Genomic DNA, 112,363 nt, shown 5'->3' with positions numbered 1-112,363 from the left:
GGTCGGCGAGCACGCCGGTCCACCGCTTGTCCCGTGGGAACCGCTCGGTGGGCATCCCGTCGGCCACCGGTACCCAGCCCCAGGTCAGTGAATCACCAAAGCACAGAATCCTTTTCGAGGTCATACCGGTACGCTAATCCTCGATGATGGTGTCGGCTCCGTCGTCACCGGTCACCAGTTGCTTCTCGTCGTCGTCGACGACGGTGAAGAACGAGTCCCCGTCTTCAGGGGTGCCGTCGATCTGTCCGTTGGACTGGCGGGTCGGCCGCCCGGCAGCCGGTTCGTCGACGGGCACCACATCGGGCACCTCGGCCGACAGCTTCTCGTCGAGCGTCTGGTCTTCCTCGGGGTCGATCCACTGATCGGGCGGGTCGACGACGATGTCGCCGTCGTCGTTGCGCACCTCGTCGGAGTCCAGGGACTCACTCGGGCTCAGGGTGTCGTCGGGTCCCGGGTCGTCGTAGTCGCCATCCATACCGACGAGTGTGCCCCATCCCGACGGCGCTCAACCGAGCCGAGCCCGTGCAGCGTCGAGCACCGATTCGATGTCCCCCCAGGTGCGGCGCACGATGTCGGCGACCGGTGTCGGCTGATCTCAGCCGTAGAACATCACCCAGTAGTCGGCTGTCCATGCGCCGCTGTCACATTTGAGCGGCACACCGTCGGGGCTCTGCGCGACCCCGGAGGCGTCGCCGCACGCCGAGCGCAGGGTTCGCACCCCGACCAGCGGCGGGCTGGAGACCCACTGGCTCTGCGAGTTGCAGGCCAGGGTGTTGCCCGATGCGTCGAAGCCGAAGTTGTAGCGCGTGTTCTGGTTGCAGTGCGCGCCCAGCTGCGCCTCGGGATTCACATACGGGACGCAGCCGGCGCCGTCGCAATTGCTCGGGGTCGCGACGGCGGGTCCGGCGGTCGCCAGCGTCAACGGCGCGGCGAGGACACCACCGGTGACTGCCAGCGCTGCCATCAACTTCATGGGGTACACCCTAGGTCGCGGTGCCCTCGCCGCGGGCGGCCTTGCCCGCATTCGCCCCCGCCGGGTGCCGAGTGGCGTAGGGTCATCCCCTATGAAGTTGCTGGTAGGAGTGTTGTCGGCGGGTCTGCTCTCGTCCGCGGCGCTGGTTGCCGCGCCGACGGTTCCCGAAGCGAAGGCCGACGTCGTCGCGTATCTGGTCAATGTGCACGTCCGGCCCGGCTACAACTTTCCGAACGCCGAGGCCGCGATCGGGTACGGGCAGACCATCTGTGACCGCGTCGCGGCACAGATGGGCTACGCCGAACTCGTCGACCAGGTGAAAGCCGACTTCCACACCACCGACTACTACCAGGCGGGGTACCTGATCAATCAGGCCGTCAACGAGCTCTGTCCCGCGCAGATCTGGCAGTTGCGGCAGTCGGCCGCCGGCTACACCGGGGTCTGAGGCCTGCCGGCTACGGGCAGGTCACCTCGATTTCGAAGGGTTTGTTCACCGGCTGCATCGGGTTCGCCATGTCGACACCGGTGGCGGTGCCCGAGATTGTGTAGGTCTTGTCGTTCTTCTCGGCGCTGGCCTCACCCTGGCCCGCGCCGCTCTGGTAGCCGAGCGTGACGCCGTTGACGTTGCCCAGGCCCACCGACACCACGGCGGGTTCGTCGCCGGTACTGACCACCGCGCCGATGCCGGTGGTGGCGTCGCCGATCGCGATGTTGGTGTTGCCGCCCATGTCCGAGCACACCACGGTGCCCTGGATCTCCTGGTCGACCCCGTCGATGGTGACGGTGCTCTTCCCCTCGGCCGCCGCGGCCTGCGAAGTCTCCCCTGACGTCTCCGATCTGTCCGACCCGCAGCCGGACAGACCGGCGATGACGATCGCTGCGCCACCGAGGGCGACGAGGATTTCGCGGTTCATCACGGTTCTCCTTTGTGTTGTGTGATTCGCCGTGTCCGGCGCATCATCACGAGCAGTATGGCCACAGAACCGGGCTCGACAGGTCTCTTTTGGATTGCGAGCTCAGCACACCTGCGCAGGGTGCGCGTTCAGCAGGCGATCTTGATCCGAAAGTCGCCGGTGGTCCGGAAGCTCGGATTGTCGGTGTCGAAACCGTACGCGGTCCCGGCGATGTCGTAAGTGCGGCCGGTCATCGTCACCGTCGCCTCCCCGCCGAGGCCCTGGTTGTAGCTACCGGTGAAGCCGCCGAGATCGCGGATCCCGACCTCGCGCACGACGAGTTCGTCCGCGCTGGCGACCATCGCCGAGATGCCAGTGGCCAGCGGGTCGGACGAGTCGCCGGTGCGCATCATCATCAACGAGCCCGCCGAGTCGCACTGCACCGCATCGGTCGTCCCGACGTCCTGGCCGTTGACGGTCACCTGTGCGGTCCCGGCGATCAGCGCGCCGGGCGGCGGTTGGTATTCGGGTGGCGCGGACGAGCATCCGACCAGCGCGATGACGGCCGGCACGGCCCAGCCGACTGTGGCGCCGAGAGACCAGCGTGTGGACACAGTGCAGAATCTACGGCGTGGCCGGCCCGTTGTGCGTTGATCCCTTCTTTTCGGTGAACGCCGAACTCCCTGGCCGGCTCGGGCGCACCGGGACGATCCGCACACCGCACGGCGACATCCAGACCCCGGCTTTCATCGCCGTCGGCACCCAGGCGACCGTGAAGGCCGTCCTGCCCGAGACCATCAGCGATCTCGGTGCGCAGGCGGTGCTGGCCAACGCCTACCACCTCTATCTGCAGCCCGGTCCCGACATCGTGGAGGAGGCCGGTGGGCTGGGGGCATTCATGAACTGGCCCGGCCCCACCTTCACCGACAGCGGCGGATTCCAGGTGATGTCGCTGGGTGTCGGTTTCAAGAAGGTGCTGGCGATGGACACCGCGCGGGTCCAGGCCGACGACGTCATCGCCGAGGGCAAGGAACGGCTTGCGCACGTCGACGACGACGGGGTGACGTTCCGGTCGCATCTGAACGGATCCACCCACCGATTCACCCCGGAGGTGTCGATCGGGATCCAGCATCAGCTCGGCGCCGACATCATCTTCGCCTTCGACGAGCTGACCACGCTGGTCAACACCCGTGGCTACCAGGAACGCTCGGTGCAACGCACCCACGCGTGGGCGGTGCGGTGTCTGGCCGAGCACCGCCGACTGTCCGAGCTCCGCTCGCACACCCCGCCGCAGGCGCTGTTCGGCGTGGTGCAGGGTGCCCAGTACGAGGATCTGCGCAGGCAGGCGGCGCGCGGCCTGACCGAGATCGTGGACGCCGAGGGCCGGGGGTTCGACGGATACGGCATCGGGGGAGCATTGGAAAAGCAGAACCTGGCGACCATCGTCGGCTGGGTCAGCAGCGAGCTGCCCCCCGACAAACCGCGGCACCTGCTCGGCATCAGCGAACCCGACGATCTGTTCGCGGCCGTCGAGGCGGGCGCCGACACGTTCGACTGCGTCTCCCCGTCGCGGGTGGCCCGCAACGCCGCGGTGTACTCGGCCGACGGGCGGTTCAACATCACCGGGTCGAGATACCGGCGCGACTTCAACCCGATCGACGCCGCCTGTGACTGCTACACCTGTGCGCATTACACCCGTGCGTATCTGCACCACCTTTTCAAGGCCAAGGAGATGCTGTCGGCGACGCTGTGCACGATCCACAATGAGCGGTTCGTCATCCGTCTGGTCGATCAGATCCGTGCGGCCATTCCCGCAGGCCGGTTCGACGAACTGCGCGAGCACGTGCTGGGCCGGTACTACGCGACGACCTAGGGCCGTGCACAAGGGCGCGAACAAGGGGGGGTGACGTCGCGGATTCGTCGCGCGGACCTGCATCCTTTTCAACGTGTGCACAATAAGAGCATGACGACCGCCGCGGAACCGCAGTCGCTGCTCCTGCAGATGCTTGATCCGAGCCACCGGGCCGACCCGTATCCGCTGTACGCGCAGATCCGTGGGCGGGGACCTATCGCACTGCCCGCCAACAATCTTGTGGTGTTCTCCACCTTCGCCGCGTGCGATGAGGTGTTGCGGCACCCGGATTCGGCCAGCGACCGACTGAAATCGACCGTCGCGCAGCGCGCCATCGCCGAGGGTGCTGCGGAACGACCGTTCGGCCCGCCCGGATTCCTGTTCCTCGATCCGCCCGACCACACCCGGCTGCGTCGCCTGGTGAGCAAGGCCTTCGTCCCCAAGGTGGTCAAGGCGCTGGAGCCCGAGATCGTCGGTCTGGTCGATGATCTGCTACGCGATGCCGGCGGCACGTTCGAGGCCATCGAGGGTCTGGCCTATCCACTCCCGGTGGCCGTCATCTGCCGTCTGCTCGGTGTCCCGCTGGAGGACGAACCGCAGTTCAGTGCCGCCTCGGCGTTGCTCGCGCAGTCGCTGGACCCCTTCATCACGGTGACCGGCGAGGCCGGAAACGGCTTCGAGGAACGCATGCAGGCCGGGCGCTGGCTGCGCGACTACCTGCGTGAGCTGATTTCGCGTCGCCGCCGTGAACCCGGTGAGGATCTGATGTCGGGGCTGATCGAGGTCGAGGAGTCCGGCGATCAGCTCACCGAGGACGAGATCGTCGCGACGTGCAACCTGCTGTTGGTTGCCGGGCACGAGACGACGGTCAACCTGATCGCCAACGCGATCCTGGCGCTGCTGAGCACCGACGGCCAGTGGTCGGCACTGGCGGCCGATCCGGGTCGGGCCGGCGCCGTGATCGAGGAGACGCTGCGCTACGACCCTCCCGTGCAGTTGGTGGGCCGGGTCGCCGCGCAGGACATGACGGTCGGGGGGGTGACCGTCCCGAAGGGCGACAACATGCTGTTGCTGACCGCGGCCGCGCACCGCGATCCGGAGGCGCTCGAGCGGCCCGACGAGTTCGACCCGGACCGGCCGGTCATCCGGCACCTCGGCTTCGGCAAGGGTCCGCACTTCTGTATCGGCGCCCCGCTGGCCCGGCTGGAAGCGACCGTCGCGCTGACCGCGCTGACATCCCGCTTTCCGGACGCGTCGTTGGCCGACTCACCGGCCTACAAGCAGAACGTGACGTTGCGCGGCATGCAGACCCTCGACGTCAATCTCGGCTAGCCGGCCGGGTGCGAACGGCATCGCGAACAGTCGAGCGCAACCAGCGGTGCCGGCTGTCGTTGTCGTAGGCGGGATGCCAGACCATGCGATAGGGCAAGCGCCGAATCTCCTTCGGAGCGCCGAGGATACGTACCCGGTGGGCGCCGGGCCACTGTCGTGCGAGGCGTGCAGGGATCGTCGCCACCAGATCGGTGCCGGCCAGCACCAGTGGCACGGTCGAGTGGTACGGCACGGTGATCACTGCCGACCGTCGGATATCGCGGGCGTGCAGCGGCAGATCGACATCGGGCTGGATCCCGTCGGTCACGTCGACCACGAGATGTCGGAGGCGGCAGTACTCGGCGAGGGTCAGCGCCGGACCGGTCGACGGGTGTTCGATGTCGACCACGCAGACGAACTGCTCGGCCGGTAGCTCGGCTGTCGACAGGTCGCTCGGCGTGTACCCGCCGAACAGCCCGAGTTCGGCGGTGCCGTGGTGGATCTGCTGGGCCATCGAGTCATACCGCCAGCTGTGGAATCGCACACTGGAGGCCGGAGACTGGCGGAGCAGCCGGTCGCAGATCGCCGGACCGTACGCATGCACGGCGAAGTCGGTACCAGCGAGGTGGATCGCGGTCGTCTCCGCCGCCGGATCGAACTCGTCGGGGGCGAGCAGCGTTTCGAGAGCAGGCAGCACCCCTTCGAGCTGACCGCGCAGCACCTCGGCCCGGGCCGTGAGGCGGTAGCCGTCCCGTTCGCGGATGAGCAGCGGATCGCCGAGCAGCGACCGAAGACGCTGCAGTGCTCGGCTTGTCGCCGGTTGGCTGAGACCGAGGCGGCCGGCTGCGCGCGAGATGTGCCGCTCGTCGAGCAGCACGGCAAGCACGGGTACGAGGTTGAGGTCCGCCCGCAGGGCATGCTTCACGTGCATAGAACACATCATAGAAATGCATGAGACATATGAACGACATCGTGGAACCGTCGAGGTGTAGAGACGGAAAGCACCAGCACAGGAGGTTGGCCGACATGAAGATCAGCGGCAACACCATCTTTATCCCGGGCTCGACGAGCGGTATCGGTCTGGCCCTGGCCGCGGCGCTCGCCGACAAGGGCAACACCGTCATCATCGGGGGTCGGCGCGCAGAACTCCTCGATCGGATCGCCGCGCAACGACCGGAGTTCGGCACAGTTGTCGTGGACACCAGCGATCCGGCCGACGTGCGGCGCGCCGCCGGCGAGGTGATCGCCACGTATCCGGAGCTCGACGCCGTCATCGCGATGGCCGGAATCATGAAAATCGAGGACTGGCACCATCCCGACGGATTCCTGGCCTCTGCGGAGTCGGTGATCACCACCAACGTCCTCGGGCCGATCCGGCTCATCGCCGCGTTCATCGAGCATCTGCAGAGCAGACCGTCGGCCACGGTGATGACGGTGTCCTCGGGATTGGCGTTCGCGCCGTTGAAGGCCACGCCGAGCTATAACGCCTCCAAAGCGGCGATCCATATGTTGACCGAGTCCATCCGTATGCAACTCGCCGACACCGGCGTGCAGGTCGTCGAACTCCAACCCCCTTCCGTAGCGACAGACCTGGTTCCCGGCCAGCGCGAGAGCAGCTTCGCGATGCCGCTCGACGACTTCATCGCCGAAGTCATGCAGATCCTGGAGTCACAACCGGATGCCCAGGAAATTCAAGTCGAGCGGGTGAAGTTCCTGCGCTACGCCGAGAGGGGGGACTATGACGACGTGGTGGCAGCACTCAATGCTGCTGATCCGCACGGTAACTGAGGCATCCAGGCAATTGAGGAATCCGGGCGGCTACGTGGCCGTCGGCTGGCCGGCCAGTGCGGCGATGACCTCGTTGGCAGCGCGTTCGCCGGCGTCGACCGCACCTTCCATGTAGGCGCTCCACTCGACGGCGGTGTCGGTGGACGCCCAGTGAATCGGACCGATCGGCTCGGCCAGCGCGGGCCCGTAGGTGGTCCACACCAGCGGACCGCAGTTGGCGTTGTAACAGCCGCGGGTCCACTGCCTGCTGCCCCACTCGCCATCGACGTAAAGCTGTGGGCGGGCGGCCTTGTCGCCGAAATGCCGGACCAGCTCGGCGGTCAGCGCCGCTCGGCGTTTCTCCTCGGACCAGTGTCCGTGCGTGCGGGCCTGCTCACCCTCGAGGAACAACAGGATCACCCCGCGGTCGTCACCCTGGATGCAGGTGTCGTTGGACATCCGGGCCGGCCCGACGTCGGAGATCAGCTGCCCGTTGAGACCGTCCGCACGCCAGAACGGCTCGTCGTAGACGAAGAACGCCTTCATCGCGGCGGAATTCGGCATCCGCTGGGTCAGCTGGTCCCGGTAGCCCGACAGCGGTGGGTCGTACATGATCCGGCCGGCCAGCATCGGGGAGACCGCGACGATGATCCGCCGGCCCCTTGCTGTGCGGCCACCCCGACAGTGCACGGTGACGCTGTCGGAGCCGTGCTCGATCAGCTGCACCGGGGCGTCGAGCACCAGATACTCGGTGAGTAACGCCGCCAACCGATTCGGTATCTCGGCGGTGCCGCCGACGAAACGGCTGGTCTGGGCGCCACCCTCGGATTCGGCGAACAACTCCGAGGTCACCCCGCAGGTCTGGATCGTGAAGAGCAGATGCAGGAACGACACCTCCACGGTCGGCACCGCCAGGATCCCGACGGTGCAGATCTCCAGCAGAGTGCGCGCCACCGGCGACAATCCCTGTGCGTCGTACCAGGCGCCGGCGGTGATCGCATCCCATTCGGGCGCATGAGCGCACGCCCACGGGGCCGCCGGGGACACCTCGGCGGCCAGCTCGTCGAGCCTGCGCAGCACCGCCTCCAGCTCGGCCAGCTCGGCGCCGAAGCGGGCATGGAATTCGTTGCCCCGCAATACCCCCGTGCCGGCGAGCTCATAGGTGGTCTCACCGTCGTCGAACTGCGGATAGGTCTGCACACCGAGTTCGGCGGCGAGCGCGAACATCCGATGGTGGGTGTCACCGATCCACTGCGCCCCGAGCTCCACCGGCAGGCCACCGAGGTCCTCGGTCAGGATGCGTCCACCGACGCGGGTATCCGCCTCCAGGATCAGCGGCGTCAGTCCGGCCGCGAGGACGGTGCGAGCGGCGATCAGCCCCGAGAGGCCTGCGCCGACGATGATCACGTCGGCCTCATGGCGTGTCATGACCGACACTGTCTCACGGCAGGCCCTACAACGGGTTGAGGATGCGCTGCAAGAACTGCCGCGTGCGCTCCTGCTCCGGATCGCCGATCACCTGCGCGGGTGGCCCCTGTTCGAGGATCGTTCCCTGATCGAGAAACAGCACTTGCTCGGAAACCTGCCGCGCGAACTGGATCTCGTGGGTGACCACCACCAGCGTCCACCCCGTCACCGCCAGGTCGCGGATGACGCCGAGCACCTCGCCGACGAGCTCGGGGTCCAGTGCCGAGGTCGGCTCGTCGAAGAGCACCACTTTCGGCTTGAGTGCCAGCGCGCGGGCGATGCCCACCCGCTGCTGCTGGCCGCCGGAGAGCTGGAACGGATACTGGTCGCGTTTGTCCTTGAGCCCGACCTGGTCCAGCAGCTCGGCGGCCTCCGCCAGCACCTCGTCGCGGGGGCGCTTCTGCGCGATGAGCGGACCTTCGGTCACGTTCTGCTCGACGGTCTTGTGCGGAAAAAGGTTATGGGACTGGAACACGAATCCGCTCTGCGCCCGGTAGCGCCGCAACTGGTCCTTGCGCACCTGGGTGCTGAAATCGACTTCGACGTCCCCGACCCGGATCACGCCGAAGTCCGGGATGTCGAGCGCGTTGAGCGCGCGCAACAATGTCGTCTTACCAGACCCGGACGGTCCGATCACAGCGGTCACCGACCCGCGGGGGACGGTGAACGAAATCCCTTTGAGCACATCGAGTTCGCCGAAGGACTTGGCGACGTCCCGCGCGACGATCCGGTTCTCGGTCTCGGTTTCGGTCATCTGGCCACGTACCTTTCCAGTCTGCGCTCGACCCTGGCCTGGCCGAAGGACAGCGCCAGGCAGATCACCCAGTAGTAGACGGCTGCCGTTCCGTAGAGGGCGAAGAACTCGAACGTCGGGGCGGCGATGATCTGTGCCTGTCGCAGCAGTTCGGTCACCAGGATCGTCGAGGCCAGGGAAGTGTCTTTGACCAGCGAGATCAGCGTGTTCGACAACGGCGGCACCGCCACCCGGCTGGCCTGCGGGAGGATGACGCGCCGCAGGGTGCCCGCGTAGTCCAGGCCGATCGTCTGGGCGGCTTCCCACTGCCCCTTCGGGATGCTCAGGATCGCCGAGCGGATGATCTCCGCCGCATAGCCGCCGACGTTGAGGCTGAACGCGATCACCGCCGCCGGGAACGGGTCGATCCGGACCCCGAACTCCGGCAGGGCGAAGAACACGATGAACAGCTGAACCAGCAGTGGTGTGCCGCGGATGACCGAGATGTAGAAGCGGGCGGCGTTGGACAACACCGCATTCCCCGACAGCCGGGCCAGCGCCACCCCCAGCGCGATGACCAGACCGATCGCGAAGCTGATGATCGTCAGCGGGATGGTCATGGTGAGCGCGGCCCGGGCCAGCGGCCACAGGTTGTCCAGCACGAGCTGCAGGGTCGAGCGGGGTTGCGCCTGGGGTGCGTCCGCGCCGCCGGAAGCGTCGGTCCTCAGGTATCTCTCGGAGATCGCGGCCAGCGTGCCGTCGGCGCGCAGTTCGTCGATCGCGGCGTCGAGGTCGGGCAGCAGACCGCTGCCCTTGCGCGCGGCGAAACCCTGCTCGCTGCGCTCTCCGGTGTTGCCCGCGATCTTGACCCCGGTGTCGTTGGTCTCGGCGAGGTAGGCGTAGATCGACAGACTGTCGTTGACCACCACGTCGACCCGGCCCTGGCTGAGCAGGGCCATCGCCTGGGTGAGTCCTTCCACCGCCTCGATCTGTGCGCCGGCGTCGCGTGCCACCTGAGCCCAGTTGCTGGTGGTGCTCTGGGCCGCGATCTTGCCCGGGAGGTCGGCCAGCGAGGTGATCGAGTCGTCGTCGACGCGGGTGACGATCACGCCCTCGCCGATCGAGTACGGTTCGGAGAGGTCGTAGCGTTGTTGACGTTCCGGGGTGATCGTCACCTGGTTGGCCACCACGTCGAATCGGTTGGCCTCCAGTGCGGCGAAGATGGAGTCCCACGGTGTCTCGACGAATTCCACGTCCACACCCAATTTCTCGGCGACGGCGCGTGCGACGTCGACGTCGTAACCGGTGAGTTGCCCGGTGGCCGGATCGTGGAAGCTGAACGGCGCGTACACCCCTTCGGTGCCCACCCGCAGCACACCGGCGGACTGGACGGGGTTCTCCTCACCGTTGTCGCCGACCTGGCCCGGTCCGCACGAAGTCAGCATGACGGCGAGCGCGGCAAGCACCGCCAGCAGGACCGAACGTCGGTAGCGCATCGGCGGACCGTAGCAAGCTGACGCGCTCTGCTGAAGGGTTCTGCTCACCCGGTCGGGTATACCCACGGCGTCCGGGGCAATCGCCGCGGATCGAATTCGGCCAGCATGCCTTCGACGGTGCGGGCCGCATACCCAAGTGAGGCGGCGATCTGGGCGAGGGCTTCCTCGACACCGATCTCGGCCAGCGTCACCGCTCCGTCGCGTTTGGCCAGCCGGGCCCCGTCGGCGTTGAGCACCAGCGGCACGTGTGCGTACACGGGTTCCGGGTGGCCGAGCAGTCGGGCCAGGTAGGCCTGCCGTGGGGACGAGGCCAGCAGATCGTCCCCGCGCACCACCTGGTCGATCCCCGATGCGGCGTCGTCGACCACCACGGCGAGGTTGTAGGCGGGCACGCCGTCGCCGCGGCGGACCACGAAGTCGTCGACCTGGCCGGTGTAGTCGCCGTGCAGCAGGTCGTGCACCGTGTACGACGTGGTGTCGGTGCGCAGCCGCAGCGCGGCGGGCCGTCCGGTCGCACGCCTGCGCTGCGCGCGTGCGGTGTTGTCGAGGTCGCGGCACGTGCCCGGGTAGGCGCCTTCGGGTGCGTGCGGGGCCCGGGGCGCCTGCGCGATGTCCTTCCTGCTGCAGAAGCACTCGAACAGCAGACCGCGCCTGCCCAGGGCCTCGACCACGGCGTCGAAGCGGTCCGGGTGCTGGGTCTGGCGGGTGGCGGGCCCGTCCCAGGTGACACCGATCGCGGCCAGATCGGCCAGCTGCCGGTCGGCGATCTCCGGGTCGGTGCGGTCGTCGAGGTCCTCGACGCGCATCAGGAACCGCCGGCCCGTCGAGCGGGCGAACAGCCACGCCAGCACGGCGGTGCGCAGATTGCCGATGTGCAGGTCCGCCGACGGGCTGGGCGCGAACCTGCCGGCGCCCGGAGAACTCGTCACGCGACTCACTCTGCCCGCGAGGGTGCGCTCACGGTAGCCGCCGCACGCGTGCCGCTACCCGGAATGCACGTTCGCGAGCGGACCGTGCAGCGCGACCGAGGCCGCCGCGACCGACGGCGTGACACCGACGCCTCTGCCCTGGGCGGTGACTGCGAGTCGGGTGCGGTCACCGCGGAACAGGTCGCGGGAGAACTCGCACGGAGCATCGTGCTGGTCATAGGTGACGCGGGTGATCAGCAGCAGCGCCGAGTTCGGTTTGATGCCGAGCAGATTGGCTTCCTCCGGTGTCGCGTTGACGGCCTCGATGCGTTCGTCGGCCCGGGCGGCGACCAGCCCGTACTCGCTCTCCAGGATCTCGTAGATGGAACCTCCCAGCTGCTGTTCGAGCAGACCGGGAAACGCCTCGGCGGGGAACTGCGCCAGCTCCAGCGAGATCGGTGAACCGTCCGCGAGACGCAACCGCTGGATCTCGATGACGAAATCCTCGGCCGTCAACCCCAGCGCCTGCCGGGTGGGGGGATCGGGGGGTGCGATCCTGGTCGACAACACCCTGGTACCGGCCACGTAACCCTGGCTGGCCAGGAACGCCGGCACACCGACCACATCGGTCAGGCTGCGCTGCACCTGGGCGTGGCTGATGAAGATGCCGCCGGAGCGCCCGATCACCCGGTCGACGAGCCCGGCCTCCTCCAGTGCGGCCAGCACCTGGCGCAGACTAGACCGGCTGGTCCGGTACCGTTCGGCGAGCTCGCGCTCGCTGCCGAGCTTGGTGCCGGGCACCCCCGCGTTGATGTCGGCGACGATCCGGCGCCGCAGATCCTCCGTCTGGGTGGCCACCGGACCTCCTCACCTCGGTAGATTTGGTATGACCAAATCTACGGCACGGGGCGTCAGAGCTCGGCGAGAGCCTCCGGTGATTCGGGCAGAATCTGCCCGCCGTCGACCACCAGGGACTGCCCGGTGATGTAGCCGGCCTCGTCGGTGGCGAAGAACAGTGCTGCATTGCCGATGTCGGCGACCTCGCCGAGCTTGCCCGCCGGAATCGACGCGGCCATCTGATCCATGTAGTCCTGGCCCATCTCGATCAGTCCCTCGGTGATGACGTTGCCCGGCAGCACCGCGTTGACGGTGATCTTCTTGGGTGCCAGTTCGATCGCAGCGGTGCGCAGGAAACCCATCTGCGCGGCCTTGCTGGCGCCGTAGTGCGACCAACCCGGATAACCGGTGATCGGGCCGGTGATCGACGAGGTGATGATCACGCGGCCGTGTCCGCTGGCGGTCAACGCGTCCAGCGCCGCCTGCACGATGTACACGGTGCCCTTGAAGTTGACGCCGATGACCTGCTCGATGTCCTCAGGAGTGAGGTCCTGCAACCGGCCGGACGGGAAGATCCCGGCGTTGGCGCACACGATGTCCAGACCGCCGTTGCGGTCGACAGCGGTCGCCACGACACGGCGGCACTCCTCGGGGCTGGTCACGTCGGCGGCGGCGCCGGTGACCGTCCCGGACAGACCGGTCAGATCGGCGACGGTGCGGTCGACGTCGGCCTGGCTGCGGCCGGTGATGACGACGTTGACGCCGGCGCGGGCGAACGTCTCGGCGATGCCACGCCCGATGCCCTTGCTTCCGCCGGTGACGATGGCCGATCGGCCCTGTAACGAGGTGAACATAGCGACAAGCCCTTTCGGAGCGGGGGTCAGAAGAGTCGGTGACCGTCGGAGGTCAGGTACTGTTCGGCGAGCTTGCAGCTGCCGGCGGCGTAGGTCACGGAGATGGCCTGGGATTCCTTGGAATGGCTGTGGGTTCCCATCCAGGCCAGCAGCAGCAGCCGGCGCAGCAGCACGAACGACGCCAGCATGTCCTCGTCGGCGGCGGCCATCGGGCGGCGGCTCCGGTACCCGGTGACCCAGGCGTCCTGCCATTCAGGAACCGAGGGGTGGTCTTCGAAGAACGACACGGCGGTGCCGAAATCATAAAAATACCAACCGAATCCGCAGTCGTCGAAGTCGATCACGGTGATGGTGTCACCGTCGACGAGCAGGTTGGCCAGCCGCAGATCCGCGTGGATGAGCCCGAAGGTTTCGGGCCCGGTGCCGTATTCGGTCAGGCGGCGCTCCAACAGCTCTTCGGCCCGGCCCAGCACCTCGGCTTCCTGATCGCCCACACCGACCGCATCGCGCCAGCGACCCCACCGGGGTGTGGCGCCCAGGCTGTGTTCCCAGTCCCAGGCGAACCTGCTGAACTCGGCGGGACGCTGCCAGCTGCGCGCATGGTCGTGCAGTGCGGCGGTGATGCACCCCAGGGTGTGAAAATCGGTGGAGGTCAGCGTGTTCTCGTCGGGTTCTGCACCGGGAACCATCTCGAAGTGCACCACGTGACGTTCGCAGCCGTCGTGTTCGACGGTGACCACCCGGCGGCCGTCGTGTGCCGGCATGACGGCGGGCACGGTGAGATCGGTGTCCTGGCGCAGCGCGTCCAGCCACAGCAGTTCCGACCCGATCTGATCCACACGGTGGTAGTCCTTGCGGTGTACGCGCAGGATCGACCGATGCCCGCACCCGGGCTCCTCCACCGCGTAGGTGGCGTTCTCGGACAGGTTGAGCAGTCGCAGCGTCGATCCGTGCGGCAGGTCGAATTCCGGTAGTGCCTTCTCGGCAACCGCCCTGTCGGCGTCGGCCTCGTCAGAGCTCAATGGTCCCGTCCTTCGATCGATGCCAGCACTGTGGTGATGCGGTCGCGCGCGGTGACGACATCGGAGGTGCTGCCACTGATGTAGAGCCGGCCCGCGGCGCCGATCATCTGCACGTCGACCAGCGTAAGTCCGGGCGCCGCCCGTTCGGCCTCGTTGGCGGCCACCGCCGCGAACAGCGCCGGGGTCATCTCATAGACCAGCAACGACTGACCGGGCAGCACCATCGACGCCTGCCGGTTGCGGTTGAGGATCACCGCGTGCTGATCGGTGATGTCCTCGATGACATCGTGATAGAGCACACGTGGGCGCAACTGGTCGGAGGCCGAGCTACGGGTACCGTCCAATATGGCCTCGCCGGCGCGCCGGACATCGTCGAGGCTGCCCGAATGAATCTCCAGCACGCCGAATTGGCGCTCCACATAGAGGATTCCGGGCTGGATACCAGGCACCTCCCGCAGCGCGAGGTCGATCACCCGCTCGATCGCCAGCGCCGGTGATACCTCCACGATCAGGGCATGTTCACCGGCATACGGCGGGTAGCCGCGCGCCCGGGTCGGGGTTCCGAGGTATGCGGCGAATTGCTGCTGCAGATCCTCGACGAGGAGATAGACGCGGATGTCGGTCCGCGCCGGAGCGTCCGTGACGGCCATCTTCGGAGACTACTGGGTGGCGACGGAGAAGTGCGCGCCGAGCTCGCTGTGCGGCCGCGGAATGACGTGCACGCTGACGAGTTCACCGACTTGGGAAGCGGATTCGGCGCCTGCCTCGGTGGCGGCTTTGACCGCACCGACCTCACCGGTGACGATGACGGCCACCAGACCGTCACCGACCTGCTGACGATCGGTGATGGTGACGTTGGCGGCCTTGACCATGGCGTCGGCGGCCGCGAGCGCGGCGACGTAGCCCTTGGTCTCGATCATGCCGATCGCGTTGCTGGCCATGGTGTTTCTCCTTTGTGTCGGTTACCTGAGGTATTCGGGCCGGTGCCGGAACGGCTATCCGGTGGGGTCGATGGAGCCGATGATCAGCGCGTCGACCGGGGGCGGGGTACCGGCGAACCAGCCGGCCGCCACCGAACCCTGGGCGACGAGCACATGTTCGCCGACACCGCTGCCGAGCACATCGAAGGCGATCAGCCGGGAGCCCGAGCCGTCGGCCTCGACTTCCAGGAAAGCTCCGGCCGGGATGCCCTCGATACGGCGGGTCGACCAGACCTGACCGATGACCGTGCCTCGGATCATGTTCGCTCCTTGTGGATCGTCACGCCCAGCGCGCGGGCGCGTTCGCGGGCCAGCGGGGTCAGCACGGCGCGGGGGCCGAGCACCAGGGAAGAACCGGACGACGCGATCTCGGCGATCTGCCGTTCGGTGACCGCGCCCCGCTCGATGCGCCGGGTGCTGCCCGGCCCTTGGCGTTCCGTGCTCACCAGCCGGAAAGACAGTCGGCCGTGCCGCAGGTCGGCGCGGGTCTTCGGATTCTCGAAGAGCCGCAGCAGGTTCCGCACGAAGGTGTCGAGGTCACGGTCGTCGGCGATGCGCACGGTGTCGGTGCGGGAGCGTTCGTCGGCGGCCAGTGGGCCGGTGGCCACCGGGCCGGTGGGCGCCGTGGGCGGCGGCAAGGCGGCCGGTGAGGGCGTCCGCGCCGGGGCGGGTTGCGCCGGCGCGGGTCGGGCGTCTGCGAGGTCTGAAACGGCCTCGCGGACGACCTCGCGGACGAGCTGCCGCAACATGTCGCGGTCGATGCTCACGGCACGCTCCGGGCTAGCGCTTCCTCGGCCGCGGCGGCGGCCTGGCGCACATCGGATTCACTGCCGGACAGGTACACCCGGCCGGTCGCACCGATCATCCGGAAGTCGACGACCTTCACGTCTGCGGCCTTCTCGGCCTCGTTGGTGGCCAGGATCGCATACGACGCAGGGGACACCTCGAGCACGTAGAGGGTCTCCCCGGCCAGCACCATCGAGCCGATCTTGTTGCGGTTGATCAGGAATGCGTGCTGCTGGTCGATGCTGGAGATGATGCGCGATGCCAGGATCTGCGGCGGGGTCGCCGATCCGGTGTCACGTCCCAGCTCGGCCAGCGCGGCATCCGCGGCAGCCTCGACGTTGTCAGTGTCACCGTGAAACTCCAGATAGCCGAACTGCCGCTCCACCACCAGCACTCCGGCCTGCACTTCGGCGTGCTTGAGCGCCACGTCGGTGACGCCCTCGATATCCAGGCCGGGGGCCACCTCGATGATCTGGGCAGCGACTCCGGCGCGCGGCAACGCCCCTTTGATCCAGGTGCCCAGGTACGACATCGTCTGCGGCTGAAGCCGGTCGATGAAGATGAACGAACGCAGTTCAGCCACGGGTCACCTCTTGATCAGTTGGGCGAGTTCTTCGGCCACCAGCGCGCGTAACTCGGCTCGCAGCGCCTCGATGCCCGGATCGGCGGCACGGCGCGCAACCGATCGGACGGCGGGCGACGCGGGCGCGGCGGTGACGCCGGCGGGATCGTTGGACGCATGCGGGTACGCGGGCACCGGACCTGCCGGTGTGCGCCATGGTGACAACCCGGCGAAGTTCGGCATCACCACACCCGCATCGGCGTTGTAGGCGATGCGTGCCCAGTTCAGCAGGTTCTCCGGCTGCAGGTTCTCCCCGATGGAGCTGCGTCCGACGAAGCCGGTGCCGATCGTCATCGACGGTGCCAAGTTGGTGTCCAAGCCCGAGCTGCCGGTGCTGTTACCGACGTTCACCGACACCCGCAGTACCGGTACCTGGGCGGCGAACTCGGTGATGACGGCGGCGTCCTCGCTGTGGATGGCGGCCGAATGGCCGGCGCCGGCAATGCGCACCACCGCGCGGGCGGCGCGGATGCCTCGTCGGGTGTCGGGGACCGTCGTCATGCCCAACACCGGGCAGAGCTTCTCGTGGGTGAGCACCTCCTCGTCCACGACATCGGTGAACGGGGCGATCAGCACGCGGGTCTTGGGTGTGACGCGCAGCCCGATCCGTTCGGCGATCCACGCGGCGTCGCGGCCCACCACCTCGGTGTTCAGCGAGCCGTCGGGAAACATGTATTCACGCAGCCGGACCACCGCGTCGGCGTCGAGAAGGTGGGCGCCGTGGCGGGTCATCGCGGTGCTCAGCCGGGCCGCGACCGCATCCTCGACGATCAGCACCGACTCATTGGTGCACAGCACCGAGTTGTCGAACGCCTTGCTGTCGACGATGCGCCGCGCTGCGGCGTCGACGTCAGCGCTGGCGTCGACGAACACCGGCACGTTGCCCGGGCCGACGCCGAGTGCCGGGTTGCCCGAGGAGTACGCCGCGCGCACGACGCCGGTGCCGCCGGTGGCGACGATGACGTCGGTGCGCTCGTCGGACATCAGAGCCTCCACCAGGGGAAGCGACGGCTCGTCGATGACCTGCACGATGCCGTCCGGCGCTCCGGCCGCGTGGGCGGCATCGGCGAGCATTCGCGCCGCCTCGGCTGAGCACTTCCTGGCCCGGGGATGCGGTGCGACGACGACGGCGTTGCGGGTCATCAGCGCGAGGATCACTTTGAAATACACCGTCGCCACCGGGTTGGTGGTCGGAGTCAGCGCCAGCACCACCCCTGCGGGACGGGGGATCTCGACGATCTTGCGGACGGTGTCGATCCGTGGTGTCACGTAGTCCTGGTCGCGGTAGAACTCGACGATCCCTCGCGAGCAGGCGCGGTTCTTGACCACCTTGTCCTCGACCACACCCATCTGGGTCTCTGCGACGGCGTCGGCGGCGAATCGCTCGGCGCCGCGATAACCGGCGTCGGCGACGGCGTCGATGATCCGCGTCACCGACAACTGGTCGTAGTCGGCGTAGGCGGCCGCGGCGAAGCGAGCCCGCTCGAGTAGTTGACCCGCCCGGGGTACCACGTTTTCACCGGTCACGGTTTCCTCCGTCCGGTTGCGGCCAGCTTTGCCCGCCCTACGGCGACCTCGACGCGGTCGAGTACGTCCTCGCAGAGGTCGCGGTTGAGCAGCAGGCCCGGTTTGAATTGCAGGACACGGGGATCCAGTGTGGAAAAGATCGCCCACACCCCGTTCGCGTAGAGCTCGCGCATCACGAACTTGGCACCCTCGGGGTGATCGAACTCCAGGCCGATCACCACGCCGTTCTGACGGATGCCGACAAACCAGCCCGGATTGTCGGCCTGGATACGCGACAGTCCTTCGGCGAAGAGGTCGGCGATGTAGTGCACCGAGGAACGGACCTCGGGTCGGCTGGTGATCTCCAGGGTCTTGATTGCGGCCACACAGCCCAGCTCGGCACCGCCGAACGTCGAGATGTGGCCGAAGCCGTCCTGTTCGAGCCATTGCGCGGCGCGATCGCTGAGCAGAGCGGCGGTGATGGGATACATGCCGCCCGACAGCCCCTTACCGGTGACCATGATGTCGGGATCGATGCCGTGCTTGGTGATACCCCACATCTCGCCGGTGCGCATCAGTCCGGTCTGCACCTCGTCGGCGATGTAGAGCGCGTCGTAGCGCACACACAGATCCTTGACCGCCTCCAGATAGCCCAGTGGCGGCAGCGGGAATCCGTACGTGGCGGGAATGGTCTCCATGATGACGGCGGCGACGTCCCGGCCGCGTAGGGCCTGCTCCATGGCGTCGGTGTCGCCGAAGGGGACCTGGACGAACTCGTCGGGTCGGTCGGCGAGGAACAGCTTGGCGAACCGGTCGTCGCCGGTGGCGACGGCCAGCCCGGTGTGGCCGTGATAGGCCTTCACGATCGAGACGATCTTGCGGCGTTGAGTGGCGTGGCGGGCACTCTTGAGGGCGATGTCGATGGCCTCGCCGCCGCCGGATCCGAATGCCACCTTGCTCAACGAGGCCGGCGCGGACTCGATGAGCTTCTGCGCCAGGGCGGTGCGCGCAACCGACGGGAAGTGGTGGTTGCCGACGTCGAAATGTGCCATTCCGTCGGTGATGGCTTGCATCACTTCGGGATTGCGATGCCCGAGGTTGTAGGTGCCGCCGTTGAGGTGCATGTCGATGAGGCGACGACCGCTCATGTCCCACAGGAAGTAGTCCTGCCTGCGGTCGATCACCAGGTCGACACCGGAGTCGGTCCAGAACTGTGTCTTGTCCGGGTTCCAGAACTCTTTGGCACGTTCGAGCACCTGGGCTTTGGAGTCGAACGAGAACGTGCCGTAGTCGTACACGGAACTCCCTGTCGTGTGGTCGGCCGGGGTGTGACCAAAAACCTAAAGGGTCGGACCATTTATGTCAATACCGCGTTCACAGGGGTTGCACAGCTGATTTGGTAGTGCCAATATGTCCGAGGTCCAGCACTGTGGCCCACGCCACATCGCCGTTCAGATCGTGAGCCGGACCGAGTCTCCCCCCTTCGCCCCCGGAAGGTCTCTGCAGATGACAGAAGACGTCGTTCCCCGCCAAACCTCGACCACGGACTCCGTGCAACGGCTGAAACGAAACGCCGTCGGCACGTTCGGCGTGATCTTCATGGCGGTGGCCACCGCCGCACCGATCACGGCAATGGTCGGAAACGTCCCGATCGCCGTCGGCTTCGGAAATGGTTCACACGCGCCGGCGGGTTATCTGGTCGCGACCGTGGTGCTGGGGCTGTTCGCCATCGGCTACGCGACGATGGCCAAGCACATCACCGCCACCGGCGCCTTCTACGGCTACATCTCGCACGGTCTCGGCCGCGTCATGGGGATGGCCAGCGGTCTGATCATCACGTTGGCCTACGTCGTGTTCGAGGCGTCGCTGATCGGCATCTTCGCGTTCTTCTTCCAGAACTTCCTGGCCTCCCAGTTCGGAATCACGATCCACTGGTTGATCCCGGCGCTGCTGATGTTGGCCCTCAACTGCATCCTGACCTACTTCGACGTGAACCTGACCGCCAAGGTGCTCGGGGTCTTCCTGATCACCGAGATCGTCATGCTGTCGCTCGGCGCGGTCGCGGTGGCCGTCAAGGGCGGCGGCCCCGACGGTTTCGCCGTGGGTGAGATCCTCAACCCCGTCGGCGCGTTCCAACCGGCCGCGATCGCCGGTGCCAGTGCCGGTCTCGGCCTGTTCTTTGCCTTCTGGTCGTGGGTCGGTTTCGAGTCGACGGCGATGTACGGCGAGGAATCCAAGGATCCCAAGCGGATCATCCCGCGCGCCACCATGATCGCCGTCCTCGGCGTCGGCATCTTCTACATCTTCGTCTCCTGGATGGCGATCGCGGGCACCGGACCGCAGCAGGCCATCGAGCTGGCGCAGAACGCCGACACCTCATCAGAGATCTTCTTCGCCCCGGTGCGCGACACCTACGGTCAATGGGCGATCACCCTGTTCAACATCCTGCTCGTGACCGGCTCGTTCGCGTGCGGCATGGCGTTCCACAACTGCGCCTCGCGTTACCTGTACGCGTTGGGCCGCGAAGGGTTGTCCGACGGTCTGCAGAAGACGCTGGGCGCCACCCACAAGACACACGGCTCGCCCTACATCGCGTCGTTCGTGCAGAGCGGCATCGCGCTGGTACTGGTGCTGGCGTTCTTCGTCGCCGGGATGGACCCCTACATCCACATGTACACCCTGCTGGCGATCCTCGGCACGATGGCGATCCTGATCGTGCAGTCGCTGTGTGCGTTCTCCGTGGTGGCCTACTTCCACTTCCACAAGAACCATCCGTCCAGCGCGCACTGGTTCAAGACCTTCGTGGCTCCGCTGACCGGCGGTATCGGCATGCTCTACGTGGTCTACCTGCTCTGGGAGCATAAAGAGTCCGCCGCGGGCGCGGCGTCGGGCACACTGCTGTTCAAGCTGACACCATGGATCGTGGTCGGCGTGTTCGCGTTCGGCGCGGCCATGGCGCTGTATTTCAAGTTCAACGACAAGCGGCGCTACGAGCTGATCGGCCGGATTGTGTACGACGACAGCGAAGTCCGCGACTAGGGAGGGTCCGTGGCAGACGAGTTGGGCCGGTTTCGGGTGCTGAACTCGAAGCCGGTCAATCTCGACGGGTTCAGCGTGCCCGAGGTCGGAATGGGGCTGGTCGCGATGAGCAGCCGACATGACCCGGCACCGTCGCTGGTCCTGGCGAGGTCCACCGGCGGCCGGCCCGAAGTGGTCGAACTCGACGGCAAAGCCCCTGACGCGTTCGACGTCATCGACGAGTTCATCGCCCGGTACGGCATCGACCTGGAGGTCGCCGAGGAGGCGATGGCTCTCGCCGACGAGACGTTGGCGCGGATGGCGGTCGACATCAACGTGCCCCGGGCGGAGGTGGTGCGGCTGATCGGCGGCACCACCCCCGCCAAGCTGGCCCGTGTCGTCGCACTGCTGTCCCCGGTGGAGATGCAGATGGCGATGGCGAAGATGCGGGCCCGGCGCACCCCGAGCAATCAGGCGCACGTCACCAACCAGCTCGACGACCCATTGCTTATCGCCGCCGACGCGGCCAGCGCGGTCGCCTACGGCTTCCGTGAGGTCGAGACGACCGTGCCGGTGCTCGGCGATGCACCGTCGAACGCTGTCGCGCTGCTGATCGGAAGCCAGGTAGGCACCCCGGGCGCGATGGCGCAGTGTTCCATCGAGGAGGCCCTCGAGCTGCGTCTGGGGCTTCGCGGGTTGACCAGCTACGCCGAGACCATCTCGATCTACGGCACCGAGCAGGTGTTCGTCGACGGTGACGACACCCCGTTCAGCAAGGCGATCCTGACCTCGGCCTACGCCTCGCGCGGGCTCAAGATGCGGGTCACCAGCGGTGGTGGAGCCGAGGTGTTGATGGGGGCCGCGGAGCAATGCTCGATTCTGTACCTGGAGTCGCGCTGCGTGTCGCTGGCCCGGGCGCTCGGCTCCCAGGGCGTGCAGAACGGCGGCATCGACGGTGTCGGGGTGGTGGCCTCGGTGCCGGAGGGGATGAAGGAGCTGCTCGCCGAGAACCTCATGGTGATGATGCGTGATCTGGAGTCGTGCGCCGGCAACGACAACCTGATCTCTGAGTCCGACATCCGCCGCAGCGCGCACACACTGCCGGTGCTGCTGGCGGGGGCGGACTTCATCTTCTCCGGATTCGGATCGATTCCGCGCTACGACAACGCGTTCGCGTTGTCGAACTTCAACGCCGACGACATGGACGACTTCCTGGTGCTGCAGCGGGACTGGGGCGCCGACGGCGGACTGCGCACGGTGACCCCCGAGCACCTCGCGTCGGTGCGCAGGCGCGCGGCGAAGGCCGTGCAGGCGGTGTACCGCGACCTCGGCCTGGCCGACTACGGCGATGCCCACATCGATAATGTGGTGGCGGCCAACGGTTCTCGTGACCTGCCGCCCGGGCACCCGACAATGGTGGCCGAAGCGGCTGCCTCCATCGAGGCTCGGCAGCTGACGGTGTTCGACGTCATCGCCTCCCTGTACCGCACCGGTTTCATCGAGGAGGCCGAGGCGATCGCGACGCTGACCCGGGAACGCCTGCGCGGCGACCAGTTGCAGACCTCGGCAATCTTCGACGAACGGTTCCAGGTGCTGTCCAAACTCACCGACCCCAACGATTACAGCGGCCCGGCAACGGGTTACACGCTCAGCGACCGACGCCGGGCCGAGATCGACGCGATCCGGCAGGCCCGCAGCAGCGTCGAGTTGACCGCCGACCAGGAACAGCACCGCGGCCACGTGGTGGTCACCGACGTCGAAGAGGCCCGGCAGGGCAGCGATCCGCGGGAGGTCTGTATCGGTCTGTCACCGGCGTGGGGCCGCAGCGTGTGGCTCACGCTGTGCGGCTTGCCCATCGGCGAGGTGCTGCGACAGATCTCGGCCGGTCTGGAGGAGGAGGGCTGCATCGCCAGGACGGTGCGGGTGCGCTCCACCATCGATGTCGGGCTGATCGGGCTGACCGCCGCGCGACTGTCCGGATCGGGAATCGGAATCGGGTTGCAGGGCAAGGGCACCGCTTTGATCCATCGCCGCGACCTGGCCCCGCTGGCCAACCTGGAGCTGTTCAGCGTGGCGCCGCTACTGACCGCGCGGATGTACCGGGAACTGGGCAAGAACGCCGCACGCCATGCCAAGGGAATGGCGCCGGTGCCGATCTTCACCGGTGGCACCGACGAGTCGATCTCGGCGCGCTATCACGCCCGGGCGGTGGCGCTCGTCGCGCTGGAGCGCGATGCCTGTGAACCGGGCCGGCCGCCCGTCACCGTGCAGGTACACACGTCATGAACGAGACGACAGACCATTCCGCCGAGCCCATCACGGTGCGAAACGCCGTCGACGGCAAACTCGGTCTGGGGGATCTGCGCATGGACCCGGCGGTACTGACGCACCAGGCGGCGGTGGCCCGCCGGGGCGGCAACCCTCAGCTGGCGGAGAACTTCCTGCGCGCAGCCGAATTGGCGACGATCGACGACGAACAGGTGATGGCGCTCTACGAGGCGCTGCGACCGCACCGGTCGACGGCCGCCGAACTCGACGAGTTGCGCGTCTCGCTGACCGCACGCGGCGCGCCGCGCTGCGCGGCGCTGGTGGAACAGGCTGCTGCCGTCTACGCCCGCCGGGGTCTGCTGCGTTGACGGCACCGGCAGGTCGGGCCGCTGGCACGGTGGTCGCCGGCGTCGACGTCGGCAACCACACCACCGAGATCTTGCTTGCGCACGTGCGCGACGGAAGCGCTGCCACTGTGGCGTACGGGCAGGCGCCCACCAGGGGGCGTAAAGGCAGCGCGGAGTCGCTGAGCGGCGCAGCGGCGTTGCTGCACAGGATCGAGGTCGACTCAGGTCACCGCGCGGACGAACTGTTGCTGGCAGCGCTGCGGCCGGTCGACACCGCGACCGCTCCGATACCGCCGGCGTATTCGCCGTCGGCCCCGGTGCGTAGCCTGCGCCGCCCGGACGCCTCCACCCCTGCCGGCTCCGGACACGCTGTGGGACAACATGTCCGGCTGGCCGATCTGCACTCCGTTCCGGTCGATGCTTCGGTGGTGGTCTCGGTGGACGACGCCACCGATTTCGAGGTGGCCGCCCGTGAGATCGCCGCCGCGCTGGAGCGCGGGTGGCAGGTGGTCGGCGTGGTGGCCGCCCAGGACGACGCGGTGTTGATCGGAAACCGAATCCCGGTGGATGTGCCTGTGGTCGACGAGACCGACGTCGCCGGTCTCGCGCCGGGCGCGCTGGTGGCCGTCGAGGTGGTCGGGGAAGGTAGTGCATACCGGGCGTTCGCCGACCCGATCGCATTGTCGGCCGCGCTGCGGCTGCCCGTCGACGGGCTGGTCGAGGTCGCCGAATTCTGTCGTGAGCTCGCCGATTCCGCAGCCATCGCGGTCACGGCACGGACCGAGGATCCGTCCCCGCCCGACGATGACGACGACTACGTCGAGTTCATCGTCGACGGTATGCCGGTGCGGTATACGCCGGGACAGGCCCACATGGTGCTGCGGCGTTCGGCGCCGGGCCAGGTCCGCGCGGTTCGGCTGCGTTCGGTGCCGACGGCGGCGCACAGCCTGGCTGTGCACGACGCGTTCTTCACCGATCTCGCGGCCATCGACAACGGTGCCTGGCTGCGGCGGGGCGTCGCCGACGCGCACGGCACGGTGGTGGCACTCTTGTCCGCCGACGAGGCCGGCGACGCGGCCGAGACATTGAGCGATCTGACCGGGCGTCCGGCACGCACACTGTGCTCCGAACCGGTGGCCGCGGCGTGGGGCGCCCGCACCACGCCCGGCCTGCCACCGGGTGCCGTGGTGTGTGACATCGGCGGTGGCACAGTCGATCTCGTCGGCACCAACCAGACTGTCGTGGCGGCCGGGGCAGGGGAGTCGATCACGGTCGCGGTTGCACGCGCCCTCGGCATCCCGCGTGCACTGGCCGAGACGGTCAAGCGCACACCGGCGGTGCGTGTCGAGGGCCCCCACGTCGCGCACGAAGAAGACGGGCGGCGCGTCTTCCTCGACGCTCCGGCGCATTCCGATGCGATCGGGCGGCTGTGCACCCGTGGCAGCGCCGGCCTGGTGCCGTTCTCCAATCGCCTGGCCGCCGAGGAGTGGCGCAGCCTGCGGTTGGCGATCAAGCAGGAGACGGTCGCGGCCAACATCGCCCGCTGCCTGACCGCCTTCGACCCACCGCCGACGGCGCTGGTGTTGGCCGGCGGTGGAGCCCTCGACGACGAGTTGATGCGCACCGTCGCCGAAGCGCTGCGCGGCGTCCCGGTCGTGGTGGGCCGGGCCGACATCGACGGCGTGCACGGGCCGCGGTTCGCGGTCGCCCGCGGGTTGGTCGCTAGGTACGCGCAGCGGTAGGAAGGCCCGCGATCGCGTGCGCGATGTGGCCACGCCAGGCGTCTGGGTCGATCCGGTGCACCGCCGAGTCGCCCTGAAACGCGCTGGAAATGACGAAGTCCGGCGAGACGTCGGCGAGTGTGCGCAGACTGGCCGCGATGGATTCGGCATCGCTCGGTGTGTGGAAACCGTCGATGTAGCCGGCCCACCAGGCGCCCTCGGAGCTGCGGAACAAGGTGTCCCCGGTGAACAGGTATCTGCCCTCGGCGCCGTGTACCAGATAGCAGACGCTGCCCGGGGAATGCCCCGGCGTCGGGATGATCTCGACGCCGTTGTAGTCGACGTAACGACCCTTGACCGGTACGTCGACGTGGGCGTGCTCGGTGATGTCGGGCAGGTCGTCCTCGGGTGCGTGCAGGGTAGAGCGGAACCTTTCGGTGATTCGGTGCAGCATCGGGCCGGCCTCGTCGCGGTGTGACAGGTACTGGTCCTTGACGCCGCCGAGGTCGGCGAGCTCATCGAACTCGACTTCGGTGGCAGGGGAGTAGAACAGCACATTGCCCGGCATCCAGAGGTAGGCGTGTGTCGTCAGCCCCGGAAACGGTGAGTCCGAACGGGTTTCCCATAGATCGCTGAGTATTTGTTTCATAGACTCCAGAGTGCAACCTCAACAATTGTTGAGGTCAAGCCCCGGGTCCCGGGTTGCTCAGCCCAGTTCGGCGAGCTGCTTCACCGTCGGAGCGATGCTGTCGATCCACTTCGCCGGCGACCCGGTCGGTGGGAAGACGATCACCTCGTCGACGCCCAACTTCGCGTACTCGGCCAGGGTGCGAATGAACTCGTCGCGGGTCTCGGGTGCGGGGCTCAGGTCGTTGATCATGATCGTCTTGCGGATGGCGTCGTAATCGCGGGCAGCGTCATCGCAATGCCCGCGCAGCACGCGCAACTTGTGGGCGACCTCGTCGGGTGAGGTGCCGAACAGGTTGCACGCATCGCCGTAGCGGGCGACCAGGCGCAGCGTCTTACGCTCGCCGCTACCGCCGATCAGCACCTTCGGCTTGTTGATCGGCTGCGGATTGCACAGCGTCTCCTGCAGTTGGTAGTGCTTGCCTTGATACGGGCCGTTGTTGGCCGGGTCCCACATCTGGTTGCAGATCTGCAGCGCCTCCTCGAGTCGCTCGAAGCGTTCGGCCAGGGGCGGATACGGCACCCCGAGTCCGACGTGCTCCCGCTCGAACCAGGCCGCGCCGATGCCGAGCACCGCGCGTCCGCCGGAGAGCACGTCGACGGTCGTCACCGTCTTGGCAAGCAACCCTGGGTGCCGATACGTCACACCCGTGACGAGCAATCCCAGGCTGATCCGCGAGGTGTGCCCGGCCAAATAGCCGAGCAGCGTGTAGCCCTCCAGCATGTTGGCCTCGGCAGGCAGACCCGTCGGCTCGATCTGGAAGAAGTGGTCCATGAACCACAGGGATGTCGCTCCGGCCTCTTCCGCGGCCGAACCGACCCTGGCGAGTTCGGGTCCGATGGCCGCGGTGCCGCCGTCGATGTCAAGAATGGGAATGCTGAGTCCGAGATCCATGCCTGGCATAAGGGCGCAACCGGGCCAATGATTCCGTTTACGGCCAGGTATGGCAGCAACTTGGCGGCAAGGCCGAAGGCGGACATACATCTCGGCGGTTCCGGTCAGTCATTTCGCGGTGGCGCCCAGACCCGGGACGACGTCGGAGAGGCTGAACGTGACCGGACGGTCGAGTTGGTCGTAGGTGCAGGACCTGGGGTCTCGGTCCGGCCGCCACCGGTTGAATTGAGCTGTGTGACGGAACCTCTCTCCCTCCATGTGGTCGTAACGCACCTCCACCACCCTCTCGGGGCGCAGTGGGACAAACGACAGGTCCTTACCGGCGTTCCAGCGTGACCCGCCCCCGTAGCGGCGCGCCACCTCGGGTTCGACATCCGCAGCCCAGTTCCACGGATGATCCTCGAAGGTCGTTACCAGCGGCTGCAGTGCGGTGAACAATTCCCGTCGGCGCGACATCGGGAACGCGCCGATCACCCCGACCGACTTCAGCGCACCGCCGGCGCCGTAGAGCCCGAGCAACAGGGACCCGATGGCGTCGTCGCCCGACTTGTGCAGACGGTATCCAGCCACCACGCAGTCCGCCGTGCGCTGGTGCTTGATCTTGAACATCAGCCTTTTGTCGGGCACGTAGTGCCCGTCGAGTGGTTTGGCGATGACGCCGTCCAGGCCCGCCCCCTCGAACTCCTCGAACCAGCGCCGCGCGGTCTCGATATCGCGCGTTGCCGGCGTGACGAAGAACCTCGGACCGGCGCCGACCAACGCGGCGACCAGAGCCGCGCGCCGCTCGGTGAAGGGCCGGTCGGTGTAGTCGGCGTCGTCGAGGGCCAACAGATCGAACGCGATGAATGCCGCCGGGGTGTGTTCTGCGAGCATCCGCACCCGGGACGCGGCCGGATGCAGCCGCAACTGCAGCGCCTCGAAGTCGAGACCGGCCGCGGTGGCGATGACGATCTCACCGTCGATCACGCACCGAGCCGGCAGTTCGACTCGCGCGGCGTCGACGAGTTCGGGAAAGTAACGCGTCAGCGGGCGCTCGTTGCGGCTACCCAGCTCCACCCCGTCACCGTCGCGGAACAGGATGGATCGGAAGCCGTCCCACTTGGGTTCGTAGGAGGCGCCCGCCGGGATGGCGGGCACCGATTTCGACAGCATCGGGGAGATCGGCGGCAGCACCGGCAGGTTCATCGAGCCCATGGAACCATTGTCGCGACGGTGCTCAGCACAAGCCCGTCACGCTGCGAGGACCACCGATGAAGATCAATAGTCCCAGACGCCGGGCACGCAGCGGAACACGTCACCGGCAACTGCGACATGACACACCGACGGGAAAGGCAGATGAGTGGCGAGCAGTGAGCTTCGGGTCGCTGCCAGCTCGCGCAGCAGTTCGATTCGCACTCCAGCCGCTTCCACCGGGTCGTGTTCAAACCCGTTGTGCCATTCCGGATGGTCGAACCCCGGCGCGAACACGGCATCACCGGCGAAGGTCAACCGATCCACACCCGAGTCGAGCTGGACCACACTGTGGCCGGGGGTGTGGCCACCGGTGCGACGCACAAGCACTCCGGGTGCCACTTCGTGCTCGGTGTCGAACGGCCTTAGCTGGCCGTCGTATTCGGCGAGGAAGCGCGACGCTACGGTCCGGAGCGCCTCGGGAACCGGCTCAGGCATGCAGGTTCGGGAGAAGTCGGGTGAGGTCCAGAACTCCGCTTCACGGGCAGCCAGATGGATGCGCAGGTCCGGGCGTAGCCGGTCCTTGATTCCCGCGGTGAGCAAGCCGCCGACGTGGTCCATGTGCAGGTGTGTGAGCACCACGTCGGTGATTGCCGACAGGTCGACACCGGCTGCCTCCAGACGTGACGCAGTCTGGCCTGCGCGCGGAAAGCCGGGAAACTCCGCGCCCAGCCCGGCGTCAACGAGGATCGTTCGGTCCCCGCTGCGGACCAGGACCACGTTCAACGGCCAGTCGAGCACATCCGGAGGTAAGAACATGTCCTCCAGCCAACTCGCCAGCGCGGTGGACTCTGCGTTGGTGGCAAGCGTTGCCGACGCAATGGGCAGCACGCCGTCGCTGATCACCAGCACGCCGATACCGCCAACCTGCAGCGCGTAGCGAGACGGGACCAGCTCGTCGGGTTCGGCGGCCCGGACGATGTCGACCTCATTCATGTCGTTCTCCCTTTCGGTTGGTGAAGAGCGCCTGTCCTCTGCCGGAACACCTTCCTGCACAAGAACTCATCCAGCGCGGTGATGGAGCTGTCCCGCGGAGAGGCCAGGAGTACCACGGCGTGGGCGATCTCCTTCGGCTCTGCGACACGGCCTAGGTGCGCGACTTCGCCGTCGGCAAGCGCCGCCGGGATGAATCGGGGACGGATCGCGGGTTCCGGCTTTCGGAGGCAGCGATGAGGCGGCCTGAACTGGACAAGGGAAAGGGAAACTCATGAAGATCATCGTGACCGGCGGCACCGGCCGGATCGGGTCGAAAGTGGTGGCAGGCCTGATCGAGTACGGCCACGATGCGGTGGCCGCCGCACCGTCCACCGGTGTCGACACCGTCACCGGAAGCGGACTGGCCGCCGTCCTGGCCGGAGCGCAGGTGGTGGTGGACGTCACGAACTCGCCTACCTTCGAAGAGCAAGCAGCCCGGGACTTCTTCAACGTCTCGACCTCCAATCTCCTGGCGGCCGAGGCTGCATCGGGCGTATCGCACCACGTCGCACTCTCGGTGGTCGGAACCGAGCAGCTGGCCCGTGAAAGTGGCTACTTCGCAGCGAAATTGGCGCAGGAAACACTGATCGGCAGCGGCCCGATTCCCTTCACCATCGTGCGGGCCACACAGTTCTTCGAGTTCCTCACCACCATCGCTGACTCTGCCACCGTGGATGGCGTGGTGCGCCTGCCGGACGCGTTCATACAGCCGATGGCTGGCGCGGACGTCGCCGAGGCCGTCACCATCGCCGCGGTGAACCAGCCGGTCAACGGAATTACCGAAGTGGGTGGCCCCGAACGGTTCCGACTCCCAGGGCTGATCCAGACCGCGCTGTCCGCCCGGGGAGACCGGCGCGAGGTGCGCAGTGATCCCGCGGCCCGCTACTGGGGGGTTGACATCGCCGAGCACACCCTGGTTCCCGGAGACGGGGCAACATTGTTCGACACGCGCTTCGCGGACTGGGTCCTGGCAACCGCAGGCCGTGACTGACCCCGGGGACGACCGACCATCATGGATGTGTACGAAGCGGTCCGCAGCCGCCGCGCGGTGAGGGAGTTCAGTGCCGATCCTGTGCCCATGGAGACACTGCAGCGCGTTCTGGCCGCCGCGGCCTGGGCGCCGTCCGGCTCGAACCTGCAGCCCTGGCGGATATACGTGGTCACCGGTGCGCGGCTGGCATGTTTGAAGGAACGGGCCGTCGAACGAGTTGCCGCCGGGGACGATTGGGATGAACGCGAGTTCGAGATGTACCCGGCATTGATGAGGTCGCCGTACGACGATCGCCGGCGCGCCTTCGGCGAGCAACGCTACGGTTCCCTCGGAATCACCCGCGACGACTGGGAAGCCCGGCGGCGCGCGTCGATCGACAATTGGAATTGTTTCGGTGCGTCAACCGCTCTGTTCTGCTATGTCGACCGGGCGCTGGGGTTTCCGCAATGGGCGGACGTCGGTATGTATCTGCAGACCGTCATGCTGCTCCTGCGTGCCGAAGGCCTGCACAGTTGTCCGCAGATGGCGTGGTCGACGACTCGCGCGACCGTCGCCGAAGTGGTGCAGCCCGATGACGGGCTGATCTTGTTCTGCGGCTTGTCCGTCGGATACTCCGATCCGCGCAGCACCGAAGACCGGACGGGTCGAGCGCCGCTCGTTGAAACCGTCACCTTCCTCGAGGACCGCTAGCCAGCGACCCTTCACCTCGCTAACATCCAGTCGCATCGGGCCGTAACCACGCGGTTGGTCGGCCTTCTGGGCGAACGCGGTGGTGCGATATGTCGAGCAAGAGTCCGGGTCCGCCGCTGCGCGGACGCAGCGGAGAGACGGAAACGCTACGCGCGGTGACCTCGTCATTGCGGGCAGGCCAGTCCCGGGTGCTGGTACTGCGCGGCGAGCCGGGTGTGGGCAAGACCGCTCTACTCGGATATCTGGTCGAACATGCCGGCGGGTTGCGGTGCGTCCAGGTGGCGGGGGTGGAATCCGATATGGAGCTGGCCTACGCCGGACTGCACCAGTTGTGCGCCCCGCTATTGGGTCACCTCGACGGCCTGCCTTCCCCGCAACGCGAAGCGCTCGCAGTCGCATTCGGACAGAGTGTGGGGCCCGCGCCTGAACGTTTCTTGGTCGGACTGGCGGTGCTGAACCTGCTCTCCGCGGCGGTGCACGAGCAACCCCTGCTGTGCATCGTCGACGACGCGCAATGGCTGGATCAGGTGTCGATCCAGACGCTGGGCTTCGTTGCGCGCCGATTGGCCGCCGAACCGGTGGGGATGGTGTTCGCCGCACGATCGGAGGGGGCCGCGGTACTGACCGGCCTGCCGGAGCTTGCGTTACGCGGCCTTTCGGCCGCCGATGCGCGAATACTGCTGTCCGAGGCGATGATCGGTGGAATCGACCCCCGGGTGAGAGATCGTGTGGTGGCCGAGACCCGAGGTAACCCGTTGGCGTTGTTGGAGGTCCCGCGGACCTACTCGGCCGAGACCTTGGCGGGTGGATTCTGGACTGGCGACGCGCAGACCGCACCGGGCCGGATCGAGCAGAGCTACATCCGTCGTATCCAGGCGCTACCGGACGGGACCCGCACGCTGCTGCTGCTTGCCGCGGCCGAACCGGTGGGCGACTCCGCTCTGTTCCTGCGTGCGGCCGCAGTGCTGGGCATTCCGGTGGACGCGCTGGCGCCCGCCGAAGCGGCCGGTGTGGTCGCTTTCGGTCCTCGGATGCGTTTCCATCATCCGCTGATGCGCTCGGCCGCTTACCGTGCCGCCAACCCGGCAGCCCGGCGTGCTGTTCATACCGCCCTGGCCGCGGCCACCGATGCCGAGTCCGATCCCGATCGTCGGGCCTGGCACGCGGCCAACGCGGTGGCCGGCACCGACGAAGCGGTGGCCGAAGAATTGGAGTCCTCGGCCGACCGTGCGCAACGCAGAGGCGGTATCGCCGCGGCCGCGAGCTTTCTGGAGCGCGCCGCGATACTCACCGCCGACCCGCAGCTCCGCGGCCAACGTGCGCTGGCCGCGGCTGCGGCCAAGCGTGACACCGCCGCGATGCCGGCTGCCCACGAACTGCTGGCCATCGCCGAACTGGCACCCCTGTCCGAAGGTCAGCGCGCCGGTGCGGCCCGTCTGCGGGCGCAGATGGCGTTCGTGAGTAGTCGCTCGGGGGAGAGCGGTGCCCCGGCGGTCGGTGACACCGCGCCGAGTCTCCTGGAGGCGGCAAAGCAGCTCGAGAACGTCGACGACTTCGCCTCGCGCGAGTGCTACCTCGAGGCTTTCGCCGCACTGATGTACGCGGGCCGTCTCGGGCAGCCGGGCGCGCTGCTCAACGCCGCCGAATCGGCACACGCGGCGTTGGCGCGCACCGCAGAACTGCCGCGCGCGGTCGATTTGTTCTTCCGCGGGATGGTGCGGCGGATCATCGGTGGGCCCGGCGGCGGCGCGGAGCCCCTGCGCACCGCTCTCCATGCCATGCGTGACATGGCCACGCAGGACCCCCGTCAGCTTCGGCGTTGGCTGGTGCCCGCCTTCCCGATCCTGCAAGAGTCCGCCGCCCACGAGCTCTGGGACGAGGATCTGATCGATCTGTTGTCTGCCGCCGTCGTCCAACAGGCACGCGATGCCGGTGCGTTGGCCGGGCTGCCTCAGGCGTTGGTCTACCGCGCCGGCGCTCATGTTCTCTTCGGCGAATTGAACACTGCTGCAACGCTGATCGCCGAGGCGGCATCGATCACCGCGGCGACTTCGGATCGTGGTCCGGTGCGATACCACCTCTTGGTCGTGGCCGGCTGGCGCGGTGATCCCGTGCAGGCTGTGCGGTTGATCGAGGAGGCCGCCGCCGACGGGGTGGCGCGGGGGGAAGGTCGACTGCTCGGGTTGGCCGGTTATGTGACCGCGGTGCTCTACAACGGCCTCGGTCGCTATGCGGAAGCCTTCGCCGCCGCGCAGCGGGTGTGTGAGTACGAGGATCTGGGGTTTTACGGCTGGGCGCTGCACGAATTGGTGGAGTCTGCGGCCCACGTCGGCGAATTCGACGCCGCACGGCAGGCGATCTGCCATATCGATCGGCGGGCCGGCGCCAGCGGCACGGCGTGGGGACTCGGTGCGCTGGCCGGCGCGCGGGCCCTGTTGGCCGACAACGAGGATGCCGATCGGTTGTTCACCGAGGCACTCGACCACCTCTCCCGGTCACGGGTCGCCGTCTACCGGGCGAGGACACATCTGAACTACGGCGAGTGGCTGCGCCGGGTGAACCGGCGCCGCGATGCCCGCCACCACTTGACCCGAGCCCACGAGATGTTCACCCGGATGGGCGCCGGTGCCTATGCCGAGCGTGCCCGCAGAGAGCTGATCGCGGTCGGCGAGCGGGTCCGAAAGCAGGCATTGAGCGCTGGTGACGAGTTGACTGCGCAGGAGGCGCAGATAGCACGGCTGGCCGCCGACGGACTGACCAACCAGGAAATCGGCGCACAGTTGTTCATCAGCGTGCACACCGTCGAATGGCATCTGCGGAAGGTGTTCGTCAAGTTGGACGTCACTTCGCGCAAACAGCTCCGCACCGTCACCTGGGCTCGTTAGATCCCGAACTACGGACTGTCGACCACGGACGACCAAGGGTCCCCCCAGCTCTGTGCACCGCGAGTCTGAATTGCACGGCCCAAGCCGGGCCGCAGGCAATCAGACCGGAGGCAGTCCCATGAAGATCATCAATCCCGACGAGAATCCAGACCAGGTCGCGGCCGGACCTTCACAGATCACCGAATCGACCGAGGAGTTGCACGCTCGCTTCGTCGCCGAGGTGTGGCCCCTGGTCGACCTCCTGCTCCGCGGCGCCCGCCGACTGACCCACAACAATGCCGATGCCGAGGATCTTCTGCAGGAGACCCTGGTGCGTGCCTATACCGGATTCCCGGACTTTCAGCAGGGGACCAACCTGCGGGCATGGCTGTTCCGGATCCAGTACAACCAATGGGTCAACGCCTACCGGTGGCGGCAGCGGCGTCCCGCCGAGGTGCTCTCGGAGGGGATCGCCGACCGGGATCTGGCGGCTTCCGGTACCCACGGGTCGGCCGGTCTGCGCTCGGCCGAAACCGAAGTCCTCGAATCCCTGCCCGACGACGACCTCAGGGCGGCCATCGGCGGACTGTCGGACGGATTCCGGGCGGTGTTGTACTACGCCGACGTCGAGGGTTACACCTACGCCGAAACCGCTGCATTGCTGAACATCCCGATCGGTACTGTGATGTCGCGGGTATCGCGCGCTCGTACCCAGCTACGTCGGGCGCTGGCCGGTACCGTGTCCGCGCGCTCCCGATCCGGAGGTGGCTCTGCGCGCGCGGCGTGATCGGGTGGTCTCGACGATAACCCTGACAACTGCATTGACGATGACATTGTCGGGGTACAGCGGTCTACGTGAGTATGGACGCTGTGCCCTTTCCCGAGGACTTCCCGGTGAAGCCGCCACTGGAGCCGATGCTGGCCAAGGCGGCCAGCAAGGTGCCCGACGAGGCCGGTGTGTGGTCGTACGAACCCAAGTGGGACGGTTTTCGCGCGCTGGTGTTCCGCGACAGGTCTGAGGGCGACAGCGTGGTGCTGCTCTCGCGCAGCGGCAAGGACCTGGCCCGGTATTTCCCCGACGTCGTCGACGCGGTACGCGACGAACTCGCACCGCGCTGCGTACTCGACGGGGAGATCGTCGTCCCCCGCGAGATCGGTGGGCGCATCCGGCTGGACTGGGAATCGTTGAGCCAGCGCATTCATCCGGCTGCGTCACGGGTGCGCACGCTTGCCGCGCAGACCCCGGCGCACTTCATCGGATTCGACGCCCTCGCTGTCGCCGACGCTTCGCTGATGAAGGAACCGTTCCGAACCCGCCGCGAGGCGCTCGTCGGCGCGGTTGAGCACAAACGATGGTGCCACGTCACCCGCACCACCGACGACCCCGCGCTGGGCGCCCGGTGGCTCGACGAGTTCGAGGGAGCGGGCCTCGACGGCGTCATGGCCAAACGCCTGGACGGGCCGTACCTGCCGGGCAAGCGCGAGATGATCAAGGTCAAGCACCACCGCGACGCCGATTGTGTCGCGATCGGCTACCGCATCCACAAGAGCGGCGAGGGAATCGGTTCGATCCTGCTCGGCCTCTACCGAGACGACGGTGAGTTGCAGATGGTCGGCGGCGCCGCCTCATTCACCGCGAAGGCGAGGCTGAAGCTCCTGGCCGACCTGGAACCGTTGCGTATCGGCGACGACCTGCGTGACGGTGAGCCCAGCCGGTGGAACTCGGCGGCCGACAAACGCTGGATCCCGGTGCGCCCCGAACGGGTCTGCGAGGTGGCCTACGACCAGATGGAAGGCAACAGCGACAGCGGGCGACGATTCCGTCACGCCGTGAAATTCCTGCGGTGGCGGCCCGATCGGGAACCTGCCAGCTGCACCTTCGATCAGCTCGACGCGCCGCTCAACTACGACCTCTACGACGTCCTGGAGTCCTGATGGCCAGTCCCGCAACCGAACTCGACGTCGACGGCGTGAAGGTCCGACTCACCAGCCCGGACAAGCCGTACTTCCCGGAGCTCGGCAAGGACGGCACCAAGGGCAAACTTGTCGAGTACTACCTGTCGGTGGCCGACCGGATGGTGGCGCTGCTGCGCGACCGTCCCGTTCATCTGCAGCGCTTCCCCGACGGTATCGACGGCGAAGAGATCTACCAGAAGCGGGTGCCGCAGAAGCACCCGGACTACCTGGAAACCTGCACCGTCACGTTTCCGTCCGGGCGGACGGCCGACGCGCTGAAGATCACCCACCCGTCGGCGATTGCGTGGGCCGCCCAGATGGGGGCCGTGACGCTGCACCCGTGGCAGGTGCGGTGCCCGGACACCGAGCATCCCGACGAGTTGCGCGTCGACCTCGACCCCCAGCCGGGAACCGGATTCGCGGAGGCCCGCAGCATCGCGGTCGACGTGCTCAAACCGCTGCTCGACGAGCTGGACCTGGTGGGTTACCCGAAGACCTCCGGGGGCCGCGGTGTCCACGTGTTCCTGCGGATCGCGACCGACTGGGATTTCATCGCGGTTCGGCGCGCCGGCATCGCCCTGGCCCGCGAGGTCGAGCGGCGCGCCCCCGATGCGGTGACGACGGACTGGTGGAAGGAAAACCGGGGAACGCGCGTGTTCGTGGACTACAACCAGAACGCGCGCGACCGGACCTTCGCGTCGGCGTACTCGGCGCGCCGCACCCCTATCGCGACGGTCTCCACCCCGCTGACCTGGGATGAACTCCGTAGTGCCGAGCCCGACGACTACACGATCCGCACGGTGCCCGACTTCGTCGCCGGGCGCGCGGATCCGTGGGCGGGCATCGAGGAGCGTAAACAGTCGATCGAGGTGCTGCTGGACATGGTCGCCGCCGACGAGGAGCGGGGGCTCGGTGACCTGCCGTACCCACCGAGCTACCCGAAGATGCCGGGCGAACCGCCGCGGGTGCAGCCGAGCAAGAAGGTCGCCGCGCACTGGGATGAGGACGGCAACCGCATCGGTGACTGAGAGCGCCCGATACCCTGCTGTGCATGCCGATCGCGACTCTGCGCAAACTGCTCGCCGCCGTGGCGATCGTCGGGATGTTGGCCAGCGGCATCGGTGTCGCGTCGATCATGATCTTCGGCAGCCGTGGTCAACAGGAGGCCGCCGCGCCTGTGCGTACCCCGCCGACCCCGCCGCCCCCGTCGGTACCGACCGACCAGGAGTTTCTCATCGGCGTGATCGTCACCGCGCAGAACTGTGATCCGGCCGGCGCATGCTTCTACACCTATACGATCGACCCGAAATATGTTGGTTTGCACCCGTTTCCGGAGACGCCGTTCACCGTCGAGTATGAGGTGCTGGGTGGGCATCAACCCCAGCCGGGACAGTTCACGGTCGTCGGACAGCAGGCCGAGATCCTCAAGGACGTCACGCTGGAGGGGCCGCCGGGCGCGCAACTGTCGGCGCGGGTCGTGCAGGTCGTGGGATAGCCGGCCGATATGACGACACCACAGTCGCGCAGCCGCTGGATGCGCAACTTCCACCCCGCCCCCGCCCCCGCGGCCGGGGTCCGGCTGGTCTGCTTCCCGCACGCCGGCGGCTCGGCGAGCTACTACTTCCCGATGTCGCGGGCGCTGACTCCTGAGTTCGACGTGTACGCCGTGCAATACCCGGGACGCCAAGACCGCTACAGCGAGCAACCGCTGCAGTCCATCGACGAGCTTGCCGACCAGGCCTTCGCGGCGCTCGACGACCTGCCGGACGCGCCGCTGGCGTTCTTCGGGCACAGCATGGGCGCGGTCCTCGCCTTCGAGGTGGCGCGCCGGTGCGAGGCGGTCCCGGGCCGGCGGGTCACGACGATCTTCGCCTCCGGGGCACCGGCGCCCAGCCGCCGCGGTGACGAGCGTAGACACAGCGCTGACACCGACTTCGTCGATGTGCTGCGCGACCTGGGCGGGACCGACCCGCGGGTGCTGGAGAACCCCGACATGCTGGCGACCTTCCTGCCGGCTTTCCGCACCGATTACCTGGCGTTGCAGGATTATCACCGCGGAACCGAGGTCGGGATCGCTGCCCCGATCGTGGTGATGACCGCGACCGACGATCCCAAGACCAGTGAGGCCGATGCGCGGGCGTGGCACGAGCACACCACCGGTGGCGGCGAGGTCCACACCTTCACCGGCGGGCACTTCTACCTGGAGAGGCAGCCGCAGCGGGTCGTCGAGGTCGTCACCCGGACGCTGAGGGCCATCCGGTAGCACCGGGCACCATCGCCGGTTCCCTCGATGGCGGGGTTTCGCGCCCCGGCCAGACAGCGTCTGTCAGACGGTCGGGGTGAGGACCGCCGTACCCGTGCGGGTCTGACCCGAGCGGTCGATCCAGGTCAGTTCCAGCACGTCGCCGGGGTAGTGCCGGTCGAGCACCGAGGTCAGGGTGTTGGTGGAATCGAGCACGGTGCCGTCCAGCATGGTGATGATGTCGCCGGGCATCAAACCGGCCCGTTGCGCCGGCCCACCGGTCATGACCTCCTGGATGAGGACACCCGGTTCGTCGCGTGGGGTGGTCCGCACACCGACGCCGAGCAGGACGGGCGGACCGATGTGGACGTTGTCCGAGCGGATACCGGCGCGGATCTGTGAGGCCACACCCATCGCGTCGTTGATCGGGATCGCGAAGCCCTTGCCGCCGGGACCCATCCGGAAGTTCACCGAGGCCGCGGTGGTGACGCCGACGACTTGACCTGCGGAACTGACCACCGGGCCGCCGGAGTCACCGGCGCGCACCGGCGCGGCGAACTCGAAGAGCCCGGTCAGCTCATCGGTGGTGCCGGTGAGTGTGTCCTCGGCCTTGACCGTGCGCCCGAACGCGGTCAGGGTGCCGACCTCGCGGGTCAGCGGAGCATCGGTGCCCATCGCGTTGCCCAGGGCGATGACCGGCTCGCCCGGGGCGAGGGTATAGGCGTCCCCGATGGGCGCCACCGGCAGGCCGCCGGCACCGATCAGTTGCAGCACCGCGATATCGCGGCCGCGGTCGTAGCCGACGAGCTGGGCGGGGAAGGCGCGGCCGTCGACCGTCCCGGTGATGCGGTCAGCCCCCTGGACGACGTGGAAGTTCGTCAGGACCTGACCCCCGGGATCCAGCACGAAACCGGTGCCGAGGCCGTAGACGCCCTGGTAGTCGACTTCGGTGTCGATGCGCACGACCGCGGGTTCCACCTGGGCAGAGGCCGCGACCGGATCGCCGGGCGCCGCGACCGCAGGTGCCACCGGAGTGCCGAGCGCAAGGACCGCCGCCAGTGCGATCAGCAGTGTCCGATGTCGGCGAATCAGCCCCATACCTATCAATAGTGGCCGCGACGTCGAATTCTGTCGACGTGGGCCTCTCCGATCAGTCGTCGACCGCGACGCCACCGCGCGTGCGCTTACGCCTGCCGAGCACCGTTCCCTTGCCGGTCGGGCGCCGGTTTCGGAGTTTCCCGTCGGAGGCGTCTGAGCTGCCCGAGCCCTTTGAGGAATCTGAAGCGCCTGCCTCGGTGGGTTCGTCGGTGGGTTCGGACGCGCCGGCGTCGGGGTTGTCTGACGCGCCGGCGTCGGGGTTGTCTGACGCGCCGGCGTCGGTGGGTTCCGTCGTGTCCTCGGCCGTCACGACCGGCTGATCCTCGACGTCGCTCCCGGCGTCCGTGTCGGTCTCGGGCTGGGTGTCGGTCTCGGGCTGGGCGTCGGTCTCGGGCTGGGCGTCGTCACCATCCTGCGCCGCGGTGCTCTGGCGCCCGCGGCTCTTTCGCTCCCTGACCTTCAACGGCTTCGGTGGCGGAGGCGGCAACTCGGCTACGAACGCCAGGTAGAAGGCCAATACGCCGAGCAAGGCGATCGCGGCGGCCGCGCCGTAGACACCGAAGAGCCACTGCCCGGCCGAGTCCAGCGATACCCAGATCTCGGTGACCGCGGTCCCGACGATCAACACACCGGCCAGCACGTGCAGTGCGATCGACGCCGTCCGTAGGTTCAGCGCCATCGTGGGGGTGCCGAACTCGGGCCGACGGGTGCGCAACAGCGTGAACACCACCGGGAGCGCAGCCAGGCCGAGGAGCGCTCCGACGACGATGCGTAGCACCGTACCCAGGGTGTGCGAGGTGTCGCCCACCAGTTCGGGGGTGCGCGGCAGCACGAAGAAGAAATAGAGCACACCAGCGGCGATGGAGAACGACGCGTGCCAGATCACCGCGACGGTGCGGCCCATACTCCTCCTCGATCGTGTTGCCCACTCGTTCGTGATCCCCGAGGTGCGACCGTGCGAGTCGTCAGCCGGTCGCACCTCGGGGCGAGTGCGGAGGATAGGGGATTTGAACCCCTGAGGGCTGTTAACCCAACCCGCGTTCCAGGCGAGCGCCATAGGCCACTAGGCGAATCCTCCGTCGGCCATGGTAACCGACCGGTCCGCAGGTCCCATAAAGCTCCCGACGAGCTCCTCGGCGCCGACCGACAACCGCGGGGTATTACACTCGCCGTGGACCCCGCGCGGCGTCCATCCTGTGAACTCCCCCAGGGCCGGAAGGCAGCAAGGGTCAACGGGCTCTGGCGGGTGCGCGGGGTCCCCTTACGTTGTTGGGGAAGTGACGTTCCACAGAAGCTCTGTTCCGGGAAGTTCCGCACGACAGGTGAAAGGCGAGCGGTGACGTTTCATTCGCTGGGCCGCGACGATCTGCGCGCACAGCACGAACTGCAGCAGCGCAACTACGCCGAGCTGCAGGCCAAGAACCTCCGTCTGGATCTGACCCGGGGTAAGCCGTCCGCCGATCAGCTCGACCTGTCGAACCGTCTCCTCGAGCTGCCGGGCAGCGGCCCGGACGCGTACCGGGACGCCGAAGGCACCGACACCCGCAATTACGGCGGTCTGCACGGGCTGCCCGAGATCAGAGCGATCTTCGGGGAGCTGCTCGGCATTCCGGTGCCGAACCTGATCGCGGGCAACAACGCCAGCCTGGAGTTCATGCACGACGTCGTCGTGTACTCGCTGCTGCACGGCGGTGTCGACTCGCCCCGGCCCTGGATCCGCGACCTGCACGACGGCCCGGGTGTCAAATTCCTGTGTCCGTCGCCGGGCTATGACCGCCACTTCGCGATCACCGAGAGCCTCGGCATCGAGATGATCCCGGTGCCGCTGGGCGAGGATGGTCCCGACGTCGACCTGGTCGAGGAACTCGTCGCCGCCGATCCGGGGATCAAGGGCATGTGGTGTGTGCCCGTCTACTCCAACCCCACCGGGACCACCTACTCCTGGGAGACCGTGCGCAGACTCGTCCAGATGGAAACGGCAGCAACCGATTTCCGGCTGATGTGGGACAACGCCTACGCGGTCCACACGCTGACCCACGATTTCGTCCGGCAGGTCGACGTCCTCGGTCTCGCCGCGGCGGCCAACCACGCCAACCGGCCCCTGGTCTTCGCGTCCACCTCCAAGATCACCTTCGCCGGCGCCGGTGTCAGCTTCCTGGGCGGATCGCTGGGCAACATCGCCTGGTACCTGCAGCACGCGGGGAAGAAGTCGATCGGTCCGGACAAGGTGAATCAGCTCCGTCACGCCCGGTTCTTCGCCGACGCCGACGGGGTCCGGTTGCACATGCGCCGCCACCAGGAACTGCTGGCGCCGAAGTTCGCGCTCGCGCTGGAGATCCTGCAGGACCGGCTGGGTGACTCGAAGATCGCGTCGTGGACCGAACCCAAGGGCGGCTACTTCATCAGCCTCGACGTCCTGCCCGGGACCGCCAAGCGCACGGTGGCACTGGCCAAGGACGCAGGCATCGCCGTCACCGAGGCCGGAGCATCCTTTCCGTACCGAAAAGACCCGGAGGACAAGAACATCCGGATCGCGCCGACGTTCCCCGCCATCGCAGACCTGCGTGATGCCGTCGACGGACTGGCCACCTGCGCGCTGTTGTCGGCCACCGAGCGGCTGCTGGGCGGCAGGTAGTCGGCACGGGTCGGTAGCCTGCTTCCGTGGCTCTCTACCGCAAGTACCGGCCGGCATCCTTCGCAGAGGTTGTCGGCCAGGAGCATGTCACCGAGCCGCTCTCCACGGCGCTGAACTCGGGCCGCATCAACCACGCCTACCTGTTCTCCGGTCCGCGCGGCTGCGGTAAGACGTCCTCGGCGCGGATCCTGGCGCGCTCGCTGAACTGTGCCGAGGGCCCCACGGCGACACCGTGCGGGGTGTGTGATTCCTGCGTTGCGCTGGCACCCAACGGGCCCGGGAACGTCGACGTGGTCGAGCTCGACGCCGCCAGCCACGGCGGCGTCGACGACACCAGGGAACTGCGTGACCGTGCGTTCTATGCGCCCGCCCAGTCGCGCTATCGCATCTTCATCGTCGACGAGGCCCACATGGTCACCACGGCGGGCTTCAACGCTCTGCTCAAGATCGTCGAGGAACCACCGGAGCACCTGATCTTCGTGTTCGCCACCACCGAGCCGGAGAAAGTGCTGCCGACGATCCGCTCGCGGACCCATCACTACCCGTTCCGGTTGCTGGCGCCCCGCACGATGCGGACCCTGATCGAGAAGATCGTCGCCTCCGAGAACGTGCAGGTCGACGACGCGGTGTATCCGCTGGTCATCCGCGCGGGGGGCGGGTCCCCGCGCGACACGCTCAGCGTGCTCGATCAGCTGCTGGCCGGCGCCCACACCGATCCGGCCGGCGTCAGCCATGTCGCCTACCAGCGGGCCCTGGCGCTGCTCGGGGCCACCGACGTCGCCCTGATCGACGATGCGATTGACGCGCTGGCCGCCAACGACTCGGCGGCGCTGTTCGGCGCGGTCGAAGGTGTCATCGACGCCGGTCACGATCCCCGCCGCTTCGCCACCGACCTACTGGAACGGTTCCGCGATCTGATCGTGTTGCAGGCCGTGCCCGACGCGGTCGCACGCGGGGTGGTCGACGGCGCTCAGGACGAACTGGACCGGATGCGCGATCAGGCCGCCCAACTGGGCACCGCCACACTGACTCGCTACGCCGAGGTGGTGCACGCCGGCATGGGGGAGATGCGCGGTGCGACGGCGCCCCGGCTGCTGCTGGAAGTGATGTGCGCCCGGTTGCTGCTGCCGTCGGCCAGCGACACCGAGGCTGCGCTGCTGCAGCGGGTCGAGCGCATCGAGACCCGACTGGACATGTCCATCCCCGCCAGCGACGAGATCGCGCCGGGCGCCCCGGCCGCACCGCGCAAGCAATTCGTCCGCAGGAGCGAGGCCTCCGGAGCTGTTCCGTCGGCTGTCCCGTCCGCGGCGGCCGCTTCGTCCGCCGCTGTGACCTCGCCCGCTGCTGTGACCTCGCCCGCCGCCGGTGCCGAGACCGGACCGGCGGCGGCATCCGCCACGTCGGCGTCTTCTTCCGCGGTGTCGTCGTCCTCCGGGCCCTCGTCCGTCGTGTCGCCGGAGTCCGCGCCGGTCTCCGGCCGTCCATCCGCGCCGGCCCGCCCGCGCGGTCCGGTGGCGCCCGCTGTCCCGGTAGCAGCCGAAGTCGCTGAACCCGAACCTGTCTCGCCACCCCCGGTCCGTCCACCTGCCGCTCCCGTGGTGGAAGCGCCGCCCACCACACCGGCCGCCGCGGTCGCGGCGGGCGAACCCAATGCCGCCGCGGTGCGCAGCATGTGGACGACGGTGCGGGAAAAGGTGCGCGAGCGCAGCCGTACCACCGAGGTGATGTTGGCGGGCGCCATCGTGCGGGCAGTCGAGCGAGACACCCTGGTCCTGAGCCACGAGTCGGCACCCCTGGCGCGGCGGCTGTGCGAACAGCGCAACGCCGACGTCATCCGGGAAGCGCTCAAGGATGCGCTCGGGGTCAACTGGAAGGTTGTCTGTGAGACCGGCGCCGCACCCGCCGCCGCCCCCGCGCGTGAGCCGCAGCGCCGGGAGGCCGAGCCGCCGCCCCCACCCGACGTCGACGACGAGGAGAGCATGCTGGCCGAGGCCGGTAACTCCGATCCAGCCGCGCCGCGCCGGGATCCAGAAGAGGCCGCACTGGAACTGCTGCAGAACGAGCTGGGTGCGCGTCGCATCGACGGCGGTTAGGGCACGCCCGGCGGTGGATTCCGCAACGTGCGCGCCCGTCAGACGGTGCGCGGCGACGGCCGTCGAGATGACCGACTAGGTTGCGGTTTTCTTCTCCCGCAACACCAGGGCCGGTAGCACCACGGTCGCAATCGCGGTGACCAGCCAGACCACCACGGTGGCGGCCACCCAGGACCCGAGACCACGGATACTCAGCCCGTTGGACAGCAGCGACGCCAGCAGCAGCGCGACGAAGGTCGACACCAGGCCGATACCGCCGAGAAACGTCGATGCGTACCGGCTGGCCATCTTCAAGAAGAACGGCGCGAGGACGGCTTGTGCCACCGTGAAAACCACCACCGCGGCGACGAACCCCCACACCGACAATCTCACCCCAGGGACCAGCCAGCCGGCAGCGAGCAACCCGATCGCCGAGGACCCCAGAAAGATCGCGACGCGCAACAGAAAGCGGATCACCTGCTGAGCATAATTGCTATGCGCTCCACCATGGCCGCAATGGCAAACCGCCGTCCTGGCCGCCTTCGTGCAGCTTGACCGCGAGCACCTGGTGCAGCTGAATGGAGTTCTGCTCGAATCCCACTCGTGACGCCGCCATGTAAAGACCCCACACCTTGGCGGTTGCCAACCCGACCTCGGCGACCGCATCGTCCCAATGCTCCACCAGGTTCCGGCACCAGTCCCGCAACGTCAACGCGTAGTGGTGACGCAGATTCTCCTCGTGCACGACCTCCAGGCCGACGTCCTGGATCTCGGTGATGATCCGTCCCGATCCCGTCAGTTCCCCATCCGGGAACACGTAGCGGTCGATGAATCCGCCGGCGGCCGGCCCGGTCCGGTTGTTGTGCCGGGTGATGCAGTGATTGAGCAGCAGCCCGCCGGGACGCAACTTTGATTTGAGGAAGCGGAAATACGACGGGTAGTTGGCGACGCCGATGTGTTCGGTCAACCCGATCGACGACACAGCATCGAAATGGGACTCGCGTACATCGCGGTAGTCGCTGTGCCGAATCTCGGCGAGCTCGCCGAGGCCTTCGCGGGCGACCGCGGCCGCTGCCCACTGTGCCTGTTCCTTGGACAGGGTCACCCCGATCGCCTTGACGCCGTGGCGGGCGGCGTACCGCACCATACCGCCCCAGCCGCAACCGACATCGAGAAGGCGATCGCCCGGTTTGAGGCGCAGCTTCTCGAAGACGAGCCGGTACTTGTTCTCTTGCGCCTCTTCCAGAGTGGCGTCGGCGTGCGGGTAACACGCGCAGGTGTACGTCATCGACGGGCCGAGCACCCATTCGTAGAAGGTGTTCGAGACGTCGTAATGGTGGTGGATCGCATCCGCGTCGCGGGTCTTGCTGTGCCGCAGACCTTCTGCGATACGCCGCCAGCGCGGTAAGGCCTCCTGCGGAGGTGGCGCGATGGGCTTGAGGTGCTCGATGCCGATCGATCGGACGATATGGGCCAACACCCGTGCCGACGGGCGTTTGAAGTCGAGCTTCTGCACCAGTGCCGAGAGCAGATCGTAGGGATCGCCGGGATGAACGCCGTGCAGCTGCAGGTCACCGGACACATAGGCGCGGGCCAGCCCGAGGTCACCGGGAGCGGTTGCCAGGTAGGTGGTTCCGCGCGGGGTCAGCAGATCCATCCCCAGAGGCGCATCGTCAGGCCCGGTGCTGCTGCCGTCGTAGGCCGTGAACTTCAGCGGCATCCGTCCCGCCGCGAAGATCTCCAGGATCTCGGCCAGGGTGAGCTTGCGGTCGCCGTGGGCCGCGGAGTCGCTGGTGTGGTCCCGAAACGTGGTCATCGATGTCCTCCGCTCGCGCTCATCGCCTTCGAACCGCCTTTGCATACAAGTCGAGGAAACGAGAGTCTGGGTCGTAGATCTTCTTCACGGTCCTGTACGTCTCCCCGCCGTAGAGCGAATCAAACTCCTCGGGCGAGTAGAACGCATCTGAATAAAGCGATTTGTGACCGTCGAGCTCGCTGACCTTCCGTTCGATCATCCTGTTGGTGTGGCCCGGCTCCGGGCCCATCGGCACCGACGACCAGAAGCCTACGTTGACGTAGGTGTGGTGCGGTTGGATCGGGTACAGGGGCCAAGTGCGTTCGTCGCGTAACCGCAACGGGCACAGCCATATCGGCTCGATGGGTATCGTGTCGAGGAACCATTGCAGGAACTCCACGGTCCGTTCGGTCGGGACTTCGACGTCCTGCACGACTCGCTCACGCGGAGGGCGGCCGTTGCGCTTCTCGATGCGGTCGGCGATATCGAAGCGCTGGTCGTAGCCGATCAGTTTCCAGTAGAAGCTGCTGCGCCGGTAGCGGCGGGGCCACCAGCGTCGGATGTGTGGGTTTTGTGCGCCGAATGCCCTTGAGCACCAGAACCAGTCGGTGTCCCAGCGCCACAGATAGTCGTGCACGGTCAGGCGGTCGTGCTTCTCGGCTCCGTCGGCGGAGGAGTCGTGCTGAATCGAGCGGTAGTAGATGTCCATGCCGGTGTAGTCACTGACCGGTCCCGGTGTCGCCGACTGTTGTCCGACACACAGATAGCCCTCGTCTGCGCTGAACACCACACCGTCGAGGTAGTGCACCGGTTCGCCGTCGAGGCCACCGGTTTCGACGATGCGGTCCATCGCCTCCAGGAGGGCGGGCAGCGAGTGGAAGCGCAGATGGCGCAGCGCCACAAACGGCTTGACCGGTTCCAGTTCGATCTTGAGTCGAACCGAATAACCCAGCGTCCCATAGGAGTTCGGGAACGCTCGAAAGAGGTCGATGTTCTCGTCGGGGGCAGCGCGGACCACGTCGCCGGTGCCGGTCAGGACATCCATCTCCAAGACCGATTCGTGGGGAAGTCCGTTGCGGAACGAGGACGACTCGATCCCGAGCCCGGTCACCGCTCCGCCGAGTGTGATGGTCTTGAGCTGCGGAACCACCAGCGGCGAAAGGCCGTGGGGGAGGGTGGCGGCGACGAGGTCCTCGTAGGTGCACATGCCGGCGACGTCGGCGGTTCGGGCGTCCGGGTCGACCTCGATGACATTGGTCAGGCCCGAGGTGTCCAGACCGCGTGCGGTGTTCTCGGCGCGGACACGGAACAGGTTCGAGGTGGGTTTGGCGAGGCGGACGGTGGCGTCCGCCGGGATGGCCCGATAGCTGGCCAACAGTCGCCGCACGCCGTCAGCATGCGCGGCCCGTGCGTCGGTCAAGGCAACAGACACACATATACGCTAGTCCGAGGTCGCCTCCGATGCGACCGCACCGAGCTTCCGTGACCCCCTCTTGACAAGGAGTTTGCACTGATGGGACAGGTCAGCGCGTCCAGTACGGTCCTGATCGACGCCGATCCGGCCACGGTGCTGGGTGCCGTCGCCGACTACCAGGCCATGCGCCCCAAGATCCTCTCCGACCATTACAGCGGCTACCAGGTGCTCGAGGGCGGGCAGGGTGCGGGCACCGTCGCGGAGTGGACGCTTCAGGCCACCAAGTCGCGTTCGCGCACGGTAAAGGCCGAGGTAGACGTCGCGGGCCGCACCGTCATCGAGAAGGACGCGAACTCGTCGATGGTGACCAACTGGACCGTCGCACCCGCAGGTCCGGGATCGTCGGTCACCGTCAAGACGTCGTGGACGGGTGCCGGTGGCATCGGCGGGTTCTTCGAGAAGACCTTCGCCCCGATCGGGTTGCGCAAGATCCAGGCCGAGGTGCTCGGCAACCTCAAGCGCGAGGTGGAAGGCACCGTCGGCGTCGAGGGAACCCAGGCCTAACTGCGCTGGGAACTCAGGAACGCCACGATTCCCCGCACGACCGCGTCGGCGTAGCGTTGCCGTCCCTCCGGTGTCTTCATCAGACCCGAGTCCACCGGATTCTTCATGTTGCCGAGTTCGACCAGGATGGACGGGAACTGTGCCAGGTTCAGCCCGGCGATGTCCGAGCGTGGATTGAGCCCGGACTGGCCGATGTAGGTGGCGGGCGGGATTCCTGAGCCGGCCAGTTGATCGCGCATCACCTTCGCGAACTGCACGGACGGACCCGCCTGTGCGGCGTTGAGCGGGGGCGAGGAGTACAGCACGTGGAAACCGCGGCCGGTGGGCGGGCCGCCGTCCGCGTGGATGGAGACCACCGCATTCGGGCTCAGCGCGTTGGCCATCGCGGCGCGCTCGTCGACGCACGGTCCGAGCCCGGTGTCGTCGCCGCGGGACATCGCGGTGCGGACCCCGAGGCCGTGCAGCGCCTGCCGGATGCGCAACGTGGTGTCCCAGGTGAAAGTGTGTTCAGGGAAGCCATCCTCGGTGGAGGTGCCGCTGGCCTGGCAGTCCTTGGTGCCGCCGCGTCCGGTCGGCACCTGTCTGCTGATCGAGGCGTCGTTGGAACCGTTGTGGCCGGGATCGAGGAACACGATCATGCCTGCGAGGTTGGTCGGCGCCGCCTGCGCGGGAACGGCGGGTGAGGTTGCGACAAGCATCGCGGCCACAACAGCGGCCCCGACACGCAGACTGGCTGGCATGGGCACGGCGCCACCGTAGCGCCGGTGCGGACTACGCTGGAAGACCAAAGTGCCGGTTGTGGACGAGCGCAACCAAGTCGAGACCGAGACTTATCCATCCGCACACACAACCGCACCTAGTCCGAACCCCAACCGCATCCATCCGAACACCAACCGCGAAGAGGATCACCCATGCAGCCTGGTGGACAACCCGACATGTCAGCCCTGCTTGCCCAGGCCCAGCAGGTACAGCAGCAGCTGATGGAGGCTCAGGAAGCGCTCGCCAACGCCGAGGTGAACGGCCAGGCCGGTGGTGGTCTGGTGCAGGTCAGCATGCGGGGCAGCGGTGAGGTGGTGGCAGTGCGGATCGACCCGAAGGTCGTCGACCCGTCGGATGTGGAGACGCTGCAGGATCTCGTCGTCGGGGCGATCACCGACGCCGCCCGGCAGGTCACGATGCTGGCCCACGACCGTTTGGGTCCGCTGGCCGGCGGCATGGGCGGCCAGGGGTTCCCGGGCCTGCCGGGGATGTGACTTTTTGTTCGAAGGACCTGTCCAGGATCTGATCGACGAGCTCGGCAAACTGCCCGGTATCGGGCCCAAGAGTGCCCAGCGGATCGCCTTCCATCTGCTGTCGGTGGAGCCGCCGGATATCGATCGACTCACCGCGGTCCTGAACCGGGTCCGTGACGGCGTGACGTTCTGCGCCGTGTGCGGCAACGTCAGCGACGAGGAGCGGTGCCGGATCTGCGGTGACCCGCGGCGGGACGCGTCACTGATCTGCGTGGTCGAGGAACCCAAGGACGTCCAGGCCGTCGAGCGCACCCGGGAGTTCCGTGGGCGCTACCACGTGCTCGGTGGAGCCTTGGATCCGCTGTCGGGCATCGGGCCGGATCAATTGCGGGTGCGCGAGCTGCTGAACCGGATCGGGGAACGGGTCGACGGTGTCGAGGTCGCCGAGGTCATCATCGCCACGGACCCCAACACCGAAGGCGAAGCCACTGCGACCTATCTGGTGCGGATGCTGCGCGACATTCCCGGGCTGACTGTCACGCGGATCGCGTCCGGCCTGCCGATGGGCGGTGACCTGGAGTTCGCCGATGAGCTCACACTGGGCCGAGCGTTGGCGGGCCGCCGGGCGATGGCCTGATTCGCGCTTCGCCGCGGGTTTGATGCGCGGCTTCGCCGCGGGGGACCGATCCACGTTGTGCAGGCATCTACTCGCACTTTGGCTGCAGAACGTCGATCGGTCCGCCTTGTCGGTGCGCACTGGCAGCATGCCGGGTATGAACAGGGTCGTCTTGGGCGGGGAGGCCGTCCGCGCGGGCGTGGCCACCAGACACGAGTTGGCCCGCGATTACACGAAGCTCTACCGCGGGGTGTTCGTCCGCAAGGGCGTCGAGGTCACCCTGCGGGACCGGGCGATCGGGGCCTGGCTGGCGACCGGGCGCAGGGGAGTGATCGGCGGCGTCGCGGCATCCGCTTTGCACGGTGCACCGTGGATCGACGCCGAAATTCCGATCGAGGTGGTGGGCGTCAAGTGCCGCCCACGCGACGGGTTGATCATCCATACCGACGCGATAACCAGCGACCAGATCACCCACCGCTCGGGGCTTCCCGTCACCACACGGGTACGGACGGCGTTCGACCTCGGCCGTCACCTCGCCAGGACCGAGGCGCTGGCCCGGTTGGACGCGCTGATGTGGAATCAGCACTTCGACATCGCCGACGTCGTCGAGCTCGCTGACCGGCTGCCGCGGCTTCGCGGGATCGGGCAGCTTCGCGAGCTGCTTCCGCTCGTCGACGGGGGCGCCGCCTCCCCACGCGAGAGCGCACTCCGATTGCAATTGCACGACAAGGGCTTTCCCCTTCCCGAGACCCAGATCCCGGTTGTTGTGGGCTCCCGTCCCATCGCTTTCCTGGACATGGGGTGGCCGCAGTACTGCGTTGCCGTCGAGTACGACGGTGACCACCATCGCAAGAATCGCGGACAGTACGTCAAGGACATCGCGCGGCTGCGCAGGCTCGACGAGCTCGGCTGGATCGTCATCCGCGTGATCGCCGAGGATCACCCCGAGCAGTGGCTGCTACGGGTCGAGCAGGCATTGCGAAGTCGCGGTTGCCCGCTGGAACTCGATGAGCGGCAGGTTCTGGCGGCGTGACGCGGTTCTGATCAACGGTGGCGTCACGACCGCAGAGCACCGGCGTCGGCGCGCAATCCGGACCGGCCGTGGGGCGTCAGACGCGGCGCGGTGCAGCCAGCCGCTCGCGGCGAAGCTGCACGACCTCTGGAAGGTCCAGCGGCGCAAGTTCTCCGACAACCCTGCCGAGTAGGTGGTCGGCGAGTTCAGGGTTGCGGGCCAGGCAACACCCGTGCAGATACGTGGCCACGATGCTGCCCTGCACCGCGCCGTCGAAACCGTCACCGGCACGATTGCCCGCACCCTTGGTCACCCGCGCGAGTGGCCGCGCGTCAGAACCGAGAACCGTTCCGCCGCGGTGATTTTCGAAACCGGTCAACGGATCTGTGAGTCCGTCGACGAGCGGGATCGAGGCCACCTCGCCGATGGTGCGTTCTGCCTGCGGCGACGTCGTCACGTCGAGCACGCCGACGCCGTCGACGCGCTCACCGGCCGACGTCTCGTACCAGTGTCCCAGCACCTGGATGGCCGCGCAGATCGCCAACACCGGCGCACCCCGTGAAATCGCCTGTTGTAAACCGGGATAACGGATCAGATGCTTGGTTGCCAGGCGTTGCGCGTAGTCTTCCGCGCCGCCGAGCGCATACAGGTCCAACTCGGCCGGGACCGGATCGTCGAGCGTGATCTCGACAATCTCGGCCTGGATCCCCCTCAGGCGCAGCCGCTGTCGCAGCACCACCGAGTTGCCGCCGTCACCGTAGGTGCCCATCACGTCCGGCAGCACCAGCCCGATCCGCACCGCCGATTCACGCACGGTTCAACACCCGATTCAGGTGCAGAAACGCCGTATAGTTCGCCAACACCTCGACGTGCCCGGGCGGACAGGAGGCGACGGCGGCCAGGGTGTCGTGCACGAGTGTGTGCTCGACGCCGGCGTAACCCAGCCGCACCGCGAGGTCGGTGCCGCGTTCACCGGCGGCCACCACCGGTACCGAGTCGAAGTGTTCGAAGCGCACATCCCACAACCAGGACAGGTCCTCTCCGTCGGGGACCTGGCCGTTGACTGCGATGACGACCCCGGCGGCGTCACGGTCCACCATCGACAGTGCCTCCTGCCAGCCGGCCGGGTTCTTGGCCAGCAGGATCCGCACGGTGTGTGCGCCGACCTGCACGGTGCGATAGCGGCCGGCGACCTCGTCGACGGCCGAAACCGCGGCGACGGCCGCGGCCGGATCGGCCCCTAGCGTCACCGCGGCGGCGACAGCCTGAGTCGCGTTTCCGCGGTTGACCGCCCCGGGCAGGATCAGACTCATCGGAAGCGTCAGACCGTCGGGTCCGTGGATGTGGGTGTCGTCGAACCACCACTGCGGGTCGGGGCGCTTGAACTCACAACCGGTCGAATACCAGTGCGCGCCGTCGCGGACGATGACCTCGCCCGAACGTGGGCAGCTCACCGAGTCGCTGGCCCAGCCGCCGCCTGCGGCAACCCACACCACGTTCGGGCTGTCGTATGCGGCCGAGGTCATCAGCACGTCGTCGCAGTTGGCCACGACGACCGTCGAGGGGTGACGGGTCAGCCCGGCGCGCAGGGTGCGTTCGATGTGGTTGATCTCACCGACCCGGTCGAGTTGGTCGCGGGACAGGTTGAGCAGCACGATCACCGACGGGGCCACCGCATCGCTGACGTGCGGGACATGCATCTCGTCGACCTCGAGCGCCGCCAGCGGCGCATCCGGCGCGGCGGCGAGTGCGGCGACCAGCCCGGCGTCCATGTTGGCGCCCTCGGCGTTGGTCGCCACCTGTCCGATCGTGCCCAGAGCGGCGGCGGTCATCCGCGTCGTCGTCGACTTGCCGTTGGTGCCGGTGACGACGACGGTCCGGCGGCCCGACCCCAGCTGGCGCAGGATCGACTTGTCCATCGTCATCGCCACCAGGCCGCCGATCATCGCACCGGCGCCCCGGCCGGTGACCCGTGACGCCCAGCGCGCCCCGGCACCGGCGGCGAGCGCGACTCGTCCGCGCACCGAGATTCCCCGGCCGCTGCGCTCCTGCCCTCCGAGGATGACCATTCCCGGCAGTTTAGAAGAGCGCCCGACACGCGGTGCGATGGAGCAAGGCATGTCACACCCGCGTGCCATCCTCGGTGTGTGAGTTCAACCGCCGGACGTCGCTGGGGTAGACCCGCAGATCAGGGCGGAACCGGTTGGGCCGTGGTCGACGTCGAAACCTCGGGTTTCCGGCCCGGGCAGGCGCGGGTCGTCAGCGTGGCGGCACTGGCGCTCAGCGATGACGGCAACGTGGAGAAGAGCCTCTACAGTCTGCTCGATCCCGGCGTGGATCCCGGGCCCACCCACGTGCACGGGTTGACGGCCGAGATGCTTGCCGGCCAACCCACCTTCGGTGACGTCGTCGACGACCTGATCGAGGTGCTACGGGGTCGGACGCTGGTCGCCCACAACGTCGGATTCGACTACGCGTTCCTGACTGCCGAAGCCGAGATGGTGCGCGCCGAGTTGCCGGTCGACTCGGTGATGTGCACCGTCGAGCTGGCCCGCCGCCTCGACCTCGGCCTGGAGAATTTGCGACTGGAGACCCTGGCCGCGCACTGGGGTGTCACCCAGATGAAGCCGCACGACGCACTCGACGACGCGATGGTGCTGGCCCAGATCCTCAAACCCGTGCTGGTGCGTGCCCATGAGCGCCGGAAATGGCTCCCGGTGCATCCGGTGACCCGGCGCACCTGGCCCAACGGCCGGATCACCCACGAGGAATTCCGGCCGCTCAAGGCGCTGGCGGCGCGGATGCCGTGCGCCTATGCCAACCCCGGACGATTCGTACCGGGCCGGCCGCTGGTGCAGGGCATGCGGGTGGCGCTGTCAGCCGAGGTCAGCCACACCCACGAGGAGCTCGTCGAGCGGATCCTGAACGCCGGGCTGGCGTTCACCGAAGCCGTGGACGATCACACGTCGCTCGTGGTGTGTGACGTCGCGGCACCCGGGCAGGGCAAGGGCTACCAGGCCGGCGAACTCGGCGTGCCGATGCTCGGCGGGAGCGACTTCCTGCGGCGCCTCGACTCGGTGGTCGGTGGTGCGACCATCGAAGAGTTCACCGAGCACACGCCCGCCGGCGACCAGTTCACCCTGTTCTGAGCGGGGTGTGCCGGGTCCCGCACGCAGGACCCGGCACCGTCGCCAATCGATCGCACTCAGCCGCTGAGCGCCTTGGTCTTGAGTGCATCGAATTCGCTCGCCGTGATCGCGCCGGAATCCAGCAGCGCCTTCGCGTCGGCGATCTCCTGGGCGGGGCTGCGTCCCGCGGCCTCCCGGATGTACTCGTCGGTCTGCTGCTTGGCCTGCAACGCCTGGTCGCGGGCCCGCTCGGCCATCCCCTTGCCGCGGGCGATGAGATAGACGAACGCCGTCAGGTACGGCAACACGATCAGGAACACCACCCACAGGGCCTTGATCAACCCCGAGGTCTTGTGGTCCCGCCAGAACAGGTCGGCCAGGATGTTGAACAGGATGATCAGGTACGCGATGAACGCGAAGATCACCAGCATCGACCAGAAGTAGTCCCAGAACGAATCCCACATGATGACGGCAGCTCCTTGACCGTTGAGTGCGCAATTTACGCAGCTGTCAGTCAATCACAGCCGGTTCCGACAACCAGGGTCCAAAGACCCCGGAACGGGGGTCACAACGCTGGCTGAATCCTGTGCCGGGCGGCGCGGTTCACCGCGGAGACGACCGCGCGCAGCGAAGCCGTGGTGATCGACGTCGCGATGCCGACACCCCACACCGTGGTGCCGTCGACCTCGGCCTCCACATACGCCGCCGCCTGGGCTTCCTCCCCGGCCGACATCGCGTGTTCGGAGTAGTCCAACACGTTGACGTTGAACCCCACCGCGCCGATCGCATCGACGAACGCCGCGAGCGGACCGTTTCCGGCGCCGACGATCTCGCGCTCTTCGCCGTCGACCTTGACCACCGCGGTGATGGTGTCGGTGCCGCCGTCCACTTCGGCGGCGTCCACCTTCTGCCGCATCCGTTCCAGCGGGGTGATCGGTGCCAGGTACTCCTCGTAGAACGCGTCCCACATCTCCTTGGGCGACACCTCGCCACCCTCGCCGTCGGTGATCTTCTGAATCGCCTGCGAGAACTCGATCTGCAGACGTCGCGGCAGCGCCAAACCGTGATCGGCCTTCATGATGTAGGCGACGCCGCCCTTGCCGGACTGCGAGTTGACCCGGATCACGGCCTCGTACGTGCGGCCGACGTCCTTGGGATCGATAGGCAGGTACGGAACCTGCCACAGGATGTCATCGACGTCGGAATCCTGTTCGTCGGCAGCGACTTTCATCGCGTCCAACCCTTTGTTGATGGCGTCCTGATGGCTGCCGGAGAACGCGGTGTACACCAGATCGCCACCGTAGGGGTGCCGCTCGTGCACACCCAGCTGATTGCAGTACTCCACGGTGCGGCGGATCTCGTCGATGTTGGAGAAGTCGATCTGCGGATCCACGCCCCGGGAGAACAGGTTCAGCCCCAACGTCACCAGGCACACATTGCCGGTCCGCTCACCGTTTCCGAACAGACAGCCCTCGATACGGTCGGCGCCGGCGGCGTAGCCCAGTTCGGCTGCGGCGACAGCGGTTCCGCGGTCGTTGTGCGGATGCAGGCTCAGGATGATCGCATCCCGCGGCGCCAGGTGGCGGTGCATCCATTCGATCGAATCGGCGTAGACGTTCGGTGTCGCCATCTCGACGGTGGCGGGCAGGTTGACGATCAGGGGCCGCTCGGGGGTGGGCTGCACCACATCGGCGACGGCGTTGCACACCTCGACCGCATACTCCAGCTCGGTCCCGGTGTAGGACTCGGGTGAATACTCGAAGCGCCACAACGTGTCCGGGTACTTCGCAGCCTCCTCGACACACATTCTGGCGCCGTCGGTCGCGATCTTCTTCACGGCGTCGCGGTCGGCGCGGAACACCACGCGGCGCTGCAGGATCGACGTCGAATTGTAGAAGTGCACGATCGCCCGCGGCGCACCCTCACAGGCTTTGAAGGTGCGTTCGATCAGCTCGGGACGACACTGGGTCAGCACCTGAATGGTGACATCGTCGGGGATGGCGCCCTCGTCGATGATCTCGCGGACGAAGTCGAAATCGGTCTGGCTGGCCGACGGAAAGCCGACCTCGATCTCCTTGTAGCCCATCCGCACCAGCAGGTCGAACATCCGCCGCTTGCGCTGTGGGCTCATCGGGTCGATCAGAGCCTGGTTGCCGTCACGCAGGTCCACCGCGCACCACATCGGCGCGGTGTCGATGACCTTGTCCGGCCAGGTGCGGTCAGCCAGTCGGATCGGCTCGACTTCCTCGTCGAAGCTGCGGTAGCGGCGGACCGGCATGGAGGAGCCACGCTGGGTGTTCCAGGAGGGCTGGCCGGGAGGGGACGCACCGGCGGGTGTGGTGATCGTGCGTACCGAGCTGAAGGCGTCGGCCGGGTTGAAGTTCTCAGTCATTTCCGTGCTCCGGGTTAGGTGGAATTCAGACCGGCGCATCGCGAACACCCGCGACGGGAGGCCAGTCTGGATCAGACCCCGTCGCGGCGTCCGAGAAGGAGCACCCGCTGCACGAAGATGACTGTACTCCCGCAGGCCCGGGCGTCAAAACCTGCGCACGTCACACCTGGGAGTCGGGGAATGCGATCACCGACAGGAACCGGATCGGCACCTCGACGAGGTCGACCGGTCCGTGGGCCCCCTCACCGTCGATCTGTAGGGAATCTCCCGGGTGCAGCCGGTACACCGAACGGCTGTGGCTGTAGTCCATGACGCCCTCCAGCATGTAGATGAACTCGGTACCGGGGTGCTGGAACAGGGGATACGTCTGGCTCTTCTCCGACAGCGTGACCTCCAGGCACTCCAACCGCTTGTGCTCCCCGCGCAGCGAACCGAGCAACTGGTACTCGTGGCCCTCTCGGGTCCCTTCGCGCACGATGCGCGCGCCGGTGCCGGCCTTGACGAACGCGGCCGGGCGTTCCACATCGGCACCGCGGAACAGGCTGGTCACCGGCACGTCGAAGCCCTTGGCCAGCAGTGCGAGCGTGGACAGACTGCACGAGGTCTGGGCGTTCTCGATCTTGCTCATCATCGCCTTCGAGATGCCCACCCGGGCCGCGGTCTCGGCGACGGTCAACCCCTGCTGCAGACGCAGCAATCGCACATTGCGGCCGATGGCGGCCTCGATCTCAAGTTCCTCCACCGGCGCGGCGGGATCGCGGTCCCGGGCGGTGCCAGAGGTGTTGCGCAGCAGCGGGCCGAGATCGGCCGGATCGTCTGGGAGGTCCACGGACTCTGTCTAGCGCATCTGCCCCGCGCCGACGTAGGGGTAGGGCGTCTTGAGCGGGTCGCCCTCGGCGAATCGGGACAACCGGAAGTCCGACGCGGGGATCCGCGGGTCCCTGCTGTGGCCGTCGACGACGATGTCGGCGATCAACCGCCCGACCGCGGGCGCAATCTTGAAGCCGTGCCCGCTGAAGCCGGCGGCGATCACCAGACCGTCCAGCGGCCCTTCGGAGATGACCGGATTCCAATCGGGCGTGACGTCGTAGCAGCCGGCGTAGCTGCCGGCGATCGCGGCGTCGGCGAAGCCGGGAAACCGGGTGCCGACCTTGTCGACGGTCAGCTCGACGAAATCGTCGGTGGCCCGGTTGAGATAGTTGTCGGGGTCCGCCGGATCGATGGCGTCATAGCCCGGCAGATCGCTGTTGCCGAAGAGGATGTCCCCGCCCACCTCCGGGCGCACATACTGCAGCGAAACCAGGTCGGAGAACACGGGCAGGCGGCCGATCGCTGCCCGTTCCGCACCGGGGGCGATCATCACGATCTGTTCGCGGATCACCCGGATCGGGATGTCGATGCCGTGGCGTGCCAGCAACGGCCGGGTCCACACACCGGTGGCGACGACCACGGTGCCCGCCGAGATCTCGGAGCCGTCCGCGGTACGAACCCCGGTGACCCGGTCGCCGTCGACGAGCAGGTCGGTCACCGCGGTGCCTTGGCGGACCCGGACCCCGGCGGCGCGCGCCGAGGTCGAGAACGCCTGCGCGGTCTGGTAGGCATCGCCGTATCCGCCGCGGGCCTCCCAGCCGAACGCGGCGAACGGCGACAGGTCGGCGAACGGCCACAGCTCGGCCACCTCCGCCTCGTCGATCTCCTCGGTGTCCACCCCGACTGCGCGTTGGGCGGCCAGGCTCTTGCGCATCGCCTCGACGTTCGGGTCCCCGACCCCGACGACATAGCCGGTCTGGCGAAACCCGATGTCGGATACCTGCTCTCCCAGGAACTCCTGAGGCCGTTCGAAAACCTCGAGTCCGTCGGCGGCCATCGCGGCCAGCGAGCTGACCCCATAGTGGCACCGGATGATTCCGCTGGACTTGCCGGTCATGCCGGATGCGACCGTGTCACGTTCGGCCACCACGACATCGGTGACACCGCGCCGGCTCAACGCCCACGCGGCGGCGGTGCCCTCCAGGCCGCCGCCGACGATGACGACGTCCGCAGTCTCACTCATCGGTACGGTCTCCTCTTCGCGCAAGCGCTCATCGGGTGCTTCCCTCCCGGCCCGGGATCCAGTCGGTACCGGCCAGCGGAATCCGGGCCATCGCGGCGGCCTCGATGCTCACCGCGACGAGGTCGTCGGGTTCGAGGTGGCACACATGTGACTTTCCGCAGGCACGCGCGATGGTCTGGGCCTCCATCGTCAGCACCCGCAGAAAGTTGGCCAGCCGATGCCCGCCGGCGACCGGGTCGAATCGCGCGGCAAGCTCGGGATCCTGGGTACTGATGCCGGCCGGATCCCGGCCGTCCTGGTAATCGTCGTAGAAACCTGCTGCGCTACCGAGCTTTTCGTATTCGGCTGCATACCGCGGGTGGTTGTCACCGAGGGCGATCAGCGCCGCGGTGCCGATCGCCACGGCGTCCGCGCCGAGAGCCAGGGCCTTGGCGACGTCGGCCCCGTTGCGGATACCGCCGGAGACGATCAGCTGCACACCCTTTCGTCCTGCCGTGCCGTTGCGGTGCACGCCGAGCTCCTGCAGCGCCTGCACCGCCTGGGGGATCGCCGCCAACGTCGGGATTCCGACGTGCTCGATGAACACCTCCTGGGTGGCCGCGGTGCCGCCCTGCATCCCGTCGACCACCACCACATCGGCTCCGGCGTGCACGGCGAGCTTGACGTCGTAGTACGTCCGCGCCGCGCCGACCTTGACGTAGATCGGCTTCTCCCAGTCGGTGATCTCGCGTAACTCGTTGATCTTGATCGTCAGGTCATCGGGGCCGGTCCAATCGGGGTGTCGGCAGGCTGAGCGCTGATCGATGCCCTCGGGAAGGGTGCGCATTCCCGCCACGCGCTCGGAGATTTTCTGCCCCAACAGCATCCCGCCGCCACCGGGCTTGGCTCCCTGGCCGAGGACGATCTCGATCGCGTCAGCTTTGCGCAGGTCGTCCGGGTTCATCCCGTAGCGCGACGGCAGGTACTGGTACACGAGATACTTGCTCTGCCCGCGTTCCTCGGGGGTCATGCCGCCATCGCCAGTGGTGGTGGAGGTGCCGACTTCGCTGGCCCCGCGGCCGAGCGCCTCCTTGGCCGGTCCGGACAACGCGCCGAAGCTCATACCCGCGATCGTCACCGGGATACTCAGGTGGAGCGGGTGTTTGGCGTACCGGCCACCGAGAACCACGTCCGTTGCGCAGCGCTCGCGGTAGCCCTCCAGTGGGTAACGTGACATCGACGCTCCCAGGAACAGCAGATCGTCGAAGTGGGGGAGCGTTCTCTTGGCGCCCCACCCGCGGATGTCGTAGATGCCGGTGTCGGCGGCGCGCTGGATGGCCGCGATGGTGGCTCGGTCGAAGGTGGCCGATTCACGCAGTCCGAGGCGGGCGCGGTCGTCAGGGCTGTGGGTCATCAGTAGGCGCTCGCATTGTCGACGTGGAAGTGGTAGAGGGAGCGTGCCGATCCGTACCGCGTGTAGGAGTGGGTGTCGTCGGCCTCGAATCCAGCTGTTTTGAGCAGCTTTTCGAGCTCCTCATGGTGTTCCTGGCGCATCGGCTTGGCCACACAGTCGGCGCCCAGTGACGCGACGTCGCCACGCACGTAGATCCGTGCCTCGTAGATCGAGTCGCCGAGTGCCTCGCCCGCGTCGCCGCGGATGACCAACCGCCCGGCCTGTGCCATGAACGCGCTCATGTGCCCGACGTTGCCGCCGACGACGATGTCGACCCCCTTCATCGAGATCCCGCATCGCGCAGCGGCATTGCCTTCGATAACCAGCAGTCCGCCGTGCGCGGTGGCCCCGGCCGACTGTGAGGCGTCGCCTTTGACCCAGACCGAACCGCTCATCATGTTCTCCGCAACGCCGGTGCCGGCGTTGCCGTTGATCACGACATCGGCGTGCTGATTCATCCCTGCGGCGTAGTAGCCGACGTGGCCGTCGATGGTCACGGTGACCGGCGCGTCGAGACCGACTGCGACGTTGTGCGTCCCGGCGGGATGCTCGATGCGGAAGTCACCCGTCAGCCCGGGTGCGTGCAGTGCGGTGTTGATCTCGCGCAGGCCTGTGGTGCGCAGATCGAAACGGGTGACCGGCGCGCCGCCCGTCGCGACGGCCGTCACCGCTGCTGTCGCCGCGGATTCGCCGGCGCTCACCTGCTCCATGCGTACACCACCTCGGGTTCGGGTTCCCAGATCCGGGCCTGGTCGACGCCGGGAAGCCCCGCCAGCGCGCGGTATTCGCTGCCCATGGCCACCCAGTCGGCGGTTTCGGCGATCACCGCCGGCTTACACGCGATCGCGTCACGCACCACCGCGAACGAGTCCCGGTTGGACACCAGCAGGGTGTAGAAGCCGTCGAACGTCGCGCAGAGTTCCTTCAGGGCGGTCTCCACGTCGCGTCCCTGTGCAAGCAGCTTGGCGATGAAGCGGGCACCCACCTCGGTGTCGTTCTCGCTGTCGAACGGGATGCCTTCGGCGCGTAGCTCGCGACGGATGGTGGCATGGTTGGCGAAAGAGCCGTTGTGCACCATGCACTGGCCGGGACCGACCGCATAGGGGTGGCATCCGGCCGGGGTCACCGCCGACTCGGTCGCCATCCGGGTGTGGCCGACCCCCTGCCAGCCCTGGGCTTTCGCCAGTCCCCACCGGCCGGTGAGTTCGCGAGGATGGCCGACGCCTTTCAAAACCGTGACATCCGAACCGAACCCGGCCACCAGCGCGTCCGGGTAGGCCGAACGTAGCGCGCTGAGCAGCGCTTCGGAGTCGACATCCGCCGACAGCACGTAGCTGAGGCCGACCGCGACTCCGGCGACATCGGCACCGAGCGCCGCCGCGACGGCCGCGGCGACCTGATCGCTGGCGTCCACACCGCCGGTACCCAGATCGGCCACCGAGACGCAGCCGCGACCCGGCGGCGACCACGACGGGTCACCGTACACGGCGACACCAGCCGAATCGCTTCCCCGATCGCCCATCTCGCAGAGCATGCCGGTCAGCAGCTCCCCGAGACGGGGATAGAGCTCGGGGGTCCGCAGATGCAACCCGACAATCCCGCACATGGCGACATCCCTTTCTTGTGCCGTGAATACGATTCAGAACGCCGTGAGATAGCTGTCGAGCTCCCAGGGACTGACGGAGCTGTGGTAGGCGAAGAACTCGTCGCGTTTGATGTTGGCGAAGTAGGTGGCGACGCCGTCCCCGGCGGCGTCGAGTACCCCGGTGACCACCGGGTCGGTCTCGAATTCCTCGACCGCGTGCAGCAGGGTCGCCGGCAGCGGTCTGGTGCTCACTCCCTGGCCGACCGCACCGGGATCGGTGCTGCGTTTGATGCCGTCGATCCCGGCCCCCAGGGCCGCCGCGATCGCCAGATACGGGTTGGCCGAGCCATCGCCGCCGCGCATCTCGATGCGCTCGGAGTCGGGCACCCGGATGTAGTGGGTTCGGTCGTTGCCGCCGTAGGTGGGCAGCCGCGGCGCCCAGGACGCGCCCGATGACGTCGCGACGGCACCGGTGCGTTTGTAGGAGTTGACAGTTGGGCCGACGACGGCCTGCAGCGCACACGCGTGCTCGAGGATTCCGCCGATGAAGCCGTAGGCGGTGTCGGACAGACCGAGTCCCCGCGCATCCTCGTCGGCCGGGAAGACCGGGGTGCCGCCGCTGGTCAGGGACAGATGGAAGTGCAGCCCGTTACCTGTCTTGTCGCCGAACGGTTTGGGCATGAAGGTCGCGATCATGCCGCGCTCGGCGGCGATCATCGACAGCAGGTAGCGCAGGGTGATGACCCGGTCGGCGGTGGTCAGCGCGTCGGCGAACTTGAAGTTCTGTTCGAACTGGCCGTTGCCGTCCTCGTGGTCGTTGGCGTAGTTCGACCAGCCCAGCTGATTCATCGCGGTGGACACGGCGGTGAGGTGGTCGTACATCCGGGTGACGCCCCGGGCGTCATAGCACGGTTGGGCGGCCGTGTCGGCGGTGTCGGCGACCGACACGGTGCCGTCATCGTTGCGGCTCAACAGGAAATACTCGACCTCGGCGCCGACCCACGGCTCGAAGCCGGCATCCGAGCAGCGCTCGATGAGCGATTTGAGGATCACGCGGGGTGCATACGGCCACGGCTCGCCGTTGACGTGCGGATCGCAGTGCACGATCGCCAGGCCGTCCTTGATGAACGGGATCGGGGTGAACGACTGCGGATCGGGAATCGCCATCAGGTCCGGATCCTTGGGTTCCTGACCCATCGCACCGACGGCGTACCCGGCGAAGCCCACACCTTCGGTGGCAAGCAGGTCGACCGCCTCGACCGGCACCAGTTTGGCGCACGGCTTACCACGCAGATCGACGAACAGCGCGAGGATGAATGTGGTGTCGGTCTGCTCGGCCAGAGCGGCGAGGTCGTGAGCCATTTCGCGTCCTTTGTCTCTTGTTATGAATCAAAGTATCATTTCGGGAAACTTGATGCAGTGTGAGCGGCCACCCGTCCAGCGCGTCTGCAGCGGGGAGCCGCGCGACACGGAGTCGTCTACTTGACAGTTGCGGTCCTGTGTTACGACTGCCGTCGCGGTGGATTTCTGCGGGGTTACGGCGTCACGGGTGCCCTCGCACCACGGTGACCGCAGGACGGTGTGCGGCTGACGTGCACCAGCGGCCGGCTCGAGGTGGCCGAGCGTTTGCCCTCAGGGTTGTGTCGGCTGGTTGAGCACGATCTGGGCGAGCGGTAACCGTTCGCGCGGGGCGGCGTCGCGTTCGGAGATCTCGGGCGCGACACCGGTGTGCTGGGCCAACGTGCCCACCGCCACGATGACCAGTGGCCGCAGTCGCTCCGGGAGGTCGAACTCGGCCACGGCTCCGGCCGCGTCGAACCCCGCCATCGGGTGGGTGATCAGGTCCCGCGCGGCTGCCTCGATGGTGATGTTGGCCATTGCGGCACCGGTGTCGACCGCCGAGTACAGCGCGGTGACGTCGTCATCACCTTCGTCGGCACACAGCAGGATGAGGGCTGCGGCCGACGACGCGTAACTGTTGCCACGTCGCAGGAGTCCGGTGAGCGCGGTGAACGTGTCCTCGCCCCGCCGGCCCACCACGAACCGGACAGGCTGGCGTCTTCCCCAGGTCGGCGCCCATCGGGCCGCCTCCAGCAGGGCGATCAGGTCACCGGTGGACAGCTCGGTGACGGGGTCGAACGCGCGGGGACTCCAGCGGGCGGCGATCGGGGGATGGATCGGGACCGACGTGTCGGCCAACCGGCCGGTGGGCGCACTGGTCACCCGGTGCACGCTACCGGCGGACAAAGTCAGGTGCGCGCTGCCTCTATCCTTTATGGGATTCCCCAGGTTGTGAAACGACAGTGAAAGGTTGTTCAGTGGCGCTCGTCGTACAGAAATACGGCGGTTCCTCGGTGTCCGGCGCCGAGCGGATCCGTCGTGTGGCCGAGCGCATCGTCGAGACGAAGAAGGCGGGCAACGACGTCGTCGTGGTCGTCTCGGCGATGGGCGACACCACCGATGAGCTGCTCGACCTGGCCAAGCAGGTGTCCCCGGCCCCACCGGCCCGTGAACTCGACATGCTGCTCACCGCAGGGGAGCGCATCTCCAATGCGCTGGTCGCGATGGCGATCGAGTCGCTGGGTGCGCAGGCGAGGTCGTTCACCGGGTCACAGGCCGGTGTGGTGACCACCGGCACGCACGGCAACGCCAAGATCATCGACGTCACGCCGACGCGGCTGCGCTCGGCGCTCGACGAGGGTCAGATCGTGCTGGTGGCCGGCTTCCAGGGCGTCAGCCAGGACACCAAGGACGTCACCACGCTCGGTCGCGGCGGGTCCGACACCACCGCGGTCGCGGTCGCCGCGGCGCTCAAGGCCGACGTCTGTGAGATCTACACCGACGTCGACGGCATCTTCACCGCCGATCCGCGCATCGTCCCCAACGCCAGGCGGCTGGACAACGTCTCCTTCGAGGAGATGCTGGAGATGGCCGCCGCCGGTGCCAAAGTGCTGATGCTGCGCTGCGTCGAGTACGCGCGGCGATTCGACCTGCCCATCCACGTCCGGTCGTCGTACTCCGACAATCCCGGCACGCTCGTCAAAGGATCGATGGAGGACATCCCGATGGAAGACGCCATCCTCACCGGAGTTGCACACGACCGCGGTGAAGCCAAGGTGACCGTCGTCGGTCTGCCTGACGTTCCGGGTTACGCCGCCCAGGTGTTCCGCGCCGTGGCCGATGCCGACGTGAACATCGACATGGTGTTGCAGAACATCTCGAAGGTGGAGGACGGCAAGACCGACATCACCTTCACCTGCTCACGTGAGAGCGGTCCGGGTGCGGTGGAGAAGCTCACCTCGCTGCAGGACGAGATCGGGTTCACCCGGGTGCTCTACGACGACCACATCGGAAAAGTGTCCCTGATCGGGGCAGGCATGCGGTCGCACCCCGGCGTGACGGCGACCTTCTGTGAGGCGCTGGCCAACGCCGGCATCAACATCGACCTGATCTCCACCTCCGAGATCCGGATCTCGGTGCTGATCAAGGACACCGAGCTGGACCGGGCCGTCGCCGCACTGCACGAGGCGTTCGGGCTCGGTGGTGACGAAGAAGCGGTCGTCTACGCGGGAACGGGGCGCTGACATGCCAGGGCGAGCGAAGCGACGGGACAAATAGATGGGAATCTCGATCGGTGTGATCGGCGCGACCGGTCAGGTCGGCCAGGTGATGCGGAATCTGTTGGCGGAGCGCGATTTTCCTGCCACCGAGGTGCGGTTCTTCGCCTCGGCACGGTCGGCGGGCAAGAAGCTGGAGTTCCGCGGGCAGGAGATCGAGGTCGAAGACTCCGAGACTGCCGACCCGTCCGGGCTGGACATCGCGCTGTTCTCGGCCGGCGCGACGATGTCGCGGGTGCAGGCACCTCGGTTCGCCGCCGCCGGAGCAGTGGTGATCGACAACTCCTCGGCATGGCGCAAAGACCCCGACGTTCCGCTGGTGGTGTCCGAGGTCAACTTCGTGCGCGATGTCGGAGCCGACGCCCGATCCCTTCCCAAAGGCATCATCGCCAACCCGAACTGCACCACGATGGCCGCCATGCCGGTGCTCAAGCCGTTGCACGACGAAGCCGGCCTGACCCGGCTGATCGTCTCGAGCTACCAGGCGGTCTCCGGCAGCGGGTTGGCCGGTGTCGAGGAGCTGGCCGGACAGGTACGGGCGGTGATCGACGGTGTCGAGCAGCTGGTGCACGACGGTTCGGCGCTGCAGTTCCCGCCGCCGAACAAGTATGTGGCGCCGATCGCGTTCAACGTCGTCCCGTTGGCCGGATCGCTGGTGGACGACGGCTCCGGTGAGACCGACGAGGACCAGAAGCTGCGCAACGAGAGCCGCAAGATCCTCGGCATCCCCGAGCTCGCCGTGAGCGGCACCTGTGTGCGAGTCCCGGTGTTCACCGGCCACTCGCTGTCGATCAATGCCGAGTTCAGCGAACCGCTTTCGGTGGCGCGTGCCACCGAACTGCTCGCCGGCGCCGCCGGCGTGACCCTGACCGACGTCCCGACGCCGCTGGCCGCCGCCGGTGCCGACGATTCGCTGGTCGGCCGGATCCGCCAGGATCACGGAGTGCCGGACGGTCGTGGCCTGGCGCTGTTCGTCTCCGGCGACAACCTGCGAAAGGGTGCTGCACTCAACACCATTCAGATTGCCGAGCTGCTGGCCGCTCAGTTGTAAGTCTTGCGCCGACATTGCATTCCACGCGGGCTTCTCGGAGTCTGCTGCGCCTTGGGGGCGATCTCCGGGGCGCCGGGGGCCCGCGCGACACCCGCTGAGCTGCCGCCGCTGCTGCCGGGTCAGGTGCTGCGTGTCGGCCCCGCGGCAGGGACCGGAACGCCGACAGCCGATTACGGGATCGGTGCGACCGATCTGTGTGAGTTCATGGAGTTCCCGAGCGGAATCCTGCAGGTGTGTGGTGACAGCTTTGCCGGCCAAGGGGTCGGGTTCGGCGGGTGGTACTCGCCGATCGCCCTGCATGTGGTCGACGACTCACTCGACGATCCGGCCGGGGTGCGCTACGACGGTGTGACCGGTGTCGACGCGCCGCTGCTCGCCGACCCGGCTCCACCGGGCGAGTCGCAATTGCCGGCAGGCGTGATCGAGATCAACCGCGAGAACTGGATGTTGGTGACGACCACCAAGGGTTTGCGTCCGCAGACCTCGCGGTTGGTCAAAGCCGAAGCAGGTCGGGGCAATTGGGAGACCATTGCCGGATCCGAGCGTGACGCGAACCATGCCGGCGGTATGCAGTCCCAGATCAGCGGCTACTACGACCCGATCCCGACCGCCGACTCGCAGCGCGGCTGGGTGTACATCGTGGCCAACAACTTCGATCGCAGCGGACCCGTCGCGCTGTACCGGGCGACACCGCAGTCCTTCACCGACCGCGCCGCGTGGGAAGGGTGGACCGGGATCGGGTGGGGCGGTCAGCCGGTGCCGCTGTGGCCCGACCGGGTCGGCGAGATGAGCGTGCGTCAGATCGACGGTCAGACGGTGTTGTCCTACTTCAACGCGACCACCGGGAACATGGAGATCCGGGTCGCCAACGATCCCACCCAGCTCGGGACCGCGCCCGTCACCACGGTCGTCGTCGCGGCGCCCTGGCCGGAACGGGTCGAGGATCTGCCGCCCCCGCAGGACAACCGGCTCGCCCAGCCCTACGGCGGCTATATCTCACCGGGCTCGACGCCGGAGGCCGTGCGGGTGTTCGTCAGTCAGTGGAACACCACGCCGCGCGGCGGCAGCCCGTACCGGGTCATCCAATTCGCGGTGAACCCGATCAAACCCTAGTCGCTGGACGGTGTTCCGGACCCGAGTACTGCGTCCACCGCCGTGTACAGTGTGTCGGTTTCGGCGCGCAGGACCGATTCTCCGGAGGGCAGTGCGCGCTGCACCGACAGCCCGTTCAGGACGGTGTTGAGGAACTGCGCTTTGCGCTCGAAATGTTCTCGGGACAGCGCTCCTTCGTCGGCCAGTACGCCCAGCCAGTACTCGACACGGCTTGCGGAGACCCGTTCATGGGCCAGGTATGCCGTGCGGACCTTGTCGCTGGGTTCGGGTGCGATGAAGAGTTGATACGCTGCGCCCCAGGCCTTTCGGGCCTCCTCGCCGACTCCGGCGGCTGACAATACCTGCCGTAGGCAGTCGACCAGCCGGTCCCGTGCGGGGCGGGACCGGTCGCGGATCGGGTCGTCGGGGATGAAGTGCCGGTAGATCCGTGTCAACACTTCGTCCTGCAGGGCGCGTTGGGTGGGAAAGTGGAAACGCAGCGATCCGGAACTGACCCCCGCGCGCGCCGCGACTGCGCGCACGCTGAGCGTGGCGGTCGCGTCCTCGGCGATCATCTCGGCCGCAGCCTTGAGAATGCGCTCCCTGGTGTGCATGGTCAGTCCTCTCCCGCGGCTCCGCCCGCGACCCCACTCTACTAGCACAGTGTGTTAGTGTGAGCGACTAGCACGGCGTGCTAGTAATCCGGTTCTGGAGAGAAAGGTCGGTATGACCGTCCGTCAATGGCGTCCGTTCCGCATCATCGGTGAGAACGCGAAGGTCTACCTGGTCGCGAATGCGGCCGCCTACGGGGTGTTTCTGGTCGGCTTCGGGCTCGGGCTGGGTTTTCCGCAGCTCAGCGCGGCGCAACACACGCGTCTCCAGGAAGGCGGCACAGCAGATCTCGTCCAGTCACTGATCGCCCACCCCTGGCTGTTCGCACTGACGATCCTGGGGGTGAACACTCTCAAGATGGGTGTGCTGACCATCGTTGCGCCGTCGCTGATCGTGCCGTTCGCCGGCATCGCGCTGTTCGCCTACTGGGCTCTGACGACCGGTATGACGCTCGTCCCTGTCAACGACATCGGCTGGGTGGCTCTCATACCGCACTCGGTCACGCTGATCGTCGAGTTCCAGGCCTATCTGCTGCTGCTACTGGGTGTCTACCTGTTGGGCAAGTACTGGGTCCGCCCCCAGACCGTCGGCGCCGAAAACCGCCGGCAGGCCTATCTTCTGGGGCTGCGGGACCTCGGCTGGCTGACGCTTCCGGCCCTGACCCTGTTCATCGTCGGCGCTGTCTACGAAGCATTCTCGTTGCGCTACTTCGTGCACCCGCTGGCGAATTGGTTGTTGTAGGCGCCGCAGGGGTGCCGAGACCTAACTGTTTCTGATGCGCCGTTCGTAGGCGGTGCGCAGCGACGGGTCCACGCTGTCCTGGAAGACCCGCTCGGCGCCCAGTGCGCGCTCCAGTGATTCGTAGGCAGGTCGCGGCAGCAGGCGCCTGCCGGTCAGAGCGATGGCACCGAAGGTGCGTGGGACCATCACGCGGGGCCGGGGTCTTCTGATCAGGCCGGCGACCGCCGCGGCGACGTCCTCGGGCTCGATGTTCTTGATACCCCGAGCCCGGCCGATCCCGGTGACCATGTCGGTGTTCGTCAAAGCCGGCATCACCGTCGAAAAATGAACCCCGGTGCGCCGGTTCTCCAGCCGTACGGCATCGGTGAACCCGAGCACCGCGTGCTTGGTCGCCGAGTAGGTGGCGATTCCGGGCACCGGCATGACCGCGCTGGCGGATGCGATGTTGATGACGTGACCGCTGCCCCGCCGCCGCATCCGGGCCGCTGCCAGCTTGGTGCCCAGGATGACGCCGGAGATGTTGACGGCGATCAAGCGTTGGGTCAGTTCGGTCGGCTCGTCGAGGGCGGGACCGACCGCGATGATGCCGGCGTTGTTGACCAGGACATCGATCGGTCCCAGCGTCTGCTCGGTGCGGTCGAGAAACGCGGTGAACGACGCTTCCTGTGTCACGTCGAGCGCGCCGAACACCTCCAGGCCCAGCGCGTGTCCGGCCGCATCGACGGCGTCGCCATCGACGTCGCCGATCGCGACTCGGCCGCCCAGTCGGGCCAAAAGCGTTGCGGTAGCCAAGCCGATCCCTCGGGCCCCGCCGGTCACTGCGACGACCTTTCGGTGAATGGACACGGTGCACCCCTCTGGGTCGAGTCCGAACGTGCGTGGCTGACAGTGCAGCAGAAGCGGTATCGCCTGTCTGCCGAACGCGGTGTGTCCGGTCGGTGCGGGGCGCCGGCGCGCAGATCGGCAGCCGATCGTCGCGTCCAGGTTTGGCCATCCCCGGCGCAGGACATGATGACGGTGATGAACCGTCGACGAGGTGGGAGTGGCCGATGACCGTTCTGTTCATCGCGGACAGGTCCAAGCGTGCCAGCGCGGGACTCTCCGGGCTGTCCATGGTGGCCGGCGAGGGCGTCGAGTATTCCGACGATCCGCCCTTCCTCTTCAACAGCCGGCCGGCCGACGGCAGGCGGGTGGCCCTGGTCAGCGGCGGTGGAGCCGGTCACGAACCGATGCACGGGGGGTTCGTCGGCCGCGGCGGTCTGGACGCGGCGTGCCCGGGCGAGATCTTCACCTCGCCGCACAACCGCCAGATCTATGCGGCGTGCGGGAAGGTGGCACTGCCCGACGGCGTCCTGCAGATCGTCAAGAACTACACCGGAGACGTTCTCAACTTCTCCATCGCCGCCGAGCGACTGCGCGCCGACGGCATTCCGGTGGAGCAGGTGCTCGTGGACGACGACTGGGGCTCGCGCGACGCCGGGAAAGTGGGCCGCCGGGGCACCGCGGCGACGGTGATCGTGGAGAAGGTCCTCGGCGCCGCCGCCGACGCGGGGGCGTCGCTGGCGGAGCTGGCCGAGCTGGGGCGCGACATCGTCGCCAGGTCTCGCACAGTCGCGGTCGCTTCCGAGGCGCATCGCACCCCGGGTGACGGAGACCGCGCGTTCGAGGTGCCGCCGGGTTCACTTGAGTTCGGGGTCGGCATCCACGGGGAGCCCGCTCGGGAGAGCATCGAGGTTTCGGACCTCGACGGACTGGTGGACACAATGGTCGGCGCGTTGACCGAAGACCTTTCCGCGTCCCACGGTGTCGTGGTGCTGGTCAACGGTCTCGGTGGTACCGGGCACCTGGAGCTGCTGCACTTCGGCGACGCCGCGGCGCGAGCGCTGGCACAGCGTGATCTCGAGGTGCGCAGTCTCGTCACCGGTGCCTACTGCACGGCCCTGGACATGCGTGGTGTCAGTCTCACCGTGGTCGACGCCGACCCCGACTGGCTGCACCATTGGTTCGCCGATCACGGCACGCCGGGGCTGCCGCGACCGAAGGCGTTCCCCGGGATCAGGGATATCGCCGAGTCCGAGGGCGACCGGGATGACACCGGAGGTGCGTCACCGTGGTTGCAGGAGTTCGCGGACCGCGCCGAGGACCTGCGTCCTCGGTTCAACGCACTCGACCAGGCAGCCGGTGACGGGGACTTCGGCGACAACCTCGCGGCGGGCGTGGCCTATGCCGTGCGGCGGGCCGACACCGACGACGATCTGGTGGCCGACCTCGGACATCTGGCGTCGGCGTTCCTTGACGACGTCGGTGGATCCAGCGGCCCGCTGCTGGGACTCGTGTTCGGCGGTGTCTCGTCGCGGGCCGAAGACGCCCGGGGTGACGGGCTCGCCGGCGCGGTGCTCGCCGGAATGGGTGATGCGCTGACCGCGGTGCAGCGGGCCGGTGGCGCCGAACGGGGCGACAGGACCCTGGTCGACGCGTTGGCGGGAGTCGTCGACGATGCCGAACGACGGGGAGCCGAGACCCTCGACGAGGCGTCGGTGCTGGCCGCCCTGGAAGCGGCCGCGTCCACCACGGACATGGTCGCCGGCCGAGGGCGAGCCGCCTATGTCGGCGAACGCGCGATCGGCCGGCCGGACGCCGGCGCGGTCGCCATCGCGTGGCTGTGCGCCACACTCTGGCAGTCCATCACCGGCGAGCACTCCACCTCGGTGGATGAGGCGCTGGAAGAACTACTGCCCGCGGGATGATCGGCGGCGACGTGCGCGCTCATAGCGGATTCACAGCCGGCACCTAACCTGCGCTGACGGTCGCGGCGGATGATCGCCGTCATGAACCAAACGACACCACCTCCGGGCGAGTCCGAACCCGTGACCGGCCCCGTTTCCACCCCGCCGCCAGACCAGCCGGCTGTCCCGCCGGCTCCGCCGCAGACCGTCTACGTCCAGCAGCCGCCGAGCCGGCTCAACAAGGCGGCCGCCTGGGTCGGCATCGCCGCAGGTTCGGTCTTCATCGTTGCAGTAATCTTCGGCGCCGGGTTTCTCGTCGGCAAGAACGTCGGCGACGGTCCGCGCCACCACCACCGCGGAATCGAGATGAGCGGCCCCGCGGGGCCGGTGATGTTTCCGATGGGGCCGCCCGGGGGCTTCGAGCGTGGACCAGGATTCGCGGGGCCCTTCGGTCCGGGCGGGCCGATGATCGAGGTGCCTCGTCAGCCGGGCGGCCCCGCCTCACCCACACCCGATGCCCCGCCCCGACCCTGATCCGTCCGAGATCGGGATGGATCGGGTGGCTTGCGGGTATGCGGGACGACGAGGACGACGGCTCAGCCCGATGCCGCCCTTCGGAGGAGAAGACATGACCGACAAGTTCGCGACCACCGACGCCGGAGCGCCGATCCCCAGTGTCGAGCATTCACTGACCGTGGGTTCAGACGGGCCCATTCTGCTGCAGGACCACTACCTGATCGAGCAGATGGCCAACTTCAACCGCGAACGCATCCCTGAGCGACAGCCACACGCCAAAGGCGGGGGAGCGTTCGGACAGTTCGAGGTCACCGACGACGTCAGTGCCTACACCAAGGCGGCGTTTCTCCAGCCCGGCGCGAAAACCGAGATGGTGGCCAGGTTTTCGACTGTCGCGGGTGAACGGGGAAGTCCAGACACCTGGCGCGACCCGCGCGGGTTCGCGCTGAAGTTCTACACGTCTGAAGGCAACTTCGACATGGTTGGCAACAACACGCCGGTGTTCTTCGTGCGTGACCCGATGAAGTTCCAGAACTTCATCCGCAGCCAGAAGCGGATGGCGGCCAACAATCTGCGCGACCATCACATGCAATGGGACTTCTGGACACTGTCGCCCGAGTCTGCGCACCAGGTGACCTGGCTGATGGGCGACCGGGGCATCCCGAAGACGTGGCGGCACATGAACGGTTATTCCAGCCATACCTACAGCTGGCTCAACGACTCCGGTGAGATGTTCTGGGTCAAGTACCACTTCAAGACCGACCAGGGCATCGAGTTCCTGACCCAGCAGGACGCGGACCGGCTCGCCGGCGAGGACGCCGACTACCACCAGCGCGACCTGTTCACCGCTATCGAGGACGGCAACTTCCCGACCTGGACGTTGCACGTGCAGATCATGCCGTTCGAAGACGCGAAAACCTACCGCTTCAACCCGTTCGACCTCACCAAGGTGTGGCCGCACGCGGACTACCCGCTGCACCGGGTGGGCACGATGACGTTGAATCGCAACGTCGTCGACTACCACGCACAGATGGAGCAGGCCGCGTTCGAGCCCAACAACATCGTGCCCGGCACCGGGCTGAGCCCGGACAAGATGCTGCTGGCCCGGGGGTTCTCCTACGCCGACGCCCACCGGGCCAGGCTCGGGGTGAACTACAAGCAGATCCCGGTCAACGAACCGCACACCGATGTGCGCGCCTACAGCAAGGACGGTGCGATGCGGATCCGCAACGCCACCGACCCGGTCTACGCGCCGAACTCGATGGACGGGCCGCAGGCCGACCCGCGCCGGGCCTCAGAAGTGCACTGGGCGTCCGACGGTGACATGGTGCGGTCGGCCTACGCGTTGCGTCGGGACGACGACGACTGGGGGCAGGCCGGCACTCTCGTGCGCGAGGTGCTCGACGACGCGGCACGGGACCGGCTGGCGCACAACATCATCGGCCACGTCTCCGACGGAGTGAAGGAGCCCGTGCTGTCCCGGGTGGTCGACTACTGGCGCAACGTCGACCCCGATCTCGGTAAGAAGGTCGAGGAGGGTGTGCGCGGAGGCTAACGAGAAGGCGGCTGCCCCTGACCCGGATACGGCAGCAGCGCCATCTCGCGGGCATTCTTGATCGCCGTGGTGACTTGGCGCTGTTGCTGCACCGACAGACCGGTCACGGTCCGGGACCGGATTTTGCCGCGGTCGGAGATGAATTGCCGCAGCGTCGAGGTGTCCTTGTAGTCGACGGACTCGATGCCCAGGCTTTTCAGCAGGTTTCGCCGCTTCTTCGGGGCCGGGGCCTCCCGGCGCTTCGGGCTCACCAGCTCGACTTCCGGACGCCGGGCAGTTGGCCCTCGTGGGCGAGTTCGCGTACCCGCACGCGCGAGAGCCCGAACTTGCGGAGGTGTCCCCGCGGGCGTCCGTCGACCGCGTCACGGTTACGCACCCGGACCGGGCTGGCGTCGCGAGGCTGACGGTTCAGTTCGGACTGGGCCGCGACGCGGGCCTGCGGCGAGGTGGCCGGGGATTTGATGATCGCCTTCAGTTCGGCCCGGCGCTCGGCATGGCGTGCCACGATCTCTCGGCGCCGCTCGTTGGCTGCGATCTTGGACTTCTTGGCCATCAGCGCTCCTCGCGGAAGTCGACGTGCTTACGTACGACGGGGTCGTACTTGCGCAGCGTGATCCGGTCGGGATCGTTGCGGCGGTTCTTGCGGGTGATGTAGGTGTAGCCGGTGCCCGCGGTGGAGCGCAGCTTCACCAGCGGGCGAATCTCATTGCGTGCCATCAGATTTTCTGACCTTCCCGGCGGAGTCGCGCCACCACCGACTCGATGCCGTCGCGGTCGATGATCTTGATGCCCTTGGTGCTCACGCGCAGTGTGATGCGGCGGCCCTCCGAGGGCAGGTAGTAGGTCTTGGACTGGATGTTGGGGTTCCAGCGGCGACGGGTGCGGCGATGCGAGTGCGACACCGAGTTGCCGAAGCCCGGCGAGCGGCCGGTGACCTGGCAGTGGGCGGACACAACACTCCCTTCTAGATGGAAATCGTTTTCGACAAGCGTCGACCGGAACTGTAGCGTGAACGCCACCTTATTGAAAATCATTCCCATCGGAGGGGGTCGAATGCCGATGCGCACTCCGGTCGTCGTGGTGACCGGGCAGAGTGACACCGAGGCCGCGGCGGGAACGCTGGTGACCTGCACCGGGACAGCCCTGGTGGAGCACCGGTTCGACGGGCACGTCGTGCACCGTCGGACCACGCTCGTGCAGCGGGGAATGGCGGTCACCGCGGATGCGGTGCTCGAACTGACCCGCTGCTGCGTGTCCTGCACCGTGCGCGAGGACCTGTTGGAGCATCTCGCCGGGCTGCACCGTAGACCCGACGTCGACCGGATCGTCGTGCGCCTGAGCCCTTGGCTGGAACCCGAACCGGTCTGCTACGCCATCATGCACTCACCGGTGGCGCGCGACGTGGCGGTGTCGGCGGTGGTCGCCACGGTCGACAGTGCGGGTTGGCTCGCCCAGGCCCTCGGCGAGGACGAACTCGACGACGGACGCACCGTCGCGCAGGTGGTGGTCGGGCAGGTGGAGTTCGCCGACGTCGTCGTGCTCACCGAGCCGCACTCGGACACGCTCGCGACCGTCCGCAGACTCGCGCCCCGAGCGCGGGTCACCGTCGGCACCAGCCGACTCGAGGGCGCGCTGGCACATCTGGAAGCCGATGCGCGCCGCGGGCGAAGCGACGATCCGCACGGATCCTTGCTGGCCGGCCAGCCGCCGCTGGAGGCCGCGGGGCCGGTGCGGCTGGTCGAGTTCCAGGCCCGCCGGCCCTTCCATCCCGAGCGGTTGTATGCGGCGGTGGATGTGCTGCTCGACGGTGTGGTCCGCAGCCGCGGCCGGCTGTGGCTGGCCAACCGTCCCGAGCAGGCGATGTGGCTGGAATCGGCGGGCAGCGGACTGCGCGTCACGCACGCCGGAAAATGGCTGGCCGCCATGACATCTCGGGAGGTGGCCTATGTCGGCCCGGAGCGCCGCGCGATGGCCGACCTGATCTGGGGGTACCGGTACGGCGACCGGCACACGTCGATGACGATTCTGGTGTGCGGGGCGGACGAGACCGTGATCCTCGACGCGCTGCGCGGCGCCCTGCTCACCGACGGCGAGATGGACCGTCCGCGGGACTGGTGCGGTTACCCGGACCCGTTCGACGTGCCGTCGGAGGGCGATGCCGACCAGGCCCGGCTGGCATGATCGGGTGAATGAGCGTCGAAGCCGTCTGCAGCGCCGGGCCCACTGCGACCGGGGTCGGCCGCGAGAAACCGGTGGGCTGCGCTGAGCGCGATGCCGAGCGGGCGGCGAGGTTCTGATGAGGGTGCCCGGCGCGATGACCGGTGTGATGTGCGCTGTGGCGGCGCTGGCGATGACGACCGCCGCGCCGGCGTCCGCGCGACCTTCGGACCCCGGCGTGGTCAACTACGCGGTGCTGAGCAAGGGTTCGGTCGGCAACATCGTCGGCGCGCGGCTGGGATTCGAGTCCACCTACAGCGTCCCGTTCCAGGCGTTCTACGTCGACAGTCCGGTCTGTAACAACTGGGCCGACATCGGGCTGCCGGAGGTCTACAACGACCCGGACCTGGCAGCGTTCAACGGCGCGACCGCCCAGCAGTCACCCAGCGACATGACGCACTTCGTCAAACAGTCGGTCGGGGTCTTCGCCACCACCGAGGCCGCCGAGCGGGCGTTTCTGCGTGTCGTCGACCGCACCGCGGGGTGCGACGGGCAGACCACGGCAATGCACCTGGACAACTTCACCACCCAGGTGTGGACGTTCACCGCCGGCCCGACCACGGCGACCGACGCGAACTGGGTCAAACATGAGGCGGGCACCGACCGCCGCTGCTTCGTGACCACGCGGCTGCGGGAGAACGTGCTGCTGCAGGCCAAGGTGTGTCAGTCCGGAAACGGCGGACCGGCGGTCAATGTGCTGGCCGGTGCCATGCAGAACACGCTGGGGCAGTGAGTTCGCGGGCCCGTCATCCCACCGTCACCGATTAAATCGCGCGACTTTGTCGGTCCGCTCTGGAAGATGGGTACAGAGACAGCGATCATTTCGATCCGGAGGGGGCGGCTGATGGCCCGCACCATGGCATCCGAGGGTGTCGCCGAACACTGCTGTGACACCTTGACCAGCGCGGAAGACGCCGCCGCGCGCATCGCCGACAGCTGTCTGACCGACGGGCCGGTGGGGCCGGTCGGGCTGGAGATCGAAGCGCACTGCTTCGACCTGAACGATCCGCTGCGCCGGCCCGGCTGGGACGAACTGACCGCGACGATCGCCGCACTGGAGCCGCTGCCCGGCGGCAGCCTGGTCACGGTCGAGCCGGGCGGGGCGGTGGAGTTGTCCGGTCCGCCGCTGGCCGCCGCACCGGACGCCGCGGCGGCCATGGCCTCCGATCGTGCGGTGCTGCGCGCCGCGTTTACGCGGGCAGGCTTCGGGATGGTGTTGCTCGGGGCCGATCCGCTCCGGCCGTCCGGCCGGGTGAATCCCGGCGCGAGGTACGCCGCCATGGAAACGTTCTTCCGCGCCAGCCGTACCGGTACCGCAGGGGCGGCGATGATGACCTCGACAGCGTCGGTCCAGGTCAACCTCGAGGCGGGACCACGCTCCGGGTGGGCCGACCGGGTGCGGCTGGCCCACGCGCTGGGGCCCACCATGGTCGCCGTCGCCGCGAACTCACCTGTCCTCGACGGCGGGTTCACCGGCTGGCAGTCGACCCGCCAGCTGGTGTGGAGCCAACTCGACGCGGCACGATGCGGCCCGATCCTCGGCGCCAGCGGCGACGATCCCGCCAGCGACTGGGCCCGTTACGCGTTGCGGGCCCCGGTGATGCTGGTCCACACTCCTGACCCCACCCCGGTCACCGAATGGGTGCCGTTCGCGGACTGGGCCGACGGGCGCGTGCTCCTCGGCGACCGCAGACCTACCCGAGCCGACCTGGACTATCACCTGACCACGTTGTTTCCGCCGGTGCGGCCCCGCGGATTTCTTGAGATCCGCTACCTCGACAGTGTTCCCGACTCCGTGTGGCCGGCCGTGGTGCACGTCGTGACCACGCTGTTGGACGATCCGGGGGCTGCGGACGCTGCGGCCGAGGCCACCGAGCCGGTGGCCACCGCGTGGGACCGGGCCGCACAACTCGGCCTGCGTGACCGCAGGTTGCAGCTGTCCGCCCTCCGGTGCGTTCGTGTCGCCGCCGACCTGGCCCCGGCCTCGCTGACGGAATCGATGGCGCGGCTCCTGCGTTCGGTGGAGCAGGGTCGCTGCCCAGCCGACGATTTCGCCGACCGCGCGGTGGCGCACGGGATCGCGGGCGCGGTCACCCGACTGGCACAAGGGGGGTCGTGACAACACGCGAAGCGCTCGCCGGCGAGCTGGCCAGGGCCAGGGGCCGCACCCTTCGGCTCGTCGATTTCGACGACGCCGAACTGCGGCGCCAGTACGACCCCCTGATGAGCCCGCTGGTCTGGGATCTGGCCCACATCGGTCAGCAGGAGGAGCTGTGGCTGCTGCGGGGCGGCAACCCGGCGCGCCCCGGCCTGCTCACCGCACAGGTCGACCAGCTCTACGACGCGTTCGTACACTCCCGCGCCAGCCGGGTCGACCTTCCGCTGCTGCCGCCGACGGACGCCCGCCGGTACTGCGCGACGGTGCGCGACAAAGTGCTCGACGCACTCGACGGGCTGCCCGACGGACACCCTGATGCGTTCACGTTCGCGATGGTCGTCAGCCATGAGAACCAGCACGACGAGACGATGCTGCAGGCGCTGAGTCTGCGGACCGGTGCGCCGCTGTTGGACCGGGGCGTCCCTCTGCCTGCGGGACGGCCCGGACTGGCCGGTACCTCGGTGCTGGTGGCGGCGGGTGAATTCGTCCTGGGCGTCGACGCCGCGGCCGAGCCGTTCGCGCTGGACAACGAACGCCCCGCCCACACCGTCGAGGTGCCCGCCTTCCGGATCGGTCGGGTACCGGTCACCAACGCGGAATGGCAGCAGTTCATCGACGACGGCGGCTACCACCAGCCTCGATGGTGGTCCGAGGCGGGCTGGGACCACCGCCGGCGGGCCGCCCTCACCGCTCCGCTGTTCTGGTCCGGGGACGGCACCCGCACCCGGTTCGGCCACGTCGAGGACATACCCGGCGACGAACCCGTCCAGCACGTCAGCTATTACGAGGCGCAGGCCTACGCGGCGTGGGCGGGAGCGCGCCTACCGACCGAGGTGGAGTGGGAGAAGGCATGTGCCTGGGATCCCGTTCTGCGCGCTCGCCGCCGCTACCCGTGGGGTGCGGCCGAACCCACCTCCGAAAGGGCCACCCTGGGCGGGGAGTCACTGCGCCCGGCGCCGGTGGGGGCTTACCCGCAGAGCGCTTCGGCGTACGGCGCCGAGCAGATGCTCGGCGACGTGTGGGAGTGGACCAGCTCGCCGCTACGGCCGTGGCCCGGTTTCGTCCCGATGGTGTACCGGCAGTACTCGGAGCCGTTTTTCGAGGGCACCGCATCGGGGGAGTACCGCGTGCTACGCGGCGGCTCGTGGGCGGTCGCTCCGGGCATCCTGCGGCCCAGCTTCCGCAATTGGGACCACCCGATCCGCAGGCAGATATTCTCCGGCGTCCGCCTTGCCTGGGACGATGTGGGGGCACCGCCCGCTTGCGGGGGACCGCTCGCGCGAAGAGTAGATGAATATGTGTAGGCACCTGGCCTGGCTCGGTACCCCTGTCGCCGTGGCGTCGTTGATGCTCGACCCGCCGTCGGGACTGCTGGTGCAGTCCTACGCGCCACGCCGGCAGAAGCACGGGCTCATGAACGCCGACGGCTGGGGTGTCGGCTTCTTCGACGGCACGGTGCCGCGGCGCTGGCGCAGTGCCGCGCCGTTGTGGGGCGATGCGTCGTTCGCGTCGGTCGCGCCGGCGTTGACCAGCGGATGCATCGTCGCCGCCGTCCGGTCGGCCAGTGTCGGCATGCCCATCGAGGCGTCGGCCTCGGCGCCGTTCACCGACGGCACCTGGTTGCTGTCACACAACGGGCTCGTCGATCGGGCGGTGCTGCCGGCTTCCCCGAACGCCGAGTCCACCAACGACAGCGCACTGCTGGCGGCGTTGATCTTCGGCCGCGGGGTCGATTACCTCGGCGACACCATCGCCGAAGTGGCTGCCGAGGATCCCAATGCCCGGCTGAACATCCTGGCCGGCAACGGTTCTCGGTTGCTGGCGACCACCTGGGGGGACACCTTGTCGGTGCTGCGCCGCGGCGACGGCGTGGTACTGGCCAGTGAACCCTACGACGACGACCCCGCCTGGCAGGAAGTCCCGGACCGCCACCTCGTCGAGGTCGACGGGGCGCACGTGCACCTGACACCGCTGAAAGGATCGTGATGACGTTCTCGCTGGAGAACTACCTGGCCGCCGACGCCGCCGATGCGGCGCTGCGCCGCGACGTCCGGAACGGCTTGACCCAACATCCGAAAACGCTTCCGCCGAAGTGGTTCTACGACTCGGTGGGCAGCGACCTGTTCGACCAGATCACCAGGCTGCCCGAGTACTACCCGACCCGCGCCGAGGCACAGATCCTGCGGAACCGCGCTTCCGAGATCGCCGAGGCGTCCGGCGCCGACACCCTGGTCGAGCTGGGCAGCGGAACGTCGGAGAAGACCCGGACGCTGCTCGACGCCCTGCGGGACCGGGGTGCGCTGCGCCGCTTCATCCCGTTCGACGTCGACGCCGGCATCCTCGAAGCTGCCGGCAGCGCCATCGAGGCCGAGTATCCCGGCGTCGAGGTCGCGGCCGTATGCGGTGATTTCGAGGAGCATCTGGGCAAGATCCCGGCAGTCGGTCGCCGACTGGTGGCCTTCCTGGGCTCGACGATCGGCAACCTGACCCCCGAACCGCGGGCCCGGTTCCTGGCATCGGTGGCCGAGTTGATGCAACCTGGGGACACCCTGCTGCTCGGTACTGATCTGGTCAAGGACACCGGCAGGCTCATCCGCGCCTACGACGACAGTGCGGGGGTCACCGCGAGGTTCAACCGCAACGTGCTGGCGGTCGTCAACCGGGAACTGGGGGCAGATTTCGACGTCGACTCGTTCGAACATGTGGCGAGGTGGAACGCCGCCGAGGAACGAATCGAGATGTGGTTGCGCGCGACCCGCGCGCAACGGGTCCACCTGGAGGCCTTGGCGCTCGACGTCGACTTCATCGAGGGTGAGCAGATCCTCACCGAGGTGTCGTGCAAATTCCGGCCGTCCGGCGTGGACCGCGAGCTGGGCGCCGCCGGGCTACGCCGGACACACTGGTGGACCGACGACGCCGGTGACTTCGGACTCTCGCTGGCGGTGAAATGACACTCGCCGACCGATGGCGCACAGCGCGACCGCCTGTTGCCGGCGTTCATGTCGACAGCGCGGCGTGTTCGCGCCAGAGCTTCACCGTCATCGAGGCCTGCGCGCAGCACGCCCGGCACGAGGCGGAGGTCGGCGGCTACGTGGCAGCCGAGGCGGCCGAGCCGGCACTCGAGGCGGGCCGCGCCGCGGTGCGGGCGCTCACCGGAATGCCGGACGCGGCAGTGAATTTCACCACCGGGTCGAATCACGCCCTCGATATCCTGCTCGGCAACTGGACGGGTGAGCGCACAATAGCCTGCCTGCCCGGCGAGTACGGCCCCAACCTGGCGATCATGGCGCGCCACGGGTTCAGCATCCAAACCCTCCCGGTCGACGAGTTCGGCCGGCTGGACGTCAACGCAGTCGGCGCTGCGCTGTCTTCGCACCAGCCTGCGCTCGTGCACTTCACCGTGCTCGGCAGCCACAGCGGGATCGTTCAACCGGTGCATGACATGGGGTCGGCGTGCCGGGGGCACGACATACCGTTGATCGTCGACGCGGCCCAGGGGTTTGCCCACCTCGACGTCGTCGGGATCGGCGCCGACGCGCTGTACTCGTCGTCGCGCAAATGGACGGCGGGCCCCCGCGGGGTGGGGGTGCTCGCCAGCCGGCCGGGCCTACTGTCGGACGACACCCGCGGCCGGCTCAACCACGCCGAGACGAATATCGGCCTGCAGGTGGGTTTCTCGGTCGCGGTGGGGGAGTATGTGGCCGCCGGTCCCGCCGCGGTGCAGGCGCGGCTGCGTGACGTGGGCGCGGCCACCCGCACCGCGCTCGCCGACGTGCCGGGGTGGCGGGTGGTCGAACACGTCGACGAGCCCAGCGCCATCACCACGCTGCAGTCCACCGACGGTCTCGACCCGCTGGAGGTGCGCGCCCGGCTGATCACCGAGCACCAGATCGTGACCACCTACGTCGGTGTGGAACGCGCGCCGCGGGAGATGAGCCACCCGGCGCTGCGGGTCTCCCCGCACGTCGACGTCACCGATGCCGACCTCGCGACCCTGGCCGGCGCGCTGGCGACCGTCACACGCTGACGGCCGCGCTCAACCGCACCGGCATCTGGCGCACGCCCGGTACCATCGTGGCCTGCATCCGCAGCACGTCACCGTCGAGCTCGACGCGGTCGAACCGGTCCAGCAATTCCTCGAACAACACGCAGGCCTCCAAGCGGGCCAGCTGTGCGCCCAGGCAGGAATGCTCGCCGCAGCCGAAAGCCAAGTGCGGGTTCGGGTTCCGGGTGATATCAAACTGCTCGGAGGTCGGGCCGAACACGTCTTCGTCACGGTTGGCCGAGCCGTAGAGCATCGTCACGTACTGGCCCGCACGGATCGAGCGGCCGCGGATCTCGACATCCCGGGTGGCGCAACGCGTCATGGTGGCGACCGGTGAGGTGTAGCGCAGCATCTCCTCGACGGCCGTCGGTACCAGATCGCGCCGTTGACGCAGCAGCTGGAACTGGTCCGGATTCTCGACGAGCGCCAAGGTGCCGAGGGCGATGAGGTTGCGTGTCGTCTCGTTGCCTGCGACCAGGAGCAGCAGACAGAATTGCAGCAGATCCTGGTCGGTCAGCCGGACCCCGTCGACCTCGGCGGCCACCAACACCGACAGCAGGTCGTCGGAGTGGCGCAGCGTGCCGTCGCGGCGGCGCGCGATCTGCGCCTCGAAGTACTGGAACAGCTCAGCCATCGCGGCGAACGTGTCCAGCTCGACGTCGGGATCGTCGAGGCCGACCGTCGCGTCCGACCAGGTGCGAAACTGCTCCCAGTCCTCGTCGGGGGCGCCGAGCAGTTCGGCGATCATCCGGGTCGGCAGCGGTGCGGCCACCTGCTCGGCGAACTCGGTGGCCGACGGATCGATCGCGTCGAGCGCGGCCCTGGCGAAAGTCCGCAGCTTCGGCTCCAGGGTGGCGACCTGCCGCCGGGTGAACCCCGAGTTGATCAGCTTGCGCAGTTGGCGGTGCCGGGGCGGGTCGGTGAAGATCAGGCTGCCTTCCATCACCGGGTTTTCGATCGCCGGGTCGGGCACCGTGATCCCCCTGGCCGACGAGAACAGCGCGGGGTTGGTTGAAACGTAACGGATGTCGTCGTACTTCAGCAGCGCCCAGAACTCGTGTTCGGCGTTCCAGCACACCGGGTCGGTGGCTCGCAGCTCCCGGTACACCGGAAACGGATCACCTGCATAGAACGCCGGCGAATGCAGCGGATTCGACAACCGCGACATGGCGGCCTCCTCTGATCATGGTGTGGGCGTGGACGTCTCGGCCTGGCAACTGCGCAACCCGGCCAGAATCACCTGCAGCCCGTGTCGGAAGACCGATTCCGCGCCGTCATCGGACGAACCGCCGATGCCGCTGCGCCGGAGGTGGTGCTCGAGCTGGACCGAGCCGAGCAGGTGGATGTAGAGCACCGCGTGTGCGGCCGCGACTTCGTCTGCGGACCAACCGGATTCGGACATGATGGCCCTGACCGTCCGGTCGACCGCGTCGGCGGCGCCGGTCAGCGGGCGCTGCTGCAACATCGCCGCGATGCCGGGGATGGCGATCAACACCTTCCACGCGTTGGTGTACAGCAACCGGGTGCGCTGCTCCCAGTCGCCGTCGGTGGGGACCTCGATGCTTTCGATCACCGACTCGGCGAGCAGGTCGAGCAGGGCGGCTTTGTCCTTGACGTGGTAGTACAGCGACGACGCCGAGGTGCCGGCCTCGGTCGCCAGCGCCCGCATCGTGACGTTCTCCACCCCGACCCGGCGCGCCAATTCGAGCAGGTGCTTGACCACGTGGTCGCGGTCCAGGGCTCCGTACGGAAGTGCTACGCGGGCTCTGCGGGTCCGTGCCAACACCGCCCCCTTCCGAACCTTGTTCGAAATCGAACGCTGTTCGGATCTAAACATCGCGGTTGGCCACGGTCAAGAGCGGCGCGTGATCCCCGCCGACGGCGACACCGGTGATCGGGGGCCGGCGCGCGCCGACACCTCGCCAACCGGGTAGGTCGGGCCCTGCCCGGTAGTCCGCAGTTGGGCTGTCCGAGGATTCGGTCTTGGCCGCGAGCTGTTCCTCAGCTCACACTCGGGGGCCTAACTTGGGGTTCGACACCGTGCTGCATCGGACAACCAGGCCCCGAAAGGACCGCGCCCATGAAGGTCGAAGATCTCCTCAAGCCCTTCCCCATCAAGGAGTTCCACCCGTTCCCACGCGCCATGATGGGACCGGGTGCGCACGAGATGGTCGGACCGGAAGCCCTCAAGATGGGTTTCAAGCGCGTCCTGTTGATGAGCTCCGGCCTGCGCGGCACCGACATCGTGCACAACATGGCAGAGTCGTTGAAGTGGCACGGTCTCGACGTCGTGGTCTACGACCAGGTCGAGTCCAATCCCAAGGACTACAACGTCATGGACGCGGTGAAGCTCTACCAGGAGAACGAGTGTGACAGCTTCGTCTCCATCGGTGGCGGCTCCACGCACGATGCGTGCAAGGGTGCCCGGATCTCGATCGCCCACGATGGGCGCAACGTCAACGACTTCGAGGGTTTCAACAAGAGTGAGAACCCGAAGAACCCGCCCCACATCGCCATCTCGACGACTGCGGGCACCGGTTCGGAGACCTCCTGGGCCTACGTCATCACCGACACCACCACCGATCCGGACAACCCGCACAAGTACGTCGCCTTCGACGACGCGTCGGTGGCCACGCTGGCCGTCGACGATCCGGTGCTCTACTACCAGTGCCCGATCGACTACACCGCCCAGTGCGGGTTCGACGTGCTTGCCCATGCATCGGAGCCCTACGTCTCGCGTCTGAACTTCGAACCGTCGCTGGGCAATGCGATCCGCGCGATCAAGTTGACCGCCGAGAACCTGCGCGAAGCCACCTGGAACGGAACCGATCTCAAAGGGCGCGAGGGCATGATGTACGCCCAGTACATCGCCGCGCAGGCGTTCAACTCCGGCGGTCTGGGCATCATCCACTCCATCTCGCACGCGGTCAGCGCGTTCTACGACACCCACCACGGCCTGAACAACGCGATCGCGCTGCCCCGGGTGTGGGCGTTCAACATGCCGGTGGCCTACAAGCGGTTCGCCGACATCGCCCAGGCCATGGGTGTGGACACCTACGGCATGACCGACGTTCAGGCCGCCGACGCCGCGCTGGCGGCGGCGATCCGGCTGCTGCGCGACGTGAACATCATCGAGCGGTTCGTCGACGTCAAGCAGGACAGCTACTCCAAGAACCGGTTGGGCCAGGGCCCGACCAAGTTCTACGAGAACGCACCGGTGATCAAGGGTGACAAGGCCGACGTCGACCGCATCACCAACCACGTCCTCGGCGACGCCTGCACCCCCGGTAACGCCAAGGAATGCACGTTCGACACCGTCCGACCGGTGGTCGAGCACTGCATGAACGGCGATCTCGACGAGCTGCTGCCCTGACATGCTCTCTTCCGTAGCGGAGGTCCGTGAGGCGCTCGCCGGGCAGGGTTACATCGCCGACGAGCATCTCGCCACCACCGTCTTCCTGCAGACCCGGCTGGACAAACCCCTGCTCATCGAAGGTCCGGGCCGGGGTCGGCAAGACCGAGCTGGCCAAGGTCCTCGCCGCCGCCACCGGGCGCCGACTGCTGCGGCTGCAGTGCTACGAGGGACAGGACGAAACCAAGGCGCTCTACGAGTGGGACTACGGCAAACAGCTGCTCTACACCCAGATCCTGCGGGAGAAGATCGGCCAGCTGGTGGCCGACGCGGCCGACCTGGCCGAGGCCGTCGACCGGATCGGGGCGCAGGAGAGTGTGTTCTTCTCCGACCGGTTCCTCGCGCCCCGCCCGCTGCTGGAGGCGGTGCGTTCCGAAGAGCCGGTGGTGTTGCTGATCGACGAGATCGACCGGGCTGACGAGGCGCTGGAAGCGGTCCTGCTGGAATTGCTCGGGGAGTATCAGGTGTCGGTGCCCGAGATCGGGACGTTCCGCGCCGTGCACGCGCCGTATGTGATCCTGACGTCGAACAACACCCGGGATCTGGCGGCCGCGCTGAAGCGGCGCTGTCTGCACCTGTTCCTGGACTACCCGGCCGCCGAGCGCGAACTGGAGATCGTTCGGTCCAAGAACACCGGACTGTCCGACGCGCTGGCCGCCCAGCTCGTCGACGTCGTCCGGGGACTGCGGGAGCTGGAACTGCGCAAGGCGCCCAGCATCTCCGAGACGATCGACTGGGCCCGCACGCTGGCGGTGCTCGGGGTGGACGAGCTCAGTGCCCGGGTGCTCGCCGACACGGTCTCGGTGGTGGTCAAATACGACAAGGACGTCCGTCGGTCACTCGATGCGCTGCCGCGCCTGGTGGACCCGAATGCGACTGTGCCCGAACCGCATTCGCACGGCCACGGGAACCACGACCACAATCACGGTCGTGGCCATCGCCACAGTCATGACGGTGGCCACGACCACGGTGGCGACCACGGCCACGGTGCCGATCACGACCACGGCGGCGACCACGGACACGGCGGCGACCACGGACACGGCGGCGACCACGATGACGAGGGGGCCGGCGCGGACGGGCGCGCTGTCCGTGCCGCCAAAGATCGACCCGGCCGCTTCACCGACGGCTATTACGGCACCCCGAAGAAATCCGAGACCGCGGCGCTGGGCCGGCGACGGGCGCTGTAGCTCATGGAGGCGACCCTGCACCGGTTCGTCAGGTTGCTTCGCCTCGGCGGGGTACGCGTCTCGATCCCCGAGGCGCTCGACGCGATGCGATGTGCAGGGCAGCCCGGGGTGTTGTCCTCCCGGGCTGTCCTGCGCACCGCACTGCGCGTGGCGTTGGTCAAAGACCAGCGCGACGAACCCGTCTTCGACGAGATCTTCGACGCGTTCTTCGCTCTGGTGCGCGTCGGCGGAGACGGCGACGACGCTCATGGTCATTCCCACGCCCACGACGATCTGGTCGACACCGGAGAGCTGGAGTCGTTCACCCTTTCCGAAGAGCCCAGCGAGACACCGCAACCGGGGCACGAGCACGGCAAGCCGGCCAGCATCCGGGACTACTTCAAACAGGAGGACCTGGCGCAGCGGTACAACCTGCACCAGGAAGCCAACAAGATCGACCTCGCGGCATTGACCGACGAGATCGCGTTCTCCAAGGACAGCCGCACCGGCGCCGACGACTCCTACCGGATCCAGCTGTCCACCGACCGTCTCGGGGGTGCGGGTGTCGCCGGTGACCTGGCCACAGCGGGTGGCACCCCGGTCGACGCCGAGCTGACCATCGCCGAACAGGAGGTGCTGCTGGGCTGGTTGGAGGATGAATTAGGTTCCGACGGAGATGAATTCGACGCCGCCGCGCTGCGCAACCGACTGGCTGGTGTGCTGGAGAATCTGCCGCAGGCGCTGAAACGGCATCTGGAGGCGTTGCTGTCGCTGGAGACCAAGATCGTCGAAAGCCGGGAACGGCGCGAAGCCCGCGTCGACCGGATCGGGGAGCGTGAACGCGCCGAGCTCGAAGATTCGCTGCGCCGATTGGCGCGGACCTTGCACGGTGCGCTGACCCACCGCCGTCGTACGTCCGCCGCCGGCCGCGTCGACCCCGGTCAGACCATGCGCCGCAACATGCGTTTCGACGGGGTGCCGTTCATGCCCGTCACGGTGCGTCGGGCCGAGGACCGACCCCGGCTGGTGGTGCTGGCCGACGTCAGCCTGTCGGTGCGGGCCACCTCGCGGTTCACGCTGAACTTGGTGCACGGGTTGCAGGATCTGTTCACCCAGGTGCGGTCGTTCGTGTTCGTCGCCGACGTCGCCGAGACCACCGAACTGTTCCGCGACCATCCCAGTGAGACGGCGCTGGGCCTGATCTTCGGTGGCGACGTCGTCGACACCGCCGCCAACTCCGACTACGGCAGCGTGTTCGGCGAATTCCTGGCCGAACACTCCTCGGCGGTGACCCGTCGCACCACGGTCCTGGTGCTCGGCGATGGCCGCAACAACGCGCAGGACCCCAACCTGGCCGCCTTCGAGGAGATCACCCGCCGCGCCCGGGAGACCGTGTGGTTGACCCCGGAGCCGCGGTTCTCGTGGGGGCTCGGCAGCTGTGATCTCCCGCGCTACGCCGAGTTCTGCGACCGGGTGCGGGTGGTGCGCGACCTGACCGGCCTGGAGAGCGCGGCACACGACTTCGCCGCCGAAGCGGTCGGACGCTGATGCTCACGGGTCGCCGGAATTGCCTCCCGCGCACGGATGACGCACCTTCGACCCGGCGGAACGCGATTTCGGCGGGCTTGGGTCGTACGCTGGATCGCACGATGTTATCCGGGTCACATTGGGTGCGCCCGGCACGGCCCGGACGAGGCGAGACGGTGGCGAAAGTGGACACAGCGGGGGCGCGTTATCCCGCGCTGACTGCCGAGCATGACCGCGGCTGCGCGGCGGCGCCGCCCCGGCTGCTGAAGTTCCACGCCCCGGAGATCGTGTTCGGTCTCGACTCCATGGTGGAGGCAGCCCACGCCGCGGTGCGCCTCGGCGCCCAGCGGCCGATGCTCGTCACCGATCCCGGCCTGATCGAGGCGGGCTGGTCCGAAGAGATGACCGCCCACCTGGTCGAACAAGGTGTGCGGGTGCAGTCGTGGAGCGAGCTGACGCCGAATCCGAAGGACCACGAGATCGCGGCCGGATTCCAGAAGTACGCCGAATACGGCTGCGATGTGATCGTCGCCGTCGGCGGTGGATCGGTGATCGACGCCGCCAAAGGGGTCGCGATCCTGGCCGCCAACGGCGGCGACATTCTGGATTACGAAGGTGTCGACAAGGCTCAGATGCCGATCCCGCCGCTGGTCGTGGTGCCCTCCACCTCGGGTACCGGGGCCGACGTGTCGCAGTTCTGCATCGTCACCGACACCACCCGCAACACCAAGGTGACCATTCTGGGGCGCGCGCTGGTGCCCGACGTCACCGTCATCGACCCGCGCCTGCTCACGACCATGCCGGAGTGGCTGAACGCGGCGACCGGTCTGGACGCGCTCACCCACGGTGTGGAGGCGTTCGTGTCGCTCGGACACAACCAGCTCACCGACCACCACGCCCTGCGTGCGGTGCAGATGGTGACCGACAACCTGCTGCCGACCATCGAGCGACCCGCCGAGATGCCCGCCCGGGTGTTGATGGCCCAGGCTGCCCTGGAGGCGGGGCTGGCTTTCACCAACGCGATACTCGGCGCGGCGCACGCGATGAGCCACCAGGTGGGCGGGCTGCTCGATCTGCCGCACGGTGTCATCAACGGTGTGCTGCTGCCGCACGTGATCCGGTTCAACGCCGAAGCGGACCCGGAACCCTACAAGGTCATCGCCGGCTGCCTCGGCGTGTCCGATCCCCGGGCACCTGCCGCCGAGGCGGCGCTGGCTCTGGCCGACCGCATCGACCGGTTCGCCCGCGACGTCGGGGTCCCCCGCGGACTGGCCGAACTCGGGGTCAGCGAGGACGATCTGCCGCGGCTGGCCAAGACCGCACTGCAGGACGCGTGCATGAGCACCAATCCGCGCGGCGCCGACGAGGCCCAGATGCTCGCGCTGTTCCGGGCGGCCCTGTGAGACCGGCATCGGTGCCGGCGCCGCCTGCGCTACCGGCACCTGTACGGCGGGCACCGTGACCGCCGCCGACGCCAGGACGCCGGACCTGGCCCGACTGACCGGTCTGCGGTCCGGTAAAGGCCGGTTCTATCCCGAATTACGGGTCACCGCACAGCGGTTGGACCGTGTCATCGCCGCACTGGACACCATTTCGCGGGCGCTGGTGCAGACCATCGAAGGTCCGGCGAACCTGGTGCGCGCCGTCGCCGAAGCTGCGCGAACCACCCTGGATGCCGACTGGGTGCTGCTGGCGCTGGCCGACGGTGCGCTACCGGAAGCCACGGTGCGGCATCTGATCCTGGATTCCGACGGTGTCGCCTACGCCTTCGAGGGGCTCTCAGGTGCGCGGGACCCGGGACAAGCGTTACCGGACGCGGTGCTCAACCGGCTCAACGACATCCTGCGCGGGCAGCTGGCGCAGTTCCGGCTGCCGGTGATGGAGACGCAGCACGCACACGTTCCGATCGAACTCGACGGTGAGGTGATCGGGGCGTTCGCGGCATGGACGTCGCAGCATCGTGCCCTCGACGAGACCGACGGCATGGTGATGCGGATCCTGGCAGGCCAGACGGCCGTCGCGCTGCAAAACTCGGCGCTGTTCACCAAATCGGTGACACTGCTGGCGCAGTCCGAAGCCCGCAACGCCGAGCTGCTGGCCACCCAACGTGAACTCGGTGCGGCCCAACGGCATCAGGTGCTCGACTCCGAGCGTCACCGCATCGCCCGCGAGTTGCACGACAGCGTCGCACAGACGGTGCTGTCGGCCGGTATGCAGATCGAGGTGTGCCGCAGCGAAATCGATGCTGCGGGCCGGAGCCGGGAATTGGTGGAGCGGTTGGATCTCGCCAAGGGGCTGACCCGATCGGCGACCGAACAGCTACGATCGGCGATCTACGCGCTCGACCAGCCTGCCGAGGCGTACCGTTCCGGTCTGGTCGAGATGCTCCAGCAGCTGGCCACCGTCCACATGCCCGAAGATCTGCGGGTCAGCCTGCGCGTGGCAGGCGGCGCCGCGGAGTTGCCCAGCGACACCGAACACGCACTGTTGCGCATCGCCGGCGAGGCCCTGTTCAACACCGCCATGCACGGCAACGCGACCCGCGCGATCGTGCGGCTGACCTACCGCGACGACGCGGTCACCCTCTCGATCGCCGACGACGGCACCGGGGACCCGGCGAAGCTGCGACTGATGCTGAGGATGGCCGAGGCCGCCGACGTCGACGGACACCACCGCGGCCTGGCGAACATGCGGGCGCGGGCCCGCGAACAGGGCGGCACCTTCGACGTGTTCCGCTCCCGGATCGGCGGGGTCCGGGTGGTGGCCCGGATACCGCGTGCGTCAGAAAGCGTGAACACATGACACCCATCAAGCTGGTGCTGGTCGACGACCACGCTATTCTGCGCCAGGGGCTGCGGTCGGTGCTCGAACGCGCCGACGACCTCGTCGTGGTCGGGGAGGCGGCCTCGGAGGGCGAGGCCGAAGCGGTGGTACGCGCCACCGGTCCCGATGTGGTGCTGTTGGACCTCAAGCTGTCTGCCGGCTCGGAGTTCGAGGGGTTGGCCCTGTGCGCCAAACTGTCTGCGGCATACCCGAATCTGGGTCTGCTGGTGTTGACCACATTCCTCGACGAGGATCTGGTGGTCCGCGCGGTGCATGCCGGAGCCCGCGGTTATGTGGTCAAGGATGTCGATACCACCGAGTTGGTCCGCGCGATCCGGGCGATCTCGGCCGGCGACAGCGCATTCGACTCGCGCAGCGCCGCCGCGGTGGTGCGATCCCTGTCGGGTCGGGTGGAGCCGCGGGCGCAGCTCACCGACCGCGAGGTGGAGGTGTTGCGACTGTTGGCGGCGGGACTGTCCAACAACAAGATCGGTGAGAAGCTCTACATCTCGGCGACCACTGCCAAGTTCCACGTGAGCAACATCATGCGCAAGCTTGAGGTGAGCAGACGCGCCGAGGCGGTGTATGCCGCGAGCAAGCGCGGACTGATCTAGCGGTCCAGAATCAGCCAGCCACCGTGGAATTCGTGCACGTCGACGGTGAGCCCGCGATGGCGTCGCACCATGTCGTCGGCGATGCGTCGGAGTCCCGGGAGGTCGAAACCCTGTAAATGGCCGTAACATTGGCGGGGCTCATCTTCGAACGGTACGGCGATGACGACCCGTCGGCGGGTCAGGCGCACGGCTTCGTCGAGCACGGCGGTCGCGGCGCCGGGCGGTAGATGTTCGATCAGGTGCAGTGCGGTCACCGTATCGGCGCTACCGTCCGGCAGCGGCACGGCAGAGGCGTCGCAGGTCATCGTGGTCAGCGGTCGGTGCAGTCGGGCGCCGGCCTGCTCCAACAACCCCATCACGTTCGCACTCAGATCCGTCGCCGTCACGCCGATCCCATCCCGGGCCAATCGCAGCGGAAAGAACCCGAAGCACGAGCCCAGGTCGAGGACGGTGTTCCCTCGCACCTGTGCGGCGGCATGCGCGTGGATCGGCGCGAACGGTGTGGCGCCGCGCTCGAGCCGGTCCAGCGAATTGCGGTAGAAGCACAGCCAGGCGGCCGAGCCGCCGTCGACGGTGGAGCGCACGACCCCGGTGAACACCGTCTCGAACTCGGATTGGCCGCGCAGCGCACCGGTGTCGACCAGCTGTTCGGCCAGCCACACCGCGAGTTCGTCGCACAGTTCCTCGGGGGCGAGGTCGTGTTCCACCGTCAGCAGATCGCGCTGCCGCTGGACGCAGAACCGCGGCGTACAGAAGGTGTCGACTCCGAGGTGTGTCCGGTGCGGTCCGCGTCGGCGACGTACCCGCACCCCGTCAGTGCTCCACGTGCCACTCGGAGCCGGAGCGAGCGGATTCAGAACTGCGGCGGTCATATCCGACAACGCTATTGATCCGGGTGGGTGCTGCGCGCGCACCGACCGGGCGAAGATTCCGGCCCGTCCGGATGGGTAGGTGACTGCCCGGTCGGCGGGTTCGCATTCGGCGGCGGTGCCTTAGCGTTCGTGGCGAACGCCGTCGCACCGCACCCAGAGGAGACGACGCCATGGCTGAAACCGGATGGTTCGAAACCGTCGCCGAGGCGCAGCGACGTGCCCGAAAGCGACTGCCGCCCAGCGTTTACAGCGCGCTGGTCGCGGGATCGGAGAAGGGGGTCAGCGTCGGCGACAATCTGTCCGCGTTCGCCGAGCTGGGCTTCGCGCCGCATGTGGCCGGACTGTCGGCCAAACGCGACCAGGCCACCACCGTGATGGGGCAGGCGATCTCGATGCCGGTGCTGATCTCGCCGACCGGGGTCCAGGCGGTGCACCCCGATGGTGAGGTTGCAGTGGCCCGCGCCGCGGCTGCCCGCGGCACCGCGATCGGTCTGTCGTCTTTTGCCAGCAAACCGGTCGAAGAGGTCACCGCGGCGAATCCGCAGACCTTCTTCCAGATGTACTGGACCGGCAGTCGCGAACAGTTGTGCGGGCGGATGGAACGGGCCCGCAGTGCCGGCGCGGTCGGGTTGATCGTGACCACCGACTGGTCGTTCTCCAACGGCCGGGACTGGGGCAGCCCGGCCATCCCGGAGAAGATGGACCTCAAGGCCATGCTGCGCTTTGCGCCCGAAGGGATCCGCAGGCCCCGTTGGCTTTTCGAGTTCGCCAAGACCGGCCGGGTGCCGGATCTGACCGCCCCGAATCTGGCCGACGGCGGCGCGGCACCGACCTTCTTCGGCGCTTACGGTGAGTGGATGCAGACCCCGCTGCCGACGTGGCAGGACATCGCGTGGCTGCGCCAGCAGTGGGGCGGGCCGTTCATGCTCAAAGGTGTGATGCGCGTCGACGACGCTCGCCGTGCCGTCGACGCCGGGGTCTCCGCGATCTCGGTCTCCAACCACGGCGGCAACAATCTCGACGGTACCCCGGCGCCGATCCGGGCGTTGCCGGCGATCGCGGAGGCCGTAGGCGACCAGATCGAGATCGTGCTCGACGGTGGAATCCGGCGCGGCAGCGACGTCGTCAAGGCCGTCGCACTGGGCGCCCGTGCCGTGATGATCGGCCGCGCCTATCTGTGGGGCCTGGCCGCCGGCGGACAGGCCGGAGTCGAGAATGTGCTCGACATCCTGCGCGGGGGGATCGACTCGGCGCTGCTGGGCCTCGGGCTTTCCTCGATCCGGGAACTGAGTCCAGCCGACCTGGTGATCCCGGCCGGATACCGGCGGGACCTCGGCGTCTAATCCTTGTGGGCCGAGAGCAGAAACGCCTTCATCCGTAGCCGGCCTTTGTCATCGAGCAGCTCGGCCGGCGGCATCGCCATACCGGGCATGCCGGCCACCGCCATGGTGGAGTGGATCGCGGCCGGGCGGATGTCATCGACTGTCCAGTACCGGGAAACAGTCTCCCGCAGTTCGTCTTCGGTCACCACGTTGGGACCGCCCTCCATCCCGGGCGGGAACGCTCCCGTGGCGAACACGAGGACGAAGAAGCCCGCCCCGGGGGCGGCGGCCCGGTGCACCGCCTGCAGGTATGAGTCGCGCGACTGGACCGGCAGTGAATGGAACAGCGTACTGTCGACCACCGTGGCGAACCGGTCCTCGAATCCGGCGAGCTCGGTGATGTCGGCGGCGACGAACGTCGTCCGCTCCGCCACCCCACGCTCGGCGGCGGCGGCGGTGGTGGCGGCGGCCACGGCGGTCGGGCTGATGTCGATGCCCGTCACGGTGTAACCGTCGGCGGCCAGTGCCAAAGACAGCTCGGCATGCCCACAGCCCGCGTCGAGTACTTCGCTGCGGAACTTGCCGGCTCGCCACAGGGCGGCGAGCTCGGGTTGCGGTTCCCCGATGTTCCACGGCGGCTCGCCCTCGAACTCGCCGCCACCGCGGTATGCGCTGTCCCAGTCCATGACGTCGGCCATGGGTGCGACGGTACCCGCGGCGGCCCGCGACGCGGGCAGGTGGTTGCCCGAGCAATCAAAGCCATGCGCCCGACGCGGTGTTAGCCTGCTGGGCATTGCCGGCAAGTGCGCACGGGGGAGGGCGGGCCGCAATAGATGTCGACTCACGATGAGCCAGTGGTCGGTCGCCGCAGGCTGACCGGCTGGCGCCCGGCGCTGGCGCTGATCGCCGGGATGTTAGCTGTGCCGCTGTTCCCGGCTTTCCTGCAACTGGGATCCGACGATGATTCTCCGCAGTCGGCCGGCGCGCCGGTGGAACTGGCAACGGAGTCAGGCGTGATCCTCACCGCCGTCCCGCCCGACGGATGGGATGTCGACTCGGTGGCCGGAGGGGTGGTGTGGCGGTCCGGCGACGCCTTCGTGCGGATCGAAGCGCACGACCTCGGCGGGCGCGATATGGACACGGTGGGACAGCGACTGATGCGGATGGACAGGGTGCGCGGGTTCTCCCCCGCGTTCGACGGCGGGCGAGCGGCCTCCGGTGACGGCCGCCTCACGGGCGCGACCTGCGTGGTCACATCGACAGGGCACTCCGGCACCTGCGCGGTGATCGGGGACGACGACGTCGTCGTGCTGGCCCAGACACTCGGGGCACCCGAATCTCCCGCGCTCCCGTTGCAGGATGTCCTGGATGCGATCGGCAGGAACGACCGGTGAGCTCACTTCCCCTGCGGCCCGAGGTGGTCTACCGGCCTTACTCCGCGGTGTACTGGGTATGGGTGGGGGCCTTGGTGATCGGTACCTGGCTGCTCCTGGCCGGCTCCGGGGCGGCGTTCGCCGAAACCAGGCAGACGCACATCGCGCTGGGGCCGATCTGGGTCGCGTTCATGGTGTTTCTGGTGTGGGTGATGACCCGCTTCGACCCATTCCGGGCTGCGGTGCGGTATCCGCAGATGCTGCTGGCGGGCACGGCGCTCGGCGGCACCGTCGCCGTGGCGATGGCCGCGTCGGCCAACAGCACTCTCGAACAGGTGTGGGCTTCGGTTCTCGACCCGGTCACCCTGTCACGGTGGGCGCCGGCCCTGACGGCGCCGTTGGTCGAAGAGTCCGCGAAATTGAGTTGTGCGGCAGTGATTGTGGTTCTCTGCGCTGCAGTGTGCACTCGGATCAGTCACGCGCTGCTCGTCGGCATGTTCGTCGGATTCGGTTTCGATGTGATGGAGGACCTGACCTACGCCACCCGGGGTGCGCTGACCAGCCTCGACTCCGACCTCGCCGGCGCGGCCGGACAGCTCGTCGTCCGCACCGTCACCTCGATCCCGTCGCACTGGGCATTCACCGGGCTGACCACAGTGGGCCTGCTGGTGTTACTCCCGACCTACAGCAACCCGGGTCACTGGAGCCGAACCCGGCGTCTGCTGACGGCGACCGGGCTGTTGCTGGCGGGGCCGCTGATGCACTTCGTCTGGAACGCACCGGCTCCCGAGTCCGGTGCTGTCATGATCGCCAAGATGACGTTCAATCTCGTCTTGTTCCTGACCGTGGCCGTCCTGCTGTTGCGCGAGGAACGTCGCTGGGTGATCAGCCACGGCGACAAGGCGATCCGCGCGGGCTTCGCGCCAGACCTGGTCGCCTCGCTTCCGCGCTGGCGGACCCGCCGCCGGATATCAGGCAGGCGAAAGGACGTGCGCAGACGGCAACGCGCCGCGCTGGCAGCGATTCAGGCCTGACCGGGCAGCTCCCAGGTGTGCACCGGATCGTTGGAGTGCATGCGTTCGCAGTACAGCCGCAGCATCTCGGCCAGGGCCCGGGGCCGGCTCAATCCGCGGTCCTGCAGAGCGGCCACCGCAGCGGTCTGCCACGCCGCCCCGTTACGTCCGGTTTTCGCCCGGCCCTCGATCACTCCCAGGTAGCGGTCCCGTACCTCCGCGGACACCTCCCAGCGGCGCAGCCCTTCGTCGGCCATCGGCAGCAGCTGTCGCAGCACCAGTTCGTCGGGGGTCACCTCACCCACCCCGGGCCAGTACAACCGCGCGTCCATGCCGTGTTGGGCCGCGGACACGAAATTGGCTTCGGCAGCGGCGAAACTCATCTTGGTCCACAGTGGCCGATCCTCTTCGGACAGGGACCGCAGCACGCCGTAGTAGAACGCGGAGTTGGCCATCATGTCGACCACCGTGGGACCCGCCGGCAGCACCCGGTTCTCCACTCGCAGGTGGGGGCGGCCGTTCACGATGTCGTATACCGGTCGATTCCACCGGTAGATGGTGCCGTTGTGCAGCCGCAACTCGGAGAGCCGTGGCGTGCGACCGGCGGCCAGCTCGGCGACGGGGTCCTCCTCGGAGAGCTCCGGCAGCAGCGACGGGAAGTAGCGCACGTTCTCCTCGAACAGGTCGAAGATCGACGTGATCCAGCGTTCCCCGAACCAGACCCGCGGTCGCACCCCCTGGGTCTTCAGCTCGTCGGGCCGGGTGTCGGTGGCCTGGGTGAACAGCTCGATGCGGGTCTCCGACCACAGGTGGTGGCCGAAGAAGTACGGCGAGTTGGCGCCCAGCGCCAGCTGAGGGCCGGCCAGCACCTGGGCGGCGTTCCAATTGTCGGCGAAGTCGGCGGGGGAGACCTGGAGATGCAATTGCATACTGGTGCAGGCTGATTCGGGGGCAATGGAGGCCGCCTGCAGGCTCAGACGCTCGGGACCGGCGATGTCGATCACGATGTCCTCGCCGCGCGCGGTGAAGATCGAATCGTTGAGGGCCTGGTAGCGCATGGACTCGCTCATCCAGCTGCCGGTCAGGTGCTCGGGCATCAGGGTGGGCAGGATCCCGATCATCACGATGTGGGAGCCGTCGGCATTGGCCTTGGCCTCGGCTGCGTTCAGGCTCGCCCGCACTTCGTCTTCGAGCTCGAGTGCGGCGCGGCCCGGCAGCCGCCGCGGCGGCACATTGAACTCGATGTTGTAGGCGCCGAGCTCGGTCTGATAGGCGGGGTCGGCGATGGCCTCCAGCACGTCGGAGTTGTTCATATCGGGTTGGTAGTCGGCGTCGACCAGATTGCACTCGATCTCCATGCCGGTCAGCGGCTTCTCGAAGTCGAAGCTGGACTGGGCCAGCATGGTCTCGAACACGTCGAGGCACAGCTGAACCTTGCGCCGGTACTCGCGGCGATGTGCACGGCTGAACTCGGCCTGTTTGACTTCCTCACCCACGCTGGCGAGCCTATCGGCGGGTGGCCACCGCGACCTGAGGACTGAGCAACCCGCCGCGCAATTCGATGTTCACCGGCGGTTCGGCGGCCTCGGCCAGCGCGCGCAGCGCCGACGGGCTGTAGGAACGCAGCGAGCTGATCAGGCCGTCGTGGACGAAAGGCACCACCGGCGCCCAGGGCAGCATCGTGGCCAGCCGCAGCAGATGGAGCGGCGCGGGCGGTCGGGGCAGGTCGATGATCACGAGTTTGTCGGCAACGCGGGTGCCCTGGGCGATGACCCGGGCGGCGGCATCCGGCGGCAGATGATGGAAGGACAACGCGAACACCGCCACGTCGAACTCGCCGTCGGCGGCGTCGGGCGCCGTCGCATCCATTCGTCGCACCGTGGCGCGCGGATGAGTGCCGAGATCACCGGCGGCGATCGCGTCGACCGAGGCCGGTTCGAGGTCGGTGACGGTCAGACGCGCGCTCGGATGCCATTCCAGCAGCTTGCGGGACAGCGCGCCGTGCCCGGCCCCCAGTTCCAGGATGTGCGGATCGGCGACGTCGGCGACCTCGTCGAGCACGATCTTGGCGAACTTCTCGTGATTGCCGAACACCTCGCCGGTCCAGTTCAGCGCCCGGATCACACTGCGCTTACGGGCCTCCAGCTCGGGGTCTGCGGCGGAGTCGCGGTCCAGGTACTCCGGTCGGTCGGTCTCCAGCAGACGATCCAGGCAGGACGCGTCGGGGCCACCGCGCGGCATCGCCGCGATATCGCGTGATGACGGTGAACCCCGGCGGACAGCGGGAGGTTGTACGGGCATGTAGTCCATCATGGACGAATGGCCGAGTTCGTCGCTGCAATCGACCAGGGCACCACCAGCACCCGGTGCATGATCTTCGACCACGACGGCGCCGAGGTCGGCCGCCATCAGCTCGAACACGAGCAGATCCTGCCCAGAGCCGGCTGGGTGGAGCACAATCCCGTCGAGATCTGGGAGCGCACCGGATCGGTGCTGGCCACCGCGTTGAACAGGACCAACTTGGCGACCACCGACCTGGTGGCTCTCGGTATCACCAACCAGCGCGAGACCGCGCTGGTCTGGAACCGGCGCACCGGCCGCCCGTACTACAACGCGATCGTCTGGCAGGACACCCGTACCGACCGGATCGCGTCCGCGCTCGACCGGGACGGACGCGGTGAGGTGATCCGCCAGAAGGCCGGCCTGCCGCCGGCCACCTACTTCTCCGGCGGAAAGCTGCAGTGGCTGCTGGAGAACGTCGACGGCCTGCGGGCAGATGCCGAGAAGGGCGACGCGCTGTTCGGCACCACCGATACCTGGGTGTTGTGGAATCTCACCGGAGGGCATCGCGGTGGAGTGCACGTCACCGACGTCACCAACGCCAGCCGGACCATGCTGATGAATCTGGAAACCCTCGACTGGGACGATGAACTGTTGGGCTTCTTCGGCGTTCCGCGCCAGATGCTGCCTGAGATCCGCCCGTCGTCGTCGCCGCAACCGTACGGGATGACCGTCGAGACCGGACCCGCCGACGGGGAGATCCCGATCACCGGGATCCTGGGGGACCAGCAGGCCGCCATGGTGGGACAGGTGTGTCTGTCGGTCGGTGAAGCGAAGAACACCTACGGTACCGGCAACTTCCTGCTGCTCAACACCGGCGAGGACATCGTGCGCTCCAAGAACGGGCTGCTGACCACGGTGTGCTATCAGTTCGCGACCAGGGACGGCAGTCCGGCCAAACCCGTTTACGCCCTTGAAGGTTCGATCGCCGTGACCGGATCTGCGGTGCAATGGCTGCGCGACCAGCTCGGCATCATCAGCGGCGCGTCCCAGAGCGAGGCGCTGGCCCGTCAGGTCGCCGACAACGGCGGGGTCTACTTCGTGCCCGCGTTCTCCGGGCTATTCGCCCCGTACTGGCGATCCGACGCCCGCGGTGCCATCGTCGGGCTGTCCCGGTTCAACACCAACGCCCATGTGGCCCGGGCGACGCTGGAGGCGATCTGTTACCAGAGTCGCGACGTCGTCGACGCAATGGCCGCCGATTCCGGTGTGCACCTTGAGGTTCTGAAGGTCGATGGTGGCATCACCGCCAACGACCTGTGCATGCAGATCCAAGCCGACGTGCTCGGCGTCGACGTGGTCAAGCCGGTCGTCGCCGAGACCACCGCGCTGGGCGCCGCCTACGCCGCGGGGCTGGCCGCCGGATTCTGGGACGGCGCAGACGATCTCCGGGCCAACTGGCAGGAGGGCAAGCGTTGGTCGCCGGACTGGTCCGAGGATCAGCGGTCGGCCGGGTACGCGGGGTGGCGCAAGGCCATCGAGCGCACCCTGGACTGGGTGGACGTCGACTGATCGGAGTTGTCGAGGATTACCTTCCCCACTGTCCCTCTTGATTCCAGTAGTTTGTGGGCCTTCGCCGCGTCCCGCAGTGGGATGACGGTGTCGACCACCACGCGGAACACCCCAGACGCGAACAACGGGAGAACATCGCGGATCACGCCCGCCACAATGGTCGCCTTCTGATCGGCGGGTCGGCTGCGCAACATGGTCGAAGTCACGCTGGCGCGCTTAGTCATCAACACCCCGAGGTCCAGCTCGGTCGGTTCCATGGACCCGCCGAGAATCACGAGATGTCCGTCAGCAGAGAGGCATTCGATGTTCCTGGCCAGGTACGGGGCCCCGACGACGTCGAGGATCGCGTCCACGCCGCGTCCGCCGGTGGCGGCCTTCGTCGCGGTTACGAAGTCCTCCTCGCGGTAGTTGATCGCCACCCGCGCACCGAGTTCGACACTGGCGCTCGCCTTGGCGGCGCTGCCTGCCGTGGCGATGACGTCTGCTCCGATCGCCGTGCACCACTGCACCGCGAAGGTGCCGATCCCGCCACCCGCGCCGTGGATCAACACGGAGCGGCCCGCGGTCACTCCGGCGATCATCGCGAGGTTGGAGTACACCGTGCATGCGACCTCGGGAATCGCCGCGGCTTCGAGGATCGACAGACCGGTCGGAACGGGCATGACCTGACCGGCGCGGACTGCGACCTCATCGGCGTAGCCACCGCCATCGAGCAGGGCGCAGACCGGATCTCCCACCGACCATTCGGTGACGCCGCTGCCCACCGCGGTGATGGTTCCCGCACATTCAAGTCCGAGTACGGCGGGGGCATCCCGGGGGACCGGGTAACGACCGCGTCGCTGCAGCAGATCGGCGTTGTTCACGCCGGCGGCTGCAACCGCGATCACCACGTCGTCCGGTCCGGGCGACAGCGGCGCGACCGCACTCCATCGCAGAACATCGGGAGTTCCGGGGGTGCCGAAGACGACGGCAGAGGGCATCGTCACGCCCCCATCGTCGCGGCGTGCGCAGCTGCCCACCGCGCGATGCTCTGCGCGTACCGCGGCGTCTCGACCTCGCAGTGCCGTCCCGACGAATCCTGCCGTGCCGCAGCAGCTTCGGCGAATGTCTGGCCGTGATCGGCGATGAACCGAAGAAAGTGTTCGGTGGGGTGCGACGTCACGGTGTTGGTGTAGAGGCAGCGGCCGTCGTCGAGTTGTTCCATCCGCAGTTCCCAGATGACCTGAGTGGTCGTCCAGCCCTGCGGGGTAAGCACATCGGAGATGGACACCATCTTGCAGTAGTGCTTCTCGGCCACCTCGTAGCGATATTGCTGAATTACCAGGCCGGAACCGATCATCTCCACGTTGATCGACATCGGCACGCCGTCGTCGTCGACGGTGTAGCCGGCTGCTTTGTGATCGCCAGGCGCGCAGCGTTGATATTCGTGGGTGGGAAGCGCCTTCAACCACGCGGCGATGTCCACGTGCTCGAACGGAGCCGCCGTCTCCGCAGTCACCGCCGCTTGGGACAGCACCAGGTCTTCTCGGACATCCGTTCGCTCCGTCGTATCCACTGATCGCTCCTCTCGCGGGCTGTTCACCTCACTGAGAGTGCCCCGCGGGCGGGTCCGCAGCTACGACGCTGGCGGTACCCGTCAAGTAGCGCTAGCCGGTATGGTTGCTACTGGCCCGCGGCGACGAGCTCGCGAAGCTCGATGCCGGGGTTGTCCCGCTGCACGGTCTCCAGCCGCCACTTCGTCGAGAACACCGCCAACATCACCCCGTCGGTGCGGGTGAACACTTCGACCGCGGCCATCTTCTGCAGCGCCTCGGCATCGGCCGGGTCACAGATGCGGGCCACCTGATACGGCAGCGGTTCCAGTTCGATCGGGGCGCTGAACTCGCCGGCCATCCGGTGGCTGGCCACCTCGAACTGCATCGGCCCCACCGCCGCGAGCACCGGTGCCTGGTCGCCGCGCGCATCCGAGCGCAGCACCTGCACGACGCCCTCCTGGTCGAGTTGTTCGATGCCCTTGCGGAACTGCTTGTGCTTACTCGGATCGGTGCCCCGCGCGACGGAGAAGTGCTCGGGAGAGAAGCTCGGGATCGGCGGGAACTGCACGGCCACGTCCTGGTACAGGGTGTCGCCGGGGCGCAATGCGTTGGCGTTGGCAAGTCCGATCACGTCGCCGGGCCACGCGGTGTCCAGGGTGGAGCGTTCCCGGCCGAACACCGACTGCGCGTATTTGGTGACGAAAGGCTTGCCGGTGGAGGCGTGGGTCAACACGTCGCCGCGCTCGAACGTGCCCGAACACACCCGTGCGTAGGCGATGCGGTCGCGGTGGGCAGAGTCCATCCCGGCCTGCACCTTGAACACGAACGCGCTGAACGGATCTGTTGCGTCCCTGCGGTTGCCGTCGACGTCGAGCTGGCCGCTCGGTGGCGGTGCGAGCTGGGCCAGCACATCGAGGAGCTGGTTGACGCCGAAGTTCAATGCGGCCGAGGTGAACAGCACCGGCGTCGAGGTGCAGTCCAGGAACGTCTCCGGGTCGAAGTCGGCCCCGTCGGCCTCCAACAGCTCGGACTCTTCGACGGCGGTGTCCCAATCCACCCCGGCGGCGTCGTGCGCCTTGTCCGGGTCGATGTGCTCCTCGGGTGCGGCGGTCGCACCACCGGCGGTGCGGGTGAAGCGGATGAACGTGCCGGTGCGCCGGTCCAACACGCCCTTGAAGTCACCGGCGATGCCGACCGGCCAGGTCAACGGCGTCGGGCGCAGGCCGATACGCGACTGGATCTCGTCCATCAGCTCCAGCGCGTGCCGTCCCGGACGGTCCCACTTGTTGATCACGGTGATGATCGGGATCCGGCGGTGCCGGCAGACCTGGAACAACTTCAGCGTCTGCGGCTCGAGGCCCTTGGCGGCGTCGATCAGCATCACCGCGGAGTCCACTGCGGTCAACACCCGGTAGGTGTCCTCGGAGAAATCGGCGTGGCCCGGGGTGTCGAGCAGGTTGACGATGCACGTCTCACCGACCCGTGTGGTGTACGGAAACTGCAGCGCCGTCGAGGTGATCGAGATGCCGCGCGCCTTCTCCATGTCCATCCAATCCGACACCGTGGCGCGTCGGCCGGCCTTGCCGTGGATGGCGCCGGCCTCGGTGATGGCCTTGGCGTGCAGCACCAGCGCCTCGGTCAGCGTGGATTTGCCGGCGTCGGGGTGGCTGATCACCGCGAAGGTTCGGCGACGCCGCGCCTCGGTGGAGACGCGGTCGGTGCGGGGTGCGGTGGCGAGCGGGTTCGTCGCCGCAAGGGAGTCGGTCGCCGCAGTGGAATCAGTCATCGTGGTGCCGATTTTATTGGCCGAGGATGGCAAACAGTAATCGCGACGGCGCCGAGCTGCATCGACACCCCCGAGGTGGCCGCGCTAATGGAATGCGTGCGCCGGTCGGAAGCGGGAAAAGGGTGCGGTCACCTGAGGGAAACATGCTGCTGACGCCCCTGAAACCGTCACCTCCTAGGGTCGCCGGATCAGGCTGCGCAGGCCCCGGCGCTCCCGCGGTACACACCGCGGGCGCCGGATCGGGGAAGGGACGTGATGACCGCAGATCAGAGCAAGTTTGTCGGTAGCGAGTCCGGTGTGGTGGCCGCACCGCCCGCGGCGGTGGTAGTCGACGAGTTCGTCGCCTCGGCGGCGCACAGCTCGTTGCACAACGAGGAACTCGCCCCCACCAAGGAACGCAAGTGGGGGTGGTTCGAGATCTTCAACGTCTGGACCAACGACGTGCAGAGCCTGGCCGGGTACACGCTGGCCGCCAGCCTGTTCATCACCGCCGGTATCAACGGCTGGTTCGTCCTCGCCGCGATCGTGCTGGCCGGCGCGCTGGTGATGTTCTTCGTGAACTGGTCGGGACGCCCCAGCGTCAAGTACGGGGTTCCCTACCCGGTGGTGGCCCGCGCCTCGATGGGGGTCCGCGGAGCGATGTTCCCGGCCACCGTGCGCGGTATCGTCGCCATCTTCTGGTACGGCGCGCAGACCTACTTCGCCTCCACTGCGGTCGCGTTGGCGATCAACGCCATCATCGGGGCGGCCCCGACCGGCACCTTCCTCGGCATGACGTGGGTCGACTGGCTGTCCTACACGATCGTCGCCGGCTTCCAGATCTGGCTGTTCGTGCGCGGTCTGGATGGAATCGTGAAGTTCCTCAACTTCGCCGGACCGGCCGTCTACGCCGTCATGATCTTGCTGCTCATCGCGATCTGGTGGCAGGCCGGCTCGGGTCTGCTGAGTTCGGTCGGCGATCTGTTCGCCGGCGAGAAGCAGGGGACCGCCGCCCTCGCGGCGTTCGTCGGTGTGGTCGGCACGATGATCGCCTACTTCTCGGCCGTGATCATCAACTTCGGAGACTTCGCCCGGTTCACCCGCGACGACCGGGAGATGAAGCGCGGCAACCTGCTCGGGTTGCCGGTGAGCCTGACGTTCTTCACGTTGTTGTCGCTGTTCATCACCGCCGGCGCCTACATCGTCTTCCAGGACGGCCAGGGCGACCCGATGACCAATCCGGCCGACATCGTCGGCGCGGTCGGCAATGTGTGGTTGAGCATCCTGGCCGCGGTGACGTTCTTCGTTGCGACCGTGGGGATCAACCTGGTCGCCAACTTCATCCCGCCGGTGTACGACATCGTCAACCTCAAACCCGAGAAGCTCAACTTCCGGATTGCCGGGTTCATCACGGCGGCACTGGGATTCATCATCGGCGCACTGTGGGTGTCGGTGATCGGCAATGCCGGCCTGCCCAAATTCGTCGACACTCTGGGCGCCGTGCTGGCACCGCTGTACGGAATCATGATCGCCGACTACTACCTGCTGCGGAAACAGACGCTGCGGACCCAGGACCTGTATTCGATGGAACCGTCCGGGACGTACTACTTCAACAAGGGCTGGAACGTCCGTGCATTGTGGGCGTTCTCGGTCGCGGCGGTCTTCGCGGTGGCCGCGGTATGGGTGCCCGCACTCCATGCGTTGTCCGGTTTCGCCTGGGTCTTCGGCGCCGCGCTGGGCGCGGCCCTGCACCTGCTGGTGATGCGCGGGCAACAACTCGACCTACCGAAGCAATCCGTCTCCGCCTGAGCACGACGGCGGCCGGCCCAGGGGCCGCGGCTCAGTCGCGGGACCCCGCAGCAGAATCGAGTGTGCGCTTCGTCTCGGTGTCGAGGTCGATGTCGCGCACCGCGGTGTTCTCCTCAAGGTGGTTGACCGACGATGTGCCTGGGATGAGCAGCACGTTGGGGGCGACCGACAACGTCCACGCCAGCGCGATCTGGGCGGGCGTGCGCTGCAGTCGCTGAGATTCCCGGACCACCGCGGGATGGTTGAGCACCGGGTTGTCCGGCAGGAATCCGGAGCCCAGTGGGAAGAACGGCACGAAGGCGATGCCGTGCTCACGGCACAGGTCCAGCACCGGCTGAGATGTCCGGTCGACGAGGTTGTAAGCGTTCTGCACGCAGACGATCTCGGTGCGCTCCAATGCGATTCGCAGGTGCTCGGCGCTGACACTGCTCAGGCCGATACCGGCGATCAGTCCTTCGGCGCGGGCCTGGACCATCGCCTCGAGCTGGCTGTCGAACACTTCGTGGTCCACCGGCGCCGGGGCGCTGGGATCCGCACCGGAGTGCACCCGCAGATTGACCGCGGCCAAGCGATCGGTGCCCAGGGTCTGCAGGTTCTCTTCGATGCTGCGCCGCAGCTCGTCGGGGTGCTGAGCGGGTAGCCAGTTGCCCTGTTCGTCGCGCTTGGCGCCGACCTTGCTGACCAGGGCGAGTTCGGCGGGGTAGGGGTGCAGCGCCTCGCGGATCAACTCGTTCGCCACGCCGGGTCCGTAGAACTGCGCGGTGTCGATGTGGTTGATCCCCAACTCGACGGCGCGTCGGAGCACGGCGAGGGCCTGATCGTGGTCGCGCGGCGGCCCCATCACGCCGGGTCCCGGCAGCTGCATGGCGCCGAAGCCGACGCGACCGACGGTGTGCGTGCCGAGAGAAAAGGTGTCCATGCTGTCTGCCTACGCGAATTCGGCGCGGTTTCTTCCCGATTCGGGGTGAAACCGCGCCGAATTCACGTCCTGGGTCAGTCCTCGCCGAGGATGCCGTAGATCTCGCGGCGGGCGTTGTTGACGATGTCGACGATGCGCTGCTGCTGTTCGGGTGTCGCGGCGTGGGCCGACTGTGCGGCCGCGCCCATCAGCTGGCCGACGGCGTTGCGCAGGTCCATGGCGCCGGGGTCGGCCTCTTCGGCGATCTCGTCCCACGGTGCGGTCTCGATCTTCTCGGCGGCGGCGCGACCGTCCTCGGTCAGCTCGAAGAGCTTCTTGCTGCCTTCGGTTTCGGTGCTGCTCAGCAGTCCCTCGTCGACGAGTAGCTGCAGGGTCGGGTAGATCGATCCGGGGCTGGGCTTCCACAGTTGCTGGCTGCGCTCGTTGATCTCCTGGATCATCTCGTAGCCGTGCATCGGCCGGTCGCTCAGCAGTTTGAGGATCGCGGCGCGGACGTCGCCGCGCCTGCCCCGGCCGCCGCGGGGTCCGCCGCGCCGACCGCCGCGGCCGCCAGGGCCGCCAGGGCCGAAGCCGAAGCCCGGACCGAAGCCGGGGCCGCCACCGAAGCCCGCGCCGGGACCGAAGCCGCCCCGGCCGCGGCCGATGCCGTGGCCCACACCGAAGGCGCGGCCGACACCGATGCCGTGGCCGACACCGAAGCCGTGGCCGACACCGAAGCCGTGGCCGACACCGAAGCCGTGGCCGACACCGAAGCCGGGCCCGCTGGTGCGGAAAGTGTTCGTGGGATCAGGGAAGGGGGTGTTCATGGACGTGCTCGTTTCTGTACTGGGGAAGCACCTCTTCAGCTTCCGATACGTTGACGATATATCGAAAACTATCGCGATGCAACGCGTATTCCGTGTCGGAGGACGGAGCGCAGCGCGCACGAACCCGCGAGCAGTGCTTCCGGTGCTGCGCTCCGTTCAGTCGGACACGGAGAGTTCGTCGATGACCGAACGTGCCCACTGCGCCTGCATCGCGTTGAGTCGCAGGCCGTAATCGAGGGCGGCGAAGCTGAAAAATCCCCGGTCGGACGGGGTTACGGGGCGACCGCCGGTCAGCGTTTCGCGCAGTTCGGTGAGGCGGCGGATCTCGGCGTCGGAATGCTCGGCCATGGCGTGCAGGTGGGCCACGGCCTCCTTGGTCGGGATCAGGTCCAGGAGGAACACCCGGAGCAGGTTCGCGCTGCGAAACGGCGGGTCCTGCTGAGGGTTGGCCACCCACCGTCGCAGTTCAGCCCGTCCGGCTTCGGTGATTCGATACTCCTTGCGGCCCCGCGGGCCGACGGCGCACACCTCGATGAGGCCGCCGTCATCGAGCTTGTTGAGCTCCGAGTACAGCTGACTCTGGGTGGCGGGCCAGACGTTCGCCATCGACTTCTCGAAGCGCTTGAGCAGGTCGTATCCACTGGCGGGGTGTTCGGCAAGCAGGCCGAGTGCGGCTACTCGAAGACTCATGGCGGCATCGTACGATCCGATACTCCAGAACTGGAGTATCGCCGCACGTCCTGCGCACGACCTGATATTCCACTATTGACATGTCATAAGTGGGATGTCAGGGTGAGGGTACTTTCAGGACAGGAGGCTTGAGCCCATGACCGAAACCACCGCGAACCAGGACGACTCGACGCTCTTCGGCACCGGGAACTTCTTTCAGGTCGGCAATTACGCACCCGTCGCCGACGAACTGACAGAGTTCGACCTGCCGATCGAGGGCGCGATCCCCAAGGAACTGGACGGCTGGTATCTCCGTAACGGACCGAATCCGCGGCAGGCAACCGGGCACTGGTTCACCGGCGACGGCATGATCCACGGCGTCCGCATCGAGAACGGCCGCGCAGCCTGGTACCGCAACCGTTGGGTGCGCACCGAGAGCTTCGTCGACCCCTTCCCCGTCTACAACTCAGACGGCACCCGTAACCTGCGGTCCGCCGTCGCCAACACCCACGTGGTCAACCATGCCGGCAGAACTCTGGCGCTGGTCGAATCGTCGCTGCCTTACGAGATCACCAACGAACTGGATACCGTCGGCGTCTACGACTTCGGTGGCAAGCTGGCCGATTCGATGACCGCGCATCCGAAGATCTGTCCCATCACCGGAGAGCTGCACTTCTTTGGGTACGGCAACATCTTCACCCCGCACGTCACCTATCACCGGGCGGATGCCAACGGCGAATTGGTGATCAACCGTCCCGTCGACGTGCCGGCCCTGACGATGATGCACGACTTCGCCTTGACGGCGAACTACGTGGTCTTCATGGATCTGCCCATCGTGTTCAACCTGGACATCGCGATCGGCGGTGGCGGTGACATGCCCTACCGCTGGGACGACGCCTACGGGGCGCGGCTGGGCCTGCTCCGCCGCGACGACCCGTTCGGCGAGGTGCGCTGGTTCGACATCGACCCGTGCTACGTCTTCCACGTCGCCAACGCCCACGACGACGGTCAGACGTTGGTGCTGCAGGCTGTGCGCTATCCCGAATTATGGCGGGACAACGGCGGATTCGACGCCGACGGGGTGCTGTGGACGTGGACCGTCGACCTGCGCAACGGCACGGTCAGCGAGAGTCAGCTCGACGATCGCGTCGTGGAGTTCCCGAGGATCGATGATCGGCTGGCGACGCTTCCTGCGCGGTATGCGGTCAGCGTCGGCGATGCCAGTCTGATCCGGCACGACCTGACCACCGGTGCCGCCGTCGAGCACCGATTCGGTACCGATGCGTCGCCGGGTGGCCCGGGGGAAGCCGTGTTCGTGCCGTCGGCATCCGGCCCCGCCGACGAGAGCAGCGGGTGGTATCTGGGATACGTCTACGATCCCGAACGCAACGGCAGCGACCTGGTCATCATCGACGCCTCCGATTTCGGGGCCGCCCCGGTCGCGAGAGTCAAGCTGCCACAGCGGGTTCCGTACGGCTTCCACGGAAACTGGATCGCGGGGTGACGGTCAGGACGGTGGAGTGAAGCCGTCCGTGCGCGCCGGCGCCTGCGTCGCCGGAGGTGCCTGCGGTTGGGGCGGCCACTGCGCCGGGGCGGTCCAGCCCGGCGCAGCCGCCATCGCAGCCCCCTGGCGCAGCCGGTTCAACTCCCGACGGTGCCGCTCGGCCAGGACGGCGGCCAGCACCAGCGCCGGTGGAGTGCCCGGCGGGGGCGGCGGCGAGATCTGCGCCACCACATCCGAGGTGATCCGGTAGGCCATCTCGTCTCGCACCCCGGGATCCAGCTGATTTGCGCGGGAAAGGAATTGGCGCGCGATCTCGGCCTGCGCCGGGCTCAGTCCGGACAGCTGCAATGTCGATGCCCACCACGCCAGCTGAGGTGGCATGAGCGGCGGTGGAGCCTGCCGGGGCGCGCGCTCGCTGATCACGACGGTGCCGGCGAAAATGTCACCGATGCGCTTGCCCTTGGACGAAAGCAGGCTGGACAGCACCGCCGGACCGCCGGTGAGCATCCAGATCTCGATGGCCCCGGCCAGCGCGCGGAACAGGGCCTGGCGGAAGCGCTCGGGGCTGCCGTCGTCGGACACCACGCGCAGGCCCAGCGCCATCTTGCCCAGCGTCTTGCCGCGGGTGAGGGTCTCGAAGATCGTCGGATAGCCGACCAGGGCCAGCACGGTGAAGATGATCAGTACGGCCCCGGAGAACGCCGGGTCGAACTGGGTCAGCGTGACCGCCCACAAGATGACGCCCAGGATGTACACGACGAAGACGACGGCGACGTCGATCAGTGCCGACAGCGCGCGGACCGGCAACTGGGCGATCTGAATGTCGAGCACGACCGCGTCGCCGGTCACCACGGGTTGTTGCTGGCTGACCATACTGAGCCACGCTACTAGGATCGCGGAAGTGGATGTCGACGCGTTTGTCCTGGCGAACCGGCCGACGTGGGACCGCCTCGAACACCTGGTGAAGAATCGCAGGCACCTCACCGGTGCCGAGGTCGACGAACTCGTCGACCTCTACCAGCGGGTATCGACCCACCTGTCGATCGTGCGGTCCTCATCATCGGATGCGGTGCTGATCGGCAAGCTGTCAGGTCTGGTGGCGCGGTCGCGGGCCGTGGTGACCGGCGCGCATGCGCCGCTGTGGCGAGAATTCGTCCGCTTCTGGACGGTCTCTTTTCCCGTCGTGGTGTATCGGTCGTGGCGATGGTGGGTCGCCTCCGGTGTGGCGTTCTACGCCGTCGCGGCGGTGATCGCGGTCTGGGTCGCGCAGTCGCCGGAAGTGCAGGCTGCCATCGGCACGCCCAGCGAGATCGAACAACTCGTCAACCACGAGTTCGCGAACTACTACAGCGAGCATCCGGCCGCGTCGTTCGCACTGCAGGTGTGGGTCAACAATGCCTGGGTGACCGCGCAGTGCATCGCCATGGCGGTGCTGCTGGGCATACCGATTCCGTACATCCTGTTTCAGAATTCGGCGAACCTCGGGGTGAACGCCGGCCTGATGTTCCAGGCGGGCAAAGGTGACATCTTCCTCGGGTTGATCACCCCGCACGGACTCATCGAATTGACCGCGGTGTTCGTCGCGGCCGGCGTGGGCATGCGGTTGGGATGGTCGGTGATCGCACCGGGAGATCGCCCGCGCGGACAGGTGCTGGCCGAGCAGGGACGGGCGGTGATCGCGGTCGCGATCGGACTGGCGGCGGTGCTGCTCCTCGCCGGCGCGATCGAGGGTTTCGTGACACCGTCGGCGCTGCCGACGTTTGTCCGGGTCGCGATCGGGGTGGCCGCGGTGGTGGCGTTCTTCGGCTATGTCTTCCATTTCGGCCGCAAAGCGGTGGCCGCAGGTGAGACCGGCGACATCGAGGACGCCCCCGATGTGGTCCCGACGGGCTGACTTGCGCCGGTGCTGTTACCCCGCTGATCGCGAAAGTGCATCCACGGTGGCCGGAACCGGCTCACCGCTACCGTGAATGCACTTTCGCGAGCCCGAGCCCGAGCCCGAGCCCGAGCGCGAGGCCGAGCCCGAGGCGCGTGGCCTACAGGCGCCCGGACGCCTTCATCGCCAGGTAGTGGTCGGCCAGGTCTGGCGCCAGTTCCTCCGGCGGTGAGTCGACCACCTCGACCCCCAGACCTCGCAACCGCGAGGCGACTGCACGTCGATCGTTGCGGGCGCGTTCGGCGGCGGCCGCGTCGTATACCTCGACGGCATCGGCGCGACCGGCGGCGAGCGTGTCGACCCGCGGATCGGTGACCGCGGCGACGACCACCCGGTGCTTGGCGGTCAGCTGTGGCAGCACGGTGAGCAGACCCTCGTCGATCGCCGACATGTTCAGGTCGGTGAGCAGCACGACCAGAGCCCGCCGCCGCACCCGCCGCTGTACGGCCGCGACCAGCGCGCGGGCGTCGGATTCGACCAGGGCAGGCTCCAGGGGTGCCATCGCCGCGACGAGCTGGGCCAGCAGCTCGGTCCGCGAGACGTTGACGACGGCGGCACGGGTCTCGCGGTCGTGGGCGAGGAAGTCGACGTGATCACCCGCTCGGGCCGCCAGCGCGGCCAGCAGCAGGGCGGCGTCCATCGACCAGTCCAGCCGGGGCCACCCGGTGCCCGGGGCATCTCCGGACGGCGTTCCGGCGCCCGTCGGGTCGACTCCGACGCGGCCGGCCGAGGTCCGGCCGGTGTCGAGCACGATGACGACCCGGCGGTCGCGCTCCGGGCGCCAGGTGCGCACCACCACGTCGGCACGGCGCGCGGTCGCGCGCCAGTCGATGGAGCGGACGTCGTCGCCGACCACATACTCGCGTAGCGAGTCGAATTCGGTGCCTTGCCCGCGGATCAGCGCCGGTGTCGAGCCTTCCAGTTCGCGCAGCCGCGCCAGCCGTGACGGCAGGTGCTTGCGGGACAGGAACGGCGGCAGAATGCGGATCTGCCAGGGTACCCGGTGCGAGGCCTGGCGGCCGGCCAGGCCGAGCGGGCCGATCGACCGGGCGGTCACCAGTGCTGAGACCTGATCGCCCCGGCGCACCGGCTGTAACTGTGTCGCGACGGTGATCCGTTGTCCAGCAGCCAGGTTCACCGGATGCATGCGTGGCGTGCCCCGCGCGCTGGGCGCCCAGGCATCGCGGATGACACCACGGAACTTCGCCCGGCCACCGTTGTCCACCGTCAACTCCGCAGTCACCGGCTGACCCAGCCGCGCCGACGTCGGGCCGCCGCGGGTCAGTCGGAGCGCGCGCGGGTTGCCTGCCAGTGCAGCATCGACCGCGACCGCGCACACGAGCAATCCCGCCAGCACCGCGAAAGTGGCAGCCGGATAAGGGGACAACGCGACCGGCAAAGCGCACAGAAGTGCGATCAGCCCGGTGCGTCGGGTGAGAACCACTGCTGCGCAGACTATCTCGGGACTGGAACCGCGGACAGGATGCCCTCGATCACACCGTCGGCATCGGCACCTTCAAGCTCCGCCTCGGGCCGCAGCGCCACCCGGTGTCGCAGCGTGGGTCTGGCCATCGCCTTGACGTCGTCGGGCGTCACGTAACCGCGACCGGATAGCCAGGCCCACGAGCGTGCGGTGGCCAACAAGGCGGTGGCGCCGCGGGGTGAAACCCCGAGCTGCAGCGACGGGGAATTCCTTGTCGCACCAACGATGTCGACGATGTATCCGAGCACCTCGTCGCCGACGAGCACCTGCCGGACGGCTTGGCGGCCCGCGGCCAACTCGGCCGGACCGGCAACCGGCTGCACGAAAGACAGGTCCCGAGGGTCGAATCCCTGGGCGTGCCGGTTGAGTATTGCGATCTCCTGATCGCGCGGGGGGAGCGGCACGTTGAGTTTCAACAGGAACCGGTCCAGCTGCGCCTCCGGCAGTTGGTAGGTGCCCTCGTACTCGATCGGGTTCTGGGTGGCGGCGACGATGAACGGGTCGGGCAGCGCGCGAGGTTGTCCGTCGACGCTGACCTGACGTTCCTCCATCGCCTCCAGCAGTGCGGCCTGTGTCTTGGGTGGCGTGCGGTTGATCTCGTCGGCCAGCATCAGGTTGGTGAACACCGGCCCGGCGCGGAACTCGAACTCGGCGGTCCGGGCGTCGTAGACCAGTGAGCCGGTGACATCGCCCGGCATCAGGTCGGGGGTGAAC

111 protein-coding genes, 1 tRNA gene, 1 other RNA gene and 1 pseudogene (2 of these 114 cut by a window edge) are annotated in these 112,363 nt (G+C 67.7%); 51 read left to right on the top strand and 63 right to left on the bottom strand.

Translation table 11 applies throughout. The annotated features are described in order from the left end of the window. The 3 genes from ACNUDN_RS25815 to ACNUDN_RS25805 all read right to left on the bottom strand — a co-directional run. Positions 1-124 carry the beginning of an SGNH/GDSL hydrolase family protein gene (locus ACNUDN_RS25815; protein WP_419124542.1) on the bottom strand. It extends 530 nt beyond the left edge of the window, so 124 of the gene's 654 nt are visible here — the first part of the coding sequence; its start codon is at positions 122-124; its stop codon lies beyond the left edge, outside the window. A 9-nt stretch (positions 125-133) separates the two neighbouring features. Next, entirely contained in the window at positions 134-475 is a 342-nt protein-coding gene (locus ACNUDN_RS25810; RefSeq protein WP_419124541.1) for a hypothetical protein, read from the bottom strand. A gap of 120 nt (positions 476-595) precedes the next feature. Then, complete coding sequence (locus ACNUDN_RS25805) at positions 596-973, bottom strand: hypothetical protein (RefSeq protein WP_419124540.1); 378 nt, start codon at positions 971-973, stop codon at positions 596-598. A gap of 91 nt (positions 974-1,064) precedes the next feature. Between ACNUDN_RS25805 and ACNUDN_RS25800 the strand changes: the two genes are divergently transcribed. Then, positions 1,065-1,418, top strand: coding sequence for a DUF732 domain-containing protein (locus ACNUDN_RS25800; RefSeq protein WP_419124539.1), 354 nt, complete (start codon positions 1,065-1,067; stop codon positions 1,416-1,418). Between the two features lie 10 nt (positions 1,419-1,428). Here ACNUDN_RS25800 and ACNUDN_RS25795 read toward each other — a convergent pair whose 3' ends face one another. Both ACNUDN_RS25795 and ACNUDN_RS25790 read right to left on the bottom strand, forming a co-directional pair. After that, positions 1,429-1,887 carry a lipoprotein LpqH gene (locus tag ACNUDN_RS25795; protein ID WP_419124538.1) on the bottom strand — a complete coding sequence of 153 codons (459 nt, stop codon included), beginning with the start codon at positions 1,885-1,887 and terminating at the stop codon, positions 1,429-1,431. Between the two features lie 128 nt (positions 1,888-2,015). Beyond that, entirely contained in the window at positions 2,016-2,480 is a 465-nt protein-coding gene (locus ACNUDN_RS25790) for a lipoprotein LpqH (protein WP_419124537.1), read from the bottom strand. Between the two features lie 53 nt (positions 2,481-2,533). On the opposite strand from ACNUDN_RS25790, the gene tgt reads away from it, so the two are divergent. Together tgt and ACNUDN_RS25780 are read left to right on the top strand one after the other, a co-directional pair. Next, positions 2,534-3,739, top strand: a complete 1,206-nt coding sequence (tgt, locus tag ACNUDN_RS25785) for a tRNA guanosine(34) transglycosylase Tgt (RefSeq protein ID WP_419125313.1) — start codon at positions 2,534-2,536, stop codon at positions 3,737-3,739. A 90-nt stretch (positions 3,740-3,829) separates the two neighbouring features. Then, a complete protein-coding gene (locus ACNUDN_RS25780) occupies positions 3,830-5,050 on the top strand; it encodes a cytochrome P450 (RefSeq protein WP_419124536.1) in 1,221 nt (406 codons plus the stop codon). Here the strand turns inward: ACNUDN_RS25780 and ACNUDN_RS25775 are convergent. Continuing rightward, positions 5,037-5,960, bottom strand: a complete 924-nt coding sequence (locus ACNUDN_RS25775; RefSeq protein ID WP_419124535.1) for a LysR family transcriptional regulator — start codon at positions 5,958-5,960, stop codon at positions 5,037-5,039. The genes ACNUDN_RS25780 and ACNUDN_RS25775 overlap by 14 nt on opposite strands. 95 nt (positions 5,961-6,055) lie before the next feature. Here ACNUDN_RS25775 and ACNUDN_RS25770 point away from each other — a divergent pair, with 95 nt between their 5' ends. Continuing rightward, positions 6,056-6,817 carry an SDR family oxidoreductase gene (locus ACNUDN_RS25770; protein WP_419124534.1) on the top strand — a complete coding sequence of 254 codons (762 nt, stop codon included), beginning with the start codon at positions 6,056-6,058 and terminating at the stop codon, positions 6,815-6,817. Between the two features lie 30 nt (positions 6,818-6,847). Here the strand turns inward: ACNUDN_RS25770 and ACNUDN_RS25765 are convergent, their stop codons facing one another. The 14 genes from ACNUDN_RS25765 to ACNUDN_RS25700 are packed head-to-tail and all read right to left on the bottom strand — an operon-like array spanning position 6,848 to position 19,305. Further along, complete coding sequence (locus ACNUDN_RS25765; RefSeq protein ID WP_419124533.1) at positions 6,848-8,224, bottom strand: flavin monoamine oxidase family protein; 1,377 nt, start codon at positions 8,222-8,224, stop codon at positions 6,848-6,850. A 25-nt stretch (positions 8,225-8,249) separates the two neighbouring features. Then, complete coding sequence (locus ACNUDN_RS25760) at positions 8,250-9,017, bottom strand: amino acid ABC transporter ATP-binding protein (RefSeq protein WP_419124532.1); 768 nt, start codon at positions 9,015-9,017, stop codon at positions 8,250-8,252. Further along, positions 9,014-10,492, bottom strand: coding sequence for an ABC transporter permease subunit (locus ACNUDN_RS25755; RefSeq protein WP_419124531.1), 1,479 nt, complete (start codon positions 10,490-10,492; stop codon positions 9,014-9,016). The genes ACNUDN_RS25760 and ACNUDN_RS25755 overlap by 4 nt, the downstream gene beginning before the upstream one ends. 44 nt (positions 10,493-10,536) lie before the next feature. Beyond that, positions 10,537-11,421 (bottom strand): tRNA glutamyl-Q(34) synthetase GluQRS, encoded by an 885-nt coding sequence (gene gluQRS, locus ACNUDN_RS25750; RefSeq protein WP_419124530.1) that lies wholly within the window; start codon positions 11,419-11,421, stop codon positions 10,537-10,539. A gap of 54 nt (positions 11,422-11,475) precedes the next feature. Continuing rightward, positions 11,476-12,258, bottom strand: coding sequence for a GntR family transcriptional regulator (locus ACNUDN_RS25745; RefSeq protein ID WP_419124529.1), 783 nt, complete (start codon positions 12,256-12,258; stop codon positions 11,476-11,478). A 53-nt stretch (positions 12,259-12,311) separates the two neighbouring features. After that, positions 12,312-13,091: a 3-oxoacyl-ACP reductase FabG gene (fabG, locus tag ACNUDN_RS25740; protein ID WP_419124528.1), complete on the bottom strand. Its 780-nt coding sequence runs from the start codon at positions 13,089-13,091 to the stop codon at positions 12,312-12,314. Positions 13,092-13,117: 26 nt separating this feature from the next. Next, positions 13,118-14,113: a phosphotransferase enzyme family protein gene (locus ACNUDN_RS25735; protein WP_419124527.1), complete on the bottom strand. Its 996-nt coding sequence runs from the start codon at positions 14,111-14,113 to the stop codon at positions 13,118-13,120. Next, the gene (locus ACNUDN_RS25730) at positions 14,110-14,763 is read right to left on the bottom strand and encodes a microcompartment protein (protein WP_419124526.1); all 654 of its coding nucleotides are present in this window, start codon (positions 14,761-14,763) and stop codon (positions 14,110-14,112) included. The genes ACNUDN_RS25735 and ACNUDN_RS25730 overlap by 4 nt, the downstream gene beginning before the upstream one ends. Before the next feature lie 9 nt (positions 14,764-14,772). Further along, the gene (locus tag ACNUDN_RS25725) at positions 14,773-15,054 is read right to left on the bottom strand and encodes a BMC domain-containing protein (protein ID WP_419124525.1); all 282 of its coding nucleotides are present in this window, start codon (positions 15,052-15,054) and stop codon (positions 14,773-14,775) included. A 54-nt stretch (positions 15,055-15,108) separates the two neighbouring features. Next, positions 15,109-15,354, bottom strand: coding sequence for a EutN/CcmL family microcompartment protein (locus tag ACNUDN_RS25720; protein WP_419124524.1), 246 nt, complete (start codon positions 15,352-15,354; stop codon positions 15,109-15,111). Then, positions 15,351-15,860, bottom strand: coding sequence for a hypothetical protein (locus ACNUDN_RS25715; RefSeq protein WP_419124523.1), 510 nt, complete (start codon positions 15,858-15,860; stop codon positions 15,351-15,353). The genes ACNUDN_RS25720 and ACNUDN_RS25715 overlap by 4 nt, the downstream gene beginning before the upstream one ends. Then, positions 15,857-16,462 carry a BMC domain-containing protein gene (locus ACNUDN_RS25710; protein ID WP_419124522.1) on the bottom strand — a complete coding sequence of 202 codons (606 nt, stop codon included), beginning with the start codon at positions 16,460-16,462 and terminating at the stop codon, positions 15,857-15,859. Before ACNUDN_RS25710 ends, ACNUDN_RS25715 begins: the two co-directional genes overlap by 4 nt. Before the next feature lie 3 nt (positions 16,463-16,465). Continuing rightward, positions 16,466-18,028, bottom strand: a complete 1,563-nt coding sequence (locus tag ACNUDN_RS25705; RefSeq protein WP_419124521.1) for an aldehyde dehydrogenase family protein — start codon at positions 18,026-18,028, stop codon at positions 16,466-16,468. Beyond that, complete coding sequence (locus tag ACNUDN_RS25700) at positions 18,025-19,305, bottom strand: class-III pyridoxal-phosphate-dependent aminotransferase (protein ID WP_419124520.1); 1,281 nt, start codon at positions 19,303-19,305, stop codon at positions 18,025-18,027. The genes ACNUDN_RS25705 and ACNUDN_RS25700 overlap by 4 nt, the downstream gene beginning before the upstream one ends. A 208-nt stretch (positions 19,306-19,513) precedes the next feature. Here ACNUDN_RS25700 and ACNUDN_RS25695 point away from each other — a divergent pair, with 208 nt between their 5' ends. The 4 genes from ACNUDN_RS25695 to ACNUDN_RS25680 are packed head-to-tail and all read left to right on the top strand — an operon-like array spanning position 19,514 to position 25,382. Continuing rightward, on the top strand, positions 19,514-21,046 hold the full coding sequence (locus ACNUDN_RS25695) for an APC family permease (protein WP_419124519.1): 1,533 nt from the start codon (positions 19,514-19,516) through the stop codon (positions 21,044-21,046). Positions 21,047-21,055: 9 nt separating this feature from the next. Further along, the gene (locus ACNUDN_RS25690; protein ID WP_419124518.1) at positions 21,056-23,311 is read left to right on the top strand and encodes a propanediol/glycerol family dehydratase large subunit; all 2,256 of its coding nucleotides are present in this window, start codon (positions 21,056-21,058) and stop codon (positions 23,309-23,311) included. Then, a complete protein-coding gene (locus tag ACNUDN_RS25685) occupies positions 23,308-23,661 on the top strand; it encodes a diol dehydratase small subunit (protein ID WP_419124517.1) in 354 nt (117 codons plus the stop codon). The genes ACNUDN_RS25690 and ACNUDN_RS25685 overlap by 4 nt, the downstream gene beginning before the upstream one ends. Then, the gene (locus ACNUDN_RS25680; RefSeq protein ID WP_419124516.1) at positions 23,658-25,382 is read left to right on the top strand and encodes a diol dehydratase reactivase ATPase-like domain-containing protein; all 1,725 of its coding nucleotides are present in this window, start codon (positions 23,658-23,660) and stop codon (positions 25,380-25,382) included. The genes ACNUDN_RS25685 and ACNUDN_RS25680 overlap by 4 nt, the downstream gene beginning before the upstream one ends. Here ACNUDN_RS25680 and ACNUDN_RS25675 read toward each other — a convergent pair. The 4 genes from ACNUDN_RS25675 to ACNUDN_RS25660 all read right to left on the bottom strand — a co-directional run bounded on the left by ACNUDN_RS25675 (position 25,363) and on the right by ACNUDN_RS25660 (position 29,109). Continuing rightward, positions 25,363-26,010: an MBL fold metallo-hydrolase gene (locus ACNUDN_RS25675; protein WP_419124515.1), complete on the bottom strand. Its 648-nt coding sequence runs from the start codon at positions 26,008-26,010 to the stop codon at positions 25,363-25,365. The genes ACNUDN_RS25680 and ACNUDN_RS25675 overlap by 20 nt on opposite strands. 57 nt (positions 26,011-26,067) lie before the next feature. Further along, positions 26,068-26,943: an LLM class F420-dependent oxidoreductase gene (locus ACNUDN_RS25670; RefSeq protein WP_419124514.1), complete on the bottom strand. Its 876-nt coding sequence runs from the start codon at positions 26,941-26,943 to the stop codon at positions 26,068-26,070. A gap of 108 nt (positions 26,944-27,051) precedes the next feature. Beyond that, on the bottom strand, positions 27,052-28,128 hold the full coding sequence (locus tag ACNUDN_RS25665; RefSeq protein ID WP_419125312.1) for an ATP-dependent DNA ligase: 1,077 nt from the start codon (positions 28,126-28,128) through the stop codon (positions 27,052-27,054). A 72-nt stretch (positions 28,129-28,200) separates the two neighbouring features. Continuing rightward, a complete protein-coding gene (locus ACNUDN_RS25660) occupies positions 28,201-29,109 on the bottom strand; it encodes an MBL fold metallo-hydrolase (protein ID WP_419124513.1) in 909 nt (302 codons plus the stop codon). 271 nt (positions 29,110-29,380) lie between these two features. On the opposite strand from ACNUDN_RS25660, the gene ACNUDN_RS25655 reads away from it, so the two are divergent. The 8 genes from ACNUDN_RS25655 to ACNUDN_RS25620 all read left to right on the top strand — a co-directional run bounded on the left by ACNUDN_RS25655 (position 29,381) and on the right by ACNUDN_RS25620 (position 37,912). Beyond that, positions 29,381-30,139: an SDR family oxidoreductase gene (locus tag ACNUDN_RS25655; protein WP_419124512.1), complete on the top strand. Its 759-nt coding sequence runs from the start codon at positions 29,381-29,383 to the stop codon at positions 30,137-30,139. Positions 30,140-30,160: 21 nt separating this feature from the next. Further along, the gene (locus ACNUDN_RS25650; protein WP_419124511.1) at positions 30,161-30,829 is read left to right on the top strand and encodes a nitroreductase; all 669 of its coding nucleotides are present in this window, start codon (positions 30,161-30,163) and stop codon (positions 30,827-30,829) included. Positions 30,830-30,918: 89 nt separating this feature from the next. After that, positions 30,919-33,714, top strand: coding sequence for an ATP-binding protein (locus tag ACNUDN_RS25645; RefSeq protein WP_419124510.1), 2,796 nt, complete (start codon positions 30,919-30,921; stop codon positions 33,712-33,714). Between the two features lie 118 nt (positions 33,715-33,832). Beyond that, complete coding sequence (locus ACNUDN_RS25640; RefSeq protein ID WP_419124509.1) at positions 33,833-34,480, top strand: sigma-70 family RNA polymerase sigma factor; 648 nt, start codon at positions 33,833-33,835, stop codon at positions 34,478-34,480. 74 nt (positions 34,481-34,554) lie between these two features. Beyond that, positions 34,555-35,628 (top strand): ATP-dependent DNA ligase, encoded by a 1,074-nt coding sequence (locus tag ACNUDN_RS25635; protein WP_419125311.1) that lies wholly within the window; start codon positions 34,555-34,557, stop codon positions 35,626-35,628. Continuing rightward, positions 35,628-36,677, top strand: coding sequence for a non-homologous end-joining DNA ligase (gene ligD / locus ACNUDN_RS25630; protein ID WP_419124508.1), 1,050 nt, complete (start codon positions 35,628-35,630; stop codon positions 36,675-36,677). The genes ACNUDN_RS25635 and ligD overlap by 1 nt, the downstream gene beginning before the upstream one ends. Before the next feature lie 23 nt (positions 36,678-36,700). Further along, the gene (locus ACNUDN_RS25625; protein WP_419124507.1) at positions 36,701-37,144 is read left to right on the top strand and encodes a hypothetical protein; all 444 of its coding nucleotides are present in this window, start codon (positions 36,701-36,703) and stop codon (positions 37,142-37,144) included. Positions 37,145-37,153: 9 nt separating this feature from the next. Continuing rightward, positions 37,154-37,912: a thioesterase II family protein gene (locus ACNUDN_RS25620; protein ID WP_419124506.1), complete on the top strand. Its 759-nt coding sequence runs from the start codon at positions 37,154-37,156 to the stop codon at positions 37,910-37,912. Between the two features lie 63 nt (positions 37,913-37,975). On the opposite strand, the gene ACNUDN_RS25615 is transcribed toward ACNUDN_RS25620, so the two are convergent. From ACNUDN_RS25615 to ACNUDN_RS25605, 3 genes are all read right to left on the bottom strand, one after another. Continuing rightward, the gene (locus ACNUDN_RS25615) at positions 37,976-38,989 is read right to left on the bottom strand and encodes a S1C family serine protease (RefSeq protein ID WP_419124505.1); all 1,014 of its coding nucleotides are present in this window, start codon (positions 38,987-38,989) and stop codon (positions 37,976-37,978) included. A 52-nt stretch (positions 38,990-39,041) separates the two neighbouring features. After that, positions 39,042-39,893 (bottom strand): lipid uptake coordinator LucA, encoded by an 852-nt coding sequence (gene lucA, locus ACNUDN_RS25610; RefSeq protein ID WP_419124504.1) that lies wholly within the window; start codon positions 39,891-39,893, stop codon positions 39,042-39,044. Between the two features lie 88 nt (positions 39,894-39,981). Then, positions 39,982-40,067, bottom strand: a tRNA-Ser gene (locus ACNUDN_RS25605). A gap of 92 nt (positions 40,068-40,159) precedes the next feature. Between ACNUDN_RS25605 and ffs the strand changes: the two genes are divergently transcribed. The 3 genes from ffs (at position 40,160) to ACNUDN_RS25590 (ending at position 43,717) form a co-directional block, all read left to right on the top strand. After that, positions 40,160-40,254: signal recognition particle sRNA small type (gene ffs, locus ACNUDN_RS25600), an RNA gene on the top strand. 71 nt (positions 40,255-40,325) lie between these two features. Beyond that, on the top strand, positions 40,326-41,624 hold the full coding sequence (locus ACNUDN_RS25595) for an aspartate aminotransferase type Ic (RefSeq protein ID WP_419124503.1): 1,299 nt from the start codon (positions 40,326-40,328) through the stop codon (positions 41,622-41,624). 26 nt (positions 41,625-41,650) lie between these two features. Further along, positions 41,651-43,717 carry a DNA polymerase III subunits gamma/tau gene (locus ACNUDN_RS25590; protein ID WP_419124502.1) on the top strand — a complete coding sequence of 689 codons (2,067 nt, stop codon included), beginning with the start codon at positions 41,651-41,653 and terminating at the stop codon, positions 43,715-43,717. Positions 43,718-43,792: 75 nt separating this feature from the next. On the opposite strand, the gene ACNUDN_RS25585 is transcribed toward ACNUDN_RS25590, so the two are convergent. The 3 genes from ACNUDN_RS25585 to ACNUDN_RS25575 are packed head-to-tail and all read right to left on the bottom strand — an operon-like array spanning position 43,793 to position 46,923. After that, positions 43,793-44,173, bottom strand: a complete 381-nt coding sequence (locus ACNUDN_RS25585; RefSeq protein ID WP_419124501.1) for a phage holin family protein — start codon at positions 44,171-44,173, stop codon at positions 43,793-43,795. A 16-nt stretch (positions 44,174-44,189) separates the two neighbouring features. Further along, a complete protein-coding gene (locus ACNUDN_RS25580) occupies positions 44,190-45,512 on the bottom strand; it encodes a class I SAM-dependent methyltransferase (protein ID WP_419124500.1) in 1,323 nt (440 codons plus the stop codon). Positions 45,513-45,531: 19 nt separating this feature from the next. Then, entirely contained in the window at positions 45,532-46,923 is a 1,392-nt protein-coding gene (locus ACNUDN_RS25575) for an FAD-binding protein (RefSeq protein ID WP_419124499.1), read from the bottom strand. 81 nt (positions 46,924-47,004) lie between these two features. Here ACNUDN_RS25575 and ACNUDN_RS25570 point away from each other — a divergent pair, with 81 nt between their 5' ends. Beyond that, complete coding sequence (locus tag ACNUDN_RS25570) at positions 47,005-47,469, top strand: SRPBCC family protein (RefSeq protein WP_419124498.1); 465 nt, start codon at positions 47,005-47,007, stop codon at positions 47,467-47,469. Here ACNUDN_RS25570 and ACNUDN_RS25565 read toward each other — a convergent pair. Beyond that, the gene (locus tag ACNUDN_RS25565) at positions 47,466-48,209 is read right to left on the bottom strand and encodes an Rv3717 family N-acetylmuramoyl-L-alanine amidase (RefSeq protein ID WP_419125310.1); all 744 of its coding nucleotides are present in this window, start codon (positions 48,207-48,209) and stop codon (positions 47,466-47,468) included. The two genes, ACNUDN_RS25570 and ACNUDN_RS25565, sit on opposite strands and share 4 nt — an antisense overlap. 171 nt (positions 48,210-48,380) lie before the next feature. Here ACNUDN_RS25565 and ACNUDN_RS25560 point away from each other — a divergent pair, with 171 nt between their 5' ends. The 3 genes from ACNUDN_RS25560 (at position 48,381) to ACNUDN_RS25550 (ending at position 50,350) form a co-directional block, all read left to right on the top strand. After that, positions 48,381-48,722, top strand: coding sequence for a YbaB/EbfC family nucleoid-associated protein (locus ACNUDN_RS25560; protein ID WP_419124497.1), 342 nt, complete (start codon positions 48,381-48,383; stop codon positions 48,720-48,722). A gap of 4 nt (positions 48,723-48,726) precedes the next feature. Further along, positions 48,727-49,338, top strand: a complete 612-nt coding sequence (recR, locus tag ACNUDN_RS25555; protein ID WP_419124496.1) for a recombination mediator RecR — start codon at positions 48,727-48,729, stop codon at positions 49,336-49,338. Positions 49,339-49,474: 136 nt separating this feature from the next. Then, positions 49,475-50,350 carry a type IV toxin-antitoxin system AbiEi family antitoxin gene (locus tag ACNUDN_RS25550; protein ID WP_419124495.1) on the top strand — a complete coding sequence of 292 codons (876 nt, stop codon included), beginning with the start codon at positions 49,475-49,477 and terminating at the stop codon, positions 50,348-50,350. 76 nt (positions 50,351-50,426) lie between these two features. Here the strand turns inward: ACNUDN_RS25550 and ACNUDN_RS25545 are convergent, their stop codons facing one another. Together ACNUDN_RS25545 and ACNUDN_RS25540 are read right to left on the bottom strand one after the other, a co-directional pair. After that, complete coding sequence (locus tag ACNUDN_RS25545) at positions 50,427-51,143, bottom strand: type 1 glutamine amidotransferase (RefSeq protein ID WP_419124494.1); 717 nt, start codon at positions 51,141-51,143, stop codon at positions 50,427-50,429. Beyond that, complete coding sequence (locus tag ACNUDN_RS25540) at positions 51,136-52,398, bottom strand: Mur ligase family protein (RefSeq protein WP_419124493.1); 1,263 nt, start codon at positions 52,396-52,398, stop codon at positions 51,136-51,138. Before ACNUDN_RS25540 ends, ACNUDN_RS25545 begins: the two co-directional genes overlap by 8 nt. Before the next feature lie 78 nt (positions 52,399-52,476). Between ACNUDN_RS25540 and ACNUDN_RS25535 the strand changes: the two genes are divergently transcribed. Continuing rightward, complete coding sequence (locus ACNUDN_RS25535) at positions 52,477-53,478, top strand: DEDDh family exonuclease (protein ID WP_419124492.1); 1,002 nt, start codon at positions 52,477-52,479, stop codon at positions 53,476-53,478. A gap of 56 nt (positions 53,479-53,534) precedes the next feature. Here ACNUDN_RS25535 and ACNUDN_RS25530 read toward each other — a convergent pair whose 3' ends face one another. The 9 genes from ACNUDN_RS25530 to ACNUDN_RS25490 all read right to left on the bottom strand — a co-directional run bounded on the left by ACNUDN_RS25530 (position 53,535) and on the right by ACNUDN_RS25490 (position 63,142). Further along, positions 53,535-53,921 carry an SHOCT domain-containing protein gene (locus ACNUDN_RS25530; protein WP_419124491.1) on the bottom strand — a complete coding sequence of 129 codons (387 nt, stop codon included), beginning with the start codon at positions 53,919-53,921 and terminating at the stop codon, positions 53,535-53,537. Positions 53,922-54,022: 101 nt separating this feature from the next. Continuing rightward, positions 54,023-55,849, bottom strand: coding sequence for a 2-isopropylmalate synthase (gene leuA / locus ACNUDN_RS25525; RefSeq protein WP_419124490.1), 1,827 nt, complete (start codon positions 55,847-55,849; stop codon positions 54,023-54,025). 160 nt (positions 55,850-56,009) lie between these two features. Next, a complete protein-coding gene (locus ACNUDN_RS25520) occupies positions 56,010-56,678 on the bottom strand; it encodes a helix-turn-helix domain-containing protein (RefSeq protein WP_419124489.1) in 669 nt (222 codons plus the stop codon). Between the two features lie 9 nt (positions 56,679-56,687). After that, positions 56,688-57,902 carry an NAD(P)/FAD-dependent oxidoreductase gene (locus ACNUDN_RS25515; protein ID WP_419124488.1) on the bottom strand — a complete coding sequence of 405 codons (1,215 nt, stop codon included), beginning with the start codon at positions 57,900-57,902 and terminating at the stop codon, positions 56,688-56,690. 28 nt (positions 57,903-57,930) lie between these two features. Further along, positions 57,931-59,295 (bottom strand): FMN-binding glutamate synthase family protein, encoded by a 1,365-nt coding sequence (locus tag ACNUDN_RS25510; protein WP_419124487.1) that lies wholly within the window; start codon positions 59,293-59,295, stop codon positions 57,931-57,933. Further along, positions 59,295-60,044, bottom strand: a complete 750-nt coding sequence (locus ACNUDN_RS25505) for a GltB/FmdC/FwdC-like GXGXG domain-containing protein (protein WP_419124486.1) — start codon at positions 60,042-60,044, stop codon at positions 59,295-59,297. Before ACNUDN_RS25505 ends, ACNUDN_RS25510 begins: the two co-directional genes overlap by 1 nt. Further along, on the bottom strand, positions 60,032-60,940 hold the full coding sequence (locus ACNUDN_RS25500) for a class II glutamine amidotransferase domain-containing protein (protein WP_419124485.1): 909 nt from the start codon (positions 60,938-60,940) through the stop codon (positions 60,032-60,034). The genes ACNUDN_RS25505 and ACNUDN_RS25500 overlap by 13 nt, the downstream gene beginning before the upstream one ends. Before the next feature lie 33 nt (positions 60,941-60,973). Then, positions 60,974-62,281, bottom strand: coding sequence for a type III glutamate--ammonia ligase (gene glnT, locus ACNUDN_RS25495; protein WP_419124484.1), 1,308 nt, complete (start codon positions 62,279-62,281; stop codon positions 60,974-60,976). Between the two features lie 270 nt (positions 62,282-62,551). Continuing rightward, a complete protein-coding gene (locus tag ACNUDN_RS25490; protein WP_419124483.1) occupies positions 62,552-63,142 on the bottom strand; it encodes a nitroreductase family protein in 591 nt (196 codons plus the stop codon). A 95-nt stretch (positions 63,143-63,237) separates the two neighbouring features. Between ACNUDN_RS25490 and ACNUDN_RS25485 the strand changes: the two genes are divergently transcribed. Genes ACNUDN_RS25485 through ACNUDN_RS25475 form a run of 3 tightly spaced genes read left to right on the top strand, consistent with a single transcriptional unit; the run spans position 63,238 to position 66,700 of the window. Then, positions 63,238-64,503 (top strand): aspartate kinase, encoded by a 1,266-nt coding sequence (locus ACNUDN_RS25485; RefSeq protein ID WP_419124482.1) that lies wholly within the window; start codon positions 63,238-63,240, stop codon positions 64,501-64,503. A gap of 34 nt (positions 64,504-64,537) precedes the next feature. Next, a complete protein-coding gene (locus ACNUDN_RS25480; protein ID WP_419124481.1) occupies positions 64,538-65,587 on the top strand; it encodes an aspartate-semialdehyde dehydrogenase in 1,050 nt (349 codons plus the stop codon). Positions 65,588-65,638: 51 nt separating this feature from the next. After that, positions 65,639-66,700 carry a DUF4185 domain-containing protein gene (locus ACNUDN_RS25475; RefSeq protein ID WP_419124480.1) on the top strand — a complete coding sequence of 354 codons (1,062 nt, stop codon included), beginning with the start codon at positions 65,639-65,641 and terminating at the stop codon, positions 66,698-66,700. On the opposite strand, the gene ACNUDN_RS25470 is transcribed toward ACNUDN_RS25475, so the two are convergent. Further along, positions 66,697-67,293, bottom strand: coding sequence for a TetR/AcrR family transcriptional regulator (locus tag ACNUDN_RS25470; RefSeq protein ID WP_419124479.1), 597 nt, complete (start codon positions 67,291-67,293; stop codon positions 66,697-66,699). The genes ACNUDN_RS25475 and ACNUDN_RS25470 overlap by 4 nt on opposite strands. A gap of 112 nt (positions 67,294-67,405) precedes the next feature. Between ACNUDN_RS25470 and ACNUDN_RS25465 the strand changes: the two genes are divergently transcribed. Further along, positions 67,406-68,032 (top strand): stage II sporulation protein M, encoded by a 627-nt coding sequence (locus ACNUDN_RS25465; protein ID WP_419124478.1) that lies wholly within the window; start codon positions 67,406-67,408, stop codon positions 68,030-68,032. A gap of 21 nt (positions 68,033-68,053) precedes the next feature. Here the strand turns inward: ACNUDN_RS25465 and ACNUDN_RS25460 are convergent, their stop codons facing one another. Continuing rightward, positions 68,054-68,878 (bottom strand): SDR family oxidoreductase, encoded by an 825-nt coding sequence (locus tag ACNUDN_RS25460; RefSeq protein ID WP_419124477.1) that lies wholly within the window; start codon positions 68,876-68,878, stop codon positions 68,054-68,056. 203 nt (positions 68,879-69,081) lie between these two features. On the opposite strand from ACNUDN_RS25460, the gene ACNUDN_RS25455 reads away from it, so the two are divergent. From ACNUDN_RS25455 to ACNUDN_RS25445, 3 genes are all read left to right on the top strand, one after another. Beyond that, complete coding sequence (locus ACNUDN_RS25455; RefSeq protein WP_419124476.1) at positions 69,082-70,779, top strand: dihydroxyacetone kinase subunit DhaK; 1,698 nt, start codon at positions 69,082-69,084, stop codon at positions 70,777-70,779. Between the two features lie 81 nt (positions 70,780-70,860). After that, the gene (locus ACNUDN_RS25450) at positions 70,861-71,292 is read left to right on the top strand and encodes a hypothetical protein (RefSeq protein WP_419124475.1); all 432 of its coding nucleotides are present in this window, start codon (positions 70,861-70,863) and stop codon (positions 71,290-71,292) included. Positions 71,293-71,386: 94 nt separating this feature from the next. Next, positions 71,387-72,829: a catalase gene (locus ACNUDN_RS25445; protein WP_419124474.1), complete on the top strand. Its 1,443-nt coding sequence runs from the start codon at positions 71,387-71,389 to the stop codon at positions 72,827-72,829. On the opposite strand, the gene rpsR is transcribed toward ACNUDN_RS25445, so the two are convergent. From rpsR to rpmB, 4 genes are read right to left on the bottom strand one after another with little or no spacing between them, the layout of a single operon-like run. Then, complete coding sequence (gene rpsR / locus ACNUDN_RS25440; protein WP_419124473.1) at positions 72,826-73,080, bottom strand: 30S ribosomal protein S18; 255 nt, start codon at positions 73,078-73,080, stop codon at positions 72,826-72,828. The two genes, ACNUDN_RS25445 and rpsR, sit on opposite strands and share 4 nt — an antisense overlap. Next, positions 73,077-73,382 (bottom strand): 30S ribosomal protein S14, encoded by a 306-nt coding sequence (gene rpsN, locus ACNUDN_RS25435; RefSeq protein WP_419124472.1) that lies wholly within the window; start codon positions 73,380-73,382, stop codon positions 73,077-73,079. Before rpsN ends, rpsR begins: the two co-directional genes overlap by 4 nt. Beyond that, a complete protein-coding gene (gene rpmG, locus ACNUDN_RS25430) occupies positions 73,382-73,546 on the bottom strand; it encodes a 50S ribosomal protein L33 (protein ID WP_419124471.1) in 165 nt (54 codons plus the stop codon). Before rpmG ends, rpsN begins: the two co-directional genes overlap by 1 nt. Beyond that, on the bottom strand, positions 73,546-73,782 hold the full coding sequence (gene rpmB, locus ACNUDN_RS25425) for a 50S ribosomal protein L28 (RefSeq protein WP_419124470.1): 237 nt from the start codon (positions 73,780-73,782) through the stop codon (positions 73,546-73,548). Before rpmB ends, rpmG begins: the two co-directional genes overlap by 1 nt. Positions 73,783-73,888: 106 nt before the next feature. Between rpmB and mrf the strand changes: the two genes are divergently transcribed. The 7 genes from mrf to egtE all read left to right on the top strand — a co-directional run bounded on the left by mrf (position 73,889) and on the right by egtE (position 81,231). Beyond that, positions 73,889-75,010 (top strand): ribosome hibernation factor-recruiting GTPase MRF, encoded by a 1,122-nt coding sequence (mrf, locus tag ACNUDN_RS25420; RefSeq protein WP_419125309.1) that lies wholly within the window; start codon positions 73,889-73,891, stop codon positions 75,008-75,010. Positions 75,011-75,143: 133 nt separating this feature from the next. Then, positions 75,144-75,779 (top strand): sensor domain-containing protein, encoded by a 636-nt coding sequence (locus ACNUDN_RS25415; protein ID WP_419125308.1) that lies wholly within the window; start codon positions 75,144-75,146, stop codon positions 75,777-75,779. Positions 75,780-75,890: 111 nt separating this feature from the next. Next, positions 75,891-77,165 (top strand): ergothioneine biosynthesis glutamate--cysteine ligase EgtA, encoded by a 1,275-nt coding sequence (gene egtA / locus ACNUDN_RS25410; RefSeq protein WP_419125307.1) that lies wholly within the window; start codon positions 75,891-75,893, stop codon positions 77,163-77,165. Next, positions 77,162-78,508 carry an ergothioneine biosynthesis protein EgtB gene (egtB, locus tag ACNUDN_RS25405; protein WP_419124469.1) on the top strand — a complete coding sequence of 449 codons (1,347 nt, stop codon included), beginning with the start codon at positions 77,162-77,164 and terminating at the stop codon, positions 78,506-78,508. Before egtA ends, egtB begins: the two co-directional genes overlap by 4 nt. Then, entirely contained in the window at positions 78,501-79,190 is a 690-nt protein-coding gene (gene egtC / locus ACNUDN_RS25400) for an ergothioneine biosynthesis protein EgtC (RefSeq protein WP_419124468.1), read from the top strand. The genes egtB and egtC overlap by 8 nt, the downstream gene beginning before the upstream one ends. Further along, positions 79,190-80,155 carry an L-histidine N(alpha)-methyltransferase gene (gene egtD, locus ACNUDN_RS25395; RefSeq protein ID WP_419124467.1) on the top strand — a complete coding sequence of 322 codons (966 nt, stop codon included), beginning with the start codon at positions 79,190-79,192 and terminating at the stop codon, positions 80,153-80,155. Before egtC ends, egtD begins: the two co-directional genes overlap by 1 nt. Beyond that, positions 80,152-81,231, top strand: coding sequence for an ergothioneine biosynthesis PLP-dependent enzyme EgtE (egtE, locus tag ACNUDN_RS25390; RefSeq protein WP_419124466.1), 1,080 nt, complete (start codon positions 80,152-80,154; stop codon positions 81,229-81,231). The genes egtD and egtE overlap by 4 nt, the downstream gene beginning before the upstream one ends. Here egtE and ACNUDN_RS25385 read toward each other — a convergent pair. Continuing rightward, positions 81,221-82,417, bottom strand: a complete 1,197-nt coding sequence (locus ACNUDN_RS25385) for a cytochrome P450 (protein WP_419124465.1) — start codon at positions 82,415-82,417, stop codon at positions 81,221-81,223. The genes egtE and ACNUDN_RS25385 overlap by 11 nt on opposite strands. A gap of 15 nt (positions 82,418-82,432) precedes the next feature. Next, positions 82,433-83,035, bottom strand: coding sequence for a TetR family transcriptional regulator (locus tag ACNUDN_RS25380; protein WP_419124464.1), 603 nt, complete (start codon positions 83,033-83,035; stop codon positions 82,433-82,435). 294 nt (positions 83,036-83,329) lie between these two features. Between ACNUDN_RS25380 and mdo the strand changes: the two genes are divergently transcribed. The 6 genes and pseudogenes from mdo to ACNUDN_RS25350 all read left to right on the top strand — a co-directional run bounded on the left by mdo (position 83,330) and on the right by ACNUDN_RS25350 (position 90,791). Further along, positions 83,330-84,622, top strand: coding sequence for an NDMA-dependent methanol dehydrogenase (gene mdo / locus ACNUDN_RS25375; RefSeq protein WP_419124463.1), 1,293 nt, complete (start codon positions 83,330-83,332; stop codon positions 84,620-84,622). Position 84,623: 1 nt separating this feature from the next. Next, positions 84,624-85,848: pseudogene (locus tag ACNUDN_RS25370) on the top strand (AAA family ATPase). Positions 85,849-85,851: 3 nt separating this feature from the next. After that, on the top strand, positions 85,852-87,375 hold the full coding sequence (locus ACNUDN_RS25365) for a VWA domain-containing protein (protein WP_419124462.1): 1,524 nt from the start codon (positions 85,852-85,854) through the stop codon (positions 87,373-87,375). A gap of 194 nt (positions 87,376-87,569) precedes the next feature. After that, positions 87,570-88,757, top strand: coding sequence for an iron-containing alcohol dehydrogenase (locus ACNUDN_RS25360; protein WP_419125306.1), 1,188 nt, complete (start codon positions 87,570-87,572; stop codon positions 88,755-88,757). A gap of 55 nt (positions 88,758-88,812) precedes the next feature. Then, a complete protein-coding gene (locus ACNUDN_RS25355) occupies positions 88,813-90,156 on the top strand; it encodes a MadS family sensor histidine kinase (RefSeq protein WP_419124461.1) in 1,344 nt (447 codons plus the stop codon). Then, positions 90,153-90,791: a MadR family response regulator transcription factor gene (locus ACNUDN_RS25350; protein WP_419124460.1), complete on the top strand. Its 639-nt coding sequence runs from the start codon at positions 90,153-90,155 to the stop codon at positions 90,789-90,791. Before ACNUDN_RS25355 ends, ACNUDN_RS25350 begins: the two co-directional genes overlap by 4 nt. Here the strand turns inward: ACNUDN_RS25350 and mftM are convergent. Further along, positions 90,788-91,663, bottom strand: a complete 876-nt coding sequence (gene mftM / locus ACNUDN_RS25345) for a mycofactocin oligosaccharide methyltransferase MftM (protein ID WP_419124459.1) — start codon at positions 91,661-91,663, stop codon at positions 90,788-90,790. The genes ACNUDN_RS25350 and mftM overlap by 4 nt on opposite strands. Before the next feature lie 170 nt (positions 91,664-91,833). Here mftM and mftD point away from each other — a divergent pair, with 170 nt between their 5' ends. After that, positions 91,834-93,006: a pre-mycofactocin synthase MftD gene (gene mftD, locus ACNUDN_RS25340; protein ID WP_419124458.1), complete on the top strand. Its 1,173-nt coding sequence runs from the start codon at positions 91,834-91,836 to the stop codon at positions 93,004-93,006. On the opposite strand, the gene ACNUDN_RS25335 is transcribed toward mftD, so the two are convergent. After that, on the bottom strand, positions 93,003-93,683 hold the full coding sequence (locus ACNUDN_RS25335) for a class I SAM-dependent methyltransferase (RefSeq protein ID WP_419124457.1): 681 nt from the start codon (positions 93,681-93,683) through the stop codon (positions 93,003-93,005). The genes mftD and ACNUDN_RS25335 overlap by 4 nt on opposite strands. Positions 93,684-93,818: 135 nt before the next feature. Between ACNUDN_RS25335 and ACNUDN_RS25330 the strand changes: the two genes are divergently transcribed. Together ACNUDN_RS25330 and ACNUDN_RS25325 are read left to right on the top strand one after the other, a co-directional pair. After that, complete coding sequence (locus tag ACNUDN_RS25330; RefSeq protein ID WP_419124456.1) at positions 93,819-94,379, top strand: hypothetical protein; 561 nt, start codon at positions 93,819-93,821, stop codon at positions 94,377-94,379. Continuing rightward, positions 94,376-95,392: a PrsW family glutamic-type intramembrane protease gene (locus tag ACNUDN_RS25325; protein ID WP_431960868.1), complete on the top strand. Its 1,017-nt coding sequence runs from the start codon at positions 94,376-94,378 to the stop codon at positions 95,390-95,392. Before ACNUDN_RS25330 ends, ACNUDN_RS25325 begins: the two co-directional genes overlap by 4 nt. Here ACNUDN_RS25325 and ACNUDN_RS25320 read toward each other — a convergent pair. Both ACNUDN_RS25320 and ACNUDN_RS25315 read right to left on the bottom strand, forming a co-directional pair. After that, complete coding sequence (locus tag ACNUDN_RS25320; RefSeq protein WP_419124453.1) at positions 95,383-96,867, bottom strand: glutamate-cysteine ligase family protein; 1,485 nt, start codon at positions 96,865-96,867, stop codon at positions 95,383-95,385. The two genes, ACNUDN_RS25325 and ACNUDN_RS25320, sit on opposite strands and share 10 nt — an antisense overlap. A gap of 10 nt (positions 96,868-96,877) precedes the next feature. Continuing rightward, positions 96,878-97,612, bottom strand: coding sequence for a class I SAM-dependent methyltransferase (locus ACNUDN_RS25315; RefSeq protein ID WP_419125305.1), 735 nt, complete (start codon positions 97,610-97,612; stop codon positions 96,878-96,880). Between the two features lie 78 nt (positions 97,613-97,690). Here ACNUDN_RS25315 and glpK point away from each other — a divergent pair, with 78 nt between their 5' ends. Then, positions 97,691-99,223, top strand: a complete 1,533-nt coding sequence (glpK, locus tag ACNUDN_RS25310) for a glycerol kinase GlpK (protein ID WP_419124452.1) — start codon at positions 97,691-97,693, stop codon at positions 99,221-99,223. On the opposite strand, the gene ACNUDN_RS25305 is transcribed toward glpK, so the two are convergent. The 3 genes from ACNUDN_RS25305 to ACNUDN_RS25295 all read right to left on the bottom strand — a co-directional run bounded on the left by ACNUDN_RS25305 (position 99,151) and on the right by ACNUDN_RS25295 (position 102,544). After that, the gene (locus ACNUDN_RS25305; RefSeq protein WP_431961190.1) at positions 99,151-100,203 is read right to left on the bottom strand and encodes an NAD(P)H-quinone oxidoreductase; all 1,053 of its coding nucleotides are present in this window, start codon (positions 100,201-100,203) and stop codon (positions 99,151-99,153) included. The genes glpK and ACNUDN_RS25305 overlap by 73 nt on opposite strands. 2 nt (positions 100,204-100,205) lie before the next feature. Continuing rightward, the gene (locus tag ACNUDN_RS25300) at positions 100,206-100,778 is read right to left on the bottom strand and encodes a hypothetical protein (protein WP_419124451.1); all 573 of its coding nucleotides are present in this window, start codon (positions 100,776-100,778) and stop codon (positions 100,206-100,208) included. Between the two features lie 107 nt (positions 100,779-100,885). After that, a complete protein-coding gene (locus ACNUDN_RS25295; protein ID WP_419124450.1) occupies positions 100,886-102,544 on the bottom strand; it encodes a peptide chain release factor 3 in 1,659 nt (552 codons plus the stop codon). Positions 102,545-102,799: 255 nt separating this feature from the next. Between ACNUDN_RS25295 and ACNUDN_RS25290 the strand changes: the two genes are divergently transcribed. After that, positions 102,800-104,332, top strand: a complete 1,533-nt coding sequence (locus ACNUDN_RS25290; RefSeq protein WP_419124449.1) for an NCS1 family nucleobase:cation symporter-1 — start codon at positions 102,800-102,802, stop codon at positions 104,330-104,332. 31 nt (positions 104,333-104,363) lie between these two features. Here ACNUDN_RS25290 and ACNUDN_RS25285 read toward each other — a convergent pair whose 3' ends face one another. The 3 genes from ACNUDN_RS25285 to ACNUDN_RS25275 form a co-directional block, all read right to left on the bottom strand. Next, positions 104,364-105,251, bottom strand: coding sequence for an oxidoreductase (locus tag ACNUDN_RS25285; RefSeq protein ID WP_419124448.1), 888 nt, complete (start codon positions 105,249-105,251; stop codon positions 104,364-104,366). A gap of 74 nt (positions 105,252-105,325) precedes the next feature. After that, the gene (locus ACNUDN_RS25280) at positions 105,326-106,057 is read right to left on the bottom strand and encodes a PadR family transcriptional regulator (RefSeq protein WP_419124447.1); all 732 of its coding nucleotides are present in this window, start codon (positions 106,055-106,057) and stop codon (positions 105,326-105,328) included. A gap of 156 nt (positions 106,058-106,213) precedes the next feature. Next, positions 106,214-106,747 carry a PadR family transcriptional regulator gene (locus tag ACNUDN_RS25275; protein WP_419124446.1) on the bottom strand — a complete coding sequence of 178 codons (534 nt, stop codon included), beginning with the start codon at positions 106,745-106,747 and terminating at the stop codon, positions 106,214-106,216. 136 nt (positions 106,748-106,883) lie between these two features. Between ACNUDN_RS25275 and ACNUDN_RS25270 the strand changes: the two genes are divergently transcribed. Then, entirely contained in the window at positions 106,884-108,230 is a 1,347-nt protein-coding gene (locus ACNUDN_RS25270; RefSeq protein ID WP_419124445.1) for a carotenoid oxygenase family protein, read from the top strand. Between the two features lie 3 nt (positions 108,231-108,233). On the opposite strand, the gene ACNUDN_RS25265 is transcribed toward ACNUDN_RS25270, so the two are convergent. Beyond that, positions 108,234-109,103 (bottom strand): RDD family protein, encoded by an 870-nt coding sequence (locus tag ACNUDN_RS25265; protein ID WP_419124444.1) that lies wholly within the window; start codon positions 109,101-109,103, stop codon positions 108,234-108,236. A gap of 28 nt (positions 109,104-109,131) precedes the next feature. Here ACNUDN_RS25265 and ACNUDN_RS25260 point away from each other — a divergent pair, with 28 nt between their 5' ends. Then, the gene (locus ACNUDN_RS25260; RefSeq protein WP_419124443.1) at positions 109,132-110,124 is read left to right on the top strand and encodes a stage II sporulation protein M; all 993 of its coding nucleotides are present in this window, start codon (positions 109,132-109,134) and stop codon (positions 110,122-110,124) included. Positions 110,125-110,266: 142 nt separating this feature from the next. Here the strand turns inward: ACNUDN_RS25260 and ACNUDN_RS25255 are convergent, their stop codons facing one another. Both ACNUDN_RS25255 and ACNUDN_RS25250 read right to left on the bottom strand, forming a co-directional pair. Continuing rightward, a complete protein-coding gene (locus ACNUDN_RS25255) occupies positions 110,267-111,610 on the bottom strand; it encodes a DUF58 domain-containing protein (protein ID WP_419124442.1) in 1,344 nt (447 codons plus the stop codon). A gap of 11 nt (positions 111,611-111,621) precedes the next feature. Beyond that, positions 111,622-112,363, bottom strand: partial view of an AAA family ATPase gene (locus ACNUDN_RS25250; protein WP_419125304.1) — the 3' portion only. Its footprint extends 179 nt past the window's final position; the window shows 742 of its 921 coding nt (coding positions 180-921); its start codon lies off the right edge, out of view — the gene reads right to left on this strand; it ends in the stop codon at positions 111,622-111,624.

The organism is Mycobacterium sp. smrl_JER01, from assembly GCF_048513595.2.
Classification (GTDB): Bacteria; Actinomycetota; Actinomycetes; order Mycobacteriales; family Mycobacteriaceae; genus Mycobacterium.
This window is presented reverse-complemented; position numbering and strand designations above follow the sequence as displayed.

Bases quoted from the DNA above. Each gene is read 5' to 3' on its own strand.
- ACNUDN_RS25685 (WP_419124517.1), top strand. From the start codon at position 23,308: ATGAACGAGACGACAGACCATTCCGCCGAGCCCATCACGGTGCGAAAC.
- egtD (WP_419124467.1), top strand. From the start codon at position 79,190: ATGACGTTCTCGCTGGAGAACTACCTGGCCGCCGACGCCGCCGATGCG.
- ACNUDN_RS25615 (WP_419124505.1), bottom strand. From the start codon at position 38,989: ATGGGGCTGATTCGCCGACATCGGACACTGCTGATCGCACTGGCGGCG.
- ACNUDN_RS25275 (WP_419124446.1), bottom strand. From the start codon at position 106,747: ATGAGTCTTCGAGTAGCCGCACTCGGCCTGCTTGCCGAACACCCCGCC.
- ACNUDN_RS25270 (WP_419124445.1), top strand. From the start codon at position 106,884: ATGACCGAAACCACCGCGAACCAGGACGACTCGACGCTCTTCGGCACC.
- ACNUDN_RS25675 (WP_419124515.1), bottom strand. From the start codon at position 26,010: ATGAAACAAATACTCAGCGATCTATGGGAAACCCGTTCGGACTCACCG.
- ACNUDN_RS25505 (WP_419124486.1), bottom strand. From the start codon at position 60,044: ATGGAGCAGGTGAGCGCCGGCGAATCCGCGGCGACAGCAGCGGTGACG.
- ACNUDN_RS25580 (WP_419124500.1), bottom strand. From the start codon at position 45,512: ATGACCACGTTTCGGGACCACACCAGCGACTCCGCGGCCCACGGCGAC.
- ACNUDN_RS25280 (WP_419124447.1), bottom strand. From the start codon at position 106,057: ATGAACACCCCCTTCCCTGATCCCACGAACACTTTCCGCACCAGCGGG.
- ACNUDN_RS25635 (WP_419125311.1), top strand. From the start codon at position 34,555: ATGGACGCTGTGCCCTTTCCCGAGGACTTCCCGGTGAAGCCGCCACTG.
- ACNUDN_RS25655 (WP_419124512.1), top strand. From the start codon at position 29,381: ATGAAGATCATCGTGACCGGCGGCACCGGCCGGATCGGGTCGAAAGTG.
- ACNUDN_RS25775 (WP_419124535.1), bottom strand. From the start codon at position 5,960: ATGCACGTGAAGCATGCCCTGCGGGCGGACCTCAACCTCGTACCCGTG.
- ACNUDN_RS25800 (WP_419124539.1), top strand. From the start codon at position 1,065: ATGAAGTTGCTGGTAGGAGTGTTGTCGGCGGGTCTGCTCTCGTCCGCG.
- ACNUDN_RS25645 (WP_419124510.1), top strand. From the start codon at position 30,919: ATGTCGAGCAAGAGTCCGGGTCCGCCGCTGCGCGGACGCAGCGGAGAG.
- ACNUDN_RS25760 (WP_419124532.1), bottom strand. From the start codon at position 9,017: ATGACCGAAACCGAGACCGAGAACCGGATCGTCGCGCGGGACGTCGCC.
- ACNUDN_RS25780 (WP_419124536.1), top strand. From the start codon at position 3,830: ATGACGACCGCCGCGGAACCGCAGTCGCTGCTCCTGCAGATGCTTGAT.
- ACNUDN_RS25565 (WP_419125310.1), bottom strand. From the start codon at position 48,209: ATGCCAGCCAGTCTGCGTGTCGGGGCCGCTGTTGTGGCCGCGATGCTT.
- ACNUDN_RS25330 (WP_419124456.1), top strand. From the start codon at position 93,819: ATGTCGACTCACGATGAGCCAGTGGTCGGTCGCCGCAGGCTGACCGGC.
- ACNUDN_RS25805 (WP_419124540.1), bottom strand. From the start codon at position 973: ATGAAGTTGATGGCAGCGCTGGCAGTCACCGGTGGTGTCCTCGCCGCG.
- ACNUDN_RS25640 (WP_419124509.1), top strand. From the start codon at position 33,833: ATGAAGATCATCAATCCCGACGAGAATCCAGACCAGGTCGCGGCCGGA.
- mrf (WP_419125309.1), top strand. From the start codon at position 73,889: ATGCGCACTCCGGTCGTCGTGGTGACCGGGCAGAGTGACACCGAGGCC.
- ACNUDN_RS25770 (WP_419124534.1), top strand. From the start codon at position 6,056: ATGAAGATCAGCGGCAACACCATCTTTATCCCGGGCTCGACGAGCGGT.
- ACNUDN_RS25455 (WP_419124476.1), top strand. From the start codon at position 69,082: ATGACCGTTCTGTTCATCGCGGACAGGTCCAAGCGTGCCAGCGCGGGA.
- ACNUDN_RS25500 (WP_419124485.1), bottom strand. From the start codon at position 60,940: ATGTGCGGGATTGTCGGGTTGCATCTGCGGACCCCCGAGCTCTATCCC.
- ACNUDN_RS25470 (WP_419124479.1), bottom strand. From the start codon at position 67,293: ATGCACACCAGGGAGCGCATTCTCAAGGCTGCGGCCGAGATGATCGCC.
- ACNUDN_RS25765 (WP_419124533.1), bottom strand. From the start codon at position 8,224: ATGACACGCCATGAGGCCGACGTGATCATCGTCGGCGCAGGCCTCTCG.
- ACNUDN_RS25650 (WP_419124511.1), top strand. From the start codon at position 30,161: ATGGATGTGTACGAAGCGGTCCGCAGCCGCCGCGCGGTGAGGGAGTTC.
- ACNUDN_RS25315 (WP_419125305.1), bottom strand. From the start codon at position 97,612: ATGCCGCGCGGTGGCCCCGACGCGTCCTGCCTGGATCGTCTGCTGGAG.
- ACNUDN_RS25510 (WP_419124487.1), bottom strand. From the start codon at position 59,295: ATGACCCACAGCCCTGACGACCGCGCCCGCCTCGGACTGCGTGAATCG.
- rpmG (WP_419124471.1), bottom strand. From the start codon at position 73,546: ATGGCACGCAATGAGATTCGCCCGCTGGTGAAGCTGCGCTCCACCGCG.
- ACNUDN_RS25725 (WP_419124525.1), bottom strand. From the start codon at position 15,054: ATGGCCAGCAACGCGATCGGCATGATCGAGACCAAGGGCTACGTCGCC.
- ACNUDN_RS25265 (WP_419124444.1), bottom strand. From the start codon at position 109,103: ATGGTCAGCCAGCAACAACCCGTGGTGACCGGCGACGCGGTCGTGCTC.
- ACNUDN_RS25720 (WP_419124524.1), bottom strand. From the start codon at position 15,354: ATGATCCGAGGCACGGTCATCGGTCAGGTCTGGTCGACCCGCCGTATC.
- lucA (WP_419124504.1), bottom strand. From the start codon at position 39,893: ATGGGCCGCACCGTCGCGGTGATCTGGCACGCGTCGTTCTCCATCGCC.
- ACNUDN_RS25540 (WP_419124493.1), bottom strand. From the start codon at position 52,398: ATGGTCATCCTCGGAGGGCAGGAGCGCAGCGGCCGGGGAATCTCGGTG.
- ACNUDN_RS25465 (WP_419124478.1), top strand. From the start codon at position 67,406: ATGACCGTCCGTCAATGGCGTCCGTTCCGCATCATCGGTGAGAACGCG.
- ACNUDN_RS25335 (WP_419124457.1), bottom strand. From the start codon at position 93,683: ATGGCCGACGTCATGGACTGGGACAGCGCATACCGCGGTGGCGGCGAG.
- ACNUDN_RS25550 (WP_419124495.1), top strand. From the start codon at position 49,475: ATGAACAGGGTCGTCTTGGGCGGGGAGGCCGTCCGCGCGGGCGTGGCC.
- ACNUDN_RS25365 (WP_419124462.1), top strand. From the start codon at position 85,852: ATGGAGGCGACCCTGCACCGGTTCGTCAGGTTGCTTCGCCTCGGCGGG.
- ACNUDN_RS25730 (WP_419124526.1), bottom strand. From the start codon at position 14,763: ATGGCCGTCACGGACGCTCCGGCGCGGACCGACATCCGCGTCTATCTC.
- glnT (WP_419124484.1), bottom strand. From the start codon at position 62,281: ATGGCTCACGACCTCGCCGCTCTGGCCGAGCAGACCGACACCACATTC.
- mftM (WP_419124459.1), bottom strand. From the start codon at position 91,663: ATGACCGCCGCAGTTCTGAATCCGCTCGCTCCGGCTCCGAGTGGCACG.
- glpK (WP_419124452.1), top strand. From the start codon at position 97,691: ATGGCCGAGTTCGTCGCTGCAATCGACCAGGGCACCACCAGCACCCGG.
- rpsN (WP_419124472.1), bottom strand. From the start codon at position 73,382: ATGGCCAAGAAGTCCAAGATCGCAGCCAACGAGCGGCGCCGAGAGATC.
- ACNUDN_RS25755 (WP_419124531.1), bottom strand. From the start codon at position 10,492: ATGCGCTACCGACGTTCGGTCCTGCTGGCGGTGCTTGCCGCGCTCGCC.
- ACNUDN_RS25480 (WP_419124481.1), top strand. From the start codon at position 64,538: ATGGGAATCTCGATCGGTGTGATCGGCGCGACCGGTCAGGTCGGCCAG.
- ACNUDN_RS25305 (WP_431961190.1), bottom strand. From the start codon at position 100,203: ATGCCCTCTGCCGTCGTCTTCGGCACCCCCGGAACTCCCGATGTTCTG.
- ACNUDN_RS25285 (WP_419124448.1), bottom strand. From the start codon at position 105,251: ATGGACACCTTTTCTCTCGGCACGCACACCGTCGGTCGCGTCGGCTTC.
- ACNUDN_RS25695 (WP_419124519.1), top strand. From the start codon at position 19,514: ATGACAGAAGACGTCGTTCCCCGCCAAACCTCGACCACGGACTCCGTG.
- ACNUDN_RS25295 (WP_419124450.1), bottom strand. From the start codon at position 102,544: ATGACTGATTCCACTGCGGCGACCGACTCCCTTGCGGCGACGAACCCG.
- leuA (WP_419124490.1), bottom strand. From the start codon at position 55,849: ATGACTGAGAACTTCAACCCGGCCGACGCCTTCAGCTCGGTACGCACG.
- ACNUDN_RS25665 (WP_419125312.1), bottom strand. From the start codon at position 28,128: ATGAACCTGCCGGTGCTGCCGCCGATCTCCCCGATGCTGTCGAAATCG.
- egtE (WP_419124466.1), top strand. From the start codon at position 80,152: ATGACACTCGCCGACCGATGGCGCACAGCGCGACCGCCTGTTGCCGGC.
- ACNUDN_RS25670 (WP_419124514.1), bottom strand. From the start codon at position 26,943: ATGGATCTCGGACTCAGCATTCCCATTCTTGACATCGACGGCGGCACC.
- ACNUDN_RS25810 (WP_419124541.1), bottom strand. From the start codon at position 475: ATGGATGGCGACTACGACGACCCGGGACCCGACGACACCCTGAGCCCG.
- ACNUDN_RS25660 (WP_419124513.1), bottom strand. From the start codon at position 29,109: ATGAATGAGGTCGACATCGTCCGGGCCGCCGAACCCGACGAGCTGGTC.
- ACNUDN_RS25515 (WP_419124488.1), bottom strand. From the start codon at position 57,902: ATGAGTGAGACTGCGGACGTCGTCATCGTCGGCGGCGGCCTGGAGGGC.
- ACNUDN_RS25385 (WP_419124465.1), bottom strand. From the start codon at position 82,417: ATGTCGCGGTTGTCGAATCCGCTGCATTCGCCGGCGTTCTATGCAGGT.
- ACNUDN_RS25350 (WP_419124460.1), top strand. From the start codon at position 90,153: ATGACACCCATCAAGCTGGTGCTGGTCGACGACCACGCTATTCTGCGC.
- egtC (WP_419124468.1), top strand. From the start codon at position 78,501: ATGTGTAGGCACCTGGCCTGGCTCGGTACCCCTGTCGCCGTGGCGTCG.
- ACNUDN_RS25795 (WP_419124538.1), bottom strand. From the start codon at position 1,887: ATGAACCGCGAAATCCTCGTCGCCCTCGGTGGCGCAGCGATCGTCATC.
- ACNUDN_RS25290 (WP_419124449.1), top strand. From the start codon at position 102,800: ATGACCGCAGATCAGAGCAAGTTTGTCGGTAGCGAGTCCGGTGTGGTG.
- ACNUDN_RS25560 (WP_419124497.1), top strand. From the start codon at position 48,381: ATGCAGCCTGGTGGACAACCCGACATGTCAGCCCTGCTTGCCCAGGCC.
- mdo (WP_419124463.1), top strand. From the start codon at position 83,330: ATGAAGGTCGAAGATCTCCTCAAGCCCTTCCCCATCAAGGAGTTCCAC.
- egtA (WP_419125307.1), top strand. From the start codon at position 75,891: ATGGCCCGCACCATGGCATCCGAGGGTGTCGCCGAACACTGCTGTGAC.
- ACNUDN_RS25445 (WP_419124474.1), top strand. From the start codon at position 71,387: ATGACCGACAAGTTCGCGACCACCGACGCCGGAGCGCCGATCCCCAGT.
- ligD (WP_419124508.1), top strand. From the start codon at position 35,628: ATGGCCAGTCCCGCAACCGAACTCGACGTCGACGGCGTGAAGGTCCGA.
- mftD (WP_419124458.1), top strand. From the start codon at position 91,834: ATGGCTGAAACCGGATGGTTCGAAACCGTCGCCGAGGCGCAGCGACGT.
- ACNUDN_RS25450 (WP_419124475.1), top strand. From the start codon at position 70,861: ATGAACCAAACGACACCACCTCCGGGCGAGTCCGAACCCGTGACCGGC.
- fabG (WP_419124528.1), bottom strand. From the start codon at position 13,091: ATGTTCACCTCGTTACAGGGCCGATCGGCCATCGTCACCGGCGGAAGC.
- ACNUDN_RS25530 (WP_419124491.1), bottom strand. From the start codon at position 53,921: ATGTGGGATTCGTTCTGGGACTACTTCTGGTCGATGCTGGTGATCTTC.
- ACNUDN_RS25570 (WP_419124498.1), top strand. From the start codon at position 47,005: ATGGGACAGGTCAGCGCGTCCAGTACGGTCCTGATCGACGCCGATCCG.
- ACNUDN_RS25625 (WP_419124507.1), top strand. From the start codon at position 36,701: ATGCCGATCGCGACTCTGCGCAAACTGCTCGCCGCCGTGGCGATCGTC.
- ACNUDN_RS25415 (WP_419125308.1), top strand. From the start codon at position 75,144: ATGACCGGTGTGATGTGCGCTGTGGCGGCGCTGGCGATGACGACCGCC.
- ACNUDN_RS25620 (WP_419124506.1), top strand. From the start codon at position 37,154: ATGACGACACCACAGTCGCGCAGCCGCTGGATGCGCAACTTCCACCCC.